Here is a 115,343-nt window from a genome sequence, read left to right as displayed (position 1 = left end):
TCACCAGCACAAGAAATTGAGTATAGTAACGCGCAATACAGCCATAGTCCAACCAGGTTACCGCGGTGAGGCAGTGGGCAAGGTGGTGGTTGATATCGACGAAACCAGCAAGAAGATTCGTTCAATGACGGCTGCTCTGCTTGATACAGGAGATAGCCAACCAGACCCGGAAATTGTTGATTTATGTGCCAATTTGAACCAGGAAACTCAAAAATGGTTGGATCAGCCGATTGCCCGGCTGGCTGATCCTGCACCAATGGGCGAGGTTAATCAGGCACGGCTTAAGGGCGCGCCCTTTATTAATCTCTTACAGCAAATGCAGCTTCACTTTACAAATGCTGATGTTTCGGCAACTGCAGTTATGAGTGAGACGGCTACCGGCTTTGGCTCAGTAGTTACAATGCGTGACCTCATTCTCAACTATCCCTTTGCCAACCAACTCTGCCGTGTAAGGGTAACTGGTAAGGAACTGCGCCAGATTATTGAGTACAGTCTGGGCTTTTTAACTAAGGATAGTCAAGGAGGGATAACTTTTGGATCCAAGTGGCGTGATCAGCTCTTTAACTTTGACGTCTTTTATCCTGTCAAGTACCGTGCTGATATTAGTCGACCACTGGGCCACCGCCTGACCCAATTGGAATTAAATGGAAAGACACTAGAAGAGGACAAAGTCTACTACCTGGCGGTTAATAACTACCGTGCTCAAGGTGGTGGATTCTACCCCTGCTACAGTACTGAAAAAATTGAAAACATAATCGATAAGGACTATGTACAGATGTTTCAGGAATTTCTTACCCAGAATAATGTCATGGTGGACAAGTGCCCAAACTATTATTTTGAATAGCAAAAAAGCCGTTAACATCAACTGTTAACGGCTCTTGTTTTAGTAATAAGTTACTTGAGTCTGGAGTATTTGCTATTGTCTTTAGCAGAATGTGCTGTAATTGCAGGGATAATGGCAGCAAATAACACGCCAAAAATCACGCCCACAATGGCAGCTTCCTCCAAATTAAAGACATTCTGGGTTAATGGTGCGGCAATAAAGCCCACGATCAACATGTAAACAACACTCCAACCAATAGTTACAATATAACGACCCATAGCAGTTCCCTCTTTCATAGATGAATTTTAACAAAGTTTATGCACCTTTTCAAACTAAAAGTGCGCTTTTTGGTATACTAAATTTATGGGAAAGGTGGCTTTAAAATGAAAATAGCTGCACTGCAAAATACTAGTGCGTATACGCTGCTGCAAAGTCCACTCAGGGTCAAAGACCTTTTGACAGCGGCCAAGGACCAAGGCTACGAAGCCGTTAGTCTGACCGACGTGAACGTGACCTACGGGTTAGTGAACTTTTATGAAATGGCCCAAGAGGTTGGCATTAAGCCCCTCTTGGGGATGCAGGCCCGCTTGAATGGCTTGGTTGATAGTTCTCACCAGTACGACTTAATCATGCTTGCCAAAACTAATGAGGGCTACCGCAACTTGTTGCGTCTTTCTAGCAGTATCAACTTGCTGACGGAGAATGGGACCAACAAAAAGGTGTTGACTCTGGCCAAATTGACCAAGTACTTAGATGACCTAGTAATAGTCGTACCCGCAAATACCCACAGTGAGCTGCTAAACTTGCAAGTTCAAGATGAGCAGCTGGGAAATGATTTTGTGCGTCAACTGCTTAAGTTGATTCCCAGGTCCAGTACGCTTTATCTGGGAGTATATGGCACATCTCGGCAAAAGACTTACATCGACTATGTTAAGGCACTAGCCAAGCAGTATCAGCTGCCACTGGTTAGCCTTGAAGATACATGCTACTTAAAGCCGCAAGACCAGTTCTTGCGCAAGACATTGCTGGCCATCCAAGCAGGCAGCACCATAGAGGATGCTGCAGATTTGGCTAAGCAAAAGGGGTCACATTATTTGCCAGCCGTAGCTGAACTAAGCAATCGCTACCATGACTTGGACCTGGACGATGCGGTTAAAAATACTTGGGAAATCGCCCAGACGTGTAATGCACAAGTAATTTTCCAAACGCCCGTTTTGCCCAAGTACAAGCAGAACAAGTTTTCTACTTCCAAAGAATACCTTACTTTTTTGGCGCAAGCAGGGTTAAGAGAACGTTTTTCTAAGCAAGAAATCCCTGCACCGTACCAAAAGCAGCTTGACTATGAACTTGGCATTATTGACCAAATGGGCTTTAATGATTACTTTCTCATTGTGTGGGACGTGATCAACTATTGCCACCGGGTAAATATTACAACTGGTCCCGGTCGGGGATCAGCCTGCGGCTCGCTTGTTTCTTATGCTTTGCGCATTACTGAAGTTGATCCGCTCAAGTACCACCTGCTTTTTGAACGATTTTTGAATCCGGCCCGCCACGAAATGCCTGATATTGACTTGGATATTCCAGACAACCGACGCGATGACGTTATTAAGTATATGTTTGCCAAGTATGGCATGGATCATGCCGCTCAAATATTGACATTTGGGACACTGGCTGCCAAGCAAGTACTCCGTGATACTGGGCGCGTTTTTGGCTTAAGCGAAGCAGAAATGAGTGAGTGGTCGCGCAGCGTGCCTTTTTCCAAAGGTAAAATTACGCTTGAAGAAGCCTACAAAAATTCCACAGCCATGCAGATGCTGGTCAAAGCTAGTGCAAAAAACAAGCTGCTGTTTCAGACTGCCAAAGGTTTGGAGGGACTGCCGCGGCATTACTCAATTCATGCTGCCGGTCTGGTTCTCAGCGACAATTCAATTGCTGCAATCTCAGGTCTTCAGTCAGGGCAGCTGGGCATTCCAATCACCCAGCAAACCAAAAAATATGTCGAAGCATTAGGCTTACTCAAGATAGACTTCCTGGGTCTGCGCAACTTGACCATTCTGGGTGATACGGTGGAGATGATTCAACGCCAGGGAAAGAAGATGGTCATTACCCAAATTCCATTGGATGACCAGAAAACGATCAAGTTGTTCCAGCAAGGGGAAACCGACCTGGTCTTCCAGTTTGAATCAGGTGGGATTCGGGACGTTTTACGAGAGTTGCACCCAGATGACTTTGAAGATTTAGTTGCGGTTAATGCCCTCTACCGGCCCGGTCCAATGCAAAATATTCAGTCTTTTATTGCTAGAAAGAAGGGTAAGGAGAAGGTGACTTATCCAGATCCGAGTTTAAAGGAAATTCTGGCTCCGACTTATGGCATACTGGTTTATCAAGAACAGGTCATGAAAACAGCCCAGGTTTTGGCTGGCTTTTCCTTGGGCGAAGCCGATATCTTGCGCAGAGCAATGTCCAAAAAAGACCAAGAAGTTATTGAACAAGAGCGCGTAAAGTTTGTTTCCGGTGCAATCAAAAAAGGCAAGTCACGCGAAGTGGCAGAACGGGTTTATAACTATATTGAGCAGTTTGCCAACTATGGCTTTAATCGTTCGCACGCTGTGGCCTACACTAAAATTGCCTTTTGGTTAGCCTACTTGCAGGTTCACTATCCGGCTGAATTTTATGGAGCAATGCTTAATTCGAATACTGGCAACCACTTTAAGATTAACGACTTTGTAATGCGAGCTCAGGGGGCCGGCGTCAAGATTATGCCACCTAATATCAATAAGAGTGGCCTGGACTACCAGGTGGATGCAGGCCAGCTCTTGGTGAGTTTGCGGGCAGTTAAGGGGATGCAGATTGACTTTCTCAAACAAATAATCGAAGTTCGGAAGGGGAAGCCCTTCACCTCCTTAGGCGATTTTTTGCGGCGTATTAATCCTAATTTTATCCAACCCAAGGTCATACAGTTGATGATCAAGGCCGGCTACTTTGACAGCATTATTGTCAACCGGAATGTTCTGCTCGAAAATTGCCAAGAAATTATTGAAAACGTTGAACTAACTGGACAAAATCTTGCTCTCTCTGAGAGTCTGGGCGGGGTTCCGCTGAAGCCGGCAAAAGAGCTAAGCAAGCAGGAAAAAGCAGCGATGGAAGAAGAAGCTTTAGGCTTTTCGACGATGACTTCGCCTCTTGTAGCGGCCCAAAAGTATGCAGAAAAGTTCAAAGCCAAGCCGCTAAACCAATTTGAAATTGGTGATGCTGGCATTGCGGTAGGCAAGTTAATGACTTTGAAGCTGATTCGCACCAAAAAGAACACGACAATGGCTTTTGGTAGTTTCGCCGACTCTTCTAGCAGGCAGGATATTACTATTTTTCCAAATGTTTACGAACATAATCAGGAAATTTTTAAAGAAGGCAATATTTACTTGCTCGGGATCAAGGTTCAAAATGACCGCTTTAATTCGCGCAAAAAGCAATATATCTTAACTAATCTGAAGGCCATTAACTTTAAAGCGTGAGGATATTTTTGCGCAAATTTGAACAAGTTGATCCTGTTAGCGCTAACATCAAAAAGACCGTAAAATAAGGGAAATTTTATTGTTTTTAATGAGATTTTTTGCTAAAAAAATGTTAGAATTTAGTGGATGTGAGAAATTACACAATAAATCTTGATGAGGTGAATTCATGAAACGAATTGGTATTTTAACTAGTGGAGGCGATGCTCCCGGTATGAATGCAGCCGTTAGGGCTGTCACTAAGACTGCTATTCATAACGGGCTCGGCGTCGTCGGCATTCGTTATGGTTTTGCTGGGCTGGTTGCCGGTGACTTTGTTACTTTAACTACTGAAAATGTTGATCACTTGATTAACCTAGGTGGGACTTTCCTTTACAGCGCACGCTTTCCAGAGTTTGCGCAAGAAGAGGAGCAGCAAAAGGGCGTTGAGCAACTGAAAAAGCATGGGATTGACACGATCATCGTTATCGGTGGTGACGGCTCTTACCATGGTGCCCTGGCCCTGACCCGCATGGGTATTAACTCAATCGGACTGCCAGGAACGATTGACAATGATATCCCTTGTACTGACTATACAATTGGCCTGGATACAGCTTGCAACACTGCCATGCAGGCAATTGACCGTATCCGTGATACTGCCAGCAGCCACCACCGCGTTTTCATTGTCAACGTAATGGGACGCAATTGTGGTGACATTGCCATGCGTGTTGGTCTTGCCAGTGGTGCAGATGCAATTGTCGTACCAGAAAAGCCCTACGATGTTAAAGAAATTGCCAAAACATTGAAGCAGGGCTTTGCAGATGGTAAAGACCATGGTATTATCGTTTTAGCTGAGGGTGTAATGAATGCCAGCGACTTTAGAAGTGAATTGCTCAAATACGGTGACTTTGATGCTCGGGCCAATGTCATTGGCCACATGCAGCGAGGTGGCGCGCCAACTGTTTTAGACCGGGTTAATGCCACTAAGATGGGCAATTATGCGGTTAAACTGTTGCTTGATGGCAAGGGTGGCTTGGCTGTCGGTATGGAAAACGGCCAACTGGAAACTCACGACATCCTTGACTTGTTCGAGGAAAAGCACACTAGTGACGAAGCGTTAATTAGTATAAATGAAGAAATGACTAAGTAATTAGTCGGTTTTGAGGAGAATTTTAACACAATGAAGAAAACTAAAATTATTAGTACGTTAGGGCCAGCTTCAAATGATATTGAAACTATTACTGCTTTGGCAAAGGCTGGTGCAAACGTTTTTCGGTTCAACTTTTCACACGGTGACCATGCAGAACACCTGTCAAGAATGAAAATGGTACGTCAAGTTGAGAAGGAAACCGGTTTGGTTCTTGGGATTGACCTGGACACCAAGGGTGCTGAGATTAGAACAACCGACCAAGAAGGCGGCAAGTTCACTATTAACACCGGTGATGAAATTCGGGTTTCAATGGACGATTCACAGGCTGGCAACAAGGAAAAGATCCATGTTACTTATCCTGGATTATTCGACGATACTCACATTGGCGGTCATGTCCTAATTGATGATGGTTTAGTTGATTTGTTGATTAAATCTAAGGATGACCAAAACCGCGAATTGGTTTGTGAAGCTCAAAATACTGGCGTAATTGGCTCTAAGAAGGGTGTTAATGCACCTGGCGTTGAAATTCGCCTCCCTGGCATTACCGACAAAGATACCGATGACATTAAGTTTGGTCTCAAGCATGGCATTAACTTTATTACCGCTTCGTTTGCACGTAAGGCACAAGATATTCTAGATATCCGTAAGCTTTGTGAAGAAGCTGGTTGTGACTACGTTAAGATTTATCCTAAGATTGAATCCCAAGAAGGAATCGATAATGCGGAAGAAATCTTGCAAGTATCCGACGGCTTAATGGTTGCCCGCGGCGACATGGGCGTTGAAATTCCCTTTATTGATGTTCCATTTGTTCAAAAGGACTTGATCAAGAAGGCTAATGCACTGGGCAAGCCGGTTATTACTGCCACCCAGATGCTAGATTCAATGCAGGAAAATCCACGTCCAACTCGGGCCGAAGTCTCCGATGTGGCCAATGCGGTCCTTGATGGTACCGATGCCACGATGCTTTCCGGTGAATCTGCCAATGGTTTATACCCAGTTAAAGCGGTTAAGGCGATGGCTGAAATCGATGAAAGAACGGAGCAAGACCTGCTTAAGCGGAACACGCTTGCCTTGCAACGTTTTGAAGAGTACAAGGGTTCAAACGTAACTGAAGCCATTGGTGAATCAGTTGTGCGGACTGCGCAAGAATTAGGCGTTAAGACTATCATTACTGCTACTAATTCGGGCTACACTGCTAGAATGATTTCTAAGTACCGGCCAAATGCTGATATCTTAGCCTTGACCTTTGACGAAAAGGTTCAGCACTCACTTGGGATAACATGGGGCGTGCAACCACTATTAACTGAAAAACCTGCTTCAACTGATGATATGTTTGAATTAGCAGCCAAGGTTGCTAAGGAACAAGGCTACGTTAAAGATGGCGACTTGGTAATCATTGTTGCTGGCGTGCCAGTTGGTGATTCCGGTACCACTAACTTGATGAAGCTGCAAATTATCGGCAGCAAGCTTGCTCAAGGATTGGGCGTTGGTAATGGCTCAGTTGTTGGCAAGACAGTTGCCGTAACTAGTGCCGAAGAAGCTAACACTCAGACTAAGGAAGGCGACATTATTGTTGCCAAGAACACTGATCCAGACTACCTGCCTGCAATCAAGAAGGCCTCAGGTTTGGTTGTAGAAGCCTCTGGCCTGACTTCACACGCAGCTGTTGTTGGCTTGTCGCTTGGCATTCCAGTCGTTGTAGGCGTAACTGGTGCCCTTGAAAAGATTGCCAGTGGCAGCACAATTACTGTTGATGCTCGTCGAGGTGCTGTCTACCAAGGTGAGATTTCTAACCTGTAATCATAAAAGCATATTAAATAGTCAGTAGTCATACTGGCTATTTTTCTTTGCTCTAAAAATGCTTATACGTCTTTGTCAAGAATAGGCAGGGAAAATTTAATTGACTTATGTCAACTTGCGCAGGTAAAATGTTATACTTGGTAAAAGATAAAATGAATTTAGGAGAGTAGTTACAATGCTGGGCATGATTTCAACGGGTAAAATAATTGATCAAAATGAGGATTCATATTATGTTCAAGTGGATGGGGTTACCTATGAGCTGAAGCGCAAGGAAATCACTCAAGAAGAAAAACCAGAATTGGGCACTGAAGTAGAAGGCTTTTTATATGATGACAAGCAGCATAAGCGGGAAATGACTCAGTTTTTGCCCTTTGCTCAGGCTGACCAGTATGGATGGAGCAAGGTGACCGAAGTCAAAGCAGACTTGGGCGTCTTTGTTGATATTGGCTTGCCAGACAAGGATGTTGTCCTTTCAGTTGACGACCTGCCCTTTAATAAAAGTCTTTGGCCGCGCAAGGATGATCAACTTTTGGTCCACTTGGAAACAGACGCTAAGGACCGAATTTGGGCTAAACTTGCTGATGAGAATATTTTTGAACAACTTGCGGCACATTTCCCCAATGATATGGAAAATAAAGATGTTTTCGGTACAGTATATTCTAGCCGTGAAATCGGTGCTTTTGTGATTACTAGTGACTACTACTTGAGTTTTGTTCACTCTTCGCAAATGGCTCGACCACTTCGGCTGGGAGAGCAGTTTAAGGGTCGTGTAATAGGCGTCAGTCAGTATGGCCGTCTGAATTTGAGCTGCTTGCCGCGAGCTTTTGAAGAAATAGATGACGATGCGCAGATGATTTTGATGAGTCTAAGAAGAAAGGAATCCAAGACCCTACCTTTTTACGACAAGTCTGACGCTGGTGAAATTAAGCAGTACTTTGGCATTTCAAAGTCGGCCTTTAAGCGGGCGCTAGGCCACCTGCTCAAGGGGAGATACATCGTCGAAGATAAGGAAGCAGGCATCATTACCCTAATTAAGGACCCTGAAGCTACTGAAAATGACTGACTTACGTGAAAATGTTGAAGACTATTTGCGCTACAGCCAGATTGAGAGTGGATTAAGCGCAAATACAATTGCAGCTTACCGGCAAGACTTGACCACATTTTTGGCTTTTTTAAAACAGGAAAACATTAATTCCTGGCCTACTAAAGCAGTCGACATCGATGCCTTTTTAGCGGGCTTGCGGGATCAAAACAAGGCCACTAGCTCAATTAGCCGAATGATCTCTAGCATGCGCAAGTTTTACCAGTGGTTGGTTCGGCAAAATATCCAAAAGCTGAATCCGATGCTAGAGATTGATTCACCTAAAAAAGATCACCGCTTGCCTGTTACCTTGAGTGTTGAAGAAGTGACAAAATTGCTTGAACAGCCTGATGTTAAACAGAAATTGGGCTTGCGCAACCGGTCGCTGCTTGAAACGCTGTATGCAACTGGAATAAGGGTAAGCGAGTTGATTAATCTCAAGTTCGCTGATTTGCATGAAGATCTGAAATTGCTGAAAGTTTTTGGCAAGGGTGCCAAGGAACGCTTAATTCCAATCAGTGAGGTGGCTATTTCCTGGATTAAGAAGTACCAAACAGAAGTCCGGGACCCTTTGCTGCTGCATGTGGGTAAGAACAATGACTACATTTTTCTTAATAGCCGTGGTGGTTCCTTGACCAGGCAGGCCGTTTGGCAGATAATCAAGCGCTACTGCCTCTTAGCTGGCATCCACAAGAATGTTACCCCTCACACTCTGAGACACACCTTTGCCACCCACTTGCTGGAGAATGGGGCTGACTTGCGGGTGGTCCAGGAAATACTGGGACACTCTGACATCAGTACCACACAGATTTATACTAACTTGTCCCAAAAACATATTTTGGAAGTATATCGCAAGACTCATCCGCGAATATAGGTGAACAACATGTTAATTGAATGCAAAAATGACAAAGAAAAGGTAGCAATGGGCCTCTTATCCTACCTTCCTGACTTCAAAAACTTGGACAACTTGAAAGATGAGATTCGCTTGAATAAGAACAGTAAAGAATTTTGCCTCTATTTGTATAGGATGAAGGATCCAAATTTTATTGGCCTAATTGGCACACAAACAAGTGAGTATTTTATTGTTATCCGCTATCTCTCGCTTGCACCTGATTACCGCTTGCCAAAGTATGAAGCCAAGATGGTCCAGGAGCTTGCAGCCAGCAATCCGCAAAAAAGAGTGACAGCCGTACCTGAATATATATATTTAATGAAGTACCTACGTAAAAAAAAGAATCATGACCAGTAACTTAACACTAGAATTGCCCAATTTTGAAGGGCCGCTGGACTTGCTGCTTCATTTGATCAAGTCACAAAAAATTGATATTTACGATATACCTATTGCGCAAATCACCAGTCAGTACTTGGCTTACTTGCACGAAATGCAGCGGCTTAATCTGACCATTGCTGGTGAGTATTTTGTGATGTCGTCGATGCTATTGCGCATCAAGTCCCAATCGCTCTTACCCCAAAACGATTTTACTGGTGAAGATGAACCCCTAGAGGATCCTCGTGAAGAATTAGTGCAACAGCTAATCCAATATTCTATTTTCAAGAAAATTTCATCATACTTAAAGCAGCGCAATGATGAAATTCCTATTACAGCTGCCAAGGAGGAGAGCACACCCCAAACAGAAGAGGTGCAGCCCTTGCCCTTAGGTCAGATCACATCCGCTGACCTGGCCCGTACCTTTGCCATGGTTTTACAGCGGCAAAAGATAAGAAATCCGGACATTGTAGCAGTTAAAAGCAGTGAAAAACCTGTAAGTGCAATGATTGAATACTTAGAAGAAGAATTAGCCCACCACCAGCGGATTAGTTTTTTTTCCTGTAGTAAGCAGATGACAAGCTTATCTGATGTGATTGGCTTATTCTTAGCGCTCCTTGAATTATGCAAGAAGCGTGCAGTTAAGGTCAAGCAGGCTCGAACCTTTGGTGATTTAGAATTAGAAGGGATTGAGCAAAATGGTGAGTAAATTAGCACAGTTAGAGGCCTTACTATATATTGCTGGCGATAACGGCATTGCCAGTAAAGACTTATGCGCATTAATGCAGGTTGAACAGTCAGCACTTCGGGAACTAGCTAAAAAATTGACCGAAAAATTAGTCCAAAATCAAGATTCTGGTCTGCAAGTGTTGCACCTTAACCATAAGTATAAGCTGACAACCCGACCTGAAGTGGGAGAAATAGTTGCCAATTTTTTTCAAAAGGACATGGCCAAAACTTTGAGTCAGTCGGCTCTTGAAATTCTTGCGATTATCGCCTACAAGCAGCCAATTACCCGGGTTGAAATTGATACAATTAGGGGAGTAAATTCTTCAGGAGCACTACAGACCTTGATTTGGCGTAGCTTAATCAAGGTTAAGGGCAAGAAGGATGCACCGGGTCACCCAAATTTGTATGGCACCAGCGACTATTTTCTCCAATATTTTGGCTACCAGAGTCTGGCCGACCTGCCTTTAATTGAAGACTTTGAAGATGGCAGTATTAATGATAATAATGAAATAGACTTGTTTACAGCTAACGGGCGAGCTGACAAGGGCTTAACTCAAGCCCAAGAAGGAGAAGAATAATGGCACTACAACGTTTGCAGAAGATAATAGCTGAGGCTGGAATTGCCTCACGGCGCAAGGCTGAAAAAATGATTACGCAAGGTCGGGTGACAGTTGATGGACAGACAATTACCCAGTTAGGAACCAAGGTTGGGACCTTTAGCAACATCACAGTTGATGGGGAACCAATTGAACGTGAAAGCTTGCATACTTATATTTTCTATAAGCCCCGCGGGGTGGTTTCAACTGCCAGTGACAACAAGGGCAGAAAAACAGTAGTAGACTACTTTGCAGATTTGCCGTACCGTTTATATCCTGTTGGTAGGCTCGACTATGACACGTCGGGCCTGTTATTAATGACTAACGATGGCGACTTGGCCAACCTCTTGATGCACCCGCGCAACAAGGTGGCCAAAGTTTATATAGCTAAAATTGAAGGTCAATTGCTGCCGGAAGAAATTACCCGCCTTAGTCGCGGCTTGGAAATTGATCGACACAAGACTGCTCCAGCAAAAGTAAAAGTGATTCGAACTGATCACAAAAAGAAGACGCAAATTGTCCAGCTCACTATCCATGAAGGCCATTACCACCAAGTGAAAAAAATGTTTAAGGCAGTAGGTCACCAAGTGCAGAAATTGTCTCGTGAGAAATATTCTTTTTTAACCTTAGATTCGCTTGTGTCTGGTCAGTACCGGGAATTGACGCATGCTGAGGTTGACAGATTAAAGCAGGTAGACTAGTATATATTTATTAATTGAATATTTAAGTTTGTTGTCTTCATGGCAGGGTGAAAATCCCGACCGGTGGTGCAAGTCCACGACCCACGCAAGTGGTGGAATCTATTTTGAGATACCGATAGTTAAAGTCTAGATGAAAGAAGACAGGCTAAACTAGAAGCTAAGATATTGGCTTACTTTTAATCGGTCTGTTGCTAGGAGCAACAGACCGATTATTTTTTGGAGGTAAGTGTTTTGAAAAGAAAAAGTGCTAGTAACTTGGCTAATATTATTGCTTATGCGCTGATTGGGACGATATCGTATATTTTGATGGAATTGGCCTTTCCACTGCCTGTGGCAAGTTTCTTGAAGTTTGACTTCTCAGACGTGATTATTACCATCGGTACCTTTTTGTTTGGTGCTGGCCCTGGTATCTTCATTGCCTTTGTGCGGATGCTCATCCACCTTATTACCAGAGGCTTTGCTTTGCCAAGTATAGTTGGTCAGCTTGCCGCCTTTTTTGCATCAATTTCATTTGCCTTGCCCTTCTACTATGTGACCAAAAAAATCAGCAGCAATGAAAAAAGTACCCGAAATCGTTACTTAAAGCCGTTGATTGGCATCATACTTGGCATTATTGCCATGACAGTAGTTTTGGCAACGCTAAACGCCTTTGTCTTAACACCTTTTTATGCCGTCACCACAGTTACTAACCTGCCAGCAATTCATGGCTATGGCGGTTTGCTCAATTTCACTGAGAAGGTTTACTTGGGCCAGTTGCTCCACATACCGTCAATGAGTGCCTATATTTTTGGCATTATTGCTCCATTTAACTTGCTGAAGGGTGCGATTAATGGACTAGTGGTTTACCTGTTGTTTGAGACGGTGTTGAGGAGTTTAAAGCCGTTTGTCCGCAAGTATTTCAACTTAAAAAAATAGTTTTAACTTAATAAATGCAAATAGGCCTTTAACTGGCCTATTTTTTTATCCATTTTATAAGTTAATTATGCTAAAATTAAACAAGTTAGGTGTAGGAGGTTTTTAGATGAATGAAAAACAAGCAGGCCCGTATAAGCATTACCAACGGCCGACGGTCCCGCGGACAATGACTTATAGGTCAGTGTCACGCAAATGGGTTATCATTGAGGTCCTCATAATAGTTGTGCTTGTAGCATTGGTGCCTGTTGTTCACTATTTGGCATCAAGCGCAAAAGGTGGTCACCAGGTGGTCGAGGTCCAGAAAACAGTTAAGCGGCAAAAAGCCGCTTCCAAAACTTCTGTTAAGGAGCCTAAACCCAAACCTAAAACAGAAGTCAAGACCAAACTTGAACCTAAAACTAAGACCAAACCTAAAACAGAGCATGTGAAAAAAACACGAATTAAAAGGAAAGCTCCCAAAGTAGCAGCTGCGCCTGAGCAATATTTGGTAAAGACGGGTGATTCTTTGACTGGCATTGCTAACAAGTATCATATGAGTGTAGGCGAGCTTGCTCAACTAAATGATCTTACTGCGGATAGCCAGGTTAATGTTGGTCAGGTTCTTAAATTAAAATAGCGATAGAAAGGGTGGGGACTTAGTGCCCCTTTTTGATTTTAATGCAAGTAGCAATTGATGGGCCAGCTTCAGCTGGCAAGAGTACAGTCGCAAAAATTATTGCGCATAAATTAGCCTTTACATATATTGACACAGGTGCGATGTACCGCGCCTGTACCGTCATAGCACGGGCTAACAAAGTAAACTATAACGATGAGGCAGGAATTCTGGCAGCAGTAGATCAAGCTGGCATTGAGCTAAAAATTGTGGCCGGTGAACAGCGAGTTTATGCTGGCGGCAAGGATATTTCTCAGGAAATTCGAACACCCGAAATTTCAGCCAATGTGTCTGAAGTTGCAGCCCTTAGTGGAGTTCGCCAAAAAATGGTTAGTTTGCAAAGACAGATGGCTGGCAAAATGAACGTGGTGATGGATGGGCGCGATATTGGTACGACCGTTTTGCCCAAAGCCGAAGTCAAAATTTTCTTGGTGGCCTCGCCTCATTCACGTGCAAAGAGAAGGATGCTTGATTTCAAGGAAAGGGGAATTAAAAGCACGCAAACGCTAGCTGAAATCGAAGAAAGCATCGCAGCGCGAGATTATAAGGATTCACACCGAAGCGTTTCTCCCTTAAAAAAAGCTCCGGATGCAACTGAAATTGATACAACTGACATGACAATTAACCAAGTTGTAGCCCAAATATTGGCTCAAATCGAAAAAAGTCAAAAAAAACTGTAAAAAAGGTGCTAAAAGAGTAGAAAAAAATCTAACTTTCATTTAAAATTAGGGTATGATATTGGGAGGTAAATAATGTCAGAAAACAGTAATCAATTTTTAGATGCACTAAAGCAAATGCAAGGAGTTGAGGTCGGCGATATTGTAGATGTTGAAGTCCTGGACGTTGAAGAAGGTCAAATCGATGTTGGCGTAACCAATGCTGGTATCGAAGGTGTGATTCCTCGTCGTGAATTCACGTTAGATCGCAACCTTGACTTACGCACAGCAGTTAAGCCAGAAGACAAGTTTAAGGCTTTAGTCTTGAGAAAAGCTGGTGGCGACAAGGAGAATGGTGAATTCTTCTTCTCCGTTACCCGCTTAAAGGAAAGAGAAGCCTACGACGAATTGCAAAAAGATTTTGAAGCAGGTAATACAATCGAAGGTACTGTAACTTCATCAGTACGCGGTGGGTTACTAGTTGATGTTGGTACAAGAGGATTCTTGCCAGCTTCATTAATTTCTAATCGCTACGTTTCAGATCTTAAACCATTTATTGGCAAGACCATGAAGCTTAAGATTACTGAGATTGATCCAAGCAAGAATCGCTTAATCCTTTCTCATAAGGATTTGATTGAAGAAGAGCGTGAAGAAGCTTTCGATAAGGTTTCATCACAATTAGTTGTTGGCGATGTAGTTGAAGGTAAAGTTTCCCGTTTGACTAACTTTGGTGCATTTGTTGATGTCGGTGGCGTGGATGGTTTAGTTCACATTTCCGAGATTTCATACAAGCACGTTGACAAGCCTAGCGATGTATTAAAGACTGGTCAGGATGTTAAGGTCAAAGTAATTGGTATTGATGATGATAGACATCGCATCTCCCTTTCAATTAAACAGACTGAACCTTCCCCATTTGAACAGGCAACCGCAGACTTGCATGAAGGCGACATTTTTGAAGGCGAGGTTAAGTCTTTGACTAACTTTGGTGCATTTGTCGAAGTTGCTGATGGTATCCAAGGTTTAGTCCACGTTTCAGAAATATCATACAAGCACGTAGATCAACCTAGTGATGTTTTAGAGGTCGGCCAGACAGTTAAAGTCAAGGTCTTAAATATTGATCCAAGTGACCGTAGAATTTCTCTTTCAATGAAGGCAGTTGATTCTAAAGGTTCCGACAATGAAGGTTCACATTCACATAGTTCATACAACCATAGCTCGGTTAATAATAAGTACATGAACAATGATGACAGTGGCTTTGCTTTAGGTGACATTATTGGTGACCAACTAAAAGATCGTCGTTAGTTGTAATAAAAAGCCGACTTGCTTAAGTCGGCTTTTTTATTTTAAGGAGGCTGAAAATATGGTTTTACCCGTAGTTGCAATTGTGGGACAACCGAATGTCGGTAAATCAACGCTTTTCAACCGGATTATCAATGAACGCCTGGCAATTGTCGAAGACAAGCCGGGCGTTACCCGTGACCGCAACTATGCCCAAGCAGAATGGCTAGGGCATAAGTTTGATTTGATTGATACAGGTGGAATTACCTGGGAGGACGGCCGGATTGAAGACGAAATTCGGGCCCAAGCAGAGATAGCGATTGATGAGGCTGACGTTATTGTAGTTCTGACCAGCGTGACCAACCACTTAACTGATCTGGATGAGCGCATTGCCCAGATGCTGTACCGCACTAAAAAACCCGTTATCTTAGCTGTTAATAAGGCAGATAACCCCGAGCAGCGAATGGATATCTATGACTTTTACAGCCTCGGTTTTGGTGATCCCATTCCTGTTTCCAGTGTTCACGGAACTGGTATCGGTGACCTTCTTGACCGCATTGTCAGTGAATTGCCCCAGGACTTGAATACCAAAGACGAAGGCCAGATTTCCTTCAGTGTTATTGGTCGTCCAAATGTGGGCAAGTCATCAATTGTTAACTGTTTGGTTGGTTCTGAACGTGTGATTGTTAATAATGAAGAGGGTACGACACGTGATGCCGTTGATACGCCCTTTACTGATGAAGATGGGACCAAGTATCGGATAGTTGATACTGCTGGTATCAGACGACGCGGCAAGGTTTATGAAAAAACGGAGAAGTATTCTGTGATGCGTGCTCAAAGTGCTATAGAGCACTCTGACGTGGTTTGCATGATTTTGGATGCAAGTACCGGCATTAGAGAACAAGACAAGCACGTGGCTGGATATGCCCACGATGCTGGTCGCGGTATTATTATTGTAGTCAACAAGTGGGACCTGCCACAAAAGACTAGTACTAGCAGCAAGGACTTTGAGCAAACAATTCGGGAAGAGTTCCAATACTTGGACTATGCGCCCATCTTGTTTGTTTCTGCTAAGACCGGCCAAAATATCACTGAATTGCCCCAAATGGTCAAGCAGGTTTACCACAATCAAACTCAGCGTATCCAGTCGAGTGTTTTGAATGACTTGCTGCTAGAAGCCAGCAAGCTGGTTCCGACGCCGATGATTAAGGGTAAGCGATTGCGTGTTTACTACATGACCCAGGTTTCAGTTAAGCCACCGGCATTTGTGGTCTTTGTCAATGATCCTGAATTGATGCACTTTTCTTACCAGCGCTTTTTGATTAATCAATTGCGCGACAATTTTGACTTTGAAGGGACCCCCATTAAGATTATCGCCCGGAAGAGAAAATAATTTTACTCTGGAACTGCCACAAAAAGCTTATTTTTGCAGAAAAAGCTTGTTGTACTAGTTATTTTGTGCTATTTTGAAAACAAGGAAATGTGATTACTCATAGTCATTTATTCCTTGTTCCTCTTTTGGGGAATAGGCTTTGAATCTCAACTTGAGATTCAATTTTAGGGAGGTGAATACCAGATGGCAAATAAGGCTGAATTAGTAACTGAAGTTGCAGCAAAGACTAACTTGACTAAGAAGGACGCAGCTATGGCTGTTGATGCAATTTTTAGTTCAATCCAAGAGGAACTTGCTAACGGTGAAAAGGTTCAATTGATTGGATTTGGTACTTTTGAAGTACGTCAACGTGCAGCTCGGAAGGGTCGTAACCCACAAACTGGAAAAGAAATCGAAATTCCAGCAAGTGTTGTTCCTGCATTTAGACCAGGCAAGGCTCTCAAGGAAGCTGTTAAGTAATTTAATGGTTTTTACATAAAAGAGATGATGGCATTAGCCATCATCTTTTTTATTTGATATTTTTTTAAGGCTGGGTTATCCTTACAAATGCTGCGTGCATCTGACATAAAAGGGAGGATTAACATGACTTATTCAGAACAATTGCTTGATGCGATTGAGCAACAAGACTTTTCTCAAGAAAAAATCTTGTTGAAAAAGGCGTTGGACAATGACGAAGCGGAAGTTTTGGCCTCACTGGCTGAAAGCTTAACGGGCCTTGGTTTTACTGACTTGGCCAAGGAGATATATCGCAGTCTAATCGCCCGTTTTCCCCGCGAAGACCTCTTTAAAATTTACCTGGCCGAAATTCTGTTAAATGATGGCCAAGAAGATGATGGCCTGACATTGCTCTATGCGATTCAGTCGACCTCATCTTCATACTTAGATAGTCTCTTAGTGCAAGCGGACTATTACCAGTCTAACGGGTTGCTTGAGACAGCCTATAATAAGCTGCTTGAAGCAGCCCAGATAGCGCCTGAAGAAGATGCAGTTAAATTTGGCCTGGCCGAGTTGGATTATTCGACGGGACACTATGACCAAGCATTAGCCCGGTATACAGACCTGCTTAAGCGCCAAAAACACTTTGGTGAAGTTAGTCTAGAAGACCGGTTGTTTGAAACTTTAGCGAAATTGGGTCGCTATGAAGAGGCCAGCCAAGTCATTAATCAAAATAGTGGTGGCCTGTTAGACATTGATACTAAATACCAGGCTGCGCTTGTTTTGCTTGCAGTGCACAAGGAAGACCAAGCCATCAAATACTTAAACGAGGTGCTTGACCAGAGTTCAGATTACGTTAACGCCTACCGTGTCCTAGCTACTGCCTATGAGCATAAACATGACAATGAGCAGGTTTTGCGCTGTGCCCAGGCTGGAATTGCCTATAATGAACTCGATTCAGTTTTGTATGAAAAAGGGGCACGTGCTGCCCTAAATCTGAATGACGCTAAAACTGCGGAAGACTTGCTGCAAAAGGGCTTAAAATTCTTACCTGAAAACATCTCGCTTTGCATGCAGCTGTCCAATCTGTATGTACATGAGCGGCGAAGTACGGACAACCTTGACCTGATTAGCCATATTGATGAAGAGGACCTTGAACCGCAATTTCACTGGAACGCTGCCCTGTCTTACCAGGATCTGGACCAGAATGAAAAGGCCAGGAGTGAGTTTTTCTTGGCATACCCAGCCTTTAAGGATGACGCCGCCTTTTTGAAGCAGATGATCCGATTCTTTACTTGCCAGGCCGATTCGACTGCTATCGTTAAGCAGTTGCTGGCGCGCTATTTAAAGCTAGAACCTGAGGACACTGAGTTGCAAGAAAAATACAGTGAGCTATTATAATTGCTAGAAAAAAAGTCGCAGATGCGACTTTTTATTTACGGATTATAAAATGCTCCCGCTTCTGCTTGTAGGTAAATCCTTCTCCCAAGACTTCATGAACTGCAACAACACTTACAAAGGCCTGGGGATCTTCGGCTGCAATCAGTTCTTTGACAGAGGGAACTTCGCGCGGTGACACAACGAGATAGATTACTGGTCGGTCAGTGTGACTGTATCCCCCGCTAGACTTAAGGTAGGTGAAACCGCGTTCCAATTTTAAATCGATCATTTTGGCAATTTGCTCATAACGCTCAGAAATAATTAGCAGACCGCGTGCAGAAGTTGCTCCTTGCTGTACGGCATCCATGACCCGTGAAAGGATAAAGGATGCAACTAGGGTGTACATGATGTGCTTAACGTCTAGATAGGAAAGGGAAGCAAAGAGGACCAGAGCATCGAAGAACAAGAGAGCTTTACCAGAAGAAACGCCGTACTTGATTTGTAAAATACGGGCAAGGATGTCGGTACCGCCCGAGGTGCCATTATAACGAAAGACTAGACCCAACCCCAAACCAGAGAGCGTACCCGCAAGAGCTGCTGATAAGAAGAGGTCGTGTTCTAGGTTTAATTGGTCTATAATAGGAACAGAGCGCCAAAACCACAAGAAAAAAGAGAGCCACAAGGTTCCCCAGATAGTGTAGGCCAATAACTGCTTGCCCATAAAGCGGTAGCCAAGGATGATTAAGGGAATATTTAGTAAAAGCGAAGAAAGGCCCATATTGATGCCCCAGAAATGCCGGAGCAGCAATGTTACACCACTGATACCACCGTCTGTTAATTGGTTGGGCGCTGAAATCATGTCCAGACTGAAGCCCTAGATGGCATAGCCGAGCACAATCATGGTCAATTCAAAAACGCTTCTCTTATTAATTTTTGCCATAATTAAGTTCTCTCTTTTACAAATCCTATTGTACAATGCTTTAACCGTAACATATTTTAACTACATATACACTAACAAAAGAGTTGATTAACTAATGATACAAATAACGAACCTGCCTCCCATTTTTGTGGCGGCATTGCCAGTTTTAAGAGAACTTGAACAGGCTGGTTTCGAGGCCTACTTCGTGGGTGGGTCAATTCGTGACTTGTTGCTAAAGCGACACATTCACGACATCGATATTGCAACCAGTGCTTACCCGCAGGAAGTCAAGTCCATCTTTGCTAAAACCATCGACACGGGAATCAAACATGGAACCGTGACAGTTTTATACCAGGGTGCCAGCTATGAAATAACTACCTTTAGAACTGAGTCTGGTTACCAGGACTTCCGCCGACCGGACCATGTAACTTTTGTTCGAAATTTAAGCGAAGACCTTAAGCGGCGCGACTTCAGCATCAATGCATTAGCCATGGACACACAGGGCAATATTATTGACCTGTTTGATGGCCTGGGTGACCTGCATCAAGGCATTATCAAGGCTGTGGGCGACCCTTTGGAACGCTTTCATGAAGATGCCTTGAGGATGATGCGTGCGGTCCGCTTTATGAGTCAGCTAAAGTTTAAACTGGACACTGAAACTGAAGAAGCAGTCACTGAGCTCCACCACTTGCTGCCTAAAATTTCAATTGAGCGAATCCGCGATGAGTTTGTCAAGATGGGCATTGGACCTAATTCACGGGCTGCCTTCCGTGTGTTTTTGAAGACGAAGCTGAGTGAGGGGGTACCTGATTTCACAGGGAAGAAAGACTTGCTGGCCGTATATTCAGGCCTAGAATTTAGTCCCAATGTTGAATCTAGCTTATGGGCTGTTATCATCATTCTGCTTAAAATTCAAAATGACCAAATTGCTAAGTTTATGCGTGACTGGAAGAATTCCAATGCTATGACGATGCGGGTGGAAAAGATTGTTTCCTTGTTTGACCTGCTTTCAGAGCGGCCGCCCTCAAACTTTGAGTTGTTTGAAGCAGGCAAAGAAACATTGTTCAACACGATCGACGTGGCCCACATTTTGGGCCAACCAATCAACTCCCAAGTCTTGGTCGACCGTTATATGGCACTTCCAATCAAGTCCGCGGCAGAGTTGGCTGTTGATGGCCGCTTTTTGATTAGAGCTGGCTTTGAACCAGGACCTAAGTTGGGCCACTTGCTAACTACGATTAAGGAAAAAGTGCTGGCCGGAGAGTTAGAAAATTCCGCAGACGCCATCAAGACTTTCTTGAACTATATTGACTAGACCTAAAATTATACGTAGAACAAAATCGAAAAGTACATAAGGGCAGAGCCTAAAATAACGAATAGGTGCCAGACGACGTGAATAAAGGGTATTCTTTTCATAGTGTAGAAAAATGCCCCTACGGTATAGGCAACTCCGCCAGCAGCCAGTAGCCAAAAGCCAGTTGGATCTAGCTTTACGGCTAATTCCTTGCCCACGAGCACGACCAGCCAGCCCATCCCTACGTATAAGATAGTATCTAAAATCACGTGTTTGCCGCGGTTAAAGATGTAGTAGAGAATACCAAAAATTGCTAGCAGCCAGACCAGACTTAGAAGCAGCCATCCCGAAGTTCCCCCGAGTGTGACGAGGGAGTATGGGGTATAAGAGCCAGCAATCAAGAGAAAGATGGACGAATGATCAAAGATCTGGAAGACATTTCGCGCCTTGGTAAAAATCAGACTGTGAAAAAGCGTCGAAAACAGGTACAAAAGCAACAAACAGACGCCATAAATTGTAAACGTAATTAGTCTTATGTTGCTGTGGGTCGAAATAGCTTTTGCGACCAGCAGAATAAGACCAATAAATGCTAAAACAAATCCGATACCGTGAATAACAGCACTGAGAATGTTGTCTAGAATATAATAAGTTTTAGGTCTTTTTTGGGGTTCTTGCCAAATTTCCTTTAGTTTCATGGTAAAACTACCCATTCACTTTCTTTTTTCACTAGTTTTTTTGCTATAATAATTTATAATTGATACAGTTCACATTCTATCATAAAATGTAAGCAAGCAATTCAGAATTGAGGACAAACACGTTGGCAGAAATTAAAATTTTGACCGATTCTTCAGCGCAATTAACGCCAGAAGAAATAGAAAAATATCATATTACCGTTATTCCGCTATCAATATTGATTGATGGCAACACATACTTAGATGGCGTTGAAATTACCAGGCAAGAATTTGTCCAGAAGATGAGTCAGTCTGTGGAATTGCCTAAAACCAGTCAACCACCTATTGGACGTTTCGTTGATCTTATCAATGAGCTAACAGCAGATGGAAGTGAAGTTGTTGGAATCTTTTTGGCCAAGGCCTTGAGCGGCACAGTCGATGCTGCAAGACAGGCAGTGGCCCTTTCTGGAAAAGAAGAAAAGGTCCACATTGTGGACTCGCAGCTAACGGATAGGGCTGAAGCCTTTCAAGTATTAGCAGCAGCCCGCGATGTTGAAAAGGGCAAGGATGTTTCTGCAATCTTGGCGCATATTGAGAGCATCAAAAAGACCCAGCGCTTGCATATGATGATTGTCAACCTCGAAAATGTTATCAAGGGTGGTCGTCTGGGACCAATTTCGGGCAAAATTGCCAACCTGCTCAATATTCGCATTGAACTTCAGATGCCTGATGGCAGCCTTAAAATAGCCAAGAAGGGCCGGGGCAAAAAGTTTTCTGCTGCCTTTGATCAACGGGTCCTAGATGATATTGAAGCCAACCAAGAAAAAATCAAAGAGGTAGGCATTTCTTACGTTGCCTTGGGTGATACCCCACAGAAACTGCTTGACCTGGCTCAAAAAATCAAAGAAATCAATTCTCAGATTGACGTCTTGGTCCGCGAGACCAGCCCAATCATTGCAACACATGCCGGAATGGGTGCGTATGCAATCTTGTATTACACGGAGTAACTAATTGGCATACCGAGAAAGTTTTTACCGCTATTTAATGACGCAGCTCAGTGCAGATTTGAATAGCGACGTTGCACAGTTTGCAAATAATGCCCAGAATGATCAGACCTTTCCCAAGCAAGAGCAAGACTACGAAAAGCTGTCTGACTACTTAGAATTAAATGCGGGGTACTTATCTAGCATGGGCATCTTTGATGAAGCATACCGGATGTACCAAGAAAAGATGTCATATTAAGCAAGGTTCCCTTTTTGCGGAACCTTTTAGTATTATGGAAGGCAAAAGTAATGGTTAAAATTCAATGGTATCCTGGTCATATGAACAAGGCCCGCAACCAGCTTGAAGACAAGATGGGTCTGATTGACGTTTTGGTTGAAGTTCTGGACGCTCGCATTCCACAGTCATCGCGCAATCCGATGATTGAAGAGCTAGTGGGTAACAACCCCCACCTGATTATTTTGAATAAGGCTGACTTGGCTGATCCAATAATGACCAAAAGATGGCAAAAGACTTTGGCTGGCAAGGATAAGTATGTAATGGCACTTGACTCTCTGCATGCTAACAACATGCAGGTCGTGGTGCACATGATTAAAAAGGCAGCAGCTGCAAAAATTAGTAAGTTGGAGTCCAAGGGGGCTTCGGACCCAGTGATCAGAATTGCCTTGGCGGGTGTTCCTAATTGCGGCAAGTCGACCATCATCAACCGGCTGGTTGGTCATAATGTTGCTGCAGTGGGCAACAAGCCTGGAGTCACCAAGGGGCAAAGATGGCTGAAGACCCAGTCCAATATTCAAATTTTGGACACGCCAGGAATTTTATGGCCTAAGTTTGAAGACCAAGATGTGGGCTTCAAGCTGGCTGCCTTTGGGGCAATTAAGGACAGTATTTTTAGTGCTGATGACGTCAGTCTCTTTGTTTTGGCCTGCCTGCGCAAATATTACTTGGCTGATTTAGTTAAATTTGCACGTTCGCCCAAGGCTGAAGTGGAACAAGTCAATGATCCTGATTTGCTCTTGGCCCTTACCCAAGAATATGGAATGCGAGATGATTATGACCGTTTCTCTTTGTATCTTTTGCAGCGCTTGCGCAAGGGCAAGGTTGGCAGAATCACCCTGGACCGCTTATGACAATAATAGAAATTAAAAAAATACTAGCACAAGGAGAAGTCAATCCTGACCTGCTTGGGCAATTAGCCCAGGATGAGCGCATTGGAGTGCAGAAGCTACTGGTCAACTACCACAAACGTCAGGCCAAGTTAGCTCAAAAAAAGGCCGCGTTTGAAGAGCGTTTTGCCTATGAAAAGCAGTTTTGGGCTAAGGGACAAAGTGTTGCCGGCGTAGATGAAGTTGGCCGCGGACCGCTAGCAGGACCGGTAGTTACTGCTGCTGTCGTAATTGACAGATCCTTTGATTTGGTTGATGTTAACGACTCCAAAAAACTGACTGCCAAAAAGCGTCTAGAGCTATACCCTCAGATCCTGCAAAAAGCGGTAAGTCTTGCCGTCGGCGTCAAAGATGCGCGTGTAATTGACCAAGTCAATATTTATGAGGCTGACCGCCTGGCAATGGCACAAGCAGTGAATAACTTGGATGTTAAACCAGACGCACTCTTAGTCGATGCGATGGATGTACCCGTAGACTTGCCCCAGGTGCGGCTGATTAAAGGGGATGCAAAGTCGAATTCAATTGCTGCAGCTTCAATTGTCGCAAAAGTTTTTCGAGATAAATTGATGGAAGACTATGGCCGCCTTTATCCAGCATACTGCTTTGATCAAAATGCAGGCTATGGCACTAAAGACCATCTTGCCGCTCTTAAAGATTTCGGCCCCACGCCAATTCACCGCAAGACCTTTGCCCCAGTGAGTGATTTCTTCTCTAACAAATAAAAAAGTTCCTCCTTTTTTACGTACATAAAATTAGGAGGCTTTTTTATGAACATAACAGATTTTCTTTTACGGTTAAAATTACAAAAAGGCACCGGTTATGTTAAGATGTTACAAATTGCTAGTCAGTTGGACGATGGTGACATCAATATGCAGACCATTAGGAATTTGACTTTACCAAGCAATTTAAAAAGGGCATGCCGGATGGCATATAGTGACCCGGAAGCCGAAAAGGTAGTTGCCCGTATTAAAAGGCAATGCCGAGTTGTCAGCTTCTTTGATGACGCTTACCCAGAAAAATTACGGCAAATTTATCGACCACCATTGATTCTGTTTACCCAAGGCGATGTCAGCCTGCTCCAAGAAAAGATAGTTACAGTAGTAGGCGCGCGCTTGGCTACTTCATATAGCCAAGCGGTCTTGGACAAGCTAGTCCCGGATTTAATTGCCCATGACTGGGTAATTGCCAGCGGCTTGGCACGAGGCGTTGACGTAATGGCTCACGAGGCAACCTTGAAGAACAAGGGAAAGACGGTTGCAGTTATTGGCAACGGCCTTAACTTTTTTTATCCACTGGAAAATTATCACGTTCAAGAGCAGATTAGCCGTTCGGGCTTATTGGTCAGTGAATATCTACCGGATACGCCCCCACGGCCCTTCCGCTTCCCAGAGCGCAACCGGATCTTAGCCGGAATTGCCCACAGCGTGGTTGTAACTGAAGCTAAGGAAAAGTCGGGATCCTTGATTACGGCCAACCTGGCGCTTCAGGAAAACCGGGACGTTTATGCGGTTCCGGGTCCGATCACTAGTGCTTTATCGACAGGAACCAACAAGTTAATCGAAGCTGGAGCAAATCCAATCACTGATTTTCACTTGCAGCCAGAAAGATTTGACAAGTAGCTGGTAAATATTCTATTCTCAGACTAGTATTTAACAAAATAAAATAAATTTAATTGAGGAGGCTTTTGATGCCTACGAAGTCAAAGCCAAAGAAACGTAAAAAAACTTTAGTAATAGTTGAGTCGCCTGCCAAGGCCAAGACCATTGAAAAATACCTAGGGCGCAATTTTCATGTAATTGCATCTAAAGGGCATATTCGTGACCTGCCCAAATCGCAGATGGGCATCGACTTTGACAATAATTACCAGCCAAAATATATTTCAATTCGCGGCAAGGGTGATACGATCAAGGAATTAAAGGCAGAAGCAAAGAAGGCTAAAGATGTCTACTTGGCATCTGACCCCGACCGTGAAGGCGAAGCAATTGCTTGGCATGTGGCCCATGCCCTAAACCTGGATGACACAGCCAAGAATCGGGTCACTTTTAATGAAGTAACCAAGGATGCCGTCAAAAACAGCTTTAAGCATCCCCGGTCAATTGATATGGACACAGTTAATGCCCAACAGGCTCGGCGTATTTTGGACAGGATTGTTGGTTATTCGCTTTCGCCTATTCTCTGGGAAAAGGTGAAGAAGGGCTTAAGTGCTGGACGTGTCCAATCAGTTGCCCTTAAGCTAGTGATTGACCGCGAAAAGGAAATTAAGAACTTCAAACCCGAAGAGTATTGGACTATTGATGCTGAATTTAAACTAAAGACCAAGCTTTTTAAGGCCCAATTTTGGGGCCTTGACGGCAAGAAGCAGGACCTGCCTAATAATGAGGCTGTTCGCGCTGTTTTGGCCAAGATTGACAAGAAAAAGAACTTTCAAATTGCCAATGTTGTCAAGCGTGAACGTCGTCGCCAGCCTGCAGCACCATTTACAACGTCCACAATGCAGCAGGAAGCTAACAAGCGGTTGAATTACCGGACGCGCAGAACGATGAGTATTGCTCAACAGCTATATGAGGGGATCAGTTTGGGCAAGCAGGGGACTGTGGGTTTAATTACCTATATGCGAACCGACTCCAAGCGGACGTCACCGATTGCTCAGGCCGAAGCATCAAAATTTTTAAATGAGAAGTATGGCAAGGAATATGCTGCTAAGGGTGCCAGACACTTTAAAAACCAGGGCGATGCCCAAGATGCCCATGAAGCCATTCGTCCCACTAGCGTCTACCGGACGCCTGACTCGCTCAAGTCGGTTTTAACCACGGAGCAATACCGGTTGTATAAGCTGATCTGGTCTCGCTTTGTGGCTAGTGAAATGACTCCAGCAGTTTATGATACGATTAGGGCCGATGTTCAACAAAATGGGGTCGTCTTCAGGACCACGGGCTCAAAGATGAAGTTTGCTGGTTTTACCAAGGTTTACGACAACCAACAAGAAAAGACGATTGAATTGCCTGACCTCAAAGATGGTGACCAAGTCAAGATGACCAAGTCCGACAACAAACAGCACTTTACGCTGCCACCAGCTCGTTATACAGAAGCCAGTTTGGTTCATACGCTGGAAGAAAACGGCGTTGGTCGGCCTTCGACATATGCGCCAACGATCGATACGATTCAACGTCGCTACTATGTCAAACTAGAAGGCAAGGCTATTGTTCCAACTGAATTAGGCGAGATTGTTGATGACTTGATTGAGAAATTTTTCCCTGACATTGTCAATACTGACTTCACCGCCCAGCTCGAGAGTGATCTTGACCGGGTTGAAGAGGGCAAGAAAAACTGGGTGAAGGTCATTGATGACTACTACCATCCATTCAAAAAAGAACTGGACAAGGCTGGAAAAGACATTAAAAAGGTACAGATTAAAGATGAGCCAGCCGGCTTTGACTGTGATATCTGTGGGGCCCCAATGGTGATCAAAATGGGCCGCTATGGCAAATTTTACGCTTGCTCGCGCTTCCCAGATTGCCGCAACACTAAGGCAATAGTCAAAAAGGTCGGCGTCACCTGTCCTAAGTGTGGCAAGGGTGACGTAGTAGAAAAGAAGTCCAAGCGAGGCCGCAAATTTTATGGTTGCTCACGCTATCCAGAATGTGACTTTGTTTCCTGGGATAAGCCAATTAGTCGCAATTGTCCTAACGATGGTCACTTCTTAGTTGAAAAAAGAAGCAAAAAGGGAATTACCGTGCTCTGCCCTCATGGCGATTATAAAGAAGAGCCCCGTGAAGCAGAGACTGAAAAATTAGGTTAAATTTGAGTAAATATCATCAATCTTGAGGAATTTGATGATATTCTTTTTATATAATAATATTTAATATTTTTAGTAAAGGAACACAAATTATGCCTAAACGTGTAACTGTAATCGGTGGCGGTCTCGCCGGGAGCGAGGCTGCCTGGCAAATTGCCAAGCGCGGTCTTGCGGTTGACCTTTATGAAATGCGCCCGCAGAAGATGACGTCGGCTCATAAAACGGGAGATTTGGCAGAATTGGTTTGCACGAATTCAATGAGGTCCAACCAATTGGCTAATGCCGTTGGACTGCTAAAGGAGGAAATGCGCCAGCTCGACTCCCTGATTATGGCGGCCGCGGTCAACTGCCAAGTCCCAGCAGGCGGGGCCTTGGCAGTTGACCGCGAGAATTTTAGTCAATATGTCACAGCTAAGCTCCACGAACTGCCTAATGTGACTTTTCACGGCGCAGAAGTTACCGAGTTGCCTCAAGACGGAATCACGGTTGTTGCGACTGGCCCTTTGACTAGTGCTGCTTTAGCTGCTCAAATCCAAGAACTTTCTGGTGTGCAAAGCCTGCACTTTTTTGATGCAGCAGCGCCAATTATTGCTGCTGACTCAATTGACCAAAATATTGTTTATAAAAAATCCCGCTATGATCGCGGTGATGCTGCCTACCTCAACTGTCCAATGACGCAAAAGGAGTACGAAACTTTTGCCCAGGCCTTAGTTGAAGCTGAAACAGCTGAAATGCACAGCTTTGAAAAAGAAGATGTTTTTGAAGGCTGCATGCCAATTGAGGTGATGGCTGCACGTGGTGCTAAGACAATGCTCTTTGGCCCGCTCAAGCCAGTTGGCTTGGAAGATCCAAGCACAGGTAAAATGCCCTATGCTGTGGTTCAGTTGCGTCAAGACAATGCGGCTGCTTCGATGTATAATATCGTTGGATTCCAAACCCACCTCAAGTATGGTGAACAAAAACGGGTGTTTTCGCTGATACCTGGTCTAGCCCATGCACGCTTTATTCGCTACGGCAAGATGCACCGAAACTCTTATATGGCCTCTCCAGAAGTGTTAACCAATACCTATGAAACTAGAAAGCAAGCAGGCTTGTTTTTTGCTGGGCAAGTTACTGGGGTAGAAGGCTATGTTGAAAGTGCAGGAAGTGGTCTGGTTGCAGGCATTAATGCAGCCCGAGAAGCTTGTGGGGAAAGTCCTGTGGCCTTTCCCAAAATAACTGCCCTGGGCTCACTGGCAAACTATGTCACCACGACTAACGTTAAGCACTTTCAACCCATGAATGCCAGTTTTGCACTGATACCTGGGCTAGAAGGGAAAAAGATCCGCAACAAACGGGATCGGCACACCAAGATCAGTGAGCGTAGTCTAAAAAGATTGACTGACTTCAAAGAGGAAGTGCTGGGATAAATGATTGCTGGTGAAGACAAGACCATACAGCTGTTCATTTCTTACTTACAAAATGAGCGGCATTACAGTCCTAAGACGGTCAAGTCCTACCAAACCGACTTGCTTGAGGCAAGGACGTTTTGGCAAGATAATGGCGGCTTTGATGGCTGGGATAAGGTAACTAGGCGCGATGTTGAGATTCTTTTACAGGACCTTGCTCAGCGCAAACTAGCTCGAACCACCCAGTCCCGCAAAATGTCGAGCATGCGATCCTTTTATCATTTTTTAACCCGGCGCAAGCTTGTACAAGTTGATCCCACGCAAACAATCACCTTGCGGACTAGGGAACATAAACTGCCCCAGTTCTTTTATCCAAGTGAAATTAAGCAGGTACTGTCTTTTCTAAATGGCAGTGACCCATTGGCGATGCGCAATTTGGCCATGTTCACCTTGTTTTATACGACGGGCATGCGGGTTAGCGAGGTCAGCGAGCTGCAAGTTGGGCAAGTGGACTTAACCTTGAAGGTGATCTTGGTCCATGGCAAGGGTGGCAAGGATCGCTATGTGGCCTTTGATGAACGAACCTATAAGGCACTAGTCAACTATTTGACTAGTGGACGCACGAAACTTTTGGCGGGGCAAGAAGATTCAGGACTGGTCTTTTTGAATAACCGGGGGCACCCCTTGACTGCCCGCGGTATTGAGTACATTATGCAGCAGGTATTTGCTGGTGCCGGCATTAATGGCAAGGTACATCCCCATGAATTGCGTCATTCATTTGCCACCGCAATGCTTAATAACGGTGCTGACTTGCGCAGCGTGCAAGAGCTCCTAGGGCACAGCAACCTATCGACTACACAAATATATACGCATGTGACGATGAGTCACTTGCAACAGAACTATGACCAGTTTTTTTCACGTAATGACAAGAAAGATGAGGCAAAATAATGACAACAATATGTTCAGTAAAGGTTAATGGCAAAACCGCAATTGCGGGTGATGGTCAGGTTACTCTGGGTGAAAAGGTGATTGCCAAGGCAAGCGCCAAAAAGATTCGCCGGATTTACCATGATCGGGTTATTATTGGCTTTGCAGGCGGGGTAGCTGATGCGGTCAGCTTGCAGGAAATGCTGGAAGGCAAGCTAGAATCTTTTGGAGGCGACCTTCGTCGTGCAGCCGTAGAAATGGCGAAGGCCTGGCGCAAAGATGCAACGCTGCAGAAATTGAATGCTATGTTGATCGCATTTAATGAGCAAGATTTACTGCTGATTTCAGGGAATGGGGAAGTGCTGGAACCAGATGAAAATGTGGTGGCAATTGGTTCAGGTGGCAACTTCGCACAAGCAGCAGCTATTGCAATGACGCGGCATGCCGCAGAAATGTCAGCAGGAGAAGTTGCCCGTGAAGCTGTTGAGATTGCATCTGGCATTGATGTCTTTACAGACAATCAAATTAATGTTGATGAACTTTAAGGAAAGAAGTGTAATTGATGGAGATTAAAACGCCTAAAGAGATTGTCAACCAACTCAACCAATACATTATTGGTCAGGATGAAGCCAAAAAGGCTGTCGCTGTTGCCTTGTACAACCGTCATCGTCGCATGCAGCTCACATCTAACTGGCGTGAGGACATTACGCCTAAAAACTTGTTGATGGCTGGTCCAACTGGTGTCGGCAAGACTGAAATTGCTCGCCGACTGGCACTAATTGTTCAGGCTCCCTTTGTCAAAGTAGAGGCAACTAAGTTTACTGAGGTTGGTTACGTAGGCCGGGACGTGGAGTCAATGGTACGGGATCTGGTAAATGAAGCTGTCCGTATGGAAGAAAAAGACCAATTTGACCGGATTCGTCCCCAAGCTGCTAAAGAAGCTAATAAGACTCTGGTGCGTTTGCTCGTTCCTGGCATTAAACGTGAAAAACGGGTAAATCAAATGCAAGAGCTGCAAGACATGATGTCAATGATGATGTCTAGTAAGCCAAGTGCTAACAATGATCAAGACCCCGACCAAGAAGAAATAACTGATGAAATTCGCAACGAGCGTTTGAGTGTTTCTGAGCAATTGAGCAAGGGTCTGCTGGAGGAGCGTGAAGTTACAATTGAAGTTGAACAAGCTCCTAAGGTTAATCCCATGAATGATATGATGGGACAAATGGGCATGGACATGAGTTCCATGCTAAGTGGACTAGTTCCCAAAAAGCATGTTAAGCGTACTTTAGCAGTCAGGGATGCGCGCGAGGTCTTGATCCAGGAGGAATCCCGGAAGATGGTTGACTATGACGCAATCTATCAAAGTGCCATCGAACGTACAACTAACAATGGCATAATCTTTATTGATGAAATTGATAAAATTACTGCAGGAAACAAAAAGACTTCTGGAGAAGTTTCACGTGAGGGTGTGCAGCGCGACATCTTACCGATTATTGAAGGTTCCACTGTGCAGACCAAGTATGGTCCAGTGTCGACTGATCATATTCTCTTTATCGCAGCCGGTGCCTTTTCTGAATCCAAACCGAGTGATTTAATTCCTGAACTGCAGGGGCGTTTCCCTATCAGAGTAGAATTAAATGCCTTGAGCAAGGATGATTTTGTAAAAATTCTAAAGGATCCGGCAAACTCTCTGCTGGAACAATACGCAGCACTGATGCATGCTGATGGCATCAAGTTGATTTTCACGCAAGAAGCCGTCGACCGGGTTGCTCAAATCGCCTATGACGTTAACCAGGGGACCGACAATATCGGTGCCAGGCGCTTGTCAACAATTTTGGAAAAGTTGCTTGAAGACGTGCTTTTTGAAGGACCTGACATGAATATGGGCGAAATAACAATAACCCAAGCGTATGTTAATGAAAAACTTAGTGATATAATAACCAATAAAGATTTAACTAAGTTTATCCTTTAACAAAGGCGATGAAAACATGGATTACACTATTAAAAACAGTTTTTTACAGGTAACCATCTCAAGTAGGGGTGCTGAACTTCAAAGTGTAAAGAGTCAGCATTCTGCTTATGAATATATTTGGCAGGCCGACCCTCAAGTTTGGGGCAGACATGCCCCAGTCCTCTTTCCCTTTGTGGGTAGGCTGAAAAATGATCAATACACTTACAAAGGACAGGTCTACCATATGTCCCAACATGGTTTTGCACGGGATGCTGACTTTGTAGTTGAACGCCAAAACAGGGAAAGTATTACCTTTTTGTTGACTGACACAGAAAAAACACGGCAAATTTACCCCTTCCAATTTGAACTGCGGGTCAACTACAACCTGCTTAACAACTTGTTAGAAGAAAACTTTAGTGTAACCAACAAGTCTGCTGGGGAAATGATTTTTGGCATTGGTGGTCACCCTGGATTCAACCTGCCAACTACCAAGACAATTAGCAAAGAAGACTTTTATTTTGCAACTAAGCCGTCTTTGGCCCGGGTCCAAATTCCCCTCCAGGGGGCATTTTTGGATTGGCCTAAGCGTTCCTTGGCCTCTACTAATAGTCTGATTACCCTGAGCGACCATCTCTTTAAAAACGATGCGTTGATTTTTCAGCTGCGTGGTCATGACAACCGTATCTCTCTAAAGACTGATACTAGCGACTTTCACGTTAATGTTTGGCTGCGCGATGCACCCTTTGTAGGTGTGTGGTCGCAGTACCCGCAAACAGCAGACTATGTTTGCATTGAACCCTGGTGGGGGATTGCGGATCGCTCAGACAGTAATGGTAAGTTGGAAGAAAAGTATGGCATGAACCATCTAGTTGCTGGAGAAACGTTCACCTCTGGCTTTAGCATGGCCTTTCACGACAAGAAGAACAGTTGAATAAATATTTAAATAAGTTTCAAAGGTTAGACAACTTTTGAAACTTATTTTATTGTCAAAAATAAATTTAAATTAGTCTTTTATCTTACAGCAAGTACTTTTTGCATATTGCTAACTAATTTAAATCAAGGCAAAGTCGCTTTTTATGTTCAATATCATGTGCTAGTATTTTTAATGACGCTACATCTTGTGGCATAGACAGAATTTACTAGGCTAACTCAAGAAAGCAGCAAACAAGTTCACTGTCTTATTTGCCACTGGTACAGACCTTTGTGCCTTTTATTTGAGCAACTGATGATCTTCATCAAAAGACTAGCAAAAAGTGTTAGTGAGATTATTTTGCCACTATGCACAGCTTGCGAACAATTGTTCTGGTGGTATATAATATAATAGCCAGCAATCAAAGATTACTGGCTGTATTTATTCTAGTTTATAACTTATGGTGCTTCTTCTTGTACCAGTACCATAGCCCAAAGGGAATGATATTTTCCTGGTGGTGGATTAGCCGTTTAATATTTGTCCGATGTCTAACGAAGAGAACGATCATGATGCAGCCCAGAATTAGTTCGAGGTAAACATCATGAAAGAAAAAGGTTGTAATGAAGATTAAAACCACTGAAATTAAACTGGCCAAGCTAACGTACGAGGTAATAAAGACCAGGGGGAAAAAGATAAGGGCACAAACGTCAAAGAAATGAAGGTTGTAGCCCAAAAACAAACCGGCGCTGGTTGCAACTGCCTTACCGCCCTTAAATTTAAGGAAAATTGAACAAGTGTGGCCTAAAATTGCCAAACCACCAGCAATTAACAACAAGTACTTGGGCCCCGGAATATGAAATAGGCGGGGCAAGTTGGTGGCCAGCGTTCCTTTGAGCACATCGACAACTAAGACAAAGCTGCCTGCATACGGACCAAATACCCTAAAGGAATTGGTGGTTCCAATATTGCCTGAGCCATGGTCTCGGATGTCTTCGGCAAAAAACATTTTGCCGATTACCACACCCGTGGGGAAGGATCCAATTAAGTATGCTAGAATAAATACCAGTATTAATTTTAGATTGATCATTTATATCCTACTCTCTTAATATCTACTGCTATTTTAGCAAAGATTATGGGATTGAGGGTTAAATTAAGTAAATGTTTCAAAACTGGAGGAGTTTATTTGGCTAAAGCAAATCAAAAAACAAATTCTTATGATGACTCATCGATCCAGATTCTTCACGGCCTGGAAGCAGTTCGTAAACGGCCTGGAATGTATATTGGGTCAACAGATATTCACGGCTTAACCCAGTTGGTTTACGAAATAGTTGATAACTCAGTGGATGAAGCGATGGCTGGTTTTGGTCAAGAAATTGACGTGACGATTCACAAGGACAATAGCGTAACTGTGCGCGACTTTGGCCGTGGGATGCCAACTGGGATCCACAAGTCAGGCCGACCAACAATTGAAGTTATCCTGACGGTCCTCCATGCTGGAGGCAAATTTACCGAACAAAACTATAAAACTTCTGGTGGCTTGCATGGAGTTGGTTCATCTGTAGTCAATGCACTTTCTAGCTACATGGACGTTAAGGTAGTGCGCGAGGGCGTGGCCTACGAAGAAGAATTCAAGGATGGCGGACACCCCGTGGGTACCTTGAAACGCCTGGGCAAGACCAAAGAACCTACAGGTACGACGATTACCTTTAAGCCTGATGAGAAGATTTTTTCAACGACCAAGTATAAGTACGAGACTATTCAGGAGCGAATTCGTGAGTCTGCCTTCTTGTTGAAGGGTGTGCGTTTTATCCTGACAGATGAGCGTGAACCTGCCCACCATGATGACTTCAAGTATGATGATGGGATTGAATCCTTTGTGTCCTATTTGAATGAGGGCAAGGATACTTTAAGCGATGTCTTTTACTTTAATGGCAAACAAGATGAAATTGAAGTTGAGTATAGCGGCCAGTATAGTGATAGTTACTCTGAAAGCCTGGTTTCTTTTGTCAACAACGTTCGTACGTCAGATGGTGGTACGCATGAAGTAGGAGCAAGGAGCGGGTTCACTCGAGCCTTTAATGACTATGCCAAAAAACAGGGCTTGCTGGGCAAAAAAGATAAAAATATCGATGGGTCCGACTACCGGGAGGGATTGAGTGCAGTTCTTTCAGTTAAGATTCCAGAAGAATTGCTTGAATTTGAGGGTCAGACCAAGGGCAAGCTAGGAACACCGCAGGCAAGATCAATCGTTGATGCAATTGTCTATGAGCAGATGACCTATTATCTGATGGAAAATGGCGAACTAGCGCGTGAACTAGTTAAGAAGGCCCAAAGGGCACGCGATGCCCGTGAAGCTGCCAAAAAGGCGCGAAATGAAACCCGTAATGGCAAAAAGCGGCGTAAAAAAGAGGTGTTGTCAGGCAAGTTGACCCCAGCCCAGTCGCGTAACCCTAAGAAGAATGAACTGTTCTTGGTTGAGGGGGACTCTGCCGGTGGCTCCGCCAAGCAGGGCCGTGATCGCCGCTTTCAAGCCATCCTACCGCTACGCGGTAAGGTCTTAAACACGCAAAAGGCCAAGCTGCAGGACATCTTCAAAAATGAAGAAATCAACACGATGATTTACACAATTGGCGGAGGAGTCGGGACTGAATTCAAGGTTGAAGACTCTAATTACGACAAGGTGATCATTATGACGGATGCCGATGATGACGGGGCTCACATCCAGATATTGCTGCTAACCTTTTTCTACCGCTATATGCGTCCAATGATTGAGGAGGGCAAGGTTTACATTGCCTTACCGCCGCTCTATCGTTTGCAAAAGGGACGCAATAAGAAGGCCCAAGTAAAGTATTCTTGGACTGATGAAGAACTGGCTGCTGACGAAAAGGAAATAGGCCCAGGCTATTCCTTGCAGCGGTTCAAGGGACTGGGTGAGATGAATGCCGAGCAGTTATGGCAAACCACCATGAACCCGGAATCTCGGATGCTGATCCGCGTTAAGATTGACGATGCCGCCTTGGCTGAACGCCGCGTAACAACTCTCATGGGTGACAAGGTTGCAGTTAGAAGAAAATGGATTGAAGAAAACGTCAAGTTCAGATTGGGCGAAAACGTGTCGATTTTGGAAGAAGAAAATGAATAAAGAGGTTTTTAGTTAATGGCTACAAAAGAAAGAATTCGTGAAATGCCGTTAGAGCAGGTCATGGGTGAACGGTTTGGCCGCTATTCCAAATATATCATCCAAGAGCGGGCCCTGCCAGATATTCGGGATGGTTTAAAGCCAGTGCAAAGACGAATTCTCTTTGCAATGTATAGAGACAATAACACCTACGACAAGCCCTTTAAAAAGGCCGCTAAAGCTGTAGGTAATATCATGGGTAACTTTCACCCCCATGGCGATAGTTCAATTTATGGTGCCTTGGTCCACCTTTCTCAAGACTGGAAAATGCGTGAAACCTTAGTTGAAATGCATGGTAACAACGGTTCAATGGACGGCGACGGTCCAGCCGCCATGCGGTATACTGAATCACGGCTAAGCAAAATTTCCAATATGCTCCTGGCGGACATTGACAAAGAAACTGTCAACATGGTGCTCAACTTTGATGATACTGAATATGAGCCCACGGTTTTACCTGTTCGTTTTCCTAATTTACTAGTTAATGGGTCAACGGGAATTTCAGCTGGATATGCCACCGAGATTCCGCCGCACAACTTGGCTGAAGTGATTGATGCGGCAATTTGTCTTTTGAAAAATCCGAATTCTACCCTTGATGAACTGATGCAGTTTGTTAAGGGACCAGATTTTCCTACTGGTGCCATTGTGATGGACAAGGAAGGACTAAAAGAAGCATACCGTACCGGAAGAGGCCGCATTCAGGTTAGAGCAAGGTCTTCAATTCAAGAAATTCGCGGGCACCGGGAAGAAATTGTGATTACCGAAGTCCCTTATGCGATCAACAAGGCACTCTTGGTTAAGAAGATGGATGAAATTCGTCTGAACAAGGAAATTGATGGAATAGCTGAAGTGCGTGATGAGACTGATCGACATGGCTTGTCAATTGTAGTTGAACTAAAGAAGGGGGCTGATGCGCAGAACATCTTAAACTACTTGTTTAAGAATACTGAACTTCAGGTATCATACAACTTCAATATGGTGGCAATTGACCATATGACACCAATGCAGGTTGGCTTGAAACATATCTTATCTTCTTACTTAGAACATGAAAAAGATGTGGTCACTAAGAGGACTAGATTTGACCTAAACAAGGCTGAAAACCGTCTGGAAATTATTCAGGGTCTTATCCAAGCAATGGATATCCTAGACGAGGTAATCAAGACAATTCGCGCTTCCAAAAATAAGGCAGAAGCCAAGAAAAACTTGTCAGCTGACTTTGGCTTTACTCCTAGGCAGGCAGAAGCAATTGTTTCATTGCAACTATACAGGCTGACTAATACGGATGTTGATGCTCTAGTAGCAGAACAAAGTGACCTGAATGAAAGGGTTGCACGTTATCAGAAACTTCTGGCTGACAAGAGCGTACTAGAAAAAGAAATTATCAAGGAAATGACTGCCGTCAAAAAAGAATTTGGTAGTCCTCGCAGGACAGAGATTTCTGGTCAGACCGCTAAAATTAAAATTGATGAAAAGGCACTCCTTGCAAATGAACAAGTACGTGTCTTGATTAGTCGTGACGGCTACTTAAAGCGGTCTTCGCTGCGCTCTTGGCAGTCTAGCGACGATGATGAAAATGGGTTGCCGGATGGGGATGAAGTGGTCTATGAAAAGACCCTGTCAACTCTGGCTAACCTTTATCTGTTTACTAACCGAGGCAATATTATTTATCGTCCAGTAAATGAGCTGGTCGAAGCTAAATGGAAGGAAACAGGCCAACACCTGTCGCAAGAAATTGGCTTGAATAGTGAGGAGCAGATCATCAGAGTATTCGACTTTGAAGATCTAAGCCAGGATCTCAACTTTGTTCTTGCAAGCAACGACGGCTATATCAAACAATTAAAGCTAGCCAACGTACAACCTACTAGAACATACCGATCACGTGCAATAACTGCTATGAAGATGAAGACCCAAGATAGTCAAGTAGTACGTGTTGATGCAGTTGATCCCGCTTCAAATGCGGAAATTATCTTGTTCACTTCCAACGCTTATGCCGTGCGGTATGACTTAAAGGAAGTACCAGAATCTGGTGCCAAGGCCGCTGGGGTCAAGTCGGTCAACCTTAAAGCAGGTGATACGGTCGTAAGCTATGTCTTAGTTGAGCCTAAGTACCTAGACTTGTTGCACATTGGCCTAATTACGCAGCGTGGGGCCTTTAAGCAGTTCAAGGCGGGCTTGATTAACAAGGTATCACGGGCCAAACGAGGCGTTCTCGTATTGCGCGAATTAAAGGCCCAACCGCATCGAATTGTTGCAGTAAGTGCTTATGGTCAAAATCATCGCCTGGTAATTACAACTAGCAGCAAGAGAAAGATAAAGCTGCAAACCACTGAATTTCCTTTAGGAGATCGATATTCAAACGGGTCCTTCGTGGTTGATGTTACGAGTGATGGACAACCAGTGACAGTGAAACTTGACCGACCACTTGCTGATAAATAAAATCTTGTTTTCATTTTGTATAATGTGGGTGCGCGTGGTTAATGGGTGAAAACGTTTCATAAAAATTAAAGTAAACTTTGACACTGAGAGTTTTTTGCTTGATAATAGCATATGAATAAAGTTATTTTATTGCTAAAATAGAAGGAAAAATTTATGCCTAAGACAGACACACTACTCTCAACCAAGTCTTTACATTATTTTTTGCAGCTGATTGATACAATGAATTATACTCAAGCAGCGCAGATCTTAGGAATTACGCAGCCGGCTTTGACACAACAAATCAAAAAATTAGAGCATGCTATTGGAACTCCGCTTTTTGGTCAAATGGGCAAAAAACTGTATCTAACTGAAGCAGGCAAAGAGCTACAAATGGGTGCAATCAAACTTCTAGGAACAATTAATTCAGTGGTCAATGACATCCAGGAATTTACCCAGGCTGACAAGGGCAACATTGCAATTGGTGTTTTAGAGAGCGTTGATTCTGAATTGCTGCGGAACTTTATAGTTGACTACAATCTGCAAAATCCTGAAGTTACCATTAGCGTGAATTATTATGACCGCAAAGAGCTTTGGAACAAGTTGGATAACAATCTCATTGATTTGGCTCTTTTGTATATCCCTAGCATTATTAAGAAAAGTCAGCTAAACTTGCACAACCAATACGAACGCATGGAAATTTGTGCTGACGAGTTAACCATATTGACCCATGATAGTGAACTAGAAGCAGGAAAGTCTTACCCGGCCTCAAAATTAATGGGGAGAAAATGGGTGACTTATCCAGACAGCTTTTATTTTACCCAATTAATGAAGGGAATGTTTGGTAACAAAGTCAATGCAAAGAATGGTTTGAAAGTACCACTGAGTTTTTCATCGACTGACCAGATAGTCGCTACGGCCCAAGAGACAGGCTACGATACTTTTGTCAGTTCTTCTTATTATGAAAAGCATAAAGAGGAGATTAACCTGACCCCAATTCACTTGCAAGAAGACAAGAAATTTTTGGTATCACTCATCTACCGTAAAGGCAAAAAGGATGTTCCCCGCATTAAGAAGATTTTAGGCGAATTCAAAAAATTCTTGGAGAAATAAGTTTTATTCGTTAAAATATCTATAGACAGATACAAAGAAGACAGATACAAAGAGGTTAACAGAAAGAGGATATTTAATGGAAAAAGAGTTAGTTTTCGGACATCGCAATCCTGATACTGATGCAATTGGAACAGCAATTGCATACTCATACTTGCAAAACAAGCTGGGTTACAATACAGAAGCAGTTGCACTAGGTGAGCCTAACGATGAAACTAGTTTTGCATTAAAAAAATTTGGCTTTAAGGCCCCGCGGGTTATTCAAACCGCTGCTGATGAAGTTGATAAGGTAATGCTTGTTGACCATAATGAGCCCCAGCAAAGTGTAGCAGACATTGACAAGGTCGAGGTGACTCACGTTGTTGACCACCACCGAATTATGAATTTTAATACAAGCATGCCTTTGTTCTATCTGGCAGAGCCTGTAGGCTGCACGAGTACAATTATGTGGGGGCTATACAAACGGTTCAACGTTGAAATCCCGCAAAATATTGCCGGACTCATGCTTTCAGCAATTATCTCAGATACACTGTTACTCAAGTCGCCTACTACAACAGCCAAAGACAAGGAAGCTGTTGAAGCACTAGCAGAACTTGCTGGCGTTGACTACCAAAAGTATGGTCTAGAAGAATTAAAGGCCGGTACCAACATTGCAAGCAAGTCAGAAGAAGAACTAATTGATCTCGATGCCAAAAGCTTTGATTTAAACGGTAAAAAGGCCCGTATAGCCCAGATTAATGTGGTTGACCTACCAGAGGCCTTAGAACGCAAAGAAGCCTTCTTAAAGGTCATGAAAGCCGCCTGCGTGTCGGAAAAATATGACCTGTTTATGTTGCTCATTACTAATGTGTTAGATTCAGATTCTACCGCGCTAGTAGCGGGCTCAAGTGAAGCACAAGCTGGGTTTGAAGAAGCCTTTGGCAAGGTAAAAGATGAAGAAATTAGCCTGCCAGGTGTAGTTTCACGCAAGAAGCAAGTGGTGCCACAACTCACTCAAGCATTTAATTAATTGAATAAATAAAAACACGAGTTAGCCAATGAAGCTAGCTCGTGTTTTTACTTGCAACTAATCTTTGTTGATTTCTTTTGTCAGTATGATGAAGGACTTACATACGCGTTCAGCTTTATCTGACGGCATTTTCCTTAATTCATTAACAACCTTCTTGATAAATACAGGTGTATTATCTTGGCGATCATCAACTTTAACCTCTTTAAAGCGATAGGCGTTCATAATGATATCCGGAGTAGTAGTATTAAGAGCTCTGGCAATAGAATCAAGTTTCTGGATGCTAATATTTTGATTCTTGGTTCGCTCAAGACGTGAAATAAAATTCACAGATAAATCGCTCAGCTCAGCAAGATCCTCCTGAGTCAGTTTCTGCTCACGGCGACGACGGCATATCTCTTTTCCCAAATTTATACTCATAGAATAAATTCAAACCTTTCTATAATAACACTGGTAGATAGCATAATTGAAGGAACAACTATACTATCAAACAATAAAATAACAGCTAAAACAAATAATTTCTAAATCTCAAAGAAGTTAGAAATTAGAAGAATTGTTTTAAACATATACCCCTGAACAGTATTGTAAGCTAAATTGTGAAAAAATAAAACTAAAATGCCTAAATTAATTGAACTTAAAATAAAATTATAAAAGTTTGCAAATATTGCTTAAGATGTATATTAACCGGCTACAATTACATAAGAAATGTCATTAATTGACCAATTAACAAATTATTGCCAATACATAAATTTACTTTTAAAAAAAGTTTTTATTTGAATTATTGCTGAGTATATAATTTAAATAACGGTTATAGTAGCATAACTTTTTTATAAAGGCTTAATAAATAACTACACATCGGAAAAATTCTGTTCATTTGCTAGTTAATTTTATTACACCGAAACTGTTATTTTAGCTGCCATCTACGATATAATACTATGCAATTTAAGGTAATCGATAAAGTAGGAAGGGTGAGAGGTCGCAAGCAAGATGATCTTTTTACTCTATGACAAGTAGTAAGTTTCAATGCCATACTTCGTATAATATATATTATGTAAAGTTAAGTATAAGAATAATAAGTTCATTAGGTCAGCAAGTGCTCGGTAGCCCGGTACTTGAATAATAAAATAATATGCTTGGGCTTGAAAATAAGCAGCCCAGAATCTAATTATGAGCTTTGCCTTGCTTGTAACTTCTGCCTGTTTGCCTAAAGAGAAACTTTGAAGTCCAAGTAGAAAATGTGTGCTGAGATTGGTCACCAGGATGCTTTAAATTGTAATTGGTTAAGCAACTGATCAATTGCTGGGTTAAATGAGCATGAATTTTCCACTAAGAACTAAATTTCAGATTTAAGCTAAGATTTTAAGTGGAATCAGGGGTAAAGATTTGGTGTAGATCAGATAAATTACCAATACTTGAAAAACCGGATTAGATAATTGCTTTTTTGAATTGCTATCATTAAAACTATAATTTTAATGATAGGTAAAAGTACTGCTGCACTGGGATTCATTTGCTATTTTTGATTGCCTTTGCCAATAAGCCTTGCTTGATTATTGTTTGGGCAGCACTTGCTTAAACTTGCTAAATTTTGCCTAGGAGTTTTTGTAGTTTACCTTTGTTAAGCCTGTACCTTATATTGCTGAAAGTTGAATATAAGTTGTTCTTCCATGTCCCCCCTCCCCACTTTGAAAGAGAGAGTGGGTAATCCAAACATACATTCTGTTTTTGCTTTATAATTAAAGGAGCAAAATACTTATCTAGGAGAAGCAAAATATTGGAAACCAAAAAATATCTCGACCTCATTGAAGACGAATTAAGTAAAATGCCTGACTTTGTTAAAGAATATAACTTTGGCACTAGCTTGTCATTGACAAGTTCTTACCAGTATTTAACTGAAATTAGGCGGTTTTTTGACTGGTTGCGTAAAGAGTCTATTTCTGCTGCCAAGGACAACCGGCATATTGATACTGCAACTTTAGCCAACTTGCACCGCAATGATATTATGCTTTACATCAACTATCTAGGTCACACTAAGAATCAACAGGGCCATTTAAATTCACCCACAACAATCAATCGCTCAATTAATGCTCTGCGCTCACTTTTCAAATTTTTGACAATCACAGCCGATAATAATAATGGCCAGCCTTACTTTGAGCGAAACGTGATGGTGAAGATTGATTCGCTCAACAATACTAAAACTCTCAACTACCGTGCGCATGTGCTAGAATCTCATATGTATGTTGGAAGGCTGAAATACCAGTTTTTAGACTTTATTGCTAATGATTATGAAAAACGTTGCAACAAGCATGCATTGCCTGCTTTTAAAATCAACAAAGAACGTGATATGGCAATTATTGCCCTCATTCTAGGTACAGGCATTCGGGTCTCTGAATGTGCTGGAGTTAACCTTGCTGATCTCAACTTAAAAAAGGCGGTGCTGGATGTGACCCGTAAAGGCGGACAACGTGATAGCGTGCCAATTGCTGAATGGACCCTAGACTACTTGTGGGACTACCAAAAAGTGCGCCAACAGCGCTATTTACCCCCTAAAAAGGAAGTGGCCTTTTTTCTTGCAAAGTGGCACAATCAGACTAAAAGAATAACCAGCAATGCAATTGAAAAAATGGTCAATAAATACTCCTCTGCATTTGGTCACCCTCTTACCCCACATAAGTTGCGTCACACACTTGCTTCAGAACTTTATGAAGTGACCAAGGACCAGGTGTTGGTTGCCCAGCAGCTTGGTCAAAAAGGAACCTCGGCAACAGACTTATATACGCATGTTGACCAAAGCAAGCAACGTGCAGCCTTGAATGAAATCTCAGAAAATGATCAATGAAAAAAACACCGGACTATGTTCGGTGTTTTTTATTAAAATAATATCCTTGTTTTATTCAAACTTAGTCTGCCAATCAGGATCATTTCGGGCATCAAAGCACATTTTAATCTCTTCCTTGCTGTTACGCTGAAGAGAAAGCTGGGGCAGATGGTCAAAGTCGAAGTAGCGGCAATCATCAGTTTCTGTATTTTGCATAAATTTACCGCCGCTTTCACGACATAAAAAGAAGACGTTATAGACTTTGATCGCACGCTCTATCCGCTTCTGATTATGGATAAAAGTATTGTGGCTACAGATTGCGATTACGCGTTCAACCGTAATATCTCTACCTGCTTCTTCTTTGGCTTCTTTAATGCAGTTGTCTTTGACGGAAATATTGGGCTCACACCAGCCACCAGGCAATGACCAGCACTTGTCAGTGGTTTCGCGAACCAAGAGGATCTTTTCCTCATTAAATATGGCAGCACGTGTTCCTAATTTAGGAGTTTGGTAACCGTCCTCGCTGCTAAAAAGTTCCCGCACTTGCTCAGTTGGCAAACCGGTCTTAGCAGCCATCATACTAGTAGCAATTTCCCTGATTCGTTGATAGCGTTCGCGGTCAAAGCGGTCATGGCCATATTCCAGCCCATCTTGGGCCAAGCTTTGTAATTCAAATGCCCACTGAGCAAATTGATCCAATTCTTTCATTTTGAGCCTTCCTTTTCTAGAAGTTATGAAAGGTCAATTTTATCGATGTCGATCATCCACCCAATCGCAAGGGATTTCTCCCCTAAGTGGGTAGCAATTACAGGTGTGAACTTGGTCACAGAGATATTCTGCTGCGGAAAATTCTCCTGCAAAAAGGCCTCAGCTTCCTCAGCTTGGCTGCTGTCGTTAGAATCAATAATAAAAAGCTTGATCTTATCCTTATATGGAAGTTCGTCAATCTTCTTCAAAGTAAGCTCTTTGATTTTTGCAAAGGCTCTTTTCATTGATCTAATTTTATCAAAGGCAACGATATCGCCATCTTTAAATGTTAATAGTGGCTTAATGTTGAGCATCGAGCCGATAAAGGCACCAGCGTTGCTGAGCCGACCGCCACGGCTCAAGTTGTTCAAGTCGTTAACAACAAATATTTCATCAATGGTTGACCGAATTTGGTCCAGACGTTCAAGAATTGTTTCCAATTCAACCCCATTTTTAATCATTCGGGCCGCAGCAAGAACTAGGTTGCCCTGCAAGCGGACAGTCATCTTGGAGTCAATCGGATGCAAATTGTACTTGGGGTTATTTTGCGCAATATTGCATAAAGTTTGGTAGAAACCTGAGATCCCACTAGACAAAGTGATGGCAATAATTGCCTCATAATCTTCTTGGTGCAGCTTATCAAAAAGATTAATCATGTCACCCATATTTGGTTGGGAAGTCTTAGGAAATTCAGCCCCTTGTCGCTGCAACTCAAATAGCTGGTCGGAAGTGATATTGACGCCTTCCAAGTATTCCTGCTTACCAATGATCACAGGGATAGGAACCACAATGATGTTGTTTTCCTTGGCCTCTTGTTCACTTATAACGCTAGTACTATCAGTAACTAATGCAATTTTCATTCAATTAACCTTTCGCTCTTATACGTGCAATATAGAAAATTATAGCATAAAAGAACTACTGATTCGACTGTTGCCGCTATTGAATTTTTAGTCTTTAATCCGTTGCTTTAGCTGGTCTAATACATAGTTGAAGTTACTGATTTCCTGCCTGGTAAACCCTTTTTCCATTTTTTCTTCAATACTGTTCAAAGCCCCTTTTAATTCAGCAGCTTTTTTAAGCCCTTCGTCGCTTAAAAGGACCGTCTTGCTGGAATCAGTTTCAGAGCGAATGATCTTGACTAACTGACGGGTCTTATCTTGCTGAAGCTGCCTACTAAGGGTAGACAAAGATATTTTCAGGTTAACAGCTAAATCCCCCATCTTGAGGGCTGCATTTTTAGAGTGATAAAAATACAGCAAAATCCTCGTCTGCGACATGTTAAGTCCACATATATGGTTGATTTCTTTCTTAATATTTTCTGCAATTACGCTAAAAGATAAAATCTTCATTTAACTACCTTTTCTTGCTCAACTGTGAAACAAAAAGTTTGCCCCATAATTTGCTTATTAGCTTAAAATTATAATAGACTGCATCGATAAGCATTAATTTATATCACTAGTATACCAGCTTTTGCTAATAATTTCTTGCTAAAATCAATATCATTACTATATTAATGCGAGTACCTTATTTTCAGATTAGCTTATTTTGTCGTTGAGTAGCCCGTAGCTGCAAATAATTGTTATAATAGACTGTATTAATTGAGGTGATTTTTTATGGCATTTGATGGATTATTTATTCAAAGCCTGTTAAATAGTATTGAGCCAATGGTAGTAGATAGTCGCTTGGCGAAGATTTACCAACCCTTTGACTATGATTTAGTATTGACTTTTAGGAAGGAGCGCAAAAATCATCAGCTGCTTATTTCTGCCAATCCGCAGTCACCTAAGCTGTATTTGACTAAGCAAGCAATCAGCAATCCTGACAAGGCTCCAACTTTTGTGATGGTTTTGCGCAAGTACTTAGAAGGGTCGATCTTGCAGGCTGTTAAGCAAGTGGGCGTTGATCGTATCATTAATTTTTATTTCAGCAACCGCAATGAACTAGGCGACCAAGTGCAACTGGTTTTATCGGTGGAACTAATGGGGCGTCACAGCAATGTGATTTTGTATAACAAAAATAGTGGGCACATTATTGACTTGCTCAAGCGTATTAACCCAGAAGAAAATCGCGTCCGTCTCCTTTTGCCTAAGGCCAAATATATACTGCCGCCACTTACGCCTGGGATCAATGGTTTTGACTTGACGCAAGAAGAATTTGTTCAAAAAAGACAGACTTGCAGTCCGGCTGAGTTGGCTAAAGAAGTGAGCGGGCTTGATCGGGATGACCGTGAAGAACTCACTGGTTACTTGAAAGACGACTATTCTTTTACTTCATTCACTACCTTCATGAATCAGTTTAATAAAAAAGGTGCATTTATTTTAAAAACACCAACTGACAAGCGCAAAATTTTTCCTTATCTGCCCTACCACTTGGACCTAATTAAGGAAAGTTCAGATCCTGACTTGAATCATGCCCTAGAACAATTTTTTCTGGACCAATCTAAGCATGATTGGGTTAAGCAAAAGGCAAGCTCAATTGAGCGTATAGTTAAAAATGAACAAAAAAAGCTGACCAGAAAAGTCGTCAAGCTCCAGAAGCAGCTTGACCAAGCCGAAAATTCTGAAAAGTACCGCATTTGCGGTGAGATTCTCAATGCTAACTTGGCCCAAGTCAAGCCTGGGATGACGGAAGTCAAATTGCCTAATTATTATGATGACAACAAGTTAATTACGATAAAGCTTGATTCGGCCCTCTCCCCTGCTCGTAACGGGCAAAAGTATTTTACCAAGTACAAAAAATTGCGTGATTCCATCAAACACGTTAAAGAACAAATTCAAATTGCGCAAGCCAATCTGGACTACTTTGATTCTATCCAAACGGCAATTGACAATGCTGATCCCCAAGATATTGATCAGATCAATGATGAATTGGTCAGTCAAGGCTACTTGAAGCGACCACAAAAGCGCCGTAAAAAAATTACTGAGCATAATTTGAACAAATTCCGTTTAACTTCAGGTAAGACCGTCCTGGTTGGCAAGAATAATTACCAAAACGACTGGCTGACACTTAAAAAGGCAAATAAAAATGACATTTGGTTCCACGTCAAGAATATCCCTGGTTCCCACGTCATTTTGCAGGATGCCCAGCCAACAGCAGAAGATATTGCTGAAACAGCTGAGATTGCCGCCTATTTTTCAAAGGCTAAGCATTCTGCCCATGTACAAGTTGACTATATTCAAGACAAGCGCGTCAAAAAACCTGGTGGTGCTAAACCAGGATTTGTGATCTATACCGGACAAAATTCCATTGAAGTCACACCGGAAAAAGAGCGCGTTTTAAGCAAGCAGGTAAAATAGGCCGAACTTGGATTAAGCTTTTCCTGCAAATCAAAAGAACCCGGTCCACATCAATTGTGGACTGGGTTCTTTTTGCAAGTTGCTTTTGGCAATCAAGCCGAACTTTAAACTGGCTGGGTGGTTAAGGACAAGGACTCCAAAACTTCCAGAATCAGTTCTGTTGTTTCTATGCTTGAAAAGACTGGGATGTGGACGTTCAAAGCATCATCTCTAATCCTGATTGCGTCCCCACTGGCTGTATCTGACAGGTTGGTAATGTTGATGACCATAGCAATCTTGCGCTGGCGAATTTTTTCCAGCAAGTTGCTGGACTCAGTGTGGACTTTGGTGACGACTCCAGTGGTAATTCCAGCTTCAGCCAAGACATTGGCTGTTCCCTCGGTTGCAATAATCTTAAATCCAAGCCGGGAGAAACGTTGTGCCAGCTCGGTTGCACGTTTTTTGTCATCATCGCGCACGGAAATGAAGATTGTACCAAAGCTGGGGACAATCAGGCCGCTAGCTTCATAACCCTTGAATAAGGCCTTAGCAAGTTCTGTGTCTCGTCCCATAACCGACCCAGAAGACTTCATCTTGGAGTCAAAGGTATTGTCGCTGTTATAGTTAACATACGAAAAGACCGGCATTTTGACATAAATAAAACCACTAGATTGCCACAGTCCAGTTTTATAACCGAGTTCTGCTAGAGTATGGCCCATTAAAACTTCTGTTGCGCACTTAGTAATATCCTTGTCCATCGCTTTGGACAAGAATGCAACATTGTGTCCAGCATATGGCTTAATTTGAAGAAGGTAAATATTCTTGTCGACGATTAAAAAGTGAAGCGTATAGATTCCCCGCATTTTGACCCGCTTGATCAGGTCAATTGTGTATTCGGTAAGAAGCTTACTGCCAGCTTTTGACAGGTTTTGCGGTTTAAAAACAGCAATTGAATCGGAGGCATGAGAACCTGTTTGTTCAAGATGCTCAATAATTCCGGGCACTGCAACGTTTTCCCCGTCCGAAATTGCAGTAATTTCGTACTTATTGCCCTCAATGAAGTGCGACAGAGAAATTTTGGATAATTGGTTTTCTTCCAAATACTTTTCAAGAGCCGGCTGGTCGTACACGACAGCCGACTTTTGCTTGACGCCCTGGTTGTTAAAACCGCCAATTAAAATTGGGAAGCCATGGTCCTTGACAAAGGGGGCGATTTCTTGACTGTCAACGGTTGTCAAAAGCGGATTTTGCTTTAGTGAACCGATTGGACTTGTTAGTGCCTGGTCAATTTTAACCTTGGGGTTGTTTCCCTGGTTGCCAAACACGCTGAGACCATTTTCAACCAGTTTCTTACTCAAGGCGTTGTTTGCCTTGCCCGAAAACTGAAGCAGCACATCCTTGATACCCTCTTTTTCAGCAATAGCTAAAATATTTTCAAGTGTAATTGGTTCAAAATAAACCTTGTCGGGTTGCCAGTAACTGGTTGATACAGATTCATCATTATTCGACAGTAATACAGTGGCATAATTATTATTATGTAAAGTATTAATTGCGTGACTAATCATGTAATCAAACTCATTAGTCACCGAAACTTGGAGCGGCAACATGCCAATAACAAGCACCTTTTTATCGCTGCTCAGTCGGACTGATTCGTCTTGGACATTGGCAGCCGAATAATATGCATGCACTGGCGGATTAATGGTCCCTGCTGTACCGTCAATCTGCAAATAAGCCGGCTGATAATGAATTTTATCAAGGCATTTTTGCAGTGTGGCGTCATCCATTTGGGTCAAGTTAGAAATCAACAGATTGCTGAAGCCACGTGTCTTAGCTTCCAGCAATAAACTGCTGGTCACTTCACCTGTATTCAGATGTTGGCCAATATGGACAATGTGTTCAAGTTTTTGGTAATAGACAGGACTGATATGGATTAATTGCTGCAATTCATGGTAAGAAAAGCCCTTTGAAATGGCTGCCAGAAGCTTGAGCAAATGCAATTCATCGGGATGAACCAGATCAGAACGAATTTCTTCTTTGGTCTTGGCTTCTTCTTGGCTGAGCGCATCCAAGGCCATCTTGATATTCAGAGTCGAAGTGAGTCCTTTTAAAAAGGCCGCTTCAAAATTGCGCCCAACCCCAATTGCTTCCCCACTGGCCTGCATTCTGTTGCTAAGGCAATAGTGGTTGCTGCCAGATTGAATAAGGGACCAAAAAGGCATCCTAATTGCCACTTTATCAAAGGTGGGTTCAATTGCCGCCGATAGTCCTGACATTGGGTCTGTAATTTCATCTAGACGATAGCCAATTGCTACCTTGCAGACTACGTATCCAGCACTATACAGCCCAATCCTTTGGGCCCAGATTGCACTGCGGGTCAGGCGGGGTTGGATGGTCAAGATTTTTGCTGCAAACTTGGTGCCTTGATGCTTAACAGCAAAATGAATATTCAAAATCCCCACTGTTTTTAAGCTGGATGTGACCTGTTTCGCAATTCCACAAATTGTCTGAACCTGGTCATTATTAAGTGTTAATGCCGGAATTACGGCAGCTGAATCGCCAGAATTTACTGCAACCGGCTCGATTGTGTCAACCACATTGGCTAAGACAATGTTGCCAGCATGGTCGCGAATTATGTTAACAATAACTTCATTCCAGGAAGACAGGTCTTCAGTCAAATGGTAGCGTGCAGGAGAAAAGTCCCCACTCTGGCGTTGTTTTTTGAGGTAGTCGACTACGTCTTGGGGATGATCAAAAACTTTTTGCTCATTGTGCAGATATTGCTGGTCTTTTATGACAAGCACGGGAAAGCTTACTTGTTCAGCCAGTTGTTCTTCTAAGTTGTCTGCCGCAAAATCACTCAGGTTCCAATAACGGTTAACGTCAATCTCATTTTGCTTCAAAAAAGAGATCATCTTCTGGTGGGTATTGATCATAAGGGTCTGCTCGTTCAGTGCTAGCAGGCGAATCCCCATTTGCCGCAGGATTCCATCATGTACTAGTTCACGAGTTACCATCAAGCCCATGGTCGACCCGTAAGCAGGAATAATGGCACTGGGTTCTTCCATCCTAATTATGCGTTTGAGAAAATCAAGCGTCATTGGTTCTAGATAAATAGTCACGCCAGCTTGCTTATCGGTTGAAATCGTGGCTGGGTTAGGGTTGACGAGAACGACTTGAATGTCTTCTTCAAGCAAGGCTCTAATTGCGTCTACGGTTTGCACATCGGTTTCAGAAACATTGCCAATCAAAGTTGGTCCCGACCCAATAATTAAAACTTTGTCTAAATCATTTTCTAAAGGCATTTTCTACACCATCATCTTTGCAAAATCATCAAAAATACTGATTGCATCGAGGCTTCCTGGTGACCCCTCAGCATTGAAGGCAGTTGCAATCAACTTGTTCTTCTTATTGCTAAAGCCTGCAAGCAACTCACTATGTAAATCATAGTATGCCCGTTCCATTTCAAGTTGGACGCTATTAGGCAAAATAAGCCGGTCAATGTTCATTGCTACCTGCCAAATTTGATTTGAATTCTGTTCAATTACCGGATAGTTGATTCCATTGTATACTTCAGGTAAACTCACGATTTCCAAGTTGAGGTAGTCACTAAGGGCTAAGAATCCCAGGCCAATCCCCCATATCGGATATTGCTTGTAGAAGGCATCAAAAATAGGCTTGAGGTCATTTCTAAGTTCCTCAACTTTGCCGGGGCCCCCAGAAATTATGATTCCTTCAGGCCGCAAGTTTTGGATATCAGGAACAGAAACGTTATAAGGTAATACAGTGGCATTGATTTTTCGAAGCGACAATTCCCGTAACATCGAGTGTTTTAGCCCTAAGTCAATAACTGCTACAGTCTTACCTACGTTGGGTACTGCGTATGGATTTTTAGTTGAAACAGTTGCTGACCTATTTTTGGGTAAAACAAGGGCCTTGATCTGGTCAAAGGCATGCTCATCATTAGTATCCATGATTGAAGCCTTGATTACCCTGTTTTCAGCCAGACAGTGCACTAAGGCTCGCGTATCGACATTATAAATAGCTGGGATCTGTTTCTCTTTTAAAAAAGAATCGAGGTCTTGAAAGTTGTCACTATCTGAAATATTTCGGGCTACGTCGTTGGCAATAATACCCTTGACCGTGGGAGTGATGCTTTCATAATCAATAGCGTTAATACCATTGCCACCAATCATTGGGGTGGTGAAAACCAAAATCTTGCCCGCATTGGTTGGATCAGTCAGAGCCTCCTGGTAACCAAAATTACCAGTCTGCACTGCTAGTTCACCAGTGGAAATAATCGTTGAACCTAGACCTTCACCGGGAAATGAACTGCCGTCTTCAAGAATCAAATATCGTTTCATTGCGTCACTTTTTCCCTCTTAATTCAGCCAACCTTTGCTCAAAAATGGCCGGTGGAGCAAAGGAAAATTCGCACCACTCGCCTGTTTGCGGGTGGGTAAAGCCCAAAACTTGGGCATGCAAAAACTGACCATGTCCTTTCAAGGTTCGGTGTGGGCCATATAAGGGGTCGCCTGCAACGGGGTGGCCAATATAGGCCAGGTGAACCCTTATTTGGTGGGTACGGCCAGTTTCCAACTGGCAGGAAATCAAGCTATAGCCAGTGAATTGTTCTAAAACGGTAAAATGTGTAACTGCATTTTTACCATTCTCAACAACCGCCATTTTTTGCCGGTTATAGTGGTCCCGCCCAATTGGTGCGTCAATGATGCCAGACTCCTCAGTAAAATTGCCGTGCACAATAGCCAAATACTGCCTCTTATTAGTTTTGTGGGCCAACTGATATTCTAAGCTAGTGCGAGCCTGGGACGTTTTGGCAACCATTAATAAGCCAGACGTGTCCTTGTCAATACGGTGCACTATTCCGGGGCGAAAGCCTTCGGGGCTATCGGCCAGATCCTGTGTGTGATATAAGAGACCATTAACCAGGGTGTGGTCAGGGTGTCCTGCAGCCGGATGGACCACCATGCCTTGGGGTTTGTTAACCACGATAACATCCTTGTCTTCATAGACAATATCAAGGGGGATGTCTTCCGGGCTAAGGGCTAAGTGCTTGAGTGCTGGTACCACAATAGAAATGTGGTCATTTTTTTGCACTTGGTATGAGACCTTAATCTTTTTACCATTGACCAAAATATTGTGGTCTTGAATCAGTTCTTTAATGCGTGTACGTGACAATGAAGTGATTTGACTAGCAATAATCTTGTCTAGTCTGCCTTCTTCATCATTGACAACGAGTTCATATTTAGTCATTTTTTTCACTTTCATCAAGAAGAAGCACATATATAAAGACCATGATGATGCCGACTGTGATCGCTGAATCTGCAATATTAAAAATATTGAAGTGAATAAAGTCCACTTGAATCATATCAACCACATACTTAAGGTGGATGCGGTCTAATAAGTTGCCAATAATTCCGCCTAAGACTAGGGCTAAGCCGAAACTAAATAGTTTGCTGGGCTTCTTCTGCTTGAACAGGTAGTATAGGCACACTAAAATAGCCACGGCACTGATAATATAGAAGAGCCCCATTTGACCGGTGAGAATATTCCAAGCTGCCCCGTTATTTTGAACATATGTAAACGAAAACAGGTGTGGAATAATCTGATGCACCTCACCCAGTTCGTAATTATGAACAATAAAGCTTTTGAGTACTTGGTCTGCCAGCACAATTACTAGGGAAACAAGTAAGTATAAAATTTGCATATTTAAAGTTTAAAATAAACCGCTAATCTTTCCGTTATTGTCAATATCAATGTCAAGTGCTGCTGGATGCTTAGGCAGGCCCGGCATGTCTAAAACATGACCGGTTGTAATCACGATAAAGCCAGCGCCGTTTTTCAGAGTTGCCCCCTTAACGTGCAAGGTAAAGTCGGTTGGTGCACCTAACTGTTTCTGGTTGTCCGTAAACGAATACTGAGTTTTGGCAATAATAACGGGCAGCTTGTCCTTTCCCATCTTTGCTAATTCACGAATATCCTCTTCTGCTTTGGCAGAATATTCAATTTCGCTGGCATGATATATTTTCCGGGCAATCTTTTCAATCTTGTCTTTGACGGAATCTTGCTCTTGGTATACAGGAGTGAGGTTGGCTTGGTTTGAATTGGCCAGGTCAACTACGGCCTGGGCTGCCCTAATTCCGCCCTTAGAACCTTGCTCGTGGTAGTCCACGACTGCAACGTCAATTCCTTGTTCCTTGATTAGTTCTTGCAAAAGATCAAGTTCCTTGGTCGTATCAGTCACAAAGTGGTTAATCAAGACAATTACAGGGACACCATAGTTGCGCATGTTGTTCATGTGACGCTCAAGATTTTTAAAACCCGTGCGTAAAGCAGCGAGATTTTCTTGGTCAAGGTGGTCGGTTGTACCTTCCGCCTGGTACTTGAGAGCTCGAACAGTAGCAACGACTATGCTGGCATCAGGTTTACGTTCCAAGTGCTTGGAGACAAAGTCCATAAACTTTTGACCACCAAGATCACTACCAAAACCGGCCTCGGTTAACACATAGTCTCCTAGGTGCAGGGCCAAGTTGGTAGCCATTACAGAGTTAGCGCCATGAGCAATATTAGCAAAGGGTCCGCCGTGAACTAAAGCTGGCGTATGCTCAATTGTCTGTACTAAGTTAGGCTTAAGTGCATTGGCAAGCAAGGTAGCAATTGCCCCTTCAAAGCCCAAATCCTTAACGAAAACAGGCTGATTGTCCTTTGTGTAGCCGACTAGCATTAAGCCAATCCGCTTCTTCAGGTCAGCAATATCGTTAGCCAGACATAAAATAGCCATTAGTTCATTGGCAACCGTAATTGCAAAACTTGACTTGTGTTCTATGCCGTTGAATTTAGAACCTTGACCGATAGTAATGTTACGCAGGCTGCGGTCATTGACATCAATACCGTGCTTTAGCAAGATGCGGTCTGGGTCCAGTCCCACTTCATTTCCTTGGTAAATGTAGTTATCTACTAGGGCAGCCAATGTATCAATTGCTGCAGTTAAGGCGTGCATGTCGCCAGTAAAGTGAAGGTTGATGTCCTCCATCGGGATTACTTGTGCTTTTCCACCACCAGTAGCACCACCCTTCAGGCCAAAGACTGGTCCCATTGATGGCTCTCGCAGTGCAATCACTGTTTTTTGATGCAGCTGGTTGTTAATTGCGTCCCCGAGACCAATTGTCATCGTGGATTTCCCTTCCCCAGCCGGAGTTGGTGAAATCGAAGTCACTAAAATCAGTTTGCCTAAATGCTTGTTGGACCGGATCGACTTAATCGCCGGCCAGTTGATTTTAGCCTTGTCATTGCCATAAGGTTCAAGATCTTTTGCACTCAAACCAACCTTGGCTGCTATTTCGTTAATGGGTAATGCGTGTGCCTCTTGTGCAATTTGAATATCTGTTTTCATTACGCATGCTTCTTTCCGTATAAATCTAAACTATCATTTTGACCGTTTGCCTTTTCATTTTAGAATTTAGGTGCCACCCTTTCTTAATTACAATATCTAAGGTCAATTATAACAAAGTTTTGCATGGATTAACTCTTTCTTGATTAGGGAAAGCAAAGAAAAAGGCCCGTTCAAGCAGCTATGCTATGGGTCTTGGCGATAATTATTTTTGCTAGCAAATTTAAGATTCTAATCTAAGTTCTCCAGGACTATGCCTTACGGCTTTACAATTCTTAGCAAGTAGTATTGCTCTGGTTCACTTCCCTGTACCTTGAATATTTTGCACCAATGCCATTGATATAAAAGCCGCGGCGCATGGTTAATGGTGGTTCTGCCTTTGAAAGGCAATTTTAAATTATTCGAGTCCCAGTAGGAATTCAAAAAGGTATAAGCCAAAAGCAGGAAGAAGATCAAGCCACAGCCAACTGCTGTCCAGTTAAAATTGCTAGTACTCTCGTAAGCCAAAATCAAGCTAATAAAAAAGATAATGGCCAACCAGCTGAAGTAAGTTAGGCCAACGCGTCCTAGAACAATAAAGTGTTTTTTTTTCATTGCAGTTCTCCTCTAATAGTTGATTTTCACCGCTAAGTTGCTGTGGTTGCTAGTATCGTACAGTGTCTTGAGATAATTAGAAAAGTTAGGATGCTCAGCCACAAGCGTTTGATATTCTTCAGACGCATATAGCTGGTCAAGGGCAGCCTTAGAAATATGGTTATGACCAGTAAAATAGTTATAATTCATCTCAATGAACAACTGGTTGACTTTTTTGAGCAGGGGCGAATCACTGTCTTTGGTATTTGAGTTGCCCGCAAGATTGCGCAATTGAATCTCTTTCAAATATTGATGAAAGTGGGTCAACGTATAATTCTGCTCTTGGATACCTGTTAGGTAGGGGCTCATGTCAAAGGTATGCCGTTCATATGCAAGCATATTAGGTCCGACGTGGACTACACCGTAAGCCTGGTCATATGAACAAAAACTTGAAGTGACAATTTCAGTAGTCGGCGTATGGTCTTGGGGGCCGGCAATATTTTGGGCATGGATATGGCCGGAAAAAGCGACCTTGACATTATATTTTTGGCACAATTGCCGGATAATTGTGGCATTATTCAAGACAAAGCCGCGGCTGACTGCAGGGTTGTGGACATACAAGTTGTGGTGCAAAAACATAAGCGGCTGCAAGTGCGCTTGTCGTGCATATTCAAGCTGCTGCTTAAGCCAAACGATTTGGTCTTCGCTTATCTCACCTGCCGTAGTTGGAGTACTCAACACCTCTCTTTTTGCATAGATATTGGAATCCAGCAGCAAGAACAAGTACTGGGAATTAAGCTGGACACTATAAGCTAGTGAATGAGGATCTTTTTGTAATGCTAAATCATATGACTGTTTAAAGGTTTCTTGCCAATTTTGGGGACTAATTTGCTGGGTGTACAGCTGGTCATTACCCTTGAAGGCGCGAGCCCACCCGTCAAAAATATCGTGGTTGCCTGGCAGCACTAATAACTTGGTATCTGTCAAGCTGGCAAATATTTTCTGAAACTTCTGGGCTGAAACCAGTTCGCCGTTAAAAGTGAGGTCTCCGGTAACGATAAGGGCTGCTGGCTTTTTCTCGTTTACCAGCCGGCAAAAGGCACTGAGGGCTGGTTCTTGGTATGCCAAGTCCTTGCCCTGACTCGTATTTTGTATTTGCCTAAATGCAGCCCCATTATCATGAAGACTATCAGCAATCAGGTGGGTGTCGGTGATTATCCAGAATTCCGCATTTGCCTTACTGGTAATCATTTTTTCTTTCCTGCCCAGTACTGGTAGAAGTCAACCCGCAAGTTGCCGTTAAATAGCTTGCGTTTCTTCGTTGCCCTTTTGCCAAAGCACTCTTCAAAATTAGGGTCACCAACTAGGTAGTACTGACTAAAATCATCGTACTTTAACAAAGCTTGTCCCATTTGCTGATAGAGTTCTTCAGCAGATTTTCTGTCTTTGAGCCGTTTGCCATATGGCGGGTTGGCAATGATCACACCATTTTTCAGGTCTGTAGCAAAATCCTTAACTGCCACTTGCTTAAAGTAAATATCTTGCAAAACGCCAGCATTATTAGCGTTCAACTTGGCAATTTCCAAAATTGATTGGTCTAAATCACAGGCCCAGATTGGCTGCTCTAATGGTACAACCTTGCTTTTAGCCTCTTTGAGGGCCTCTTTATGCAAGTCGGAATTGAACCAGTCAAAGTTATCAAAGGCAAATTCCCGCCAGCTGCCCGGCGCGATATTTTTGCCAATCAGTGCAGCTTCAATGGCTAAAGTTCCTGAACCAGTCATGGGATCAATTAGTGGGTGAGTGCCATTATAGGGGGTTAACTTGATGAGACTGGCGGCAAAGTTTTCCTTTAAAGGTGCCCCGCCATGCTCAATGCGGTAGCCCCGCTTAAACAGACTAGCCCCGCTTGTATCCAGAGAAATACGGGCTACATCTTTGTAAATATGAATATCTAAAGGATACAAGCTGCCACTTTCTGGTAAGAAGCCCCGGCGATGGTACTGGTCCGACATTTTATTCACAATAGCTTTTTTGACAATTGATTGGATGCCTGGTTCAGAGTGGAGCTTGGAACGGACTGAGCGGCCTTGAACGGGAAACTTGGCATCAACTGGCAGGAGTTCTGCCCAATCCAGGTCATAAACCTGGTCGTAAAGAGTTTCAAAGTCAATAGCCTTAAACTCCTTGAGCAGGATTTTAACTCGATCGGCTGTTCTTAACCACAAGTTTGTTTTGACGATGTCTTCTTGCGTGCCAGTGAAAAAGACACGGCCATTTTCAGTGCGTGTTTCATAGCCTAGGGCCTGCAATTCTTTGGCTACGACGCTTTCAAAGCCGGCTCCCATGGTCGTGTAAAGTTGGTATGATTTCATTTTTAACTCTTTCATTTTCTAAAAAAGCGTTGAGCCCTATGAAAAGCTCAACGCTGCCTGTGCAAAATTCTATAAGCCACGTTCTGTTCGGGTGATCTTGGCAAAATCACCTTTAGCAGCCATCTATCTTTGCTAGTAATAGCAATCTCACCTTTAGTTCATTTCCATAGGTTGAGACGCCCCCACCAAATTTGGGTTGCACGCTCGCAGGGTTTACCTCGTTCCACCAGCAACGTTTCCGCTGCTGCTTCGTCACTGTGGCACTTTTCAGAATATTCATGCATATCCCTTTAGGACTTAGCACTTTTTTCGCCGTAATTCAAAAATTCTTTAGCTTATTGGGCTAAATACGAACACTACCAGCATCTCAGCTCGTGCGTGCGTGGACTTTCCTCAGCCTGGTTCAAGACCAAACCGCGACTGCTCGAAATTTGCACCATTAACGATTATACCAAAGCTTACTGCTTTTGTAACCCATAAACTCGCTGTTCAAGGTTGTAGACCTTGCGCTCAAGCGTAGATATGCGCTGTATAATGGCCATATTCGTAGAACTTTCGCTCTTCAGAGCCGAGTCTTGGGTCATACTTGCAAGAGAATCATGTTGATCTGGCGCGTATGTTTTAACCGCTTTTGCGCTATCAACAGGAACGATCTTTTTGGTTCTTTGCATCTGGACAGTTTCTTCATGGTGCTGGCTGTCCATTAATTCGCCTTGCAGCTTTCCAATCTGCCCGTATAAATCTTCAATAATCTGTTCGAACGTATCGTAATCAGTAATTACTTTATCTAAGAAGGCATCTACTTCAGCTGGGTCAAGCCCCTTGACTTTTGTTTTGAATTGTTTTTTTAAAATATCCTCTGTGGATAATTGGACATCATTTAGGTCCGCCATCATAACGTCAACTCCTTTACCAATCTCCCCTATTTTAGCAAAAAGAAGCCCCGCTTAAAACAGAAAAAGTAACTTTAGGAAAAGATTTATAATTATTCACCAAATTCATCCCCTTGACTGGATTGGTATTCCTCGGCTGCATCTTGCAGATCATAAAAATCAATTAATTCTAAAGGATAGTCCTTGTTTTCTTGGTATTTTCTGATTAAATCATAGTCAAACTTAGGTTTGCCTGGGCTTTCCGTATCATAAATCATCAGGGCCTGGTCCGTGTGCAGCAGCATAAAGTTTTGGTAATTGCGCAGCTGCACGGGACTTTGATAGGGCTGGTTAGATGTTGCAGCAAAAAAATCGACTTGGCTTTTCAGCCGTAGGAATTTTTCCTGGTTAGTCTCGTTCCACCTATGGGCAAATTCCTCATAGGGAATAATGATAGAAACACGCAAGGGGTATCTCTTGCGCAAGTCAAGTGCTACCTCACTAGCCCACTGTTCTACGCCCAAGTTGGCTCCGGTAATGACCCAGTCGAGTTGCCCACTTTCTAGTAAAACAGTCATTCGTTTTTCCAGTTCGTACTTGATGACTTTGATTTTGGGATCCTTGTCGCCAAAGGTATTTAATTCGTAATTGCGGTATCCGGTAATCCAAAGACGTTGCATAGTGAAAGAGATGGCTCCTTGTTCAAAAACTTTTCCTTTATTGCTATAATGCTAGCAGGAGTGAAATTGATGGTCAAATATCCAAGCGGCAGTTCTGCTGCCTTTCGTAAATTTGCTAAGGAACCCGAAGCTGATAAAAAACGCCACCACCGCAAGGATGTTAGCTTTTCTGACCGCGGCATGACCCTTGAGCAGATGATTAATGAATCAAATAAATATTATCGGGTAAAGGAAATTGCTGTTGTGCACAAGAAGCCGACCCCTATCCAAATTGTGAAAGTTGACTATCCTAAACGGTCTAAAGCCGTAATTAAGGAGGCCTACTTTCGCCAAGAGTCAACAACAGACTATAATGGCGTATATCAGGGCTATTACCTCGACTTTGAAGCTAAGGAAACCAAAAACAAAACCAACTTTCCGCTAAAGAATTTTCATGAGCACCAAATTGTTCACCTAGCAGAATGCTTGAAGCAAAAAGGAATATGCTTTACAATTATTGGCTTTACCAGCTTGAACCGGTACTTTGTCAGTCCAGCCAGTGCTATTATCAAGGCATGGTGGACTAAAGGCAAAAGTTCGATCACGCTGAAAGAAGTGGAAGAATGGTCAATTGAGATCCCTAACGGATTTCAGCCTACCCTGCCGTACTTGAAAGCAGTGGATCAATTTATTGCAGATAGGAATTAGACAATGGCGAATAAAGAACAAAAATCACGACAAAATTATCGGAAAAACTTGCCTAAACCCTTGTGGCGGCGTGTAGTAAAATGGCTATTTTTGGCTGTTTTTTTGTTGCTGCTATCAGGTGTTGGTCTGTTTGCATACTACGCCAAAGATGCACCCAGCATTAGTCGCGCCGAACTTGAAAGTGGTGGGTCAACGGGCTTCTATACCACTAGTGGCAAGTTCATAATGGCACTTGGGTCTGGCAAGCGAATTTATGTTAAGGATAGCCCGGACTTGCAGCTGTTAAAGGATGCAGTTGTTTCAGTTGAAGACAAGCGCTTTTATCAGGATAACTTGGGAATTGATCCTATTAGAATTCTCGCTTCGATGCTGACCAATGCCAAGAGCAAGAGTATTTCCGCCGGTGGTTCAACCATTACGCAGCAGCTGGTTAAATTGACGGTCTTTTCAACTGATGCAAGTCAGCGAACACTTAGGCGCAAGGCCCAGGAAGCCTGGCTTGCAATGCGTATTCAACGCGAGTATTCGCGTGATGAGATCCTGGAATTTTATATTAACAAGGTCTACATGAACTATGGCAATTACGGAATTGGGACTGCGGCCGATTATTATTATGGTGAGAAAATCAGTGAACTAAGTCTGGCTCAGACTGCCCTTCTTGCTGGGATGCCCAACCGCCCGACAGCATATAACCCATATACTTACCCTAAATATGCCAAGTACAGGCGCAATATTGTCTTGAAGGCCATGCTGGACAACAAAAAAATCACGCGGGCCCAATACGATCAAGCCAAAAAGGAAAGCGTTAAAAAGGGACTCAAGCGACACAACCAAAGAAAGCAATCCAACTTGCGCCGAATAAATGATCCCTATATCAAAGAGGCTATCTCTGAGGTTAAGGACAAGGGCTTTGACCCATACCGCGACAACTTGAAAATCACGCTCAATATTGACCAAAAAGCACAAAACAAGCTATATGAGCTAGCTAATAACGGTCAAGTACCGTTTACGAATGAACAGATGCAAATTGGAGCTACAGTTGTTGATCCAACAAATGGGCACGTGGTAGCTATTTTAGGCGGCCGCCACCTTCCCTCTTCTGTCCAGCTGGGTCTTGACCGGGCTGTCCAAACGAGCCGGTCTACAGGTTCATCTATCAAGCCAGTTTTAGACTATGCACCAGCAATTGAATATTTAAACTGGTCCACGGCCAAGATGCTCGATGATAGCAAGTATGTATACCCAGGCACCAATGTCCAGCTTTATGACTGGGACAACAAGTATGAAGGAATGATGAACATGCGTCATGCCTTGGAGCAGTCACGCAACGTCCCTGCTGTTAAAACGCTGCATGAGGTTGGCGTCAAGCGGGCTGCAAAGTTTGCCGGTAAAGTTGGCATCAATGTTCCCAAAGATTCTGGTCTTTCAGTTGCAATTGGTGCTCAGGCTTCAAGCCTGCAGATGGCTGGTGCATTCAGTGCCTTTGCCACGATGGGGGTATACCATAAACCGCAGTTTGTCTCTAAGATTGAAACACCTGATGGTCTAACTAGAAACTACGATTCTGCAGGCATCCGTGTGATGAGTCAATCAACGGCATACATGATTACGGATATGCTCAAGGGGGTCATTAAGCGCGGATCTGGAACAAATGCTCAAATTAGTGGCCTTTACCAGGCAGGCAAGACGGGCTCAGTCAAGTACTCAGACCAAGACCTGGCCCGTTATCCAGGCTATGCTTCTACGCCAAAGGATTCTTGGTTTGTTGGCTATACGCAAAGTTATGCTATCGGCATTTGGACTGGTTACGATAACCTAAAGGACGGAACCATTTCGGGGATTGGTCAACAATCGGCTCAACTCTTTTATAAGAACATGATGGCATACTTGATGCGCAACAAGGAAAATGTTGACTGGCAAAAACCAAATTCAGTTATTAGAACAAGAATTGCGCGCAATTCTAATCCGCCGGAAGTGTCTTCAACGGGTGAATGGCAGTTGTTCGTCCGTGGCCATGCCCCAGCGGGAATTGTTGATGACAATAGCGATTATGATGAAAATGACCGCTGGTCAAATGGCAGTTCAAATGCAGTTAATAATGCACCTGGCAGTCGGTCTACTTCTACCCACCAAAAAGGCGAGGGCAATAAAGACAGTGCTAAAAACCAGGATGCCAAAGACAAAGACAAGGGCCAACCAGGCGACCCAACTGACAGTACTGAAAAACCCAATGCAAACAGTGGCGAAAACAAGCATGATTCAGGCGGTACTAGTGGACAAAATAATGACTCCTCTGGCAGCAAACAAGATCATTAAGATTATATAAAAGAGCCCTAGCTTATATCCAAGCTAGGGCCCTTTTTGCTTATGATTGTCTGCTTTTACCAAGATAAGTGCCTTCTGTTTTAAAATTTTAATTTAAAGCATGCGCAAGACTTGGGCGTCCACAAGCCTTGCTTTTAGATGAATTTTTGCAGCTTGACCAAAAGCCAAATGCTCCCATGAACATGAGAGCATTTAGGAGTATCGCGTCTCCACCGTTATTCTTTTAATTATCTTAATAAAATATTCCACCTAGCTAGTGCTTGTCCGAGGGGTCTTGATGATCAGGAGAAAGCAGCTTATCATCTATACGGCGATCGCTTTGAATAGCTAACTGCTCGATATAGAAGAATTAGTGGTATTGCTGCCACCTGCAGTCTAGACTTGGAGCAAAAAATGCTAAAGCTGCTGGAAACGCTTTACAAAAGTTGATTATATCACAACAATTATATATTTTTCGGTAAATTGGATACATTAATTAGTAATAGTCCTGAAAACAAACAGACCATAGCTGCAAAAGCTGTGGTCTGTTTGTACCCGATAAATACAGAAAATTTTATTTCTGCTTCAAGTAGGTGTATGGATCTTCCTTGTCTCGTGCTGTCATTGAATAGCGACCAAATAGGATCATTGCATGGTGGGTGTGGATCCATTCTTCAGGCGGCAAAATTTCTTCCAATCTTTTTTCGATCTGTAATGGCTTAGCATTTTGTGGCACAATATGGAAGCGCTTGGAAATACGTGCAACATGAGTATCAACAGCAATTGCGGGAATACCATAGCCATCGGCCAAAACTACATTGGCCGTCTTTTCGCCTACACCAGGCAGAGTAACCAATATTTTCTTATCTGGCGGGATTTCACCATGGTATTTGTTGACTAATATTTCAGCGGTTGCTTTCAAGTGCTTGGCTTTCGAATGATAAAGGCCAATTTGGGCAATGTGGTCTTCAATCTCCTTAATTGATGCTGCGGCCAATTCTTGAGGTCCTGGATAGTCTGCGATAAAGCCTGGCATGATCCTGTTTACCATCTTATCTGTAGTTTGGGCACTCATTAAAACAGCACACAACAAATGAAACTTGTTGTCCCACACAAGTTCGCTTTTAGCATCAGGGTACATCTGGTTAATCGTTCTTAGCACTTTTCGTGCTGCCTTGGTACTCAATAGTTTTTCTTCGGGCATTTTACCGGTTCCTTTGCAAAAACTTTTGGACTTCGCCACTTGTTGTTAGGTTATGGCGCTGCCAATTTAGTAGGATACGATCTACATATTTCAAGCTGTATGCCTGGGCTAAGACCGCTTCTCGCAGGGCTAACTTGATCAATTCTGGGCGATAATGGTCCACATTAAGCCAAGAGGCTACTTCTTCACGCTCAATCGGGCTAAGATAGCGGCCAAACTCAATTTCAAATTGGCGCAATAGCTGGTTTAGCGGACTGTTGTCAAGCTCACTGCTTGCTGAATTATCTGTACTTGTTGAACTTGTCTCAGGGTGCACATTTTTGGCCAAGAGTTTATCTAGCTCAGAATAGAGTTGGTCCAGATTGTAGCTATTGCCAATCCTCCCCTGGATATCAGTTACCTGGTCAATTTTAAGATACTTGCGCTCAATCAAGTTTTGAATCAAGCTCGCCACCTCGATAGCTGACCAGTTCGTATTGGCAGCTACTTGTTCATTGGAAGGAAAATGTTCTCCAGCTTGTGCATATGCCTCAAGCTGAATAATTAAAACCACTTCAGCGTCACTGAGCTTGAGCTGCGGATAATAAGCCAGCAGGCCATTTGATAAAGTTGTAAAGCCTAAAGCACGGTAGTCATTGTAGTGCACAGTATTCTCCCCTTTAAAAAAAGTTGAACTAAGTACTTAGTTCAACTTTTTAATCTGTTTTGCCTGGGTCTTATGGTTTAACCCGGTTAATCATCCTTGGAAATGGGATGGCTTCGCGAACATGGTCAAGTTGGCAGACCCAAGCAATCACGCGCTCAAAGCCCATGCCAAAGCCGGAATGCGGTACGCTGCCGTATTTGCGTAGGTCCATGTACCAGCTATAGTCATCGATGTTCAGGCCAGCTGCTTCAATTTGTTGTTTCAAGGTCTCATAGTCGCTTTCACGTTCTGATCCGCCCATGATTTCCCCGTATCCTTCAGGTGCCAGCACATCAGCACAAAGATATTCCTTGGGATTATCTGGGTTTTTCTTCATGTAAAAGGGTTTAATTGCAGTTGGATAGTTGACGATGAAGAACGGCCGGTCAAATTGCTCGGAAATAAAGGCCTCATCCGGAGCGCCAAAATCATCGCCCCACTTGAAGTCGCGTCCATCTTCTTGCAGCATCTTAACGGCGTCATCATATGACAAACGAACATAGTTGCCTTGAGCGGCTGGGGCCAGCTTTTGCGGGTCACGACCTAATAGCTCTAATTCATACTGGCAATTATCCAATACCTGCTTAACTACATAGGACAAGAACCGCTCCTGAAGATCAAGAGACTCATCTTGGTGCATCCAAGCCATTTCAGGCTCCATCATCCAAAATTCGGTTAGGTGCCGTCTCGTTTTAGATTCTTCAGCTCTAAAAGTTGGCCCAAAAGTAAAGATTTTGCCAAATGCTTCAGCGCCTACTTCACCATATAATTGACCGGATTGAGACAGGTATGCGTCGCCTCCAAAATATTCGGTATGGAACAACTCAGTCGTACCTTCAGGTGCGGAATGCATAAAAATCGGCGCGTCAAATTTTACAAAGCCTTCGCCTTCAAAAAAGTCTACCGTGGCCTTATAAATAATATTTCTAATGCGCATAATAGCAAAAGGACGACGACTTCTCAGCCACAAGTGGCGGTGATCAAGCAAAAACTCAATGCCATGTTCCTTGTTGCCAATTGGGTATCCTTCATTATTAGTTACTAGCTCCAAGTCCGAAACTTGAATTTCATAGCCAAAGTGAGACCGTTCATCCTTATGGACTGTCCCCGTGATATAGAAACTAGCTTCTTGGTGCAGAGTCTTGGCATTTTCAAAAATGGTGTCGGAAACATCGTTTTTGCGCACAATTCCCTGGAAAAAGGCAGTTCCGTCACGAAGCTGCAAGAAAACTATTTTACCACTTGACCGCTTGTCAGTTAACCAAACATGCATTTTGACTTCTTGGTCAACGTGCTTAGAGCAATCCTCAATTGAAATTAATTCTGTCATATTTTTTGTACCACTTCCCATATTGTATCAAATCAATGATACCAAAAAAAAATCTAATTAGCGACCTCATATTGATTTTCCATTTTTAAAATCATATAGCTGATAGTAAAAGTTGCCAACGACGTCTTTAGAAGCAACTTCCCATACCGGGCCCTTCTTGTACCAGCCCAAGTTAACCTTAACCACCTGTCGGTCCGGACTTTTAGCTGTAAATTGCCGCCTGACTTGGGTCTCGCTCACACCTTGACTGGCTAAAAACAAGTGTCCCCGTTTACTTCCAGGCAGGTAAACAAAGTAATAACGGGTATGGTCCTTAGCTTGTCCTGCTAAAGCATAACTATTGACCCCGCGGTCCAAGTGGTAGTTTTTAGTAATGTGCTTAATTGGTGTTTTTTGGACAGCTATATTGTTCAACGACCGAGTCTCGCTGCGTACTGGATTGCTGGCCTTGTAAAAAACAGCTAGGGTTGCCAAATACAGCACTACTATTGCTATAAGCAACCAGGCCAGGAATTTTAATGTCTGGCGCGTATCATCTTTTATCATAATTATTCAACTTGCTTCGTAATTCTTTTAAAGTAATCTTTTTGGCTTTTACCGGGATTGCATCTAGGAATACTTTACCATACTCCCTGGTCCAGATGCGCGAATCCAAGAGTAAAAATTGCCCCTGATCGTTTTCGCCCCGGATTAAGCGCCCCATTCCCTGCCGGAAGCGAATAATCGCCCGCGGCATGGTATCGGCATTAAAGACATTAATCCCTTGATCTTGCAGCTGCTTTTGCCGCAATTTAACTTCTGGCTGGTCTGGCGACTCAAAGGGCAGCTTGGCTGCAATCACCAAGTCAACGCTGCACTCGTGAAAGTCAATCCCCTCCCAGAAGCTGTCAGCACCTAGAATAAGTGCTTTTTTGGCAATGGCAAAACGCTTGGTAATGCGGGTATTGGACCCGGAAACGCCCTGGGCTAAAATCTCAAAGTCACGTAAACTTGGAGAGTTCAAGATCATCCTAAAGACGTCCCGAATTTTTTCTAAGTTAGTCATTAATACTAAGACGTGGTCCTTTTGACTTAGGTCATTTTCCAAGATCTGGGCCAGAATTTTATCGTAGCGAGGACTGTTGCTGTCCGGCAGGTCTTTTACTGCTAAAACTTTCAAGTGCTTATCCAGCTTGAAGGTACTGCTTCCAATATACTCTTGCGGTTCTAGGTCTGTTAACGCAAGTTGCTTTACCGTGAAGGCAAAATCTTTTTCACTTGTCAATGTGGCGCTCACAAAGGAAATATGGTCGAAGCGGTCATATATTTGCTTTAATTCGCTAGTAGCGTCGAGCATCGTCCAGCTTAAGTTGGCACTTAAGGGATCTTGCGGGTCTGTTAAAGTGACAATAAAGCCAACCTGCTCCATGCTGGTCTTCTTGTGCAAGAGGTCAGACAACTGGTAGCCCTTGCTGATGTAGAAGTCTAACCGGTCAATCTGTTCGGTTAAATCACCCATAAAGGCATCACGGTCAACACTGGAATTATCAGTCTCATTATCAAGTTTAAACAAAATCTGGTTTGTTTGTTGACGCACATCTTCTAGTTTGCGTTGAAAGACAGTAAGCTTGGACCTGAACTTTCCCTTTTGGGGAAATAAGGCAGCGGCTTGAAAACTAAGCAGCATATTGCCGTTAGGCAGCATGTTTTGTCCTAATGCTTGCTTTCGCTTTGAACTGAGCAAACGCTGCAGCTGGTTAAGCATATGAATCAATTCTAAAATCGCTGGGTTCAGCTTTTCTAGTAAAAAATTAAACTGCACATCATTGCCATACTGGCTAAATACACTGTCATCGGCGTAATATAGCAAGTTGCGCAAGTGATTAAGAACGCCCCAAAGGGATTCAAACTGGAAGGAATCATTGCGCGAATTGATGACGTTGTCCACGAAGCGGTGGGCCTCATCGATCACTAAGTAAGGGTTTTGTCCCCAGATCATGTCATTATAATGATTGGCTAAAAAGGCATGGTTAGTAATCAAAATATCTGCCTGCTCTTGTCGTTGTCGGGCCAGATTCCAAAAATCGACATCGGCAAAGTTGCTGGCAACTCGTGCATCCCCAGGATGACTAATTTGGGTAAACAAAGGCGCACGATAAGTGGTCAGCTGCAATTCATCCAGGTCTCCCGTCCGGGTTTCGGTCAACCAGACTAAGATCCGCATCTGCAAAATCAACGTCATCTTGTTGCTGGTCCCCTGGTAGAGACTATGGTAGAAGCCATCCAAGTCAAGGTAGTGGCTGCTCGACTTAACCACCTCTGCACTTAAATCCAGGCCAGTAACCTGCAGCAACTGGGGCACTTCCTGCCTAATAATTTGATTTTGTAAAATCTTGGTTGGCGTTGCCACTACTAATTTACGGTTTGTATAGAGCCGGTAGGCATAGGCAAACAAGTAGGAGAAGGTCTTGCCCGTGCCGTTAGGGGCTTCAATTAAGAGTGCTCGCTGTGAAGGCTGGCCAATGAAGTCATTGATCCGGTTAATCAAGTCAACTTGAGGCTGGCGGTAATTGATCTTGCCCTTAAAGAGTTTGCGCTTGGCCTGGTTTGATTTCACAAAACCAACACTGGGACTAGTATGCTCTTTTCCTACTTTGGTCGGCTGCTTTTGCAGGACCAGATTGCGCACTTGTCGGTAGTCCTTATTCAAGGGCCGCTTTTGCTTGCGCAAATCATCCGCAATGGTGGTAAAAATCCATGAGGTGTCACGGGTTAACCCATGCCCTAGGGAGCTGAGGGTATTAAGCGTTGCTTGGGGCAAGGTATGCAACTTTCGAATAACTTTCAGCAGCAATTCTGCCGTCCCATAGGCATCTGAGTCGGCCTTGTGGGGGTTGAGATGCTTAATTTCCAGTTGATTGGTTAGGTCACTCAGCTTGTATGAAGGTTGGGTTGGGAAGGCTATCTTAGCTAATTCAACCGTATCAATTGCACGGTTGGTTAAAGCTTCATACCCGTTTTGCATTAGCTCATAGTTTAAAAATGGCAGGTCAAAGTTAACATTGTGGGCAACAAAAACGGCCCCCTTCAATATTTTAATGATTTGCGGGGCAAAATGGGCAAAGTCTTCATGCTTGGCCACGTCGCTATTATGGATATGGGTCAAGTTTTGAACCGCCAATGGAATGTCTCGATGGGGATTAATCATAAACGAGTATGTCTTGACCACTTGCAGGTTTTTAATGATAGCGCAGCCGAATTGGATAATGTGGTTATTGTCTTCGCGCTGGGTACCCGTGGTTTCTAGGTCAACGACAGCGAAAGTTTCCTTAGCGAAAGTGTTCATTTTTCCTCCTTTCTTTTAATTAACTTCTACCACACGTTTGGCATTAAGCAGGATCAAGTACTTGTGCGTGACGGACTGCTTGGAAAAATATTCAAGGGCCCGTTCATATAAGCGCAACTGGCCAGTATAACGCTGCTTGATTTTAGCAACTGCCTGGTCCAGGTGATCCAGGTCAACATGGTCTGTTTTGTAGTCAAATAGTATTATGCCATTCTTTTTAATAAAATAGCCATCAATTGTACCGTGAATCAAAATTTTAGCACTGGGATCACTAAAGTTGGCAAATAAGAGATTGGCTGGAAGCAGACTAGAAAAGTCGACTTCGCGTTTCAAGTTTTGTGGCTGCTGCCAAAAATCACGGGCAAAAGTACTATGAACAAACCAATCAATTTGGTCCATGTTTAAACTAGGCACAATATCAGGATTAAGTTTGTGATGCTTGACTAGATCCTGAATTTCTTCTTCAAGCTGGTCTGCATCACCTCTGCCCTGGTAGTCATAATACTGCAAGAGCAAGTGCATCGCTGTTCCAATTTCGGCACCAGTAAACTTGCTCTCAAAGAGAAAGTCGGGTTTGGTATCAATCGGTTGCAGGTAACGGTTGGTTGAAGTCAACAGGTGGGCGTTTTCCAATTCAGCTTCAAGTGGATCATTGAAGGCCTTCTTGATTTCAGACACAGACTGGTAGGCTGTTGTTTGACTAGCATCCTTAAAGGCATAGTGGAAGTCATAAAGCTCCTGGGCCTTCTTGGTCAGTAAGGCAAAATCTGCTTGCTCTGGGGCTTGCTCTTTTTTAGCTGTAGGAGCAGCAATGTCTTCTCCCTGGTAGCGGATAAACAGCAAATCTTCAGCCTCGTCAAGCGCCCGGGTCACATCCCCCATCTGCTGACTTATGTGCTGGTCAAATTTGATGGTTGGACCGATAAAACTCATTGGGCTGGTAGCAGCTAATTTATCATTTAGGGGCATTTGGCCTTTCCGGTTTAATTTTCGCTTCCAGGACTCCATGCTCTTAGGCAGATTTTTTAAATCAGCAACCAAAAGCAATTTTTGCCGGGCTCGGGTCATGCCCACATACATTATGCGTGCTTCTTCTTCCAACATTTGCTTTTTCTTTTCAATATTATCCACGGCCTTGAGCAAGGTGTCTGCGCGGTAATGGTCGCACTTGAGCGTTAATCCGACATTGTCAGAATTAATCAGGTAGTTGCCACTCAAGTCACGGGTTTGAAACCGGTGCTGCATTCCCAAGTAAAATACTATTGGAAATTCTAGCCCCTTTGATCCGTGTACAGTCATCAGACGGACTGAGTTGCCCGCCTCCTTGCTCAGAAGTGGCTGGGCCAGGTCCTTTTGACTGCGGCGCATCCGTTCAATGAAGTTGATAAACTGGTAAAGCCCCTTAAAGCCCGCACTTTCATAAGAATTAGCACGCTCATAAAGCGCCTCAAGGTTGACCCGGCGCTGTTTTCCATTGGGCAGTGCGGTCATTATTTCCAGTATGCTGGTGCGTTCATAGATACTCCAAATTAATTCTGAAATACGATGCGTTGTAGCGAACTGGCGCAAGTCTTCCAGCTGGTTTAGAAAGTCTTTAACCTTTTGGGCAACTTGGTCATGCACTGCGACATATGCTGCTAGTGCACTGTAAAAGCTGGTTTTTTTGCTGTGAATTCTGATTTTAGCCAGGTCACTTTCAGTCAAGTTGAACAAGGGTGACCGCAAAACAGCCACCAAGGGAATATCCTGGTCCGGGTTATCAATTATGCGCAGGTAGTTCATCATGACTGTCAATTCCAGAGTCTGAAAGTAGTTCTTGGCATCTGTTACCAGCAGGGGCAGATCATTTTTGGCAAATTCTTGCATAATTGCTAGGTTGTCACTGCGGCTCCGAGTTAAGATGGCAATGTCACTGTAGTTAAAAGGTCTCTTAGAGCCAGTGTGGGCGTCATAAACCTCTAAGTGCTCATTTTTGAACTGCTTGATTCGGTTGATTACCATCGCAATTTCAGTAGAATCAACCTCTTGTGCTTCATCTGGACTTGATTTTTCCTCTTGGTCTTGCTCATGGTAAATAAACTCAGTCGCATGAGCAAGTTGGTCAGGATAATAGTTTGCTCCTAGAACCAGCTGCCCTTCTTGGGCGTAGTCAATGCCGCCAAAGTCAGGCGTGAGGATACTGGAGAAAACTTGATTGACCAGCTTGATAACTGGGTTAGTAGACCGAAAATTGGCTGACAAGAGGATGCGTTCAGAGCCAGTGTTTTCTTTTTGGGCCGTTTCTTGGTACTTCTGCAAAAACAAACTTGGATCAGCTTGCCGGAAGCCATAGATTGACTGCTTGACATCGCCAACCATAAAGAGGTTGTTTTGGCCTGATTTCTTGACCAACTGGAGGATCTTTTCCTGCAAGGCATTAATGTCTTGGTATTCATCCACCATGATTTCAGTAAACTTGTCCTGGTAAAATGACCGCGCCATCTGGGAAGTCGAAGTGTCTTGGCTGAGAATTTGGTAGGCCAACTGCTCCATGTCGCTATAGTCGAGCAGGTTTTCTGCCCTCTTGAATTGGTCGAAGCGGTCAATCAAGGCCAGTTCAGCGCTAGTAATGGCCTTCATGATTTGCTGGGCTCGCTGCAGGAGTCCCACTTGTTCTTGTTCATTGCTGGCATAAAAAGAAGTGAAGGAAGTAAAGACTTGTTCAGCCGCTTCCTCTTTAAGGTCATGACATTCTTGGTAAAAGTCTAGAATATCTTCGTCCCATTTGGCAGATTTACGCATGGTGCCAGCAAAAACGCAACTGCGTAAGTTTTCCCGCTGCTCGTCATAATCAGCATCGGTTTCTAGGCTTTTGAGGTAAGTGGCTAGTGATTGGGCAAAGAGGGCTATCATCTTTTGCACCTTGGCCAATTCTTTGGTCTCCATCATGGGACCTTCTAAGAGGCGGTTTGCTTTTGCTTGGAGATCAGCAAAGGTGGTCTTTAAGTACGGCTTGATCTTTTCCTGCCAAATTGCAGAAGGAACTAGCTCTGCACCAACTTCATACTTGGAGGCCAGACCCTTAAGCCAGTTGCGGTAATCGGGCTTGGCCATCGCATAATCGTATAGGTCAAGCAACAAATCCTGGGCTGTTTCAGCGTCCCGATCACCAGCAAAGTTATTGTAAAAGGCAATAAAGCCTTCATCTTGGTCTTCTAGAAATTCGCTTTCAACTTCGTGCAAGGCGCGTTCACGCATCAATTCAGCCTGGGTTTCATCAGTTAGGATGCTAAAGCTAGGATCGAGGTCGATTACGTAGTAAAAGCGGTGAATAACATCCAGACAAAAGGCATCAATGGTTGAGATGTTGGCCGCATCTACCAAGTTGAGCTGCCGGCGCAGGTAGTGTGGATTGCGCGCATGAGTCAATTCTGCCTGCAAGACCTTCTTGATCCGGTCCTTCATTTCCTGGGCCGCGGCCTTGGTAAAAGTTACCACTAGCAAGTGGTCAACGTCGGTTCCAGCCATAATTTCCTCTAGCAAGCGCTGCACCAAGACTGTAGTCTTGCCACTACCTGCAGATGCAGAAACCAAAACGTCCAGGCCACGGTCATTAACCGCTTTTTCTTGTTCCTTCGTAAACCGGGGCATCATTAATCGCCTTCTCCTAGTTTTTCTTTAATCCGGTCCAGTAATTCTTTCTTAGTCAGGCTGCTGATTTGGTGGTACTTGTTCTCCTTGAGCATTGCATCAAAGAAGAAAATATCGCGGTAGTCAGAGTATGACAAGGCACTAATGCTCTTGCCGTAGCGGTACGGGTTAAGTTGGACCTTGCCTGACAAAATCTGGCTAGAAGCCTCCCTAATCAACTCTTCGTCATATTTAAGCAGCAGCTTTAGCTCCTCATCACTAAAGGCATTGCCGCGAAAGCTTAAGTTGCCATCTTTCTTGGTGTTGACTCCTGCATACAAGTTGGAAGCAGTGCTATGTTGGAGCTGGGGTTCAGCCTCCAACATTAAAAGTTGATCATTGTTGATCACTCCCGTGTACTTCAAGCGCCCTTGTCCATCTAAATTGGCTTGTTTAATCTCTAAATTGGAGTTGTACAGGTCCTTGCTATTCAGACGTTCGGTCTGCCTGGTGACAGTTTGATAGAATGCTCCAAGGAGGTCCAGCTTCTTCTTACCAGCAAAGAATTGCTGGTTATGGGCAAGAACGTCAAGATATGAAACCATTTGCAAGGCAATCCCATTATAAAAAAGGCCGAGGTTGAATTTTTGGGCAGAAGACTTATAGTCAATTACTTGACCCAAAATCCCCTTTTGGTCAGATTTAGTGGCCAAGTCGACCCGGTCCATTTTGCCGCGCAGGTTCACGTAATGGCTGCCTTCAAGCTTAGGCAGGCTTAAGTCAATGCCCTTGACATCTTCTCCGAGTCCAAAGCTCAGCTCTGAATACTTAGCCCGCAAAGGCGTGTTTTGAACAGACCGCTTCCAATTTGAGGCCACTTTAGAAGTAGTGTGATCAAGACACTTGAATAGGAACTGGTTAAAGGGATCGTTGAGCAGCTGCTGGTACTTGGCCTCGTCTTGCATTGTTGATCGCACCTCTTCAAGAAGCTTAGACAAGGCGGCATCATCAATATCTGCTAAATCAAGAGACCGTTTGTTTAGTTCCTTAACTAAACGGTCAAAAGTCTCATGGAAGTAGTTGCCTGCTTGGATCACGTCTAATTCGTTTTCAAAGCGGCGGTGCAAGTGCAAGCCATAATTCAAAAAGTATTCGTACGAATTTTCATAAAAAGTCTCCAGCTGGGAGACAGATGAACTCAAGTTAGGCCCGTATAGTTCCTGTGCCAGGTATGGACCAATGTCTTGGGGCTCATTGACAAAGTGACTGGCTGCCAGCACTGCAGCCGTTTTTTGCGGTAAGTGGCTGCGCGTCAACTCAAGCAAGTCATCAACATTTGCCCCTTCTTCAGTGCGACTAAGGTAAGTCAAATAGCCCAGACTCGCTTCTGGATTAGTTAAGAAGCCCAGCAAGTCCTTCTTGGCAGCGGGCAGGTTGTGCTGGTTAAATTCAGGCGCTCCTGCTTGCTTGAAATGGTTATAGTACAGCGAGGGTTCAATTGCTTCATTATCAACTGTGGTTACTGGATAGCTTAGGTAAACCCTGTCTTCTGCCAGTGCTAAGGAAAGCCCAAACTGGTAGCCTTGATCCAGGTTGGATAGCTGCTGGTGGTCTTCGATGTACGAATCTTCACCAAAGTTTGCACTCATCTTTTCCAAGTTTTCTGTGCTCAAAAAGCCAGGTGTGGTGTCGATTTGCGGCAGACTGGTACTGCTTGCTCCCATGATGAAGACCTGCTTGTAGCCACTAACTTGAGTAATACCTAATTCAGACAGGTTGACCGCATCCATCGTAGATGGGATTTGCGCAAAGGCTGCTTCTTTAAAGCCATTAATAAGAACAGCAAAAAATTGCTCGCTGTCAAAAGTGTCGGGGTTAATCAACAAATAATCATGAAGCAAGGTGATGAGCAGGTCCCAGACCTGCTCAGACTGGCGCGCTTGTTGCAAGTCACCTGCTTCTTGTGCAGTTGAGCGCCACTTTTCCAGGCTAGCAGATACGCCATTACGCGTTAGAAAATTGAAAAAAAGCGTGATGGCCTTTTGGGGGTCGGTTTCCTTACTCATGGCAGCCAATAAACGTGAAATTTGCTTGACGAAATAATCCTTGAGTTTGTTGATTTTAGCTACCTCAGCTGGTATTTGGTCAAGTCGGATCAAATCAGCAGCAACAAAGGTAGCAAGGTCCCGCTTCCAGAGATTATGGTTAATGCCATGGGCCAACACAAAATTTTCCAACTCATCAACATCGTGAATATAGGAAGATTCCTCCTGATACCAGTTAGGGATTATGAGACGGGTCTTCATCACAGCCAGCATGTTTGCGGATTGGAGAGGTTTGGTTAAAAGTTGGGCAATATTCTCAATGAGGATTACTAGCGGATGGTACTTCATCTCCTGCTGCAAGTCATTGAAAAAAGGAATATGATTTTGCCGGAAAATAGGCGTTAAATAAGTCTCGTATTCATGCAAGTTGGGTGCCAAGACTAAAAAATCACGGTAGCGGTAGTTACTGAGGGCTACCTGCTGGTAAATTGTCCGCGCCACAAAATAAGCTTCAGCGTAGCGGTTGTCTGCACGCACAAGCTGCACTTGCTTGAGGTCAACGGCATCAGTGACCATTCCTGTCCAAAATTCATTCAGCCGCTCACGGTCAGTCAAAAGTGCTGGAAGTGGCATACTGGCAACTTGGTACTTGAGATTGCGCTTTTGCATAAAGTCGACCAATTGGCCAATCGTTTTTTGAATAACGTAGTCATAGTCGCCGGGTTCAGGATCAGGATTGATTTCGCCAATCTTGGTTTTAAAAGCCAGGGTAACGCTATGAGCATGCATCATTAGCAGCTTGATGGTCAGACACTCTTGCAGCGAAAAGTGAGAAAAGTCAGAAAAATAAAAATCGCTCTGTTGCAGGTCAGCTTTTGCCGCTAAGAACTCATTCAACTGGAGCTGCACTTCATTGGTTGTAGAAAATTTACCGGTAATTTCTGCAATAAAGGCATCGTAAATAACTTTGAGATCTGCCACCTTGTTCTTGGTTTCCAGGTCCATACTGCTTTCATCCAAGTCGCCAAGGTCGATGTTTCCTTCGCGTACTTGCAAAATGGTTTCATAAAGCTGCTTAACCAGACCTGGCGTAATACTTTTGAACAAATGCAAGTGGTCTTGGTTTTGCTCGATTATCTTGGCCAGCAGCATTGCCGCTGCCGCACTGTCAAGCTGGTTAGGCAGGCCATTTTCTACATCTTTTAGGAAAAACCAGGCTAGTCGGGAAAAAGACAGGACCTGCAGATTTTTAACTGCGGCTTCAGTATCTTTTTGACTGACTGCCAGTCTGTTTATTGCCCGTACTTCTGTGGTAAACTTAATGTGATTAGGGACAATGACGAAGGTTTCATGTTCAGGCAACTTTTGGTAGTTTGCAACTGCCTGCTCTAGAATTTTTTCTTGCAGGCGATCCGTCTGCCGGCCGACTAAAATCTTGATCATTTGTTCTCTTCTCCTCTGCTACATATTTTAGCATAGGACAACAATTTTTTGACAAACATTAAGGATCTTAAATAAAATGAAATGCTCTTATTTGGCACATGGTAAAGTTATCTTGATTGGCGAGCATGCGGTCGTATATGGCTATGATGCGCTGGCAATGCCAATCATGTCGCTTCATATTAAAGCTGCTGTTGAACCGTATACAAGAATGTGGATGCGAACGGCACGCTACCAGGGGCCCTTTTTTGCTGCTCCCAGTGAATATGATGGACTGAAGTATGTAGTCAAGACTATGCTGGCAAAGGTCCCGGCTGCGCCTGCGCTTAAGATCACGTATACTGGTGAAATTCCCACCAAGCGCGGTTTTGGCTCTAGCGCGACAGTAGCTCTTGCTACGATTAAGGCCATGGACCAATACTTTCACTTGAAACTAAGCAAAAAAGAAGTAGCTGCCATTACCAATGCTGCTGAAACAATTAACCATGGCAAGGCATCAGGTCTCGATGCAGCCACGGTAAACTCTGACCACCTTGTTTTCTTTAATCAAAAAATGGGCCCCAAAACACTTAGTGCCAGGTTGAATGCCACTCTCTTAATCATGGACACGGGGCAATTGGGTAGCACCAAAGTAGCCGTAAAGCAAGTGCACCAGCAAATGCAAGAGTCGGCTGCAGCACGGTCTCGTGTTGAACGCTTGGGGCAATTGGCAGATCAAACTAAAGAAGCTTGGCTCAAGCAGGACCAAGAGCAAGTTGGACATATTTTTACGCAAGCACAAGAAATTTTACATTCTTTTGCCCTGTCCACGACTAAAATTGATGACTTGGAAAGGATTGCACTGGCAAATAATGCTTTGGGCTTTAAGCTGTCAGGCAGCGGCTTGGGTGGCATTGTCATTGCCTTGTGTCCTGACCGACAAACGGCAGACAAAATTGCTGCTAAAAGCAGAAAGATAGCTGTTAACAGCTGGATTGAGGAGATCTAATGGAGAAGACTGTTCGAGCGCACGCAAATATTGCATTAATCAAGTATTGGGGTAAGGCAGATGCGCATCTTCGCCTGCCCTTGATGTCTAGTTTATCGATGACGCTGGACCAGTTTTATACCGATACCAGGATTTATCAGAGTCAGACAAAGCATTTTTTCCTGAATGGTCATGAAGAAGCTGGGACCAGTGCGCAGCGCGTTTTTTCATACTTAAATTTATTGCAAAAGAAGTTTGGACTGACAGGCAACGTAACAGTTGACTCCCATAATCACGTTCCAACTGCAGCAGGCTTAGCCTCTTCAAGCTCGGCCTTTGCGGCACTGGCTGGGGCCTTTTGTGCATATTATGACCTGCCACTTGACCGTCAGGAATTATCCCGCCTTGCCCGACTGGGCTCGGGCTCAGCTTGTCGGTCTATTTATGGCGGCTTTGCAGTCTGGCAGAAGGGACACGATGATGCTTCTTCTTTTGCCTACCCCCTAGATGAAAAACCCAAAATGGATCTGTGCCTGTTAGCAGTTGAACTGAATCAGCAGCCGAAGGACTTGTCCTCTACTAGCGGGATGAAGAGTGCTCAGATCTCACCCTTCTTCAAGCCCTGGTTGGCCCGTAATGACTACGAGCTAAAGACAATGATTGCTGCGATTAAAAAGAATGATTTCACAGTTCTAGGTAAGCTGGCCGAACTTAATGCAAGCGAGATGCATGCAGTCAACCTAACAGCCTGCCCCGGCTTTACCTATTTTGAACCTGCCACCTTAAGGGCAATTGACTTGGTTAAGAAACTGCGCTCAATGGGAATTGAATGCTACTACACAATTGATGCTGGGCCCAATGTCAAAATCTTATGTCAATTAAAAAATGTCAAAGAAATTACTAAGCACTTTGTATCAGAATTTGAGAATGTTAAGATAGTAATGCAAACTTTTGGTCCGGGTATCAGCTACCTGGACTAGTTAATGTAATTAATGAATTAGGAGATTAAATTCTTTTGATAACAGAACAAGCACCCGGAAAGTTATACATTGCTGGTGAATATGCGGTTTTGGAACCAGATTGCCCTGCAATTTTGGTTGCCGTCAACCAGTTTATCCGGGTTTCAATTACTAAAACAAATTCGACCACGGGTTTAATCCACTCAAAACAATATTCCCAAGATTCAATACACTGGGTCAGACAGGGTGCCAAGATGGTAATTGACAACAGGGACAACCCCTTTGAATATATCTTGGCGGCAATATCTTATACGGAACGCTTCTGCATTGAGCAAAAAATCAAAATGCAATTATATGACCTGTATGTAAATTCCGACCTCGATTCAGCTGATGGCAAGAAATACGGTTTGGGTTCAAGTGCGGCGGTTACAGTCGCAACGGTTAAGGCTATCTTGCACTTTTACCATGTTCCCTGCAGCAATGAGTTGGTCTACAAGCTGTCTGCAATCTCCCACTATTCCGTTCAAGGCAATGGTTCAGCTGGCGATATTGCAGCCAGTGTCTATGGTGGCTGGCTGGCTTACCAAACCTTTGATAAGGCTTGGCTTAAAGCTGAGCTTGAACAAAAGCCCTTGTCGGCAGTTGTCAGTCAAGCCTGGCCGGGTCTTAAGATTCAATTGCTGGTACCACCTGCTGGCTTAAAATTAATGATTGGCTGGAGCCAAAAACCAGCGTCAACCTCAAGACTTGTTGATGAGACTAATGCGAACAAGGCAGCTCTAAATGGCAGGTATAAAGAATTCCTTCGCCTGTCCCGGCAATGCGTTTTGCAGATGGTGGCTGGTTTTGAAAAGAAGGATATCAAGTTAATTAAGAAGCAGATTCGCACCAATCGAAAGCTCTTGCAGCACTTTGCCGAGATTAATCAGATTGCAATTGAAATCCCTCGCCTATCTAAACTAATCAACATTGCTGAATCATTTGGCGGGGCCGCTAAAACTTCTGGTGCAGGCAACGGTGATTGTGGCATTGTGATTACCGACCAAGCTACCGATGTTGCAACACTAGAAAAGGAATGGCGGCGAAACGGAATCATGCCATTGGACTTTCACGTTCACCAATCACAGATAAAGCAATAAGGGAGAAGACATGTCAATTAGATCCGAACGCAAGGAAGACCACCTGGCTTTAGCACAAAAGTTTTACCAGCAGAACAAGACCAATAGCTTCGATCAACTGCACTTAATGCGGCCAGCACTTCCAGAAGCAAAAGTCGACATGCACACAATTGAAAGCAAGATGTTTGACAAGGTCGTATCTGCCCCCTTCTTCATCAATGCAATGACTGGTGGTTCCAAGAAATCTTATGCGGTCAACCAGGCACTAGGAAAGATTGCCGCCCAATCTCATATTGGGCTTGCTCTAGGTTCTGCCAGCATTTTAGTTAAGGAACAAGACCAGTTGGATAGTTTTTTAGTGACCCGGGAGGAGAACCCAAACGGGATAATAATTGCCAACATCAATGCCAAAACCATTCCCCAAGACGCAGTGAAAATTGTTCAAGAACTAAACGCAGACGCACTGCAGGTTCACTTGAATACTGTGCAGGAAATTGCGATGCCAGAAGGCGAACGCAACTTTTATTGGCTGGACAATTTGCAAGAATTGCGGCAAGTGCTCACCGTGCCGATCATTATCAAAGAGGTGGGCTTTGGCCTGGATCGAGCAAGCGTACGCTTGCTCAAGCATGAGGGATTTACCCTTTTTGATATTGCTGGCAGCGGTGGAACCAACTTTGCCCAAATCGAAAATGCCCGCAATCAAAGCGACCTTTCCTATTTGGAAGATATTGGCCTGCCGACCGTCATTTCCGCGGTTGAAGTTGCCCGCGAGCAGGTTGACTTTATCGTTTCCGGTGGTGTCCGCAACCCGCTTGACGTCTTTAAGGGACTTTGCCTGGGCGGAAAATTTGTCGGTATTTCCAACGTCTTTTTACAGACTTTGCAGCAAAATGATGCCGACTACTTGCTGGCCCTAATTAAAAATTGGCAGCAAGAACTAGCTGGACTCATGGCCATATATGGTCAAAGAAATTTGGCGGACTTGCCTGCCATTAAAAAGTACTTTGACCTGCCTTTGCAAAACATTTTGCAGCAGCTGAACTAGTTTTCCAAATAAAAATGAGTCGTTGAAAAGTGCTCATCTAAGCAAAAAGACTGGTAAATCACCGTAACCAGCGTTGATTTACCAGTCTTTATTTAGTTCTGTTGATAGATATCTTAGTTTGATTTCTACAATATTCTATTCGCAGTTTTTTTATACAACCAGAGAGTTTCTAAGCCTACTAGCGCCCCTTGTATTGATAGTATGCATACTAATCATTTTTCTTAAGCAAGGGAATTGCCAGCAGCATAATCGAAAAATAAATTACAGAAACAAAAAACATAATTCGCATGCTGTCTGCTAACTGCATGATATTGCTATTTAAGAATAATGTTATGCTTACGATAATTTCAGACGTGAAAGAAACGGTAGACAGCAACATTGATTTGTTAGATTCTCCGTATATTTCTATGCTGCTGGCAGAATTAATTTGACCAGACATTATGCCCATCAGTAGTTCTATTAACAAGAATAAGATTAATAGTAAATTTCTATTAGTCATTATGCCACTAAATAAGAGCATGATAATCATCCAGCAGGTACTAATACCGATTAATAATCGTGATGTAATTAGGGTTGCTATTTTATTGAATAGTGCAGACCCTAAAAGTGTTGCACACATAAACAAAGTGTAGACAAGTGACAGGTTAAATTGAAGCTTCTCTACGTATATTATTGACCAATAAACAAGAATAAACTGTGTTCCACAATCATAACCAACATTTAAGAGAAGCAAAATCCAAAAGCTCTTCTTCTTAAAAAATACCAAAAACTTTTTAAAACTTGCTAGAATTGGTTCTTTTCTATATTTAACGGCCTTGTTATCAGAAAATCTCATATATTTGGTCAAAAGGAATACAAAAATTGGATATGCAGCTAATCCAATAACTGAGAACCAAACGGGAGCAAAGTCATTAATATTAAACAGCCAAGTTCCGATATTGCCGCCCAGCAGTGTTGTTAAATTTAAAACGATTACCTGCATTCCCATTAGCTTTTTATCAGGTTCAATTTTATTTTTTTCTTGTAAATCAGTCACATAAGCAATGAGTGTGCCTGAATTTAAAGCTAAGCCTATCCCATAAAAAAATTCTGCTAATGAGAAAAAGAGAGCACTTTTAAAAAATATCAAAAACAGAAAACTGCCACTGATTACTATTGCTGACAGGTTTAGTACCTTTAATCTTCCTACCCTATCAGATAGATAACCTGACGGAAGCAATCCCACCATGATACCGATATTTTGGAAAGATTTTATTGAACTAATACTAGCAGGAGAAATGCCTCTTTTAGCATAGAATAATGAAAATATGCCTGACATTGATGATCTGAATAAGGTGAAACTAGCCGTAAATAGCAGAAACAAGATTGCTACTTGTTTTGCTGTGGTTTTTTTAGACATACATCCTCCTTAAATGAGGGGGTTAGCACTTAACTAGTCAACAAGTGCCAAATTTCTTTTTGAACAGCGCTGTCATTGCTAGATCCAATTACGCGGTCTGCAGCCTTCTTAGCACTTGGCAGTGCAGTTGCAGTAGCATAGCTACGGCCTACATAGTTGAGCATTCCCACGTCATTTCCGCTATCACCAAAGGCCACCATCTCTTTTGAACTAATGTTGAATTTTGCAGCTAAATACTTGAGGCCGACTGCCTTGTTCATCCCCTTAGTTGACATATCAATTGAGGTTGAGGAACCTGCAACAAAGCCAATTTGAGGGTAGTCTTCCTGCAGTTGGTCTAGCATTTGAGGCATTTTCTCTTCCGCCACTTCAAAGGTGGCCTTAAAAATCCGGTCATCAAGGTGGTCAAAGTCAGGAACAGGAGTCAATTTCTCGAAATATTTTTTCATCTCTTGAATGAAGTCGCTGCCTACATTATTCAAGCAGTAAGCACTAGCCAGACCAGATACGGTCACATGTTCGCGATAGTGCTTGCTTATCTCTAAGATGGTTTGCCAGTCTATAGCAGAAAGGCTGTCTACATGAATAACTTGGCGGCCATGAGCTACTAAAGCGCCATTTTCAGCGACATAGTAGAGCTTGCGAGCGACTTGGGGGAAGCGTGAATATAGATTTTCATACTGGTTGCCACTGGCAACCACGAACTTAATTCCGCGTTCTTGCATTATCTGAAATTCGCGCAGAAAAAGTTCTTCATCGTAAGTCTTTTGATCGGTCAGCCATGTGCCGTCCATATCTGTTGCAATTAGTTTAATCATCAATAATTCCTCAATCCTTTTTTAATATGCGCAGGCCCTTAGGGTAAAAATTCTTCAAGGTGCCGTTGCCGGTAATCTTGCCAAAAGAAAAAATAAAACTGCGACAACTTACCAAAACAAAACCGCGCAAATCACTTGATGTGTGTAGACTTTCTCCATGCAGATAGCTGAGATATTCCGCTTGCGTTAGTTCAACTACCCGACTTTGTTTCACCTGTCCCAAGACCAGTGCGAGCTGGTGGCCCGGTTCAAACCGCTTTTTCTTTAGCAAGCCTAGTTCCAAGCCATTGTTAATCACCTTGAAGTGAAGTTCTTCAGGGGTAATAGTTGGAATAAAAACATGGTCTTGACTGACTTGGCAGTTCTGCCGCCAATTGGCCAGTAAAACAGGCCAGTTAAATTGGCTTAAGACGGAATCAACCCAAGCAGCCTCATCCTTGCTCAAGGTGCTAGTTTTGGGCCTTTTTGGCTTGCGCTGCTTTGGCTGAGGTATTGCCGAGGGTGTGCTGGATGAGGAAGGCAGCTTTAGCTTGGCAACGAACTGTCCCTCACCTATTCCGTCATTGGGCCAAAAGCGAAGCGTGTTGACCATGTCTGGCCGGCCACTAGCCCAATCAGGATGGCCGTGGTCAACCTTGGCTTTTTCGGGTGCAATCGGGATAACTTGAAAGCCAAACTCATCGATTAACCAATCAACCACTTGTTCGTCTTCTTCAGGTGCAAAGGTGCAAGTTGAATAAATCAATTCCCCGCCGGCTTGCAGCATTTTAACGGCTGCAGTCAGTATCTCTTGTTGACGTTTTTGGCAAAGCAAGACGTAGTCTTGGGACCAGTATTCAGCTGCCTGAGCATTTTTGCGAAACATCCCTTCCCCGCTGCAAGGAGCGTCAACAACAATCTTATTAAAAAAGTGCAAAAAGTGCTGGGCTAACTTTTCTGGCTTTTCACTAGTTATAAGCGCATTAGTAATCCCCCAGCGTTCAAGGTTTTCACGCAAAGCCTTGGCACGCGTTCGTGATATTTCATTGGCCACAAGGACGCCCTTCCCCTTTAATTGCTCACCTAGTGCGGTGCTTTTACCACCAGGTGCAGCACAGAGGTCAAGCACACGCTCACCAGGCTGGACGCCAGCAATAGCAGCCGGAAACATGGCAACTGGATCTTGGGAGTATACGGTTCCACTGACTGACTCTGGGTCAAGGCCCCCTACTTTCCCGTACCATGCATTAGGAATGTCTGCTACAGGCTGATCCAAGGGATAAGAAACACTGCTTTTTTTCAAGGAGTTGATTCGAAATGCTTTTTGGGGCTCGGCCGTTAAGGCTGCAAAGAACACCTTCGCCTGGTCTTCGCCCAATAACTTACGGTATTTTTGAATAAAGTCTGCTGGCAGTTTAAGCATTGCGCTTTTCCTTTCTTGACAAGTATGAAATGCTAAAGCTATATGTGCCATTAAGCAAGAGCCAGACAAGCAAGAGCAGCCCTAGCAAATGCTGGGGATTGGACAAAAAGGCACGCCAGCATAAGAAGAAGTATGCTGCAAGGGCCAAGCCAAACTCGGTTAGGATCATGCGGACGCTGTGATTAATCAGCCAATTGCGCAAAAGGCCCCCGTTCAAGTGGGTCTGCTTGACTACTGTCCAATCTAGCAGTGCCAAAAAGATCGTGCATATGATAGCAAAAATGATAAAAAACAGCATTAGCAAAATCTCTCTAACAACTGAAAACCGGTGAACTTGGTGGCTTTTGACAAAGTATGGCGTCTTGATTTTAGCCTGATAGTGAGCGGCTACCCGGCGGATTACCCTGCTTGAAGCATCAATTATAATATTGTAATCCTTCAGTTGATAGTGTCCTGTAGGCTGCTCGGGCCCGGTAGTCAGATAATAACCGTTTTGCTTCATTTGCCGGTAGTGCTTGAGCGTGCCCACAACCGTGTAATAGTGGTCCTTTAATACAAGATACTGGTTGCCTTGCGTTTTTAACGTTTTAACTTTTGCGTTAAGTCCTAAAACCCCAAAAGATACCACCCCTTTAAAGTCGTCAGCTGTAAAGTAACGTCCAGACTCTGTCGGCAAACTGACTACGTTGTGGTTAGACCAGATCAGGGTCTGTTTGTCTTGACCTTTGCGAGCTAGGTGAATCTGAATTTTGTTCTTGGAATAATTTTTTTGCAGATAGCGCAGAAATGAAGAAACAGACTGCTTATTTTGTACTGTAAAAAAGCGGGTGTTATTGCTGAGGCCATATGCTTCTAAAAGCTGGTCGGCAGCTCGCGACTGCAGGTTTGACAACATGGTGCCAAGCCCGAGTAAAGACAAGAAGACGAGCACTAGTAAAATTGTTTTTTTAAATTTCATATTCTATCTCAAATACCTGTTCCTTAATAAAATCAAAACTGCTAAAGGACTGGTTAATACATTGCAAGTCTTGGCCAGAACGAAAATGCTGCTTGCGCCAAAAGGTCGGCGAATTGGTTGCCCCATTACGTTCACCCACAAAGAGCAAGTGGGCATTGGGGTTATATTTGTGCCAAGCGGCAATTGCCTGCATATCGCTTTCATTAAAGTTGGGCGCCCAGGAGCAGATAATCAGCTGCACAGTGGGAAATTGCCGAATTGCAGCCGGTGCATCCAGGTTGAGAACCGGAAGCCGAGGCTTTTGGCCGGTCTTGGAAGTCTTAGACCATTCTAGTGAATCCGTTGCTATTACTGTGACGCCAGCTGCGTTTAAAGCCTGGGACCAGAGTGCATTACCAGCCATAATTTCCAAGCTGGTGCTGATGCCGAGCTGATCCTTGATGAGCCGTGCAGTGGCTAGATTAGGCAATGACCATATGCCATAGTGGATGGACAAGTATTGGCGCAAGCTGTTAAAAAGCTGGTTGATTACAGTAAATGCTGCCTTCTTTTCTAATCCGATGCGTTTTAAAAGAGCTTCTGCTTCGTCTGGCAAGAAGCCCAGAGATTCAGGTGCTTTCAAAATCACTTGCTGCTGGTCTAGAGCGGCAATGACTTGGGCCACTTCTGCCGCCTGCCTGTGCACTTGCTGGTCGCTGATTTCAATGTCTAATTGATTGATTTTTTCTAAAAAATTTGTCATACTCAAATACCTATAATGATTTTACCATTCATGAGCGCTGATTTCAGTTATAATAAAGGGTAATTGAACAAAGGAGAATATTTTATGGTTAAAAAAGCAATTAAACAGCAAGACGAAGAAGAAAGTCTAGGCAAGTTCTTACTAGATGTTGTGGTCATGATGGCGGTCATCTTGGGCGTCTTCTACCTCTTATTCACATATGTATTATCGAATGATTACGTATCTGGTCCCTCGATGCAGCCAACGTTTGAAAACAGTGAACGGCTAATTTCGGTTCGCCACTTTACCCCTAAACGCAATGACGTCGTCGTTTTGCTGGCACCTAAGGCAGCCAATGACGCTCCCGGTGCTCTCTACATTAAGCGGATTATTGGCTTGCCGGGCGACAAGCTGGTATCAAAAAATGACAAGATGTATATTAATGGCAAGCTCTTCCCTGAGCCTTACCTGAATAACCACTTCATGAAGGCAAACCACGATGCCGGTCAAACCTATACCAGCAACTTTACCTGTAAGGTGCCCAAGGGCTACTACTATGTGATGGGTGACCACCGCGATATTTCCAAAGACTCTCATATCTTTGGACCGGTTAAGCGGAAGAACCTGGTTGGTAAAGTTGCATTAAGGTACTGGCCATTGAATAGAATTCAGCTTTTTTAGCCTTGGTGCCCTTTGCATTTGGCTGACTTTCGACTAAAATAATTGTAAAGGAGAATTTATTATGAACCAGCAAACTGAAGAATTGTCCGATGCAATCATTGATTATCAAGTAAAACATCACGTCACTGACACGGATCTGGCCTTTGCCTGTCACCTGTCACTCGAAAAAATCCATGCCATGAAGATTGGTGAGGGAGAATTTACGCCTGAAGAAGTCAACCAACTTTATGATTACTTGGCGGCCAGTCGCTAATTACTGCATAAAAAGGGCACTCAATAATGAGTGCCCTTTTTTGTTTGACAAAATTACTTCTTTTCTTGACCTTCAAAGAACTTACTGAATAAGAAAGTGTTAACCAATAAGAAGACTAAATCAAGTGCCAGCATAATCAGGATTGAAATGCCGATTTCTTGGCTAGTATTGCTGCCATTGCCCAGGAAAAAGTCAATGGGCGAAGCAATAATGGTCATTACATAATTATATGCTCTAATCAAGATCCAAGCTATCAGAATAATCAGGAACAAGTGAATCGACTTGATTATTGCTTGGCTAGAAAAATCAGGCAAAAAGTCTAAAATCGCTTGACTGGAAAAGTTTAAAAAACTAATTATGAAGTAAATTAGTCCAGCTGTTAAAACAAGCAGCACTAGCATGCCCAAAAAGTTGACGATTGCTTCACCTGGTATGCCATAGCGCCTAATAGCGCTAAAAATATCGCCCAGGCCAGTACGAAAGCTATTATCAAGCAGCAGTGTAATGCCATATAAAAGAATCGAAGTTACAAGGTTTAAAAACACATAAAAGAATGTTGCTGCAACTGAAGTCAAAACATTGTCCAAATAAAAATAAGCATCGCTAATTGGAGTTAAGCGCCAAGTCTGATTGCGGTTGATGCGCTCATTTTCAATGCACGTAAGCATATAAAAAATAAAGATAAAGACAAGGGAAAAAATCAGGTAAATTGCAAGCAGCCCCGAAAAAAAGTAAGTCAAGTCAATGTTGCCAATAAATGTATGTCTGGGTGTATGCATAAGATACCCCTTGTTGTCGAAGGTAAAGATGCTGAATACCACCACAGCAACAAGTTGGACCAACGCCATGACGTATGCCTTTTTACTCTTCAACTTAACCAATTCGGTAAATAAACGATTGAAAATAGCCATCTCTTCATTCTCCTTCTAAAAATGATCACACCAGTTTGGACTGGGGGTCTCCTTCTTCCTCATCTTGTTTTTTACCTGCTTTTCAAATCTTACTTTCTTCCCAAATAGAATTATTGTTTTTCATGGGCTTCAAATAAGTTGCTGATCAAGAAGATGTTAACAAATAAGAACAGCAGGTCGATTGCTAGCATGATAATAATAGAAAGACCAATGTTTTGACCGTTGTTATGCCCTGTTCCTAGTAAAAATTGCAACGGTGAAGAAATGATGGGAATAACAAAATCAGCTGACTTAATCAAGATCCAGGCAATGAGGATAATTAAAATGAATCGAATTGCTCGAAGTGCTGCCTGGCTTGAAGTTCCAGGCAGAAAGTCCAAAATCGCCCGACTAGAAAAGTTTAAAAAACTAATTAAGAAGTAAACCAGGAAAGTGGCCAAGATGACTAGCATGAGTATGCCTAAAAGATTGGCAAAGGCTTCGCTTGGTATGGCTTCAGAATTCTTGATGGTATTAAAAACATGCTGCATGTCCTGGCGGAATGAATCATTAACTAAGTAATTAATTCCAGTCAAAACAGTCGCTGTCAAGACCGTCAAAATAATATAGTAGAACATCACTACAAAGGAACTCAGAATGTTGTCAATATAGTAGTAACCGTCGCTGATTGGCGTTAATCTTAAAGTTTGGCTGCGGTTGAAACGTTCATTTTCCACGCAGGTAAGCATGAAAAAGGCATAGGTAAATACAAATGAAAGCCCATAAAATGTGATCAATACGCCTGAAAAGAAACTGGCAACGGGGGTGCTAGCAGCATAGATGCGGTCAGGCCCCCGGTCGACAAAGGAAAGCAATACCACTGCCACTGCTCCCACTAATTGAACGAGCAACATAGTGTAAACCCGCTTAGTCTTTAATTTAAAGAATTCGGTAAATAAACGATTAAAAATTTCCATTATTAATACTCCTACTTCATATATTTGCTTAAAAAGGTCACTGAATGAAAATTATCTCTTCTCTTGTGCTTCAAAGAACTTGCTGATTAAAACGGTGTTAATCAGCAAAAGAACTATATCGACTACCAGCACAAGAATTAATGCTTCTAGTAAGTGGTTATTGCCGGTGCTGAAAATATAGTCAAACGGTGAAAAGACAATAAAAAGGATAAGGTCTTTCGCCTTGACGATAAACCAGGCAATAAAGATTATTATAGTTCCTCGGACTATTTTTAAAGCAAACTGGCCAGATACATTTGGAAGAAAGTCAACAATTGCACTGCTAGAAAGGTTCAGGAAACTGACCAAGAAGTAAAATAAGAATCCAATTGCAACTAGGAGCAAAAAGCCCTCAAGCAAGTAGCTAATTATCTCGTGATCAAGATTCATATGCTGGAGCGCCAATTGAAAAGCGCTGATTTCATGCCTGACTATCTGTTGAAAATGGCCATTCAGTATGAAAGATGCAGCAAAAAGCAAGGCAATTCCTATAACATTCATGATTGCATAATAAGCAAAGGCGAAAAATGAGCTCAAAACATTGTCCAGGTAGAAGAAACTGTCCCTGATGGGCACTAAACGAAAGCTTTGACTGCGGTCAATCCGCTCATTTGCAATGCAAGTGATAATATAAAAAACTGGGATAAAGAACAAGGAAAGCGTGGCAAAAACGGTTAAGAGAACAGGGAAAAAGCTAGTAAAGCGCGTTTCTTCGACGTATACTTCTAGTGAACCACTACCGAAATAAGAAAGGACAATAATTGCTACTGCTGCCACTAATTGGACAAGCAGCCATGAGTACGCCTTCTTGGACTTGGTCTTAAATAGTTCAGCGAATAGATGGTTGAAAATAGCCACTATTCTTCACTCTCCTTTTGGTAGAGACCCTCATAGTAGTCCTCAACGCTCATATTCTCTGCCCGGATTTCTTCCGTGGACTTATGCGCATAAATCGTATTGCCCTTGATAATAACTACCTCATCCAGCATTGAAGCTATCTCGTTGACGAAGTGGTCAGAAATCAAAATAGTGGCATTCTCTTCCTTCCACATAATGATTGAATTGATAATCTTACGCCGTGCCATCGCATCAATCCCTGAAAACGGCTCGTCAAGCAAGTAGAGGTCCGCCTTTCTAGCAAAAGTTAGAGCAATGACCAGCTTTTCCCGCATCCCCTTAGACATGTGTGAAAGCCGCATTTCTTCATCTAACTTCATGAACTGACGCAGTTGATCAAATTCTTCCTTGTCAAAGTCCTGGTAGATAACCTCGTAAAAATTAACAATACTCTTGATTTTAGTTGAATCTTTAAAGCCAGTTAGTCCATCGGTAAAGGATAGGTGTGCCTTGCGCTCTGCTTCGCCAGTTAAGCCACTAACTGCAACACTGCCATGGTAGTTCTTGGCCATGGCAGCAATAATCCGCATAAGGGTAGTCTTACCAGCTCCATTTTCGCCTAGCAAGGCCACAATCCTGCCTGGTTTCAAGGTTAAATCAATATCCTTTAAGATCGTTTTCTGATTCTTCTTATAGGTTAAGCCCTTAATTTCTAAAAGATCTGCCATTATTCATTCTCCTGCTTCAAATATTTTGCTAAAATTGTCTGGATTTGTTCATCCGTAACGCCCAGGGCACTCATGCTCTGAACGAACTTGGCCAACTCTTCGTCGATTAGACCCTGCTTGGTCTTGGCCAGTAATTTTGTATCTTCGGTAACGAAGTTGCCCTCGCCCCGTTTTGTATATAAAATTCCCTCCACATTCATCTGTTGGAGCGCCCTTTGAACCGTATTAACGTTAACTGTCAATTGTAGCGCTAATTCACGAACTGAAGGGATCTTTTTACCGGGTTGCAACTTGCCAGTAACGATTTGCCGGTAAAGATACTGCTCGATCTGCAGATAAATGGGAATGTTATCCTTGAATTCCACAAGTTCACCATCCTTTTACTGTATTATATCTCTAATACACAATAATAATAACGCATCCCAGCCTCTAGTGCAATCTTTTTATTTTTTATATTCAAATAAAATAAGCATGCCTAATTCTTCTGCCCTATGATTAGTTGGCTGTTCCACGCATCTGCACTTTGGGGGTGGAATCATATAAATAGCCTTCAAACTCATTTATAGCAATGATTTTAAAGGCTATTTTTTATTTTTAGACTAATTGTGCATAATTTTATTATGCTGCCTGGACAGTCATTGAGCCCAGCAATTCACTCTTTGTGCCCAACATTATTTTGGGCCAAAAGAAAGATTTTTAGTGTTTTTGTTTCACTACTACTCAGCTGCATTCAATTCAGCCATCTTGACCATGACATCAACTGCCTGATACATTGATTCTAAAACAGTGTACTCAAAGCGTCCATGCATGTTTTCTTCCCCAGCAAACAAGTTGGGACAAGGCAGTCCCATGTAAGTCAGTTGGGACCCGTCAGTGCCGCCACGGACGGGTTCTTCATTAATGGTTAACCCCTCGGCCTTGTATGCGGCGCGGGCCAAGTCGACGATATCCATTCTTTTGGCGAGCTCATCTGCCATATTGTAGTATTGGTCCCACATCTTCAGCTTAATTCGATCAGTGCCAAAGTCATCATTCATGTGTGCAACAAGCTTCTTTACTAGGTCTTTGCGCTTTTCTAAACCGTCGCGCTCAAAGTCGCGAATGATATAGTCCAAGTGGGCATGATCAACTGTTCCATCAAAGTTCATCAGGTGGAAGAAGCCCTGGCGACCAGATGTTTTTTCTGGGACCTCAGTTTGAGGCAGCTGCTCTTGAAAGTCAATTGCCACTTGGATAGCGTTGATCATTTGACCCTTTGCTACTGCTGGATGGACATTAACACCCTGGATGTCAAGATTAAATTGGGCTGCTGAAAAGGTCCCCCAATCAAGCTTGCCTGGAACTTCGCCGTCGACAGTAAAGGCAAAGTCAGCGCCAAATTCTTCAACGTCAAAATGGCTGGCGCCCGTGCCGATTTCTTCATCTGGCGTAAAGGCCAAGCGAATCTTGCCATGCTTGACTTCTGGATGGGCCAGAAGGTATTCAGCAAAAGTAACTAACTCAGATACGCCACACTTGTCGTCACCGCCCAGCAGGGTATCACCAGAGGCTGTAATAATAGTTTGGCCCTGGTATTTTTTTAAATTGGGAAAAACTTCGGGATCCAGGTAAAAGTCTGACTTGCCCAGCTGGATTTTGGACTTGCCATCATAGTTTTCATGGACTTGGGGCTGCACGTTTTCGGAATTAAAATCAGCTGTATCGCAGTGGGCCAAAAAGCCCATGACGGGCACATCCCGGTTAATATTTGCAGGAATTTCCGCAATAACGCAGCCTGATTTTTGATTGTAATGGACGTCTTTTAGGCCCAGCTGCTTCAGGTCAGGCATGATTACTTGCTTTTGAAAGTCTTCTTCCCGCTGAGTTGAAGGAAAGCGGCTTGCATGTTCATCAGAACGTGAATTAACTTTGACATACTTGATAAATCTTGCTAGTAAATTTGGGTACTCCATTTTTTCTCCTTAATATAAATCTTGAAAGGGATTGGTTGAAACTTTAGACACAAAAACTGGAACATTCCAGCCCTCTTGCTCGGCCCAAAGTTTGATTTTGGGGGCGATTTTTGTCTTAAATATTTTTTCTGTGTAATGGCCGGGATCAACTACAGTTAATCCAGCTGCTATCATGTCATGACCGGTATGGTAGTAGACATCGCCGGTGATAAATGCGTCGCAGTTTTCTGCCAATGCCTGGCGCCAGAACTTGCCACCATCTCCGCAAATAAAACTGACAGTGGACACGGGCTTTTGCTCGTCAGCAGCAATCAGACGCACCAGCTTGATCTTCATTTTGTCTTGGACATAATAAGCAAAGTCTTTTGCAGTCATTGTTTGAGGCAGTCTGCCCTTGCGGCCAATTGCGATGCCGTCACTATCCGGGCAAAAGGGTTCAACATCGGTCAAGCCCAATTCTTCAGCCTGCCAGTCGCTAGAACCGTCCTGGGCCTTGTCAGAATTGGTATGAATTGAATAAACGCTTATGCCGTTTTTGATGATTGCACCATAAATAGCATTTTGCGGATCAGCAAAGTTAAGGTTGGGTGCAGGCCGAAACATCAAGGGGTGGTGGCTAATAATTAGGTTGGCGCCCTGCTTGACTGCCTCCGTGACGACTGGCATCCGGACGTCAAGAGTAGTCATGATTTTATTTACAGGCTGGTCCATTGATCCGATCTGCAGGCCAACAGGGTCGCCAGAACTTGCTATCTCTTCTGGAAAGTGCTGGCGCAAAACCTGTACTATGTCTTTAACTTTGATCATTTAGTACTCCTTTAATCATTGTAATTTCCTGCTCAACTTGCTGGATGTGGCTTAGGTCCTGCTTCTTGGCCCGCCTAAGGTTGACTAGAAGCCTTTGATGATAGGCAAGTTGGTCGCGCCACTTCTCTATAAAAACAGGCCCCTTGGTTTGAAGTAAAAACGGGCCAAAATAAAGTTCTTCAGAACTTAGTTCAACTTTTGCTGGCATCTTTTGCGCCTTGATCAACTCGTAGATGTGCCCTGCTTCGGCGACGATCTTTTCTGCGGTAATCTGGTAGTTATGGGCCACCAGCCACTTGCGCAGCCCGCATTCGCCCACGTTGGGTTCGAGCACCAGAGTCGCAAAAGCAAAGCCTTTTTGCCATGCATCATCTAAAATCGTGGTCATGAGCTTGCCACCCATGCCTGCAATGACTACGGTATCGACCTTATCTTGAGCGGTAATTGGCGCAAGGCCCGCCCCCAGCCTAGTGCTAATCTTATCTGACAGATTGGCAGCGGCAATATCTGCTTGAGCGTTGGCCAAGGGGCCTGCGGCAATATCACTGGCGATGGCGAAGTCAACCTTGCCCGCCTGAACAAGCGCAATGGGCAAGTATGCGTGGTCTGTTCCAATATCAGCAATGCGGCTGCCAGAATCAACCATCTGTGCTAAAGCATTTAAACGTAAATTCATATCGTCCCCTACCTTCTACTGGTAAATTTTAGCATATTATCCGGTCAGTTGGGATGGGAATTGACCATTGCGTTTCAAATCAGGTAGTGTTACATTTACCATAAATATTTTGGAGGAAATCAAGTAATGGATAGAACCGAACCAGTAACTTTAACCAATATGTGCATGATTACGCGCGGCGACCAAATTTTAGTTCTAGACCGCAATGACCCAACCTGGCCGGGACTAACCTTTCCCGGCGGTCACGTTGAAAGTCATGAGTCTTTTTATGATTCGGTAGTGCGGGAAGTCAAGGAAGAAACCAACCTCACGATTGATCATCCGCGCCTTACAGGGATCAAGCAGTTCTTTGATGATAACGACCGGCGCTACATTGTCTTCTTCTACACTGCAGACAAGTTCTACGGCACTGTCAAGTCCTCTAGAGAGGGCAAGTTGACCTGGATGACCAGGGACGAACTGGTTCACCAGAAGCTGGCCTACAACTTCGACCGCGATCTCTTGGTTTACTTTGATGACCACATTGATGAGCACGTCCTTGACGGGGAACGCGACGAGTTATTATAAAACCAGCCTGCGCATTGAACCGGCCACAAGCAAATTTAAAAAAATAAAAGGGGGTGGGCTCCAGGAACCCGCCCCCCTTTTATTCGCAATTAACATAAAATGCATGATTCATCGTTTGAATCATGCATTAACTTTGTATAAGACCAGGCGCACGCCTAGCAAAACCGCAAAAACCAGCACGTTCTGCAGCAAGAGCGGCCAGCGGTAGGCTGGAAACAGCAGCAAAAACAGCCAGACTGCTATCATTAGGACTATGGCCCAAAGGGAGCTGACCAAGTTGGCCGGGGCCAGCGCAAACAGGTGCACACCGATGAAGGGCAGCAGGTACTGCCAGTCCCGCGGCGCCAGTTCCACCGCCAGGGCCCTAATCCGCGTCTTGCGAATAACTAGGAAACTGCTGATGCCATTGATTTCGCTCCGCGGCAAGATGATCGACATGTAATCGAAAAATAAGGTGCTGACGCTGAGCAGGGCCAGCTTCAGCGGCTCCCTGATGAAGCCAAAACTGAGCTGCCACATCTGCGGCACCGACAAGTAGAAGTCGTGCCAATCATTCTGCCGGGCAAGGACAATCAGCAGTGCAGAAACGACCGCATAGACCCAGAACGCGTGCTTCTTATTCATCGCTCAGCGTTCCATTGCGCAATAGCAGCCGCTGATCGTAGGCAATATCGCTAATCTGGTCATGGCTGGCCACAATGACCGTCCTGCCTTCTTGCTTCAGGCGTCTTAGGAGCGCTACGAACTGACCGATGCTGTCCTGGTCAATCCCGCGCGTGGGCTCGTCGAGCAAGATGATGTTCTGCTCCTCCATGACCGCCTGAATGATGCCCACCTTCTGCCGCATGCCTACGGAGTAGCTGGCAATTGCGTGCGTGTCATCGGGATCAAGCTCAAAGTAGTGCATGAGTTCCCGGACGCGCTCTTCATTGAAGCGGTGGTTGAGGTTGGCCAGAAAGTGCAGATTGGTCATGGCCGACTCGTACTCCAGAAAGCTGGGGTTCTCAATGAGCGCGCCCAGTACATCGCCTTTGCCAAGTTCAACCTTGCCGCCGTCGGCTTTCAAGAGGCCGGTAATAATCTTGAAGATGGTGGACTTGCCCGAGCCGTTGATGCCCGCGATGTGAACGAGCTGGCCCGGCTGCGTGCTCATTGACACGTCCTTCAGGACCACCTTATTGCCAAATGATTTCTTAATTCCTGTAATCTGTAACATTGTACTTCTCCCTTAAAAACCACCATAAATATGATGAATTGTTCGGTAAACCTCATCATACATAGTACTGTAATTAATTAGCAGGCTCTTCTCAAGATAATAATGGTACGCAAGATCCATTACAAGAGCTATAAGTAATAAGACATGCGGATGAGGTAGTTCATATGCCCCGACCAACAGCCAGCTTAAGACCAGAAAAACCGCAACGTGGAGCACCAGCAGTGCTGTCCCGATAGTCGGGTTGCCATACTTAAACAGGGGGTAATCCGTCAAAAAGTACGGTCCGAAGAGACCGAGGAAAACCACCATGCAGTAGCCAGTAGCCAGTCCCAGCAGACGCACAGTCATCCACCTTGTCTTCTGCCTCACGCCAACAAGCAAGTTAACGCGGCGAAAAGTAAGTATTTGACTATAAAGCAGAACTAAGACAGCCGGTTGTAAATATAATGATACCATATGCGCATTGAGGAAAGCGTTGGGCAATTCCATGGTGCCGGGGTAGTTGCGCATGATTAGAAAAATGCTACCCGCTATTCCTAAAAGAGCTATCACAAGCCCGACCTTGATCGGGCGACGAGAAATGCGTTTAAATTGCATAATTTAGCCCAGCTTTCTCTTATGCTTGTACCACATGGTAATCAAGACTGCGGCAATCGCCAGGTAAATAATGACAGCAATAATAAAGGCTAAGATAGAATTTATTGGGGGAACTTGGCTCATAAAGGTAAATTGTCCCGGTGCAGTCAGGTTGTAGAAAAACCAGGTAAACGCAAAGGTCCGCCAGACTACGCTGTTCATATTCCCAAGTGTAGCCAACAAGACCAACGCAAGACCCAAAATCGGACCAAGTGCGATATAAAAGGCAGTCTTACGGATATGGAGCCCAACACTAAAAATAAAGACGGCGAAGACGCCCCAGCCAATGGCTGCCAAAATAATATATAGGCTTAAATCAACGAATTCATTTAGCGAAAAATAACCCGGTCTAAGTCCTGAAGCCAATTCTTTTGGGACAATTTTAAATACAAAGGGATAGTAAAACCAGTTAATCAATCCCATTTGATAGAGATTGGTCAGTATTGATAGGACAAAGCCACCCCAAAAAGTTGCGGTAATTCCCTTCTTCAAAAAAGCCTTGTACCCTATCCTTTGTTGAACAGCGCTAAGCATATTGTTGTTCTTTAAGTAGATGAAAACACCGGCTCCTAAAATCGTAGCTAGTACCATCATAATGACATCGACAACGGCGCTATCTCTGCCACCACCAGGCTGCAACGAAAAGAATAAGTTGACAGATACATCGGAAGTCTTGCCAGCTTTGGGAAGAATTCCCTGCGCGTCTTTAATACCTATAAAAGCTTGCCAGGTAATCAGAAGCAAAAATAGTATGACGGCAACAATAATTATTTTTTTGGTTCGTTTTAACATTATTACTTTACCTTTTTATGTAGTGTCAAACGGTTTTATTATTCGCTAATTACATTAAGAAAAGCAGGATCCTTAAAGCGAAAAAACTTTTTCTTGGCCTTTGCCAAATGATTTCTTAATTCCTGTAATATGTAGCATTGTACTTCTCCCTTAAAAACCACCATAAATATAGCGAGTCATTTTATAGTCTTGGTGTAAGCAAGCATGAACGTCTGCTCAATATAATAGTGATATAACAAATTAAAAATAATAGTCATGATGAGCAACAAATAAGGGTGTGGTGAATCATAAGCCCCTACCAAAAGCCAAGTTAAGAATAAAAGTACGAAAAAATGGAATAATAAAAGTGCTGTACCAAAAAGTGGGTTGCCAAATTTGAATAAAGGATAATTGGAAAAAGGATATGGCACTAATAATCCGATTGCAAATGAAACACAATAAATCGTGGTGAGGAAAAAGAGGCGAGCCGTCATCCACGTAGTCTTTTGCCTTATACCTACGAGCAAATTAATCCGTCGAAAAACAAGTATCTGGGTAAAAATTAAGGCCAAGACAATTGGCTGCAAATATAAAGAAACCAGGTGCGCAGAGAGATAAAAAGTCGGCAAGTCCATAATCTGAGGATCATTATTTGTTAACAAATAAACACTTCCTGCGGCTCCTAGGACAAAGATTAAAATCCAAATTAAAATGAGACGGCGGGTCAGTCGCTTAGCTCTCATAATTTGCCAAGCCTCCTCTTGCGTCTATGCCAAAAACTAATTAAGCATGCGGCAACGGCTAGGTAAATAATGACGGCAACGACAAATGCAAAGGATGAACTAGTTGGTGGAGCTTGACTCACAAACGTATATTGTCCCGGTGCAGTTAATGTATAGAAAAACCAGGAAAAAGCAAAAGCTCTCCAAACCGCATTATGCAAATTGCCAAGGGTGGCCAGCAATATTAAAGCTAACCCTGTGATTGGGCCGAGTGCCAAATAGAAGGCACTCCTTTGCACAAAAAGGCCAATACTAAAAGTTAACACGGCAAAGACGCCCCAACCGATAGCGGCCAAAATGATGTATACACACAAGTCAAATAATTCATTAGTTGAAAAGTAGCCTGGTCTATATCCAAAAGCTTCCATTTTGGGCAGTTTTTTAAAGACAAATGGATAATAAAACCAGTTAATTAATCCCAGTTGGTAAAGATTAGTTAGTAAAGATAAGGCAGTCCCTGCTAAAAAAGTTATGACAACCCCTTTCTTTATAAAAGACTTATAACCAATTCTCTGTTGGACCGCGCTAAACATGTTGCTGTTCTTCAAGTAGATGAATATTCCAGCTCCTATAGTAGCAGCCAAAGCCATCATAAGAACAGAGATAACGACATTTTCGTAACTTCCATTGGGCTGCAGTCCAAAAAAGAGCTTAACAGACACATCAGAAAGCTTATTGCCCCGCGGAAGAATTCCTTGAGAATCCTTGATACCAGTAAAAATTTGCCAAGTAATCAAAAGGAGATACAGCATTACGGCAATAACAATGAATTTTTTGGTTCGCTTTAGCATTACTTTACCTTTCCTACAATAATCATGAATTACCTCTATATAATTAAATGACACACCTTAACAACAAAAGGGGAATATCTTCCCCTCAAGTAATACACTAGGTACCAAAAAATTATTTATTATCTGCACTAAAATGGAACTTGATGTAAGACCCACTAGGATCGACAGGGCTAGTTCTTACACCGCCATAATAGTGTAATCCAACTCTTCCCGTGTTATTTCCTGCATGTGTTGTTTGATTTACATATAAGCCGGTTGTATCCGACCTTTTCGCACCCGTATTGTTTTGTAACCGTACTTTATATCCAAATTGCGCAGTCTGAGCGTCACCGTTAAATGATGCATAGTTAGAATTGGTCCTCTTTATATTAGGATAATTTTTGTTCATAGCCCATGCACCCCAGGGTTTCGTGCTTACATTTGTAATTGTCCATGTACCACTTGCTCTTGTATCTACGCCATTAGTTGCAACTTCGGTACTATTGACACTTGAATCTGGTTCGCTAGGTGTATCTACAGCTGCTGCCGCAATGGACGTCCCTCCAACTGCTAAAAGCATGCTAGCAGATAGCATTACCTTGCCCCAAAGGTTATGTTTTAGTAATTTCATTAATCTACCTCCTAATAAAACTGAATTAACAACGATATCTGTACAGATATTAGTCAAGAGACATATGAGTCAACTCAAAACTCTTGATAAATCAAATATACTACTTAACAAAATAAAAATTTGCCGAATTCCCAAATTAGGGAATTTATATTTAGTAAAACTGTTTGATTAGCGTCAAGGCACAGCGAAATTCTTGTTTGAGGTGATCCATGCCAAAGGCATTTAGTCCCGAAGAGAGGCATTTTAGCAGTTCAGCATTCCCTTTTTTGATATATTGTAGCAATCCCCGTCAGAAATTGTATTTTCAGTTTTATTACCGGCTTAGAGTCGGGAAACTCTACCGTTCTTATTGCTTTAAGCAATTTTTGGGCATAAGCAAAATCCATAATCATTAGTGCAAAATCTGCTTCAAGCAGACTTTCCAATACATCACTATACCAACTATGTTTATTAAGTTGGTTTTCATTAATGAAGTCGATTAAATGAAAGGAAAACTTGTAAATACTTTTAGCATCCAACAGTAGGGCCGTCTTACCCAGAAGGTAGATGTTCTCATAGCTCCAATAGTTATGGTCGGCAACAATATGAGCGAAATATAATTTGATCTTTATCTGCACACGTTTGGGCGAGATCTTTTTATTAGTCAGCTTTTGGTAATAATTGCAAGCTATTGCGGCTTTAAACAGAGCCTTTTTGCTGTCAGAATTGAGGTGAAGGGATTCGCACGCTGCAAGAGCATAATTTTTTAGGTGGACGACGTGCTTGTTGGTGTAAGCATCAATAATTTCTTGAATGTTTAACTCTAAAACAGAAAAATCGCTCCCATTGATAAATTCCACCGGATGAATGTGATTTTTTGAAAGTAGTTGCAAGACTTTTTCCCATGCTAGGTCACCGCTTCCGGTTTCCCAGCGCGCCAGTGCTGACTTAGAGACCACCCCTGTGGAAGCTTCTATCAGACTAATATTCATTTGTTTTCTAATTCGCCGAAATTTGGGACCATACTTTTCTTTGATCATTTGAAAAATCCCCTTTTGGTATTGATAATAATTAACCAAAAACACCAAATTGTGGATACAACCTGATTGCTTACGTAAATTGTTTAGTTCAAAACATGATTAATTTATACTGTGTCTGGTTCTGGCGTCACTCTGCATCAATATTTTTAGTCAACATCCAAAATATTAAATTAAAAAAATCCATGCTAAATCTCCTTTGGTAATTAATTAATATTGAAATACAATATTAGAAACACTTATTAGATTTCTTTACTTAAACATTAACACAAGTATACTTCTAGAAGTGTGCCACCTTTGCACATTTAGGCATCAATAAAATTCTTCTTAAAATAGCATCATATATATCATTAAAAAACAATGCTATAATGAGCAAAAACAGACTTCAGAACGGAGGCAACAATGACAAATTTTGGTAAAACCGTCCATAAGCTGCGTGTATCACGGCGAATAACGCAAAAAGAACTGGCCGAAGGCCTCTTCGATCGGAGCATGCTTTCTAAAATAGAACAAGGTGCCCTGTCGACGACCTATGAAAACGAACTTGAATTAATTGCACGCCTAGGACTCACTCCGAATGAATTTGAATACATCAACAATAATTATCAAATAAATATAAAGCAGAAACTTTTACACCGCTTCTTTGAGCTTACGGCAAACAGCGAACTGACTAAAATAAATGAGCTTCTAGACGATTGCTCACATGTACAAAATGATAATGATGTTAAAAGAGTTGCAACGGTGTTGCAAGCACTGTTAGTCATGAACAAACCACATGGATTCAAAAAGGCCCAAAAGTTGCTTTATCCAATCTGGTTCACCTACCTGCGCAAAGTAAAAGTGTTGACCATCACCGACATAGCGATACTGAATGCTGTCTTGTTCGCCTTTGACACCGAAACGGCAAACGAAATAATCAGCAAGATTGCCTCCGTTATTGATGAACACTACCCGTTCATGCAATCTCTGAAGACCAACCTTTTGATCAACCAGACCACGCTGATGATGCAGCAGGGCAAGTTTGCACAGGCGACTCGGCAACTAAGGTCGTTGATACGGCCAATCAAGGACCTGAACCAATTCGAAAAGCTGGTGATCGTCAAGACCAAGATTGCCGTCTGCCAAAAGGACAAGGAGGAGGCCATGAGGCAGCTGGGACTTCTCTATGAACTAGAAGCCACTGAATTAGCAAACGGGTTAAAGATGGAGGTGGAAGAATACCTGCCGAAGGATGTGCTCTAAAACCAAGCAAAAAAGAACCAACCTGCACATTGAAAGTGCAGGTTGGTTCTTTTTTGCTTTTGCCCAAACTGATGCGGAAAACCTAATCCAGGAAGTCCCGCAGCTGGTTCGACCGGCTCGGGTGCCGCAACTTGCGCAGCGCCTTGGCCTCAATCTGCCTAATCCGCTCGCGCGTTACGCCGAAGACCTTGCCCACTTCTTCCAGCGTGCGCGTGCGTCCGTCATCCAGACCAAAACGCAGACGCAAAACATTTTCCTCCCGGTCAGTCAAGGTGTCCAGTACCTCTTCGAGCTGCTCTTTGAGCATTTCATAAGAGGCGTGTTGCTCAGGACTCGTTGCATCCTTGTCCTTGATAAAGTCACCCAAATGCGAATCATCCTCTTCGCCAATTGGCGTTTCCAGGGAAACGGGTTCCTGCGCAATTTTCAAAATGTCACGCACCTTAGAAGTCGGCATGTCCATTTCGGCGCCAATTTCTTCTGGTGTTGGTTCACGGCCCAGGTCCTGCAATAGTTGCCGCTGGATTCGAATCAGCTTGTTAATGGTTTCAACCATGTGGACAGGGATTCTAATCGTGCGGGCCTGGTCAGCAATGGCACGAGTAATAGCCTGCCTAATCCACCAAGTGGCATAAGTTGAAAACTTGAAGCCCAGACTATAGTCAAACTTGTCAACGGCCTTCATCAGACCCATGTTGCCTTCTTGAATCAGGTCCAAAAAGGACATCCCGCGACCAACATAACGCTTGGCAATTGAAACAACCAGCCGCAGGTTGGCCTCAGCCAGTTCCTGTTTGGCTTCTTCCTCGCCTTTTTCAATACGTTTGGCTAGCGAAATTTCTTGTTCTGCATTGAGCAATGGGACCCGGCCAATTTCCTTTAAATACATCCGCACGGGATCATTCATTCGGACACTAGACGGTGCCGACATATCCTTCAATTCAGCCTTTTCAACGTCTTTTTGCTTCTTTAAGGCTAATTTAGAAGGCTCACCCTTGTCATCAACAATGCTAATGCCATTGTCTTCAAATTCTTGAACCAATTGGTCAACGGCTTTGCCCTGCAACTTATATGGCTCAACCATGCGGGCAACAAATTCTTTTTCAGTTATCGCCTTATCTTTTTTGACATCTTTGACAACTTTTTTAACTAACTTGTCTAGCGATAATTCTTCGCTGTTATTAGTGCTCTTCTTTTCTGCCACTATAAAGCCCCCTTTTAACCCTGAATTCTCTTTAATTGCAAAATCTTCTTCGTAATCGTGATAATTTCTCCTGTATCCGTCTTTCTTTTTGCATCCTGCAACTGATTCATAAGATCATGTAATTGCTCATTGACCTCACGCAATTCTAGCGCATGTACTTGCTCATCGATTTCGCGATCTGAAAAATCCTGGGGCATGTCTGTCATTTCAGCATTTACTATTATACCTTGAAGTTCACCAGGAATAAAATTTAAAAAACTGTTGACACTAGGATTTTCTTCACTTTCACAGAAATTTAACCATAATTCCGCTAATTTTTGATAATCTTGGTCTGGAAATAAAAACTTGCCTTCTAAAAGATAGTTTCTCGCATGTTCGGAATGCATAAACAAGTATAACAGCCTAGTTTGGACCGGATCAGTATTAATGTTATTGCTGCTTTGCTCATCCTCTAAAACAGGCACAGCTGTACTTGCTTCATAAGGTGCCGGCTCATCGCTGGGCTTGCCCTTATGCCGCTGGGCTGCATTAAATTGCCTGCGATAGCGGACCAAGTTTGCCTTGAGCGCATCTTGGGACACGCTTTGTTCGCGGGCCACCTTGTCTACATATATGTCTTGTTCTACTGGATTGGACAACTGGGCAATTTCCTTCACTGCTTCATCAAGGTAGATCAGCTTCTCCCGGTCATTATCCAAGTTATACTTTTGTGCCAGACGTTTCAAGAAGAAGTCTGTAGGTGTAAGTGCGCCCTTGACTTCATCCCGGTATTTTTCTGCACCATACTTTTTGACGTATTCATCAGGATCCAATTTTTCTGGTAGAACGACCACGCCAATATTAAAGCCACCTGTTTTAGAAAACATTTTGGCTGCACGTTCTTCTGCATGAACGCCCGGGTCATCACCATCATAATTAATAATAATATTCTTGGTAATGCGTCTTAGCAAGTATACTTGCTGGTCTGTCAGGCTCGTACCCATTGAGGCAATGCCTGACTTGATGCCAGCCTTATATGCAGCAATTACATCCATGTAGCCCTCATATAAGATTAAGTGGTCCTCAATCCGGGCAGCCTTCTTCGCTTCAGCAAAGTGAAAAAGCGTCTTAGACTTTTCAAAGATCTTAGTTTCAGGGCTATTGACGTACTTGGCCTCCGTCTTTTTAGAAGAAATTCTTCTGCCCGAAAAAGCAATTACATAGTTGCCCTCATTTCCCAGAGGAAACATCAACCGGTCACGAAAGCGGTCAAACAGTTGTCCATTTTTACTTTGGACAAACAAGCCAGTGGCTATCAAATCTGCTTCCTTATATTTGCGCTCACGCAGGTAGGTTAACAGCAAGTTATCCTGGCGCGGAGCGTAACCTAGGCGGAAGTGATCAATGATGTCCTTATCCAAACCGCGGCTTTGGGCGTAATCAAGTCCTCGCTTTCCAGCATTTGTTGAAATCAAGACGCGGTGATAAAAGTCGGCTGCCTCTTCATTGATTTTAATTAAAACGTTGGTATACTTGATTTTTTGCTGCGCAAATTCCTTGATTTCAATATGGGCAAATGAAGCCGCTTTTTGCACGCTTTCAGGAAAAGTCAAATTTTCCTTCTCCATTAAAAAGGTGAAAACATTGCCGCCCTTGCCACAACCAAAACACTTAAAAAATTGCTTGCCTTCATTAACCGTAAAAGAAGGTGTTTTTTCTTGGTGAAAGGGACAAAGTCCAACGTAGTCTTTGCCCTTTTTTTCTAGTGATACATACTGGCTAATGACATTAACAATATTAACGTTGTCGCGAACCTGGTCAATGGTTTCTTTTGGAATTCGTCCAGCCATTTTCTCACCTGCTTTTTCGGGCCTATTTAGTTACCAGCTTGCTCAAGTCTCCCAGACGACCAGTTAATTGGGCGACAGCGCTGAGCTGGGCCAGTCTATTGTTCTTCAACGCCTCATCCTTGTCCATGATCATGTTGGTTTCAAAATAACGGTTGATCACTGGCTGCAAGTCGACAAAGCCATTATAAAGACTGGTCAAATCTGTAATTTCTTGCAGCCTCTTGACTCCATCATCTAGGTCGCTTTCACTGGTATTAGCAAACAATTCCGGGTTAACTGGGGTATTGCCCTTGTACTTGGCCTTCTTCAAAATATTATTAATCCGAATCAAACTCTCAATTACTGGCTTGAATTGCTCATCATCATGGTGCAGCTGCAAAACTCTGGCTGCTGCCAATATTTGAATCGGGTCTTGCTGACTTGAAGCAAGGACTGCATCAATAATATCATACTTGAAGTTGTTTTTTTGCAAGTACTGGTTGATCCGATCTCTGATAAAGGCGGCAATTTCTTCATCTTGTTCTGCAGTTTTGGGCAACTTGGCAGGCGTCTTGCCGCTTAAGGCAGCAATAATCTTCGGTAAAACTTCGTTGAAGGGCAATGACCATTGCTCATTCAACAAAATGCGGACAATGCCGTATGCATAGCGCCGCAATGCATACGGGTCATTGGAGGAACTTGGAATCATCCCAGCTGCGAAAAAGGTAATAATAGTATCCAATTTGTCTGCAATGGATAAGAGTGAACCAACTACAGTCTTTGGCAGGTCACCTTCAGAGGTTGTGGGCATGTAATGTTCCTTAATTGCAAGGGCCACATCTTCTTTTTCGCCGGCTAGACGTGCATAGTGCATGCCCATTACACCTTGAAGTTCAGCGAATTCGCCCACCATCTGGGTTACCAAGTCAAACTTGTACAATTCACTTGCACGATCAAAGTTGGCAACTGTCTGCTCATCAAGATGCCAACCCTGGGCCAAGAGGTCACCAATAATGCGCACGCGCTGCATCTTCTCGGACATTGAGCCCACCTTATCGTGGAAAGAAACGTTATCCAATTTTTGGACAAAGTGGCTTAACGGGTACTTGCGGTCTTCATCATAAAAGAACTCAGCATCGTCCAAGCGGGCGACTAAAACCTTTTCATTGCCTGAAACAACATTTTCAAGGAAGTCCTTATTGCCGTTGCGCACTGAAATAAAGTGGTTAATCAACTGGCCATTTTGATCATAAACTTCAAAATAGCGTTGGTTGTCCTTCATGGAAGTTACCAGCACCTCACGTGGCATTTGCAGGTATTTTTCATCAAAGGAACCAGCAAAAACGCTTGGATATTCAACCAGGTTAGTAACCTCTTCCAAGAGATTCTGGTCCAGCTGAATGGTCCAGTTGTTCTTCTTGACCAACTGCTTCATCTGGTCAACAATCATTTCCTTGCGCTTGCTTGCATCGACAATAACGAATTGGTCTCTCAGGGCATCTTCATAGTCAGCCGTATTGGCCAAAACAACAGCATCGCCCAAGAAGCGGTGACCTGCAGTTTTGCGGCCCGCCGTGATTTCTAAAACCTTAACCGGAATAACTTCGCTGCCATACAGGGAGACTAACCAATGCAATGGCCGGACAAACTCGAAGTCGTGCGAGTCCCACCGCATTTTGGTCGGAAAAGTCATGGCTTTGACCACATCGCTCATGCCAAGAAGGATATCACTGGCTTTTTGACCTTCCTTTTGGACGTGGACATAAGCATATTCAGTTCCCTTGAGTTCCTTAAAGTAAATATCATCGACCGTCATGCCTTGGCCACGAGCAAAGCCTTGAGCAGCCTTAGTCCAGTTCTTGTCCTGGTCCAAAGCAATCTTTTTGGCTGGTCCCTTTTTGACTTCATCAATGTCATCCTGCTTTTCTGCCAAATCTTCAACCAAAATTGTCAGTCTGCGCGGTGTCGAAAAAGTTTTAATGTCCTTAAACTTTAATCCCTTTTCCGTTAAAAACTTTTTAGTGCGGGCAGCAAGCTGGTCGACGCTGCGTGTAACAACATGCGCTGGCATTTCTTCTGTTCCGATTTCGAATAAGTAATCTTTAGTCATTTTCAAGCCCCGCTTTCTTATCTTCTGCATTTTTTAAAAGTGGAAAGCCTCTTTTTTCACGCTCATCAACATAGCAAACGGCTACTTTGTGGGCCAAATTTCTGATGCGTGCGAGGTAGCCGGCCCGCTCCGTTACTGAAACTGCACCGCGTGCATCGAGCAAGTTGAAGGTGTGCGAACACTTCAAAATATAGTCGTAAGCTGGTTGAACCAAACTAAGACTAATAAGTTCTTTAGCTGTTCGTTCATAAATATCAAAGAACTTGATTAAGTCTTCTTGGTTAGACTTTTCAAAGGCGTACTTGGAGTTTTCATACTCGGCTTCCTTAAAAATATCACGGTAAGAAACGCCGCCGCCCCATTCCAAGTCAAAAACAGAATTAACGTTTTGAATGTAGGAAGCCAGACGCTCAACCCCGTATGTAATCTCGCTCATCGTCGGCTTAACATCTAACTCGCCGACCACTTGGAAGTAGGTAAATTGACTTACCTCCATGCCATCGAGCCAGACTTCCCAACCGACACCGGCACAACCCATTGATGGATTTTCCCAATTGTCTTCAACAAAACGAATATCATGCTCAAGCGCATTGATACCAAGAACCTGCAAGCTATCCAGGTAAAATTGCTGAATATCTTCAGGGGCGGGCTTCATAACTACTTGAAACTGGTGGTGCTGAAACAAGCGGTTGGGGTTATCGCCATAGCGACCGTCTGCCGGGCGCCTTGACGGCTCAACGTAGCATGCCGACCATGGTTCAGGTCCAATTGCCCGCAAAAAGGTATAAGGACTCATCGTTCCTGCTCCCTTTTCGACATCGTATGATGGCATAATCATGCAGCCCTTGGAAGACCAAAATTCTTCCAACTTAAAGATCATTTCTTGAATAGTTAATTTTTTCTCTGCCATATTAATTCCTCCCTGCATCAGGCCATAAAAAAAGCCTATGCATCATTTGCATAGGGACGAGGTTTAATCGCGGTTCCACCCTAATTCAGGGAAAACTCCCTGCTCTTAATTTGCTTGACTAGAGGTGCCTTTTCCCAGGTGTCCTCGCACTATCCGACACTCGCTTGCTGGTACTTTTTTAATTCCTCATCTTCATCAAAACACACTAATATTTTACCATAACCACATTGTAATCTAAAGAGTTAGGCAAATAAATTCAGTTCATCCAAAAACTTTTTCGTCTTAAGATTCAGGTCAATCGTTTCCCGATAAATGCGGTCAATTGCCTTGCGGGTTTCCTTCTTAGTACTGACACTGATCTTGATTGCCCCTAAGCGTGCAAGAGGTAGCAGGCCAATCGTACGTAGCACTGCAGTTGCGCGCGGCTCTAGGTGAAAGCGACTTGGATCCGTATAAAAGTGGACGCTGCACAAGATGCCGCCGTCTTTAATTGAATAATCGAACTGACCCTGGGTGCGACCACAGATAATGCAGTGGCGCAATTCTGGTTCTACCCCGTAGGCTGCTAGCATCTGCATTTGCACAATTTGAGTGATCATTTCCGGATCAGCCCCATCATTAATTTTTTGCAAGGCAAAGTGAACTAACGCTTCATATTTGCCTAAATTTTGATATTCAATAAAGGCATGGTCAACCAGGTCAAGAACAAAAGAAGCATACGCAGTCTTAGTTAAATCTGAAAACAGGCCGTCTAATTGTTTAACATTTTTATAAGTACGCAAGGTGCTAAGACCATGGCCACTCGTATAAATAACATAGGTGCCATAAGAAAAGTTAAGCAGGGCTGCGCCAAGTTTGGATTTGGGTTTCAGTGCCCCCCGTGCAATGACTGTAATTATGCCATTATCCCTTGTTATCAACTTGGCTAGCAAGTCAGCTTCGTGATATTTTTGCCGCTTGAAAACAAGCCCTTGAACTTCTTTGAGTTCGCGTGCCACCCTAGGAAAGATCCTTCTTGCTATAGCCAATCTGCTGTAAAAAGCGGGGATCAGACCGCCAATTGCGTTGCACCTTGACCCAGAGCTTGAGGTTGACCTTTTCTCCCAATAGGTCTTCAATCTGCTTGCGCGAATTAATGCCAATTTGCTTTAGCATTTGTCCACCCTTGCCAATGATAATCCCCTTTTGGCCAGACTTTTCAACGTAAATGGTAGCTTCAATCTGCAATTTGTTTTTGACACGTTGGTTCATTTGTTCAACCCAAACAGCAGCGGCGTGAGGAACCTCTTCAGCTGTCAGTTCCAGAATCTGCTCCCGAATTAATTCAGCGACCATAAAGTATTCTGGACGGTCAGTAATCTGCTCTGGATCATAGTAATTGGGTCCCTCAGGCAATACTGCAGCTAATACTTGGAGCAAGTCACTGATTCCTACGCCTTGAGTAGCAGAAATGGGCAAGAATTCCTTAAAAATGTCCATTTGCCGGTAAGCCTCAATAACTGGCAGCAAGTCATTCGGGTGCACCTGGTCAACTTTGTTGATTACCAAGTAAACTGGGACTTTGACCTCCTTGAGCAAATCAGCAATGTATTGGTCGCCCTTACCTGGCTTTTCTGGTTCAACCATGAATAAGACAAGGTCAACATCGTTGAGACTTGATAAACTAGCCTTGTCCATATAATTGTCAAGTTCAGCATGAGGCTTAAAGATACCAGGCGTATCAACGAAAACAACCTGCATGTCTTTATCCGTGAAAATACCCGAAATTTTATTGCGAGTCGTTTGCGGTTTATTAGAAGTGATTGCCACCTTCTGCCCGACTAGGTAGTTCATCAGTGTAGACTTGCCCACGTTAGGCCGCCCCAATAGAGCAACAAAGCCCGACTTGTGTTTTGTATTTCCAGACATTATTTACCTCTGCCTTCATCTAATTGCTCAGGAAAAAGCGGCAAGCCATAATCCTTTAGGACTTGCCCTTGAATTCTAAACATTTCTTTTGCTTCATCTGCTTTGATGTGATCATAGCCGTTGAGGTGCAAAAAGCCATGAACTAGGGTGTAACCAAGTTCGCGCTTCCATCCCGTGCCATATTCTGTGCTGTGACGCTTGATCACGCTTGGACACAAAAAGAGATCACCAATATCTTCCCGAAAGTCACTATCATCCATGAAAGTTGTCAGATCAAGTCCTTCTTCACCATCTTCAATGGCAAAGGAGATAACGTCAGTGGGCCGATCTTGTCCGCGGAAGTCCTTGTTAATCGTATGGCTACGGTCAGCATCAACAAAGTTGATACTCATTTCCAGGTTATTTTCCTTGCCAATCGCTTTTTTTGCAAGCAAAAGCAACTCCGTGATCCACTTTTGCCAATCTTCTTCTTGATCCTGCAAAAAAGCAACTTCATCGTTAAATGTAATATCAATCGGAGCCATTAATTACGTTCTTCTTCCTTTTCGTATGCGTTAATGATTTTTGCGACCACAGGGTGGCGGACAACATCATTGGCGGAAAATTGAACAAACTTAATCTGTTTAATATTCCTTAAAATGTGTTGCGCGCTTGCCAAGCCACTGCGCTGGTGTCCGGGCAAATCTACCTGAGTCATGTCACCGTTGACAATCATTTTGGAATTGAAACCCAAACGCGTCAAAAACATCTTCATCTGAGCATTGCTTGTGTTTTGCGCTTCATCCAAAATGACAAAGGCGTCGTCCAATGTCCGCCCTCTCATGTAAGCAAGCGGAGCAACTTCAATCACTCCCCGTTCCATTAAGTGATCGGTTGTGTTAGTGCCTAAAATAGCATTAAGCGAATCATAGATTGGTCGCAAGTAGGGATCAACTTTTTCCTTTAAGTCTCCGGGCAAAAAGCCCAGGGATTCACCCGCTTCAACGGCAGGACGCGTAAGCACAATTCGATCTACTTCCCCGCGCTTAAAGGCTGCAATTGCACAAACCACGGCAATAAAGGTTTTACCCGTTCCAGCTGGGCCGATTCCAAAGACAACGTCATTTTTCTCAATGGCTGCAACATATTTCTTTTGTCCCAAGTTCTTGATTCTAATCGGCTTGCCTTTAGCATCCCGAATTAAAATTTTCTTGTACAGGTCGGGAAAATATTCTATTGTCCCCTTGTCTGCCATTTTCATCGCGCTGACTACGTCTGGGGCAGCAATATTAATATTGCTGCTGATTACGTTGTCTAAAGCGGATAAAACTGCAATCACCTTGCTAGTTTGGCTGTCGCTGCCTTCAACCACAATTTGGTTGCCAACATCAGCAACGCTAACATCATAATTCTCGGCCAAGAGATTAAGGTTGCCATCATTAACTCCAACTATTTTTTGGATATTTTCTGGGCTTTTAGGAATAAATTTGGTTTGAGCCAAGTAAATGCTCCTTTTCTTTTTTAATTAAGCTGGCTCTGAACTGCGCTAGAAGCAGCCTTGCCATCGGCTTTGCCCTTGATTTTAGGCATCAATTGCTTCATTACCTTGCCAAAATCAGACTTACCAGTGGCTCCTACTTCAGTAATAGTTGCAGCCACAACTTGCTCAAGTTCTTTTTGCGACAATTGCTTAGGCATATAGCCTTCAACAACTGCTAGTTCTTGCTTAGTCTCAGCAATTAAGTCGTCGCGCTTGGCCTTGGTAAAGTCAGCGACTGATTCCTCACGCTGCTTCTTTTCGCGGTTAAGCACAGTTAGTTCTTCATCTGGGGTTAGCTCATGGCCAAGTTTGATTTTTTCGTTCATCAAGGCCGACTTGATCATCCGGACCGTATTCAGCTTGATTTTATCGTGAGCCTTCATCGCATCTTTCATGTCAGATGTGACTTGTTCTAGTAAACTCAAAACAACTCCTTCTTTCTAAAATAAAAGCTAGTTAAATTATAACAAATCTAGCACCTAGTAGAGAAAATAAATACGTATTTTAGTAAAACTTGTTTTGCATAAGAAAAACGGCTCCTATCTTCCGATAAAAGCCGTCTCCCTATATACTAATAATGTTTGCGTTTGCGAGCTGCTTCAGATTTAAGCTTTCTACGTACGCTAGGTTTTTCGTAGAATTCGCGCTTGCGGTATTCTTGCAAAGTACCACTTCTGGAAACGGAACGTTTAAAACGACGAAGAGCATCATCAATAGACTCGTTTTCGTGAACGACTGTCTTGGCCATATGTGATCCCTCCTTCCATTTCTTGACGTTACCGCCATGGATTTACTTAATTATATCAAACCAGATTGATCGGTCAATACAAACAAGCAATATTCTTAAAATATTTTTGCCATAGTTAACATTAAACTGTTAAAGCATTGGTCTAAATTGTATAATTAAGCCAAAAAGGAGCTTAAAATGGTAAAAGAAACACCCAAAATCGAAGTCAACATTGTCATCATTTCAGATTCTGCAGGCGATACGGCATTTAACAACGCTGTGGCTGCCGCAGCTCAATTTCCTGATGCCCAAATCAATTATCGCCGTTATCCCTTTATTATCAACCAGAAAAAACTGACAGAAACATTTGATGAAATAATTAAGTACCCTAACTTGGTAATCATTTACAGCTTGGCCAAGGATGAGATGCAGATACCAGTCATCCGCTTTGTCCGCGAACACCAGATTGAAAGTGTCGACATTCTTTCGCCTGCAATGGAAGCTATTCAAAAGACAACTGGTTTGCACCCGCAAAAAAAGGTGGGGGCCCAACACACGATGAACCAGCAGTACTTTGACCGGATTTCGGCAATCGAGTTTGCCGTTATGTACGACGACGGCAAGGACCCCAAGGGCTTTTTAGAAGCTGACGTTGTTTTGCTGGGTGTTTCCAGAACTTCTAAAACACCACTATCGCTCTTCCTAGCCAACAAGAACATTAAGGTGGCTAATTTGCCGCTCGTGCCTGACACGCACATACCTAAGGAAATTTATCAGATTGATCCTAAGAAAATTATTGGCCTTACCAATGACCTTTCTGTCTTAAATGAATTTCGGCGTCAACGAATGATTTCCTATGGCTTAAATCCTGACACGGTTTATTCCAATACTGACGCAATCAAGAATGAACTCGATTCAGCCCAGACACTATATGATAAATTGGGTTGCTTCGTGATCAATGTAGCCCACCGTTCTATTGAAGAAACTGCTGCTTTGATTATGGACCACCTTGGAATTGAAGACCAGTAATATTTAATACAGTAGAAGAATATTTATGAGGTTAAAAATGACAAATAAACGAACTGATTCAAACTTTGACACGGCAATATTTGCTGGTGGCTGCTTTTGGTGCATGGTCCAACCCTTTGACACCTTGCCCGGCGTTAAGTCAGTGGTGTCTGGTTATACGGGTGGTCATGTGGCCAACCCAAGCTATGAGCAAGTTGCAAGCGGCATGACAGGTCACACTGAAGCCGTTGAGATTACCTATGATCCTCAAATAATGCCTTACGAAAAACTGTTAGATTATTACTGGCAAGTAACTGATCCGACTGATGCCGCAGGCCAGTTTCAAGACCGGGGTGACAGCTACCGGCCGGTGATTTTTTATAATTCTCCAGCCCAGCAAGCAGCAGCTGAAAAGTCAAGACAAGCCTTGCAAGACAGTGGCAAGTTTGACCAGCCAATCGTCACAGCGATTGAGCCAGCTGAGCCCTTCTATCCTGCAGAAGACTACCACCAGGACTTTTACAAGAAGAACCCCGCCCGCTATGCCATCGAAGAGTCTGGCGGTCGAGAAGAATTCATTAAGCGGCACTGGCCCAAGTAGCCTGGTGTATGCAAGCAGCTAGTCTAACTATAGCTGCTTTTTTAAGCCCCTAAATAGTATTTTAGTATTGGCTCTGCAACCATTCTTTGTTACACTAGTTGGGTTTAATGGTTGGAACTTTGCAAAGGACTAAGTATAAATGGATCAACTTGATAAATTTAACCGTCGTTATAGTCTGCTTTCTAAAATATCTGCCTCGTTTTTCTACGCACTTGCAGTTGCAGTTGCTTTGAACTTCTTTTGGGAACCGGGACACATGTACTCTTCTGGGATCACGGGCTTTGCGCAACTGATCAACACATTAAGCAGACGGTTTCTTCCTTTTACGTTGACCACCTCAACAATGTATTTGGCTCTCAACCTGCCTTTGCTTTTGCTTGCCTGGTTTAAAATCGGTCATAAGTTTACCTTTTTCACCATTATTACCGTTATCCTTGGTTCATTCATGATGAAGGCAGTTCACCCGCTCAACATGCATGTGGATCCCCTTGTTTGTGCGATCTTTGGTGGCATGATTAATGGCTTGGGGACAGGCTTTGCCCTCAAAAATGGGATTTCGACTGGTGGGCTTGACATTATTGGGATTGTCATCCAGAAAAAGACTGGTACTAGCTATGGCAAAATTAGCATTCTGATCAACCTGTTAATTATTGCCGCAGCGGGTTTCGCCTTTGGCTGGAACCGAGCCCTATATTCTGCTTTGACCATCTTTATCAATGGACGAGTGATAGATGCTGTGTACACGCAGCACCAAAAATTGCAGGTCACGATTGTCACGGAACAGCCACAAGCGATTATCGATGGGGTTCAAGAGAAGATGCACCGGGGAATTACCATTTTTCATGATGTGGAGGGCGCATATAGCCATATTGAAAAGAAGGTCCTAATTACTGTGATTGACCGCTACGATATGTATGATATTCTACAAATCGTCAAAAAAAGCGATCCATACGCCTTTATGAGTGTGATGGAAGTTGAACGAGTTTATGGCAGTTTTAAGGAACAAGAAATTGTTTAAGCAGTCAAATAAAAGCATTAAAAAGAGCATGTTACTACGCATGCTCTTTTTACGCATTTATTTCATCATTCTTATTCAAACAGCTGCTTATATTCGCTGTATCCTTTTTCTTCTAATTGTTCATAAGGAATAAACTTTAAAGCTGAAGAGTTGATGCAGTATCTAAGCCCACCCTTATCGGTAGGTCCATCATTGAAGACATGTCCCAAGTGAGAGTCAGCATCAGGACTTTTAACCTCGGTACGCTCCATATTGTGGGTTTGGTCACGATGGTAGGTTAGCTTTTTAATAGGCTTAGTAAAACTAGGCCAGCCGCAACCAGCATCATACTTGTCGCTGCTTGAGAAAAGCGGCTCGCCTGAAACTACATCTACATAGATCCCTTTTTGGTAAAAATCGTCATACTTGCCTCTGAAAGGCATATCTGTTGCAGCGTGTTGGGTAACTTCAAACTGCTCTTTAGATAATTTCTGCAGTTGCTCATTTTTCTTTGCTTGTTCCATATTGTCACCATCCTGGCTCAACTATAGCAAATTTTACGGGCTAGCTGGTGATAATGCTTGTAAAATTAAGCCTATCTTAAACCCAGTTTCTCCTTAAATGCGTTATAATATTTTTTAGATTAATTATAGAAAGGTTATCTTTATTTATGCCACATTTAGCACCAAGTTTATCCGCAAGTATCAGTACCAGGATTAAGAACTTGCCTTCATCGCAAATTCGGTCTTTTTCAAAAAAAATCGCTCAAATTCCTGGAATAATTCCACTGACCATTGGTGAACCTGATTTGAACACGCCGGAACACATCAAGCAAGCCGCGATCAAGGACATAGAGGCAGATGACTCTCACTATGGACCTGATGCGGGTAAGGCTGCCTGTCTTAATGCTGTGAGCTCCTATCTTAAAGATAGTCTGGGCGTGTCTTATGATCCAAGTAGTGAAATTTGTACTACTGTAGGCGTGACTGAGGGCTTGAACGTTGCTTGCATGGCCCTGCTCAATCCTGGCGACAAGATTATCGTACCTACACCAGTTTGGGAAGTTTACTTTGGCATTATTGAGATGGCTGGGGGTGTACCCATTCAAGTTGATACTTCAGCTGATAATTTTATCCTGACTGCCAAAAACTTGGCGCATGTACTTGCAAATGAAGGTCAAGGCGCCAAGGCAGTTATACTTACTGATCCTTCAAATCCAACCGGCCGGGTCTATGCTAAAAAGGACTTAGCAGAGCTCGCAGCAGTTATTGCTGACAAGGACTTATATGCTGTAAGCGACGAAATCTACGCTGAATTAATATACAATCAAAGGAAGCACTATTCACTAACGCAAATTATTCCCGAGCGGACCATTCTCCTGTCTGGATTATCAAAAAACTTTGCCATGACCGGCTGGCGTATTGGTTATATTGCTGGACCAGCTGAAATTATGAAGGCAATTATTAAGATTAACTCCTTCTTGATCACATCAGTCACTAACAATGTTCAAGCAGCAGCTACTGAGGCTCTGTCACAGGGGCAAGCAGATTACATTCAAGCACGCGCAATTTATGAAAACCGCATGCACATTGTCCAAGCTGGACTGGAAAAGAATGGCTTTATCATTGCCGCACCAGAAGGTGCTTTCTATATTTTTGCCAAAATTCCAAGTAGTTTTGGAACTGACGATGTTGCCTTTGCCAAAGATTTGGCTCAAGAAGCTAAGGTAGGCGTTGTGCCAGGCAGCTACTTTGGCAAAGGCGGCGAAGGTTTTGTGCGACTTTCTTATGCCTCATCGGAAGAAAATCTTAAAGAAGCAGTTAAGAGAATTACAAGCTACGTTGAAAAAACTTTGCACTAAGTTAGTGCTTATTAGTTGGGTTTATGCTGCTCGCTAGTTTAGACTTGTGTAAGAACAAAATTTTTAATTATGAAGGGAACCAACTATGAAAATTACAATGAAAAGCAAACCGTTAACCACTAACGGTCAACCGCCCCGTATTGGTGAAAAACTACCTGACTTCAAGGTGGAAAAAGCTGACAAGTCAACAGTTAGTGCCAAGGAGCTCTTTACCCAGCCGACTTTAATTAGCGTTGTACCTAACATTAATACAAGCGTCTGCAGCATCTCAACCAAGCGCTTCAACGGCGAAGTTGACAAGTATAATGGCATTAACTTTTATACTATTTCAACCAATACGCCTGACGAGCAAAAAAATTGGTGTGCAGCAGAAGGTGTTGTCAA

The 115,343-nt window shown here is 43.3% G+C and carries 106 protein-coding genes, 1 other RNA gene, 1 pseudogene and 1 riboswitch (1 of these 109 running past the window's edge); of the genes and pseudogenes, 50 read left to right on the top strand and 58 right to left on the bottom strand.

Annotation, left to right across the window (positions count from 1 at the left end; all coding sequences use genetic code 11):
- Nucleotides 1–844, top strand: the 3' portion of a protein-coding gene (locus AC2JF7_RS03055; protein ID WP_500726989.1) for a bifunctional metallophosphatase/5'-nucleotidase. It extends 704 nt beyond the left edge of the window; the window shows 844 of its 1,548 coding nt (coding positions 705–1,548); its start codon lies off the left edge, out of view; it ends in the stop codon at nt 842–844.
- A 50-nt stretch (nt 845–894) separates the two neighbouring features.
- On the opposite strand, the gene AC2JF7_RS03050 is transcribed toward AC2JF7_RS03055, so the two are convergent.
- Nucleotides 895–1,101, bottom strand: a complete 207-nt coding sequence (locus tag AC2JF7_RS03050) for a YjzD family protein (protein ID WP_500727134.1) — start codon at nt 1,099–1,101, stop codon at nt 895–897.
- A 105-nt stretch (nt 1,102–1,206) separates the two neighbouring features.
- Here AC2JF7_RS03050 and AC2JF7_RS03045 point away from each other — a divergent pair, with 105 nt between their 5' ends.
- The 16 genes from AC2JF7_RS03045 (at nt 1,207) to AC2JF7_RS02970 (ending at nt 18,365) form a co-directional block, all read left to right on the top strand.
- Entirely contained in the window at nt 1,207–4,335 is a 3,129-nt protein-coding gene (locus tag AC2JF7_RS03045; RefSeq protein WP_500726987.1) for a DNA polymerase III subunit alpha, read from the top strand.
- Nucleotides 4,336–4,501: 166 nt separating this feature from the next.
- Nucleotides 4,502–5,461, top strand: a complete 960-nt coding sequence (gene pfkA / locus AC2JF7_RS03040) for a 6-phosphofructokinase (protein WP_500726984.1) — start codon at nt 4,502–4,504, stop codon at nt 5,459–5,461.
- Nucleotides 5,462–5,491: 30 nt separating this feature from the next.
- Complete coding sequence (gene pyk / locus AC2JF7_RS03035) at nt 5,492–7,261, top strand: pyruvate kinase (RefSeq protein ID WP_500726982.1); 1,770 nt, start codon at nt 5,492–5,494, stop codon at nt 7,259–7,261.
- A gap of 175 nt (nt 7,262–7,436) precedes the next feature.
- Entirely contained in the window at nt 7,437–8,324 is an 888-nt protein-coding gene (locus AC2JF7_RS03030) for a CvfB family protein (RefSeq protein ID WP_500726980.1), read from the top strand.
- Nucleotides 8,317–9,216 carry a site-specific tyrosine recombinase XerD gene (xerD, locus tag AC2JF7_RS03025; protein ID WP_500726978.1) on the top strand — a complete coding sequence of 300 codons (900 nt, stop codon included), beginning with the start codon at nt 8,317–8,319 and terminating at the stop codon, nt 9,214–9,216. Before AC2JF7_RS03030 ends, xerD begins: the two co-directional genes overlap by 8 nt.
- Before the next feature lie 9 nt (nt 9,217–9,225).
- The gene (locus AC2JF7_RS03020) at nt 9,226–9,591 is read left to right on the top strand and encodes a reductase (protein WP_500726976.1); all 366 of its coding nucleotides are present in this window, start codon (nt 9,226–9,228) and stop codon (nt 9,589–9,591) included.
- Nucleotides 9,578–10,318 (top strand): segregation and condensation protein A, encoded by a 741-nt coding sequence (locus tag AC2JF7_RS03015; protein ID WP_500727132.1) that lies wholly within the window; start codon nt 9,578–9,580, stop codon nt 10,316–10,318. The genes AC2JF7_RS03020 and AC2JF7_RS03015 overlap by 14 nt, the downstream gene beginning before the upstream one ends.
- Complete coding sequence (gene scpB / locus AC2JF7_RS03010) at nt 10,308–10,916, top strand: SMC-Scp complex subunit ScpB (RefSeq protein WP_500726974.1); 609 nt, start codon at nt 10,308–10,310, stop codon at nt 10,914–10,916. The genes AC2JF7_RS03015 and scpB overlap by 11 nt, the downstream gene beginning before the upstream one ends.
- Complete coding sequence (locus AC2JF7_RS03005; RefSeq protein ID WP_500726972.1) at nt 10,916–11,635, top strand: pseudouridine synthase; 720 nt, start codon at nt 10,916–10,918, stop codon at nt 11,633–11,635. Before scpB ends, AC2JF7_RS03005 begins: the two co-directional genes overlap by 1 nt.
- A gap of 29 nt (nt 11,636–11,664) precedes the next feature.
- Nucleotides 11,665–11,781: riboswitch (FMN riboswitch) on the top strand.
- 85 nt (nt 11,782–11,866) lie between these two features.
- The gene (locus AC2JF7_RS03000) at nt 11,867–12,550 is read left to right on the top strand and encodes an ECF transporter S component (RefSeq protein ID WP_500726970.1); all 684 of its coding nucleotides are present in this window, start codon (nt 11,867–11,869) and stop codon (nt 12,548–12,550) included.
- A 106-nt stretch (nt 12,551–12,656) separates the two neighbouring features.
- Nucleotides 12,657–13,166 (top strand): LysM peptidoglycan-binding domain-containing protein, encoded by a 510-nt coding sequence (locus AC2JF7_RS02995; RefSeq protein WP_500726968.1) that lies wholly within the window; start codon nt 12,657–12,659, stop codon nt 13,164–13,166.
- Nucleotides 13,167–13,207: 41 nt separating this feature from the next.
- Nucleotides 13,208–13,882 (top strand): (d)CMP kinase, encoded by a 675-nt coding sequence (cmk, locus tag AC2JF7_RS02990; protein WP_500726966.1) that lies wholly within the window; start codon nt 13,208–13,210, stop codon nt 13,880–13,882.
- Between the two features lie 72 nt (nt 13,883–13,954).
- Nucleotides 13,955–15,160, top strand: coding sequence for a 30S ribosomal protein S1 (rpsA, locus tag AC2JF7_RS02985; RefSeq protein WP_500726965.1), 1,206 nt, complete (start codon nt 13,955–13,957; stop codon nt 15,158–15,160).
- 58 nt (nt 15,161–15,218) lie between these two features.
- Nucleotides 15,219–16,529 (top strand): ribosome biogenesis GTPase Der, encoded by a 1,311-nt coding sequence (gene der, locus AC2JF7_RS02980; protein WP_500726963.1) that lies wholly within the window; start codon nt 15,219–15,221, stop codon nt 16,527–16,529.
- Between the two features lie 183 nt (nt 16,530–16,712).
- Nucleotides 16,713–16,988 carry a non-specific DNA-binding protein Hbs gene (gene hbs, locus AC2JF7_RS02975; protein ID WP_500726961.1) on the top strand — a complete coding sequence of 92 codons (276 nt, stop codon included), beginning with the start codon at nt 16,713–16,715 and terminating at the stop codon, nt 16,986–16,988.
- Nucleotides 16,989–17,111: 123 nt separating this feature from the next.
- The gene (locus AC2JF7_RS02970; RefSeq protein ID WP_500726959.1) at nt 17,112–18,365 is read left to right on the top strand and encodes a tetratricopeptide repeat protein; all 1,254 of its coding nucleotides are present in this window, start codon (nt 17,112–17,114) and stop codon (nt 18,363–18,365) included.
- 31 nt (nt 18,366–18,396) lie between these two features.
- On the opposite strand, the pseudogene AC2JF7_RS02965 reads toward AC2JF7_RS02970, so the two are convergent.
- Nucleotides 18,397–19,284, bottom strand: a pseudogene (locus AC2JF7_RS02965) (YitT family protein).
- A gap of 94 nt (nt 19,285–19,378) precedes the next feature.
- Here AC2JF7_RS02965 and AC2JF7_RS02960 point away from each other — a divergent pair.
- Nucleotides 19,379–20,578 carry a CCA tRNA nucleotidyltransferase gene (locus AC2JF7_RS02960; protein WP_500726957.1) on the top strand — a complete coding sequence of 400 codons (1,200 nt, stop codon included), beginning with the start codon at nt 19,379–19,381 and terminating at the stop codon, nt 20,576–20,578.
- Nucleotides 20,579–20,586: 8 nt separating this feature from the next.
- Here the strand turns inward: AC2JF7_RS02960 and trhA are convergent, their stop codons facing one another.
- Nucleotides 20,587–21,252, bottom strand: coding sequence for a PAQR family membrane homeostasis protein TrhA (gene trhA / locus AC2JF7_RS02955; protein WP_500726954.1), 666 nt, complete (start codon nt 21,250–21,252; stop codon nt 20,587–20,589).
- Between the two features lie 122 nt (nt 21,253–21,374).
- Here trhA and AC2JF7_RS02950 point away from each other — a divergent pair, with 122 nt between their 5' ends.
- The 11 genes from AC2JF7_RS02950 to AC2JF7_RS02900 all read left to right on the top strand — a co-directional run bounded on the left by AC2JF7_RS02950 (nt 21,375) and on the right by AC2JF7_RS02900 (nt 32,389).
- Complete coding sequence (locus AC2JF7_RS02950) at nt 21,375–22,235, top strand: DegV family protein (RefSeq protein ID WP_500726952.1); 861 nt, start codon at nt 21,375–21,377, stop codon at nt 22,233–22,235.
- A 4-nt stretch (nt 22,236–22,239) separates the two neighbouring features.
- Nucleotides 22,240–22,470 carry a YozE family protein gene (locus AC2JF7_RS02945; protein ID WP_500726950.1) on the top strand — a complete coding sequence of 77 codons (231 nt, stop codon included), beginning with the start codon at nt 22,240–22,242 and terminating at the stop codon, nt 22,468–22,470.
- A 50-nt stretch (nt 22,471–22,520) separates the two neighbouring features.
- Nucleotides 22,521–23,360 (top strand): ribosome biogenesis GTPase YlqF, encoded by an 840-nt coding sequence (gene ylqF / locus AC2JF7_RS02940; RefSeq protein WP_500726948.1) that lies wholly within the window; start codon nt 22,521–22,523, stop codon nt 23,358–23,360.
- On the top strand, nt 23,357–24,118 hold the full coding sequence (gene rnhB / locus AC2JF7_RS02935; protein ID WP_500726944.1) for a ribonuclease HII: 762 nt from the start codon (nt 23,357–23,359) through the stop codon (nt 24,116–24,118). The genes ylqF and rnhB overlap by 4 nt, the downstream gene beginning before the upstream one ends.
- Before the next feature lie 45 nt (nt 24,119–24,163).
- Complete coding sequence (dprA, locus tag AC2JF7_RS02930; protein ID WP_500726942.1) at nt 24,164–25,015, top strand: DNA-processing protein DprA; 852 nt, start codon at nt 24,164–24,166, stop codon at nt 25,013–25,015.
- 68 nt (nt 25,016–25,083) lie between these two features.
- Nucleotides 25,084–27,195 (top strand): type I DNA topoisomerase, encoded by a 2,112-nt coding sequence (gene topA / locus AC2JF7_RS02925; RefSeq protein WP_500726939.1) that lies wholly within the window; start codon nt 25,084–25,086, stop codon nt 27,193–27,195.
- Between the two features lie 89 nt (nt 27,196–27,284).
- Complete coding sequence (gene trmFO / locus AC2JF7_RS02920; protein ID WP_500726937.1) at nt 27,285–28,601, top strand: methylenetetrahydrofolate--tRNA-(uracil(54)-C(5))-methyltransferase (FADH(2)-oxidizing) TrmFO; 1,317 nt, start codon at nt 27,285–27,287, stop codon at nt 28,599–28,601.
- Nucleotides 28,602–29,528 carry a site-specific tyrosine recombinase/integron integrase gene (xerA, locus tag AC2JF7_RS02915; RefSeq protein ID WP_500726935.1) on the top strand — a complete coding sequence of 309 codons (927 nt, stop codon included), beginning with the start codon at nt 28,602–28,604 and terminating at the stop codon, nt 29,526–29,528.
- Nucleotides 29,528–30,052 (top strand): ATP-dependent protease subunit HslV, encoded by a 525-nt coding sequence (gene hslV, locus AC2JF7_RS02910; protein ID WP_500726932.1) that lies wholly within the window; start codon nt 29,528–29,530, stop codon nt 30,050–30,052. Before xerA ends, hslV begins: the two co-directional genes overlap by 1 nt.
- A 14-nt stretch (nt 30,053–30,066) precedes the next feature.
- Nucleotides 30,067–31,479, top strand: a complete 1,413-nt coding sequence (gene hslU, locus AC2JF7_RS02905) for an ATP-dependent protease ATPase subunit HslU (RefSeq protein ID WP_500726928.1) — start codon at nt 30,067–30,069, stop codon at nt 31,477–31,479.
- A 16-nt stretch (nt 31,480–31,495) separates the two neighbouring features.
- Nucleotides 31,496–32,389, top strand: a complete 894-nt coding sequence (locus AC2JF7_RS02900) for an aldose 1-epimerase family protein (RefSeq protein ID WP_500726926.1) — start codon at nt 31,496–31,498, stop codon at nt 32,387–32,389.
- A 430-nt stretch (nt 32,390–32,819) separates the two neighbouring features.
- On the opposite strand, the gene plsY is transcribed toward AC2JF7_RS02900, so the two are convergent.
- Complete coding sequence (gene plsY / locus AC2JF7_RS02895) at nt 32,820–33,455, bottom strand: glycerol-3-phosphate 1-O-acyltransferase PlsY (RefSeq protein WP_500726924.1); 636 nt, start codon at nt 33,453–33,455, stop codon at nt 32,820–32,822.
- Between the two features lie 45 nt (nt 33,456–33,500).
- Between plsY and parE the strand changes: the two genes are divergently transcribed.
- The 4 genes from parE to AC2JF7_RS02875 all read left to right on the top strand — a co-directional run bounded on the left by parE (nt 33,501) and on the right by AC2JF7_RS02875 (nt 40,074).
- Nucleotides 33,501–35,510, top strand: a complete 2,010-nt coding sequence (gene parE, locus AC2JF7_RS02890) for a DNA topoisomerase IV subunit B (RefSeq protein ID WP_500726922.1) — start codon at nt 33,501–33,503, stop codon at nt 35,508–35,510.
- Nucleotides 35,511–35,525: 15 nt separating this feature from the next.
- Nucleotides 35,526–37,979 (top strand): DNA topoisomerase IV subunit A, encoded by a 2,454-nt coding sequence (gene parC / locus AC2JF7_RS02885; RefSeq protein ID WP_500726920.1) that lies wholly within the window; start codon nt 35,526–35,528, stop codon nt 37,977–37,979.
- A 153-nt stretch (nt 37,980–38,132) separates the two neighbouring features.
- Nucleotides 38,133–39,068, top strand: a complete 936-nt coding sequence (locus AC2JF7_RS02880) for a LysR family transcriptional regulator (protein ID WP_500726917.1) — start codon at nt 38,133–38,135, stop codon at nt 39,066–39,068.
- 76 nt (nt 39,069–39,144) lie between these two features.
- Nucleotides 39,145–40,074 carry a manganese-dependent inorganic pyrophosphatase gene (locus AC2JF7_RS02875; RefSeq protein WP_500726915.1) on the top strand — a complete coding sequence of 310 codons (930 nt, stop codon included), beginning with the start codon at nt 39,145–39,147 and terminating at the stop codon, nt 40,072–40,074.
- A gap of 57 nt (nt 40,075–40,131) precedes the next feature.
- On the opposite strand, the gene AC2JF7_RS02870 is transcribed toward AC2JF7_RS02875, so the two are convergent.
- Nucleotides 40,132–40,491 carry a helix-turn-helix domain-containing protein gene (locus tag AC2JF7_RS02870; protein ID WP_500726912.1) on the bottom strand — a complete coding sequence of 120 codons (360 nt, stop codon included), beginning with the start codon at nt 40,489–40,491 and terminating at the stop codon, nt 40,132–40,134.
- A gap of 1,351 nt (nt 40,492–41,842) precedes the next feature.
- On the opposite strand from AC2JF7_RS02870, the gene xerS reads away from it, so the two are divergent.
- Nucleotides 41,843–42,907 carry a tyrosine recombinase XerS gene (xerS, locus tag AC2JF7_RS02865; protein ID WP_500726910.1) on the top strand — a complete coding sequence of 355 codons (1,065 nt, stop codon included), beginning with the start codon at nt 41,843–41,845 and terminating at the stop codon, nt 42,905–42,907.
- Between the two features lie 51 nt (nt 42,908–42,958).
- Here the strand turns inward: xerS and AC2JF7_RS02860 are convergent, their stop codons facing one another.
- From AC2JF7_RS02860 to AC2JF7_RS02850, 3 genes are all read right to left on the bottom strand, one after another.
- Entirely contained in the window at nt 42,959–43,594 is a 636-nt protein-coding gene (locus tag AC2JF7_RS02860; RefSeq protein WP_500726908.1) for an NUDIX hydrolase, read from the bottom strand.
- Between the two features lie 23 nt (nt 43,595–43,617).
- Nucleotides 43,618–44,493, bottom strand: a complete 876-nt coding sequence (locus AC2JF7_RS02855; RefSeq protein ID WP_500726905.1) for a DegV family protein — start codon at nt 44,491–44,493, stop codon at nt 43,618–43,620.
- An 87-nt stretch (nt 44,494–44,580) separates the two neighbouring features.
- Nucleotides 44,581–44,982: a MarR family winged helix-turn-helix transcriptional regulator gene (locus tag AC2JF7_RS02850; protein ID WP_500726903.1), complete on the bottom strand. Its 402-nt coding sequence runs from the start codon at nt 44,980–44,982 to the stop codon at nt 44,581–44,583.
- Between the two features lie 264 nt (nt 44,983–45,246).
- Here AC2JF7_RS02850 and AC2JF7_RS02845 point away from each other — a divergent pair, with 264 nt between their 5' ends.
- Nucleotides 45,247–46,929 (top strand): Rqc2 family fibronectin-binding protein, encoded by a 1,683-nt coding sequence (locus tag AC2JF7_RS02845; RefSeq protein WP_500726900.1) that lies wholly within the window; start codon nt 45,247–45,249, stop codon nt 46,927–46,929.
- A gap of 104 nt (nt 46,930–47,033) precedes the next feature.
- Here the strand turns inward: AC2JF7_RS02845 and carB are convergent, their stop codons facing one another.
- The 11 genes from carB to AC2JF7_RS02790 all read right to left on the bottom strand — a co-directional run bounded on the left by carB (nt 47,034) and on the right by AC2JF7_RS02790 (nt 58,816).
- Complete coding sequence (gene carB, locus AC2JF7_RS02840) at nt 47,034–50,210, bottom strand: carbamoyl-phosphate synthase large subunit (protein ID WP_500726898.1); 3,177 nt, start codon at nt 50,208–50,210, stop codon at nt 47,034–47,036.
- A gap of 3 nt (nt 50,211–50,213) precedes the next feature.
- On the bottom strand, nt 50,214–51,269 hold the full coding sequence (locus AC2JF7_RS02835; RefSeq protein WP_500726896.1) for a carbamoyl phosphate synthase small subunit: 1,056 nt from the start codon (nt 51,267–51,269) through the stop codon (nt 50,214–50,216).
- A 4-nt stretch (nt 51,270–51,273) separates the two neighbouring features.
- Nucleotides 51,274–52,179 carry an RluA family pseudouridine synthase gene (locus tag AC2JF7_RS02830; protein WP_500727130.1) on the bottom strand — a complete coding sequence of 302 codons (906 nt, stop codon included), beginning with the start codon at nt 52,177–52,179 and terminating at the stop codon, nt 51,274–51,276.
- Nucleotides 52,172–52,633 carry a signal peptidase II gene (gene lspA / locus AC2JF7_RS02825; RefSeq protein WP_500726894.1) on the bottom strand — a complete coding sequence of 154 codons (462 nt, stop codon included), beginning with the start codon at nt 52,631–52,633 and terminating at the stop codon, nt 52,172–52,174. Before lspA ends, AC2JF7_RS02830 begins: the two co-directional genes overlap by 8 nt.
- A 9-nt stretch (nt 52,634–52,642) precedes the next feature.
- On the bottom strand, nt 52,643–54,319 hold the full coding sequence (locus tag AC2JF7_RS02820; protein WP_500726892.1) for a formate--tetrahydrofolate ligase: 1,677 nt from the start codon (nt 54,317–54,319) through the stop codon (nt 52,643–52,645).
- A gap of 255 nt (nt 54,320–54,574) precedes the next feature.
- Entirely contained in the window at nt 54,575–54,910 is a 336-nt protein-coding gene (locus AC2JF7_RS02815; RefSeq protein ID WP_500726889.1) for an acyltransferase, read from the bottom strand.
- 12 nt (nt 54,911–54,922) lie between these two features.
- Nucleotides 54,923–56,140 carry a metallophosphoesterase family protein gene (locus tag AC2JF7_RS02810; RefSeq protein ID WP_500726887.1) on the bottom strand — a complete coding sequence of 406 codons (1,218 nt, stop codon included), beginning with the start codon at nt 56,138–56,140 and terminating at the stop codon, nt 54,923–54,925.
- Nucleotides 56,137–57,264, bottom strand: a complete 1,128-nt coding sequence (locus AC2JF7_RS02805; protein ID WP_500726885.1) for a THUMP domain-containing class I SAM-dependent RNA methyltransferase — start codon at nt 57,262–57,264, stop codon at nt 56,137–56,139. Before AC2JF7_RS02805 ends, AC2JF7_RS02810 begins: the two co-directional genes overlap by 4 nt.
- 67 nt (nt 57,265–57,331) lie before the next feature.
- Nucleotides 57,332–57,696: RNase P RNA component class B (rnpB, locus tag AC2JF7_RS02800), an RNA gene on the bottom strand.
- A 26-nt stretch (nt 57,697–57,722) separates the two neighbouring features.
- Nucleotides 57,723–58,157, bottom strand: a complete 435-nt coding sequence (locus AC2JF7_RS02795; RefSeq protein WP_500727128.1) for a DivIVA domain-containing protein — start codon at nt 58,155–58,157, stop codon at nt 57,723–57,725.
- Between the two features lie 92 nt (nt 58,158–58,249).
- Nucleotides 58,250–58,816, bottom strand: coding sequence for an SLOG family protein (locus tag AC2JF7_RS02790; RefSeq protein ID WP_500726883.1), 567 nt, complete (start codon nt 58,814–58,816; stop codon nt 58,250–58,252).
- A gap of 69 nt (nt 58,817–58,885) precedes the next feature.
- On the opposite strand from AC2JF7_RS02790, the gene recU reads away from it, so the two are divergent.
- Together recU and AC2JF7_RS02780 are read left to right on the top strand one after the other, a co-directional pair.
- Nucleotides 58,886–59,503, top strand: coding sequence for a Holliday junction resolvase RecU (recU, locus tag AC2JF7_RS02785; RefSeq protein ID WP_500726881.1), 618 nt, complete (start codon nt 58,886–58,888; stop codon nt 59,501–59,503).
- Nucleotides 59,504–59,506: 3 nt separating this feature from the next.
- Nucleotides 59,507–61,819 (top strand): transglycosylase domain-containing protein, encoded by a 2,313-nt coding sequence (locus AC2JF7_RS02780; protein WP_500726879.1) that lies wholly within the window; start codon nt 59,507–59,509, stop codon nt 61,817–61,819.
- Nucleotides 61,820–62,381: 562 nt separating this feature from the next.
- Here AC2JF7_RS02780 and nth read toward each other — a convergent pair.
- The 7 genes from nth to AC2JF7_RS02745 form a co-directional block, all read right to left on the bottom strand.
- Nucleotides 62,382–63,011: an endonuclease III gene (gene nth, locus AC2JF7_RS02775; RefSeq protein ID WP_500726877.1), complete on the bottom strand. Its 630-nt coding sequence runs from the start codon at nt 63,009–63,011 to the stop codon at nt 62,382–62,384.
- 1 nt (nt 63,012) lies between these two features.
- Nucleotides 63,013–63,657: a DnaD domain protein gene (locus AC2JF7_RS02770; RefSeq protein ID WP_500726875.1), complete on the bottom strand. Its 645-nt coding sequence runs from the start codon at nt 63,655–63,657 to the stop codon at nt 63,013–63,015.
- Nucleotides 63,658–63,727: 70 nt separating this feature from the next.
- Nucleotides 63,728–65,026: an asparagine--tRNA ligase gene (gene asnS / locus AC2JF7_RS02765; protein ID WP_500726873.1), complete on the bottom strand. Its 1,299-nt coding sequence runs from the start codon at nt 65,024–65,026 to the stop codon at nt 63,728–63,730.
- A gap of 66 nt (nt 65,027–65,092) precedes the next feature.
- Nucleotides 65,093–65,509: a hypothetical protein gene (locus AC2JF7_RS02760; protein WP_500726870.1), complete on the bottom strand. Its 417-nt coding sequence runs from the start codon at nt 65,507–65,509 to the stop codon at nt 65,093–65,095.
- Between the two features lie 49 nt (nt 65,510–65,558).
- Nucleotides 65,559–68,351: a helicase C-terminal domain-containing protein gene (locus AC2JF7_RS02755; protein WP_500726868.1), complete on the bottom strand. Its 2,793-nt coding sequence runs from the start codon at nt 68,349–68,351 to the stop codon at nt 65,559–65,561.
- 15 nt (nt 68,352–68,366) lie between these two features.
- On the bottom strand, nt 68,367–71,981 hold the full coding sequence (gene addA, locus AC2JF7_RS02750; protein ID WP_500727126.1) for a helicase-exonuclease AddAB subunit AddA: 3,615 nt from the start codon (nt 71,979–71,981) through the stop codon (nt 68,367–68,369).
- Between the two features lie 2 nt (nt 71,982–71,983).
- On the bottom strand, nt 71,984–75,448 hold the full coding sequence (locus AC2JF7_RS02745; protein ID WP_500726866.1) for a PD-(D/E)XK nuclease family protein: 3,465 nt from the start codon (nt 75,446–75,448) through the stop codon (nt 71,984–71,986).
- A 76-nt stretch (nt 75,449–75,524) separates the two neighbouring features.
- On the opposite strand from AC2JF7_RS02745, the gene mvk reads away from it, so the two are divergent.
- From mvk to fni, 4 genes are read left to right on the top strand one after another with little or no spacing between them, the layout of a single operon-like run.
- Nucleotides 75,525–76,433, top strand: a complete 909-nt coding sequence (mvk, locus tag AC2JF7_RS02740; protein WP_500726863.1) for a mevalonate kinase — start codon at nt 75,525–75,527, stop codon at nt 76,431–76,433.
- A complete protein-coding gene (mvaD, locus tag AC2JF7_RS02735; RefSeq protein WP_500726861.1) occupies nt 76,433–77,392 on the top strand; it encodes a diphosphomevalonate decarboxylase in 960 nt (319 codons plus the stop codon). Before mvk ends, mvaD begins: the two co-directional genes overlap by 1 nt.
- A 35-nt stretch (nt 77,393–77,427) precedes the next feature.
- The gene (locus AC2JF7_RS02730; RefSeq protein WP_500726859.1) at nt 77,428–78,510 is read left to right on the top strand and encodes a phosphomevalonate kinase; all 1,083 of its coding nucleotides are present in this window, start codon (nt 77,428–77,430) and stop codon (nt 78,508–78,510) included.
- Between the two features lie 10 nt (nt 78,511–78,520).
- On the top strand, nt 78,521–79,537 hold the full coding sequence (gene fni, locus AC2JF7_RS02725; protein WP_500726857.1) for a type 2 isopentenyl-diphosphate Delta-isomerase: 1,017 nt from the start codon (nt 78,521–78,523) through the stop codon (nt 79,535–79,537).
- A 208-nt stretch (nt 79,538–79,745) separates the two neighbouring features.
- On the opposite strand, the gene AC2JF7_RS02720 is transcribed toward fni, so the two are convergent.
- From AC2JF7_RS02720 to AC2JF7_RS02700, 5 genes are read right to left on the bottom strand one after another with little or no spacing between them, the layout of a single operon-like run.
- Nucleotides 79,746–80,936: an MFS transporter gene (locus AC2JF7_RS02720; protein ID WP_500726855.1), complete on the bottom strand. Its 1,191-nt coding sequence runs from the start codon at nt 80,934–80,936 to the stop codon at nt 79,746–79,748.
- Between the two features lie 29 nt (nt 80,937–80,965).
- Nucleotides 80,966–81,754, bottom strand: a complete 789-nt coding sequence (locus tag AC2JF7_RS02715) for an HAD family hydrolase (protein ID WP_500726853.1) — start codon at nt 81,752–81,754, stop codon at nt 80,966–80,968.
- Between the two features lie 10 nt (nt 81,755–81,764).
- Entirely contained in the window at nt 81,765–83,156 is a 1,392-nt protein-coding gene (locus AC2JF7_RS02710; RefSeq protein ID WP_500726851.1) for an RsmB/NOP family class I SAM-dependent RNA methyltransferase, read from the bottom strand.
- On the bottom strand, nt 83,149–84,114 hold the full coding sequence (locus AC2JF7_RS02705) for a hypothetical protein (protein ID WP_500726848.1): 966 nt from the start codon (nt 84,112–84,114) through the stop codon (nt 83,149–83,151). The genes AC2JF7_RS02710 and AC2JF7_RS02705 overlap by 8 nt, the downstream gene beginning before the upstream one ends.
- Nucleotides 84,104–84,856: an SAM-dependent methyltransferase gene (locus AC2JF7_RS02700; protein WP_500726846.1), complete on the bottom strand. Its 753-nt coding sequence runs from the start codon at nt 84,854–84,856 to the stop codon at nt 84,104–84,106. The genes AC2JF7_RS02705 and AC2JF7_RS02700 overlap by 11 nt, the downstream gene beginning before the upstream one ends.
- An 84-nt stretch (nt 84,857–84,940) precedes the next feature.
- Here AC2JF7_RS02700 and lepB point away from each other — a divergent pair, with 84 nt between their 5' ends.
- A complete protein-coding gene (gene lepB / locus AC2JF7_RS02695) occupies nt 84,941–85,516 on the top strand; it encodes a signal peptidase I (protein ID WP_500726844.1) in 576 nt (191 codons plus the stop codon).
- A 61-nt stretch (nt 85,517–85,577) separates the two neighbouring features.
- On the top strand, nt 85,578–85,769 hold the full coding sequence (locus AC2JF7_RS02690) for an LBP_cg2779 family protein (protein WP_500726842.1): 192 nt from the start codon (nt 85,578–85,580) through the stop codon (nt 85,767–85,769).
- A 53-nt stretch (nt 85,770–85,822) separates the two neighbouring features.
- On the opposite strand, the gene AC2JF7_RS02685 is transcribed toward AC2JF7_RS02690, so the two are convergent.
- From AC2JF7_RS02685 to AC2JF7_RS02650, 8 genes are all read right to left on the bottom strand, one after another.
- A complete protein-coding gene (locus AC2JF7_RS02685; protein ID WP_500726839.1) occupies nt 85,823–86,680 on the bottom strand; it encodes a hypothetical protein in 858 nt (285 codons plus the stop codon).
- A 110-nt stretch (nt 86,681–86,790) separates the two neighbouring features.
- Nucleotides 86,791–87,636 carry a hypothetical protein gene (locus tag AC2JF7_RS02680; protein WP_500726837.1) on the bottom strand — a complete coding sequence of 282 codons (846 nt, stop codon included), beginning with the start codon at nt 87,634–87,636 and terminating at the stop codon, nt 86,791–86,793.
- A gap of 51 nt (nt 87,637–87,687) precedes the next feature.
- Nucleotides 87,688–88,533 carry a hypothetical protein gene (locus AC2JF7_RS02675; RefSeq protein WP_500726835.1) on the bottom strand — a complete coding sequence of 282 codons (846 nt, stop codon included), beginning with the start codon at nt 88,531–88,533 and terminating at the stop codon, nt 87,688–87,690.
- The gene (locus AC2JF7_RS02670) at nt 88,533–89,240 is read right to left on the bottom strand and encodes an ABC transporter ATP-binding protein (RefSeq protein ID WP_500726833.1); all 708 of its coding nucleotides are present in this window, start codon (nt 89,238–89,240) and stop codon (nt 88,533–88,535) included. The genes AC2JF7_RS02675 and AC2JF7_RS02670 overlap by 1 nt, the downstream gene beginning before the upstream one ends.
- Nucleotides 89,240–89,605, bottom strand: a complete 366-nt coding sequence (locus AC2JF7_RS02665; RefSeq protein WP_500726831.1) for a GntR family transcriptional regulator — start codon at nt 89,603–89,605, stop codon at nt 89,240–89,242. Before AC2JF7_RS02665 ends, AC2JF7_RS02670 begins: the two co-directional genes overlap by 1 nt.
- A gap of 351 nt (nt 89,606–89,956) precedes the next feature.
- A complete protein-coding gene (gene pepT, locus AC2JF7_RS02660) occupies nt 89,957–91,192 on the bottom strand; it encodes a peptidase T (RefSeq protein ID WP_500726829.1) in 1,236 nt (411 codons plus the stop codon).
- Nucleotides 91,193–91,201: 9 nt separating this feature from the next.
- Complete coding sequence (locus AC2JF7_RS02655) at nt 91,202–91,999, bottom strand: Nif3-like dinuclear metal center hexameric protein (protein ID WP_500726827.1); 798 nt, start codon at nt 91,997–91,999, stop codon at nt 91,202–91,204.
- Nucleotides 91,986–92,675, bottom strand: a complete 690-nt coding sequence (locus AC2JF7_RS02650; protein WP_500726825.1) for a tRNA (adenine(22)-N(1))-methyltransferase — start codon at nt 92,673–92,675, stop codon at nt 91,986–91,988. The genes AC2JF7_RS02655 and AC2JF7_RS02650 overlap by 14 nt, the downstream gene beginning before the upstream one ends.
- A gap of 126 nt (nt 92,676–92,801) precedes the next feature.
- Here AC2JF7_RS02650 and AC2JF7_RS02645 point away from each other — a divergent pair, with 126 nt between their 5' ends.
- Complete coding sequence (locus AC2JF7_RS02645; RefSeq protein WP_500726822.1) at nt 92,802–93,242, top strand: 8-oxo-dGTP diphosphatase; 441 nt, start codon at nt 92,802–92,804, stop codon at nt 93,240–93,242.
- Between the two features lie 120 nt (nt 93,243–93,362).
- On the opposite strand, the gene AC2JF7_RS02640 is transcribed toward AC2JF7_RS02645, so the two are convergent.
- The 8 genes from AC2JF7_RS02640 to AC2JF7_RS02605 all read right to left on the bottom strand — a co-directional run bounded on the left by AC2JF7_RS02640 (nt 93,363) and on the right by AC2JF7_RS02605 (nt 99,067).
- A complete protein-coding gene (locus tag AC2JF7_RS02640) occupies nt 93,363–93,866 on the bottom strand; it encodes a hypothetical protein (protein WP_500726820.1) in 504 nt (167 codons plus the stop codon).
- Entirely contained in the window at nt 93,859–94,458 is a 600-nt protein-coding gene (locus AC2JF7_RS02635; RefSeq protein WP_500726817.1) for an ATP-binding cassette domain-containing protein, read from the bottom strand. Before AC2JF7_RS02635 ends, AC2JF7_RS02640 begins: the two co-directional genes overlap by 8 nt.
- A gap of 12 nt (nt 94,459–94,470) precedes the next feature.
- Nucleotides 94,471–94,968, bottom strand: a complete 498-nt coding sequence (locus AC2JF7_RS02630; protein ID WP_500726815.1) for a hypothetical protein — start codon at nt 94,966–94,968, stop codon at nt 94,471–94,473.
- A gap of 90 nt (nt 94,969–95,058) precedes the next feature.
- Complete coding sequence (locus AC2JF7_RS02625) at nt 95,059–95,886, bottom strand: hypothetical protein (protein ID WP_500726813.1); 828 nt, start codon at nt 95,884–95,886, stop codon at nt 95,059–95,061.
- 176 nt (nt 95,887–96,062) lie between these two features.
- Nucleotides 96,063–96,608, bottom strand: a complete 546-nt coding sequence (locus tag AC2JF7_RS02620; RefSeq protein WP_500726811.1) for a hypothetical protein — start codon at nt 96,606–96,608, stop codon at nt 96,063–96,065.
- Nucleotides 96,605–97,438 (bottom strand): hypothetical protein, encoded by an 834-nt coding sequence (locus AC2JF7_RS02615; RefSeq protein WP_500726809.1) that lies wholly within the window; start codon nt 97,436–97,438, stop codon nt 96,605–96,607. The genes AC2JF7_RS02620 and AC2JF7_RS02615 overlap by 4 nt, the downstream gene beginning before the upstream one ends.
- Before the next feature lie 112 nt (nt 97,439–97,550).
- Nucleotides 97,551–98,048, bottom strand: coding sequence for a choline-binding protein (locus tag AC2JF7_RS02610; RefSeq protein WP_500726807.1), 498 nt, complete (start codon nt 98,046–98,048; stop codon nt 97,551–97,553).
- A 251-nt stretch (nt 98,049–98,299) separates the two neighbouring features.
- Nucleotides 98,300–99,067, bottom strand: coding sequence for a helix-turn-helix domain-containing protein (locus AC2JF7_RS02605; protein ID WP_500726805.1), 768 nt, complete (start codon nt 99,065–99,067; stop codon nt 98,300–98,302).
- 399 nt (nt 99,068–99,466) lie between these two features.
- Between AC2JF7_RS02605 and AC2JF7_RS02600 the strand changes: the two genes are divergently transcribed.
- Nucleotides 99,467–100,306 carry a helix-turn-helix domain-containing protein gene (locus AC2JF7_RS02600; protein ID WP_500726802.1) on the top strand — a complete coding sequence of 280 codons (840 nt, stop codon included), beginning with the start codon at nt 99,467–99,469 and terminating at the stop codon, nt 100,304–100,306.
- A gap of 82 nt (nt 100,307–100,388) precedes the next feature.
- Here AC2JF7_RS02600 and rpoD read toward each other — a convergent pair whose 3' ends face one another.
- From rpoD to rpsU, 10 genes are all read right to left on the bottom strand, one after another.
- Nucleotides 100,389–101,510 (bottom strand): RNA polymerase sigma factor RpoD, encoded by a 1,122-nt coding sequence (rpoD, locus tag AC2JF7_RS02595; protein ID WP_500726800.1) that lies wholly within the window; start codon nt 101,508–101,510, stop codon nt 100,389–100,391.
- Between the two features lie 14 nt (nt 101,511–101,524).
- The gene (gene dnaG / locus AC2JF7_RS02590) at nt 101,525–103,339 is read right to left on the bottom strand and encodes a DNA primase (protein WP_500726798.1); all 1,815 of its coding nucleotides are present in this window, start codon (nt 103,337–103,339) and stop codon (nt 101,525–101,527) included.
- Nucleotides 103,340–103,361: 22 nt separating this feature from the next.
- Nucleotides 103,362–105,428 (bottom strand): glycine--tRNA ligase subunit beta, encoded by a 2,067-nt coding sequence (gene glyS / locus AC2JF7_RS02585; RefSeq protein WP_500727124.1) that lies wholly within the window; start codon nt 105,426–105,428, stop codon nt 103,362–103,364.
- On the bottom strand, nt 105,421–106,338 hold the full coding sequence (gene glyQ, locus AC2JF7_RS02580) for a glycine--tRNA ligase subunit alpha (protein ID WP_500726796.1): 918 nt from the start codon (nt 106,336–106,338) through the stop codon (nt 105,421–105,423). The genes glyS and glyQ overlap by 8 nt, the downstream gene beginning before the upstream one ends.
- A gap of 242 nt (nt 106,339–106,580) precedes the next feature.
- Entirely contained in the window at nt 106,581–107,336 is a 756-nt protein-coding gene (recO, locus tag AC2JF7_RS02575; protein WP_500726794.1) for a DNA repair protein RecO, read from the bottom strand.
- A gap of 1 nt (nt 107,337) precedes the next feature.
- The gene (gene era, locus AC2JF7_RS02570; RefSeq protein ID WP_500726791.1) at nt 107,338–108,246 is read right to left on the bottom strand and encodes a GTPase Era; all 909 of its coding nucleotides are present in this window, start codon (nt 108,244–108,246) and stop codon (nt 107,338–107,340) included.
- Nucleotides 108,246–108,770 carry an rRNA maturation RNase YbeY gene (gene ybeY / locus AC2JF7_RS02565; RefSeq protein ID WP_500726789.1) on the bottom strand — a complete coding sequence of 175 codons (525 nt, stop codon included), beginning with the start codon at nt 108,768–108,770 and terminating at the stop codon, nt 108,246–108,248. Before ybeY ends, era begins: the two co-directional genes overlap by 1 nt.
- Nucleotides 108,770–109,726 (bottom strand): PhoH family protein, encoded by a 957-nt coding sequence (locus AC2JF7_RS02560; protein WP_500726787.1) that lies wholly within the window; start codon nt 109,724–109,726, stop codon nt 108,770–108,772. The genes ybeY and AC2JF7_RS02560 overlap by 1 nt, the downstream gene beginning before the upstream one ends.
- A gap of 20 nt (nt 109,727–109,746) precedes the next feature.
- On the bottom strand, nt 109,747–110,190 hold the full coding sequence (locus AC2JF7_RS02555) for a GatB/YqeY domain-containing protein (RefSeq protein WP_500726784.1): 444 nt from the start codon (nt 110,188–110,190) through the stop codon (nt 109,747–109,749).
- A 146-nt stretch (nt 110,191–110,336) separates the two neighbouring features.
- Nucleotides 110,337–110,513, bottom strand: a complete 177-nt coding sequence (gene rpsU, locus AC2JF7_RS02550) for a 30S ribosomal protein S21 (RefSeq protein ID WP_046306945.1) — start codon at nt 110,511–110,513, stop codon at nt 110,337–110,339.
- Between the two features lie 177 nt (nt 110,514–110,690).
- On the opposite strand from rpsU, the gene AC2JF7_RS02545 reads away from it, so the two are divergent.
- From AC2JF7_RS02545 to AC2JF7_RS02535, 3 genes are all read left to right on the top strand, one after another.
- Nucleotides 110,691–111,521, top strand: coding sequence for a pyruvate, water dikinase regulatory protein (locus tag AC2JF7_RS02545; RefSeq protein WP_500726780.1), 831 nt, complete (start codon nt 110,691–110,693; stop codon nt 111,519–111,521).
- Between the two features lie 37 nt (nt 111,522–111,558).
- Nucleotides 111,559–112,101, top strand: coding sequence for a peptide-methionine (S)-S-oxide reductase MsrA (gene msrA, locus AC2JF7_RS02540; RefSeq protein ID WP_500726778.1), 543 nt, complete (start codon nt 111,559–111,561; stop codon nt 112,099–112,101).
- Nucleotides 112,102–112,240: 139 nt separating this feature from the next.
- Complete coding sequence (locus tag AC2JF7_RS02535; RefSeq protein WP_500726776.1) at nt 112,241–113,119, top strand: YitT family protein; 879 nt, start codon at nt 112,241–112,243, stop codon at nt 113,117–113,119.
- A 71-nt stretch (nt 113,120–113,190) separates the two neighbouring features.
- On the opposite strand, the gene msrB is transcribed toward AC2JF7_RS02535, so the two are convergent.
- Complete coding sequence (gene msrB / locus AC2JF7_RS02530) at nt 113,191–113,622, bottom strand: peptide-methionine (R)-S-oxide reductase MsrB (RefSeq protein ID WP_500726774.1); 432 nt, start codon at nt 113,620–113,622, stop codon at nt 113,191–113,193.
- 146 nt (nt 113,623–113,768) lie between these two features.
- On the opposite strand from msrB, the gene AC2JF7_RS02525 reads away from it, so the two are divergent.
- Nucleotides 113,769–114,959 carry a pyridoxal phosphate-dependent aminotransferase gene (locus AC2JF7_RS02525; protein WP_500726772.1) on the top strand — a complete coding sequence of 397 codons (1,191 nt, stop codon included), beginning with the start codon at nt 113,769–113,771 and terminating at the stop codon, nt 114,957–114,959.
- A gap of 85 nt (nt 114,960–115,044) precedes the next feature.
- Nucleotides 115,045–115,343, top strand: a 299-nt coding sequence (locus AC2JF7_RS02520; protein ID WP_500726770.1) for a redoxin domain-containing protein, incomplete at its 3' end; no start/stop codon positions are given.

The organism is Lactobacillus sp. XV31L, from assembly GCF_059900865.1.
This window is presented reverse-complemented; position numbering and strand designations above follow the sequence as displayed.

What these genes read in the sequence shown, in the direction of transcription:
- AC2JF7_RS02995 (WP_500726968.1), top strand. Translation starts at nt 12,657, where the DNA reads ATGAATGAAAAACAAGCAGGCCCGTATAAGCATTACCAACGGCCGACG.
- AC2JF7_RS02780 (WP_500726879.1), top strand. Translation starts at nt 59,507, where the DNA reads ATGGCGAATAAAGAACAAAAATCACGACAAAATTATCGGAAAAACTTG.
- AC2JF7_RS02795 (WP_500727128.1), bottom strand. Translation starts at nt 58,157, where the DNA reads ATGGCGGACCTAAATGATGTCCAATTATCCACAGAGGATATTTTAAAA.
- AC2JF7_RS02615 (WP_500726809.1), bottom strand. Translation starts at nt 97,438, where the DNA reads ATGCTAAAGCGAACCAAAAAATTCATTGTTATTGCCGTAATGCTGTAT.
- AC2JF7_RS03050 (WP_500727134.1), bottom strand. Translation starts at nt 1,101, where the DNA reads ATGGGTCGTTATATTGTAACTATTGGTTGGAGTGTTGTTTACATGTTG.
- topA (WP_500726939.1), top strand. Translation starts at nt 25,084, where the DNA reads ATGCCTACGAAGTCAAAGCCAAAGAAACGTAAAAAAACTTTAGTAATA.
- pyk (WP_500726982.1), top strand. Translation starts at nt 5,492, where the DNA reads ATGAAGAAAACTAAAATTATTAGTACGTTAGGGCCAGCTTCAAATGAT.
- AC2JF7_RS02850 (WP_500726903.1), bottom strand. Translation starts at nt 44,982, where the DNA reads ATGAAGATTTTATCTTTTAGCGTAATTGCAGAAAATATTAAGAAAGAA.
- AC2JF7_RS02715 (WP_500726853.1), bottom strand. Translation starts at nt 81,754, where the DNA reads ATGATTAAACTAATTGCAACAGATATGGACGGCACATGGCTGACCGAT.
- nth (WP_500726877.1), bottom strand. Translation starts at nt 63,011, where the DNA reads ATGCCCGAAGAAAAACTATTGAGTACCAAGGCAGCACGAAAAGTGCTA.
- AC2JF7_RS02790 (WP_500726883.1), bottom strand. Translation starts at nt 58,816, where the DNA reads ATGCAACGTCTTTGGATTACCGGATACCGCAATTACGAATTAAATACC.
- plsY (WP_500726924.1), bottom strand. Translation starts at nt 33,455, where the DNA reads ATGATCAATCTAAAATTAATACTGGTATTTATTCTAGCATACTTAATT.
- AC2JF7_RS02810 (WP_500726887.1), bottom strand. Translation starts at nt 56,140, where the DNA reads ATGATTACCAGTAAGGCAAATGCGGAATTCTGGATAATCACCGACACC.
- msrB (WP_500726774.1), bottom strand. Translation starts at nt 113,622, where the DNA reads ATGGAACAAGCAAAGAAAAATGAGCAACTGCAGAAATTATCTAAAGAG.
- AC2JF7_RS02835 (WP_500726896.1), bottom strand. Translation starts at nt 51,269, where the DNA reads ATGAAACGATATTTGATTCTTGAAGACGGCAGTTCATTTCCCGGTGAA.
- AC2JF7_RS02700 (WP_500726846.1), bottom strand. Translation starts at nt 84,856, where the DNA reads ATGACAAATTTTTTAGAAAAAATCAATCAATTAGACATTGAAATCAGC.
- carB (WP_500726898.1), bottom strand. Translation starts at nt 50,210, where the DNA reads ATGCCTTTAGAAAATGATTTAGACAAAGTTTTAATTATTGGGTCGGGA.
- AC2JF7_RS03020 (WP_500726976.1), top strand. Translation starts at nt 9,226, where the DNA reads ATGTTAATTGAATGCAAAAATGACAAAGAAAAGGTAGCAATGGGCCTC.
- AC2JF7_RS02705 (WP_500726848.1), bottom strand. Translation starts at nt 84,114, where the DNA reads ATGAAATTTAAAAAAACAATTTTACTAGTGCTCGTCTTCTTGTCTTTA.
- AC2JF7_RS02630 (WP_500726815.1), bottom strand. Translation starts at nt 94,968, where the DNA reads ATGCGCAACTACCCCGGCACCATGGAATTGCCCAACGCTTTCCTCAAT.
- parE (WP_500726922.1), top strand. Translation starts at nt 33,501, where the DNA reads ATGGGATTGAGGGTTAAATTAAGTAAATGTTTCAAAACTGGAGGAGTT.
- hslV (WP_500726932.1), top strand. Translation starts at nt 29,528, where the DNA reads ATGACAACAATATGTTCAGTAAAGGTTAATGGCAAAACCGCAATTGCG.
- AC2JF7_RS02880 (WP_500726917.1), top strand. Translation starts at nt 38,133, where the DNA reads ATGCCTAAGACAGACACACTACTCTCAACCAAGTCTTTACATTATTTT.
- pfkA (WP_500726984.1), top strand. Translation starts at nt 4,502, where the DNA reads ATGAAACGAATTGGTATTTTAACTAGTGGAGGCGATGCTCCCGGTATG.
- addA (WP_500727126.1), bottom strand. Translation starts at nt 71,981, where the DNA reads ATGCCCCGGTTTACGAAGGAACAAGAAAAAGCGGTTAATGACCGTGGC.
- AC2JF7_RS02690 (WP_500726842.1), top strand. Translation starts at nt 85,578, where the DNA reads ATGAACCAGCAAACTGAAGAATTGTCCGATGCAATCATTGATTATCAA.
- AC2JF7_RS02610 (WP_500726807.1), bottom strand. Translation starts at nt 98,048, where the DNA reads ATGAAATTACTAAAACATAACCTTTGGGGCAAGGTAATGCTATCTGCT.
- dprA (WP_500726942.1), top strand. Translation starts at nt 24,164, where the DNA reads ATGAACATAACAGATTTTCTTTTACGGTTAAAATTACAAAAAGGCACC.
- AC2JF7_RS02755 (WP_500726868.1), bottom strand. Translation starts at nt 68,351, where the DNA reads ATGAACACTTTCGCTAAGGAAACTTTCGCTGTCGTTGACCTAGAAACC.
- pepT (WP_500726829.1), bottom strand. Translation starts at nt 91,192, where the DNA reads ATGGAGTACCCAAATTTACTAGCAAGATTTATCAAGTATGTCAAAGTT.
- era (WP_500726791.1), bottom strand. Translation starts at nt 108,246, where the DNA reads ATGTCTGGAAATACAAAACACAAGTCGGGCTTTGTTGCTCTATTGGGG.
- parC (WP_500726920.1), top strand. Translation starts at nt 35,526, where the DNA reads ATGGCTACAAAAGAAAGAATTCGTGAAATGCCGTTAGAGCAGGTCATG.
- AC2JF7_RS02525 (WP_500726772.1), top strand. Translation starts at nt 113,769, where the DNA reads ATGCCACATTTAGCACCAAGTTTATCCGCAAGTATCAGTACCAGGATT.
- AC2JF7_RS02600 (WP_500726802.1), top strand. Translation starts at nt 99,467, where the DNA reads ATGACAAATTTTGGTAAAACCGTCCATAAGCTGCGTGTATCACGGCGA.
- AC2JF7_RS02720 (WP_500726855.1), bottom strand. Translation starts at nt 80,936, where the DNA reads ATGTCTAAAAAAACCACAGCAAAACAAGTAGCAATCTTGTTTCTGCTA.
- AC2JF7_RS03045 (WP_500726987.1), top strand. Translation starts at nt 1,207, where the DNA reads ATGAAAATAGCTGCACTGCAAAATACTAGTGCGTATACGCTGCTGCAA.
- AC2JF7_RS02645 (WP_500726822.1), top strand. Translation starts at nt 92,802, where the DNA reads ATGGATAGAACCGAACCAGTAACTTTAACCAATATGTGCATGATTACG.
- lspA (WP_500726894.1), bottom strand. Translation starts at nt 52,633, where the DNA reads ATGCAAATTTTATACTTACTTGTTTCCCTAGTAATTGTGCTGGCAGAC.
- trhA (WP_500726954.1), bottom strand. Translation starts at nt 21,252, where the DNA reads ATGAAACTAAAGGAAATTTGGCAAGAACCCCAAAAAAGACCTAAAACT.
- trmFO (WP_500726937.1), top strand. Translation starts at nt 27,285, where the DNA reads ATGCCTAAACGTGTAACTGTAATCGGTGGCGGTCTCGCCGGGAGCGAG.
- der (WP_500726963.1), top strand. Translation starts at nt 15,219, where the DNA reads ATGGTTTTACCCGTAGTTGCAATTGTGGGACAACCGAATGTCGGTAAA.
- AC2JF7_RS03005 (WP_500726972.1), top strand. Translation starts at nt 10,916, where the DNA reads ATGGCACTACAACGTTTGCAGAAGATAATAGCTGAGGCTGGAATTGCC.
- xerD (WP_500726978.1), top strand. Translation starts at nt 8,317, where the DNA reads ATGACTGACTTACGTGAAAATGTTGAAGACTATTTGCGCTACAGCCAG.
- AC2JF7_RS03030 (WP_500726980.1), top strand. Translation starts at nt 7,437, where the DNA reads ATGCTGGGCATGATTTCAACGGGTAAAATAATTGATCAAAATGAGGAT.
- AC2JF7_RS02535 (WP_500726776.1), top strand. Translation starts at nt 112,241, where the DNA reads ATGGATCAACTTGATAAATTTAACCGTCGTTATAGTCTGCTTTCTAAA.
- AC2JF7_RS02845 (WP_500726900.1), top strand. Translation starts at nt 45,247, where the DNA reads ATGGCATTTGATGGATTATTTATTCAAAGCCTGTTAAATAGTATTGAG.
- AC2JF7_RS02635 (WP_500726817.1), bottom strand. Translation starts at nt 94,458, where the DNA reads ATGTTACAGATTACAGGAATTAAGAAATCATTTGGCAATAAGGTGGTC.
- AC2JF7_RS02710 (WP_500726851.1), bottom strand. Translation starts at nt 83,156, where the DNA reads ATGCTTAAACTGCCAGCAGACTTTATTCAAAAATACCGTAAGTTATTG.
- AC2JF7_RS02960 (WP_500726957.1), top strand. Translation starts at nt 19,379, where the DNA reads ATGATACAAATAACGAACCTGCCTCCCATTTTTGTGGCGGCATTGCCA.
- rpsU (WP_046306945.1), bottom strand. Translation starts at nt 110,513, where the DNA reads ATGGCCAAGACAGTCGTTCACGAAAACGAGTCTATTGATGATGCTCTT.
- asnS (WP_500726873.1), bottom strand. Translation starts at nt 65,026, where the DNA reads ATGACAGAATTAATTTCAATTGAGGATTGCTCTAAGCACGTTGACCAA.
- cmk (WP_500726966.1), top strand. Translation starts at nt 13,208, where the DNA reads ATGCAAGTAGCAATTGATGGGCCAGCTTCAGCTGGCAAGAGTACAGTC.
- recU (WP_500726881.1), top strand. Translation starts at nt 58,886, where the DNA reads ATGGTCAAATATCCAAGCGGCAGTTCTGCTGCCTTTCGTAAATTTGCT.
- AC2JF7_RS02855 (WP_500726905.1), bottom strand. Translation starts at nt 44,493, where the DNA reads ATGAAAATTGCATTAGTTACTGATAGTACTAGCGTTATAAGTGAACAA.
- scpB (WP_500726974.1), top strand. Translation starts at nt 10,308, where the DNA reads ATGGTGAGTAAATTAGCACAGTTAGAGGCCTTACTATATATTGCTGGC.
- AC2JF7_RS02805 (WP_500726885.1), bottom strand. Translation starts at nt 57,264, where the DNA reads ATGAAATCATACCAACTTTACACGACCATGGGAGCCGGCTTTGAAAGC.
- AC2JF7_RS02625 (WP_500726813.1), bottom strand. Translation starts at nt 95,886, where the DNA reads ATGTTAAAACGAACCAAAAAAATAATTATTGTTGCCGTCATACTATTT.
- fni (WP_500726857.1), top strand. Translation starts at nt 78,521, where the DNA reads ATGTCAATTAGATCCGAACGCAAGGAAGACCACCTGGCTTTAGCACAA.
- hbs (WP_500726961.1), top strand. Translation starts at nt 16,713, where the DNA reads ATGGCAAATAAGGCTGAATTAGTAACTGAAGTTGCAGCAAAGACTAAC.
- AC2JF7_RS02860 (WP_500726908.1), bottom strand. Translation starts at nt 43,594, where the DNA reads ATGAAAGAATTGGATCAATTTGCTCAGTGGGCATTTGAATTACAAAGC.
- AC2JF7_RS02545 (WP_500726780.1), top strand. Translation starts at nt 110,691, where the DNA reads ATGGTAAAAGAAACACCCAAAATCGAAGTCAACATTGTCATCATTTCA.
- ylqF (WP_500726948.1), top strand. Translation starts at nt 22,521, where the DNA reads ATGGTTAAAATTCAATGGTATCCTGGTCATATGAACAAGGCCCGCAAC.
- glyS (WP_500727124.1), bottom strand. Translation starts at nt 105,428, where the DNA reads ATGACTAAAGATTACTTATTCGAAATCGGAACAGAAGAAATGCCAGCG.
- AC2JF7_RS02655 (WP_500726827.1), bottom strand. Translation starts at nt 91,999, where the DNA reads ATGATCAAAGTTAAAGACATAGTACAGGTTTTGCGCCAGCACTTTCCA.
- msrA (WP_500726778.1), top strand. Translation starts at nt 111,559, where the DNA reads ATGACAAATAAACGAACTGATTCAAACTTTGACACGGCAATATTTGCT.
- AC2JF7_RS02815 (WP_500726889.1), bottom strand. Translation starts at nt 54,910, where the DNA reads ATGAAAAAAAAACACTTTATTGTTCTAGGACGCGTTGGCCTAACTTAC.
- mvaD (WP_500726861.1), top strand. Translation starts at nt 76,433, where the DNA reads ATGGAGAAGACTGTTCGAGCGCACGCAAATATTGCATTAATCAAGTAT.
- AC2JF7_RS02970 (WP_500726959.1), top strand. Translation starts at nt 17,112, where the DNA reads ATGACTTATTCAGAACAATTGCTTGATGCGATTGAGCAACAAGACTTT.
- glyQ (WP_500726796.1), bottom strand. Translation starts at nt 106,338, where the DNA reads ATGGCAGAGAAAAAATTAACTATTCAAGAAATGATCTTTAAGTTGGAA.
- AC2JF7_RS02870 (WP_500726912.1), bottom strand. Translation starts at nt 40,491, where the DNA reads ATGAGTATAAATTTGGGAAAAGAGATATGCCGTCGTCGCCGTGAGCAG.
- AC2JF7_RS02650 (WP_500726825.1), bottom strand. Translation starts at nt 92,675, where the DNA reads ATGAATTTACGTTTAAATGCTTTAGCACAGATGGTTGATTCTGGCAGC.
- AC2JF7_RS02685 (WP_500726839.1), bottom strand. Translation starts at nt 86,680, where the DNA reads ATGGCTATTTTCAATCGTTTATTTACCGAATTGGTTAAGTTGAAGAGT.
- AC2JF7_RS02680 (WP_500726837.1), bottom strand. Translation starts at nt 87,636, where the DNA reads ATGGAAATTTTTAATCGTTTATTTACCGAATTCTTTAAATTAAAGACT.
- AC2JF7_RS02640 (WP_500726820.1), bottom strand. Translation starts at nt 93,866, where the DNA reads ATGAATAAGAAGCACGCGTTCTGGGTCTATGCGGTCGTTTCTGCACTG.
- lepB (WP_500726844.1), top strand. Translation starts at nt 84,941, where the DNA reads ATGGTTAAAAAAGCAATTAAACAGCAAGACGAAGAAGAAAGTCTAGGC.
- rnhB (WP_500726944.1), top strand. Translation starts at nt 23,357, where the DNA reads ATGACAATAATAGAAATTAAAAAAATACTAGCACAAGGAGAAGTCAAT.
- AC2JF7_RS02605 (WP_500726805.1), bottom strand. Translation starts at nt 99,067, where the DNA reads ATGATCAAAGAAAAGTATGGTCCCAAATTTCGGCGAATTAGAAAACAA.
- xerA (WP_500726935.1), top strand. Translation starts at nt 28,602, where the DNA reads ATGATTGCTGGTGAAGACAAGACCATACAGCTGTTCATTTCTTACTTA.
- AC2JF7_RS02670 (WP_500726833.1), bottom strand. Translation starts at nt 89,240, where the DNA reads ATGGCAGATCTTTTAGAAATTAAGGGCTTAACCTATAAGAAGAATCAG.
- AC2JF7_RS02875 (WP_500726915.1), top strand. Translation starts at nt 39,145, where the DNA reads ATGGAAAAAGAGTTAGTTTTCGGACATCGCAATCCTGATACTGATGCA.
- AC2JF7_RS02830 (WP_500727130.1), bottom strand. Translation starts at nt 52,179, where the DNA reads ATGACTAAATATGAACTCGTTGTCAATGATGAAGAAGGCAGACTAGAC.
- ybeY (WP_500726789.1), bottom strand. Translation starts at nt 108,770, where the DNA reads ATGGCTCCGATTGATATTACATTTAACGATGAAGTTGCTTTTTTGCAG.
- AC2JF7_RS02820 (WP_500726892.1), bottom strand. Translation starts at nt 54,319, where the DNA reads ATGAAAACAGATATTCAAATTGCACAAGAGGCACACGCATTACCCATT.
- AC2JF7_RS02620 (WP_500726811.1), bottom strand. Translation starts at nt 96,608, where the DNA reads ATGAGAGCTAAGCGACTGACCCGCCGTCTCATTTTAATTTGGATTTTA.
- AC2JF7_RS02900 (WP_500726926.1), top strand. Translation starts at nt 31,496, where the DNA reads ATGGATTACACTATTAAAAACAGTTTTTTACAGGTAACCATCTCAAGT.
- rpsA (WP_500726965.1), top strand. Translation starts at nt 13,955, where the DNA reads ATGTCAGAAAACAGTAATCAATTTTTAGATGCACTAAAGCAAATGCAA.
- dnaG (WP_500726798.1), bottom strand. Translation starts at nt 103,339, where the DNA reads ATGGCTGGACGAATTCCAAAAGAAACCATTGACCAGGTTCGCGACAAC.
- mvk (WP_500726863.1), top strand. Translation starts at nt 75,525, where the DNA reads ATGAAATGCTCTTATTTGGCACATGGTAAAGTTATCTTGATTGGCGAG.
- AC2JF7_RS02745 (WP_500726866.1), bottom strand. Translation starts at nt 75,448, where the DNA reads ATGATCAAGATTTTAGTCGGCCGGCAGACGGATCGCCTGCAAGAAAAA.